The sequence below is a fragment of the Elizabethkingia occulta genome, assembly GCF_002023715.1.
GTDB lineage: Bacteria > Bacteroidota > Bacteroidia > Flavobacteriales > Weeksellaceae > Elizabethkingia > Elizabethkingia occulta.
The window spans coordinates 115,344-211,846 of sequence record NZ_MAHX01000020.1 but is presented as its reverse complement, the minus strand read 5'-3'; the positions used below and the strand labels follow the sequence as shown (position 1 = coordinate 211,846).

95 protein-coding genes and 2 pseudogenes (1 of these 97 only partly in view) are annotated in these 96,503 nt (G+C 34.5%); 38 read left to right on the top strand and 59 right to left on the bottom strand.

The window, feature by feature from the left end; all coding sequences use genetic code 11:
* Positions 1-595 precede the first annotated feature (595 nt).
* The 15 genes from BAZ10_RS17050 to BAZ10_RS16980 all read right to left on the bottom strand — a co-directional run bounded on the left by BAZ10_RS17050 (position 596) and on the right by BAZ10_RS16980 (position 20,780).
* Positions 596-2,107, bottom strand: coding sequence for a TSUP family transporter (locus tag BAZ10_RS17050; protein WP_078773047.1), 1,512 nt, complete (start codon positions 2,105-2,107; stop codon positions 596-598).
* A gap of 2 nt (positions 2,108-2,109) precedes the next feature.
* Entirely contained in the window at positions 2,110-4,998 is a 2,889-nt protein-coding gene (locus tag BAZ10_RS17045) for a TonB-dependent receptor (protein ID WP_078773046.1), read from the bottom strand.
* Positions 4,999-5,489: 491 nt separating this feature from the next.
* On the bottom strand, positions 5,490-7,181 hold the full coding sequence (cysI, locus tag BAZ10_RS17040) for an assimilatory sulfite reductase (NADPH) hemoprotein subunit (RefSeq protein WP_262488190.1): 1,692 nt from the start codon (positions 7,179-7,181) through the stop codon (positions 5,490-5,492).
* A gap of 149 nt (positions 7,182-7,330) precedes the next feature.
* On the bottom strand, positions 7,331-9,037 hold the full coding sequence (locus BAZ10_RS17035) for a diflavin oxidoreductase (protein WP_078773044.1): 1,707 nt from the start codon (positions 9,035-9,037) through the stop codon (positions 7,331-7,333).
* The gene (gene cobA / locus BAZ10_RS17030; protein ID WP_078773043.1) at positions 9,027-9,872 is read right to left on the bottom strand and encodes a uroporphyrinogen-III C-methyltransferase; all 846 of its coding nucleotides are present in this window, start codon (positions 9,870-9,872) and stop codon (positions 9,027-9,029) included. Before cobA ends, BAZ10_RS17035 begins: the two co-directional genes overlap by 11 nt.
* A 188-nt stretch (positions 9,873-10,060) precedes the next feature.
* Positions 10,061-10,972, bottom strand: a complete 912-nt coding sequence (cysK, locus tag BAZ10_RS17025; RefSeq protein WP_078722697.1) for a cysteine synthase A — start codon at positions 10,970-10,972, stop codon at positions 10,061-10,063.
* Positions 10,973-11,122: 150 nt separating this feature from the next.
* Positions 11,123-11,956 (bottom strand): serine O-acetyltransferase EpsC, encoded by an 834-nt coding sequence (epsC, locus tag BAZ10_RS17020; protein WP_078773042.1) that lies wholly within the window; start codon positions 11,954-11,956, stop codon positions 11,123-11,125.
* A 2-nt stretch (positions 11,957-11,958) separates the two neighbouring features.
* Positions 11,959-13,251 carry a sulfate adenylyltransferase subunit 1 gene (locus BAZ10_RS17015; RefSeq protein WP_078773041.1) on the bottom strand — a complete coding sequence of 431 codons (1,293 nt, stop codon included), beginning with the start codon at positions 13,249-13,251 and terminating at the stop codon, positions 11,959-11,961.
* A 75-nt stretch (positions 13,252-13,326) separates the two neighbouring features.
* Positions 13,327-14,238 carry a sulfate adenylyltransferase subunit CysD gene (cysD, locus tag BAZ10_RS17010; RefSeq protein WP_078773040.1) on the bottom strand — a complete coding sequence of 304 codons (912 nt, stop codon included), beginning with the start codon at positions 14,236-14,238 and terminating at the stop codon, positions 13,327-13,329.
* A 12-nt stretch (positions 14,239-14,250) separates the two neighbouring features.
* Positions 14,251-14,964: a phosphoadenylyl-sulfate reductase gene (locus BAZ10_RS17005; protein WP_078773039.1), complete on the bottom strand. Its 714-nt coding sequence runs from the start codon at positions 14,962-14,964 to the stop codon at positions 14,251-14,253.
* A gap of 81 nt (positions 14,965-15,045) precedes the next feature.
* The gene (locus tag BAZ10_RS17000; RefSeq protein WP_078773038.1) at positions 15,046-15,462 is read right to left on the bottom strand and encodes an RrF2 family transcriptional regulator; all 417 of its coding nucleotides are present in this window, start codon (positions 15,460-15,462) and stop codon (positions 15,046-15,048) included.
* Positions 15,463-15,474: 12 nt separating this feature from the next.
* The gene (locus tag BAZ10_RS16995) at positions 15,475-16,524 is read right to left on the bottom strand and encodes an NAD(P)/FAD-dependent oxidoreductase (protein ID WP_078773037.1); all 1,050 of its coding nucleotides are present in this window, start codon (positions 16,522-16,524) and stop codon (positions 15,475-15,477) included.
* Positions 16,525-16,578: 54 nt separating this feature from the next.
* The gene (gene glmS / locus BAZ10_RS16990) at positions 16,579-18,429 is read right to left on the bottom strand and encodes a glutamine--fructose-6-phosphate transaminase (isomerizing) (RefSeq protein WP_078773036.1); all 1,851 of its coding nucleotides are present in this window, start codon (positions 18,427-18,429) and stop codon (positions 16,579-16,581) included.
* Positions 18,430-18,448: 19 nt separating this feature from the next.
* Positions 18,449-19,981: a DUF4270 domain-containing protein gene (locus BAZ10_RS16985; protein WP_078773035.1), complete on the bottom strand. Its 1,533-nt coding sequence runs from the start codon at positions 19,979-19,981 to the stop codon at positions 18,449-18,451.
* Between the two features lie 28 nt (positions 19,982-20,009).
* Positions 20,010-20,780, bottom strand: coding sequence for a glycogen/starch synthase (locus BAZ10_RS16980; protein WP_045183705.1), 771 nt, complete (start codon positions 20,778-20,780; stop codon positions 20,010-20,012).
* Positions 20,781-20,891: 111 nt separating this feature from the next.
* On the opposite strand from BAZ10_RS16980, the gene panC reads away from it, so the two are divergent.
* Both panC and BAZ10_RS16970 read left to right on the top strand, forming a co-directional pair.
* On the top strand, positions 20,892-21,737 hold the full coding sequence (gene panC / locus BAZ10_RS16975) for a pantoate--beta-alanine ligase (protein ID WP_078773034.1): 846 nt from the start codon (positions 20,892-20,894) through the stop codon (positions 21,735-21,737).
* Positions 21,738-21,739: 2 nt separating this feature from the next.
* Complete coding sequence (locus BAZ10_RS16970; protein ID WP_078773033.1) at positions 21,740-22,180, top strand: GNAT family N-acetyltransferase; 441 nt, start codon at positions 21,740-21,742, stop codon at positions 22,178-22,180.
* 258 nt (positions 22,181-22,438) lie between these two features.
* Here the strand turns inward: BAZ10_RS16970 and BAZ10_RS16965 are convergent, their stop codons facing one another.
* The 4 genes from BAZ10_RS16965 to speB all read right to left on the bottom strand — a co-directional run bounded on the left by BAZ10_RS16965 (position 22,439) and on the right by speB (position 27,171).
* Positions 22,439-25,201: a TonB-dependent receptor gene (locus tag BAZ10_RS16965; protein WP_078773032.1), complete on the bottom strand. Its 2,763-nt coding sequence runs from the start codon at positions 25,199-25,201 to the stop codon at positions 22,439-22,441.
* Positions 25,202-25,304: 103 nt separating this feature from the next.
* A complete protein-coding gene (locus BAZ10_RS16960) occupies positions 25,305-25,724 on the bottom strand; it encodes an SH3 domain-containing protein (RefSeq protein WP_034868550.1) in 420 nt (139 codons plus the stop codon).
* 6 nt (positions 25,725-25,730) lie between these two features.
* Positions 25,731-26,213, bottom strand: a complete 483-nt coding sequence (locus BAZ10_RS16955; RefSeq protein WP_078773031.1) for a BON domain-containing protein — start codon at positions 26,211-26,213, stop codon at positions 25,731-25,733.
* A 103-nt stretch (positions 26,214-26,316) separates the two neighbouring features.
* Positions 26,317-27,171 carry an agmatinase gene (speB, locus tag BAZ10_RS16950; RefSeq protein ID WP_078773030.1) on the bottom strand — a complete coding sequence of 285 codons (855 nt, stop codon included), beginning with the start codon at positions 27,169-27,171 and terminating at the stop codon, positions 26,317-26,319.
* A gap of 148 nt (positions 27,172-27,319) precedes the next feature.
* Here speB and BAZ10_RS16945 point away from each other — a divergent pair, with 148 nt between their 5' ends.
* From BAZ10_RS16945 to BAZ10_RS16925, 5 genes are all read left to right on the top strand, one after another.
* Positions 27,320-27,595: a DUF2089 family protein gene (locus BAZ10_RS16945; protein ID WP_078773029.1), complete on the top strand. Its 276-nt coding sequence runs from the start codon at positions 27,320-27,322 to the stop codon at positions 27,593-27,595.
* 76 nt (positions 27,596-27,671) lie between these two features.
* On the top strand, positions 27,672-28,070 hold the full coding sequence (locus tag BAZ10_RS16940; protein WP_078773028.1) for a PH domain-containing protein: 399 nt from the start codon (positions 27,672-27,674) through the stop codon (positions 28,068-28,070).
* Between the two features lie 3 nt (positions 28,071-28,073).
* Positions 28,074-28,652 carry a YIP1 family protein gene (locus tag BAZ10_RS16935; RefSeq protein ID WP_221407379.1) on the top strand — a complete coding sequence of 193 codons (579 nt, stop codon included), beginning with the start codon at positions 28,074-28,076 and terminating at the stop codon, positions 28,650-28,652.
* Positions 28,653-28,658: 6 nt separating this feature from the next.
* On the top strand, positions 28,659-30,053 hold the full coding sequence (locus BAZ10_RS16930) for an alpha/beta hydrolase (RefSeq protein WP_078773026.1): 1,395 nt from the start codon (positions 28,659-28,661) through the stop codon (positions 30,051-30,053).
* Positions 30,054-30,148: 95 nt separating this feature from the next.
* Positions 30,149-30,811 carry an HAD family hydrolase gene (locus BAZ10_RS16925; RefSeq protein ID WP_078773025.1) on the top strand — a complete coding sequence of 221 codons (663 nt, stop codon included), beginning with the start codon at positions 30,149-30,151 and terminating at the stop codon, positions 30,809-30,811.
* A gap of 29 nt (positions 30,812-30,840) precedes the next feature.
* Here BAZ10_RS16925 and BAZ10_RS16920 read toward each other — a convergent pair whose 3' ends face one another.
* The 4 genes from BAZ10_RS16920 to BAZ10_RS16905 all read right to left on the bottom strand — a co-directional run bounded on the left by BAZ10_RS16920 (position 30,841) and on the right by BAZ10_RS16905 (position 34,937).
* Entirely contained in the window at positions 30,841-32,232 is a 1,392-nt protein-coding gene (locus tag BAZ10_RS16920; protein ID WP_059325298.1) for a type III PLP-dependent enzyme domain-containing protein, read from the bottom strand.
* A 184-nt stretch (positions 32,233-32,416) separates the two neighbouring features.
* Positions 32,417-33,028, bottom strand: a complete 612-nt coding sequence (locus tag BAZ10_RS16915) for a thiamine diphosphokinase (protein ID WP_078773024.1) — start codon at positions 33,026-33,028, stop codon at positions 32,417-32,419.
* A 58-nt stretch (positions 33,029-33,086) separates the two neighbouring features.
* Positions 33,087-33,662: a cob(I)yrinic acid a,c-diamide adenosyltransferase gene (locus BAZ10_RS16910; protein WP_059325296.1), complete on the bottom strand. Its 576-nt coding sequence runs from the start codon at positions 33,660-33,662 to the stop codon at positions 33,087-33,089.
* A 576-nt stretch (positions 33,663-34,238) separates the two neighbouring features.
* Complete coding sequence (locus tag BAZ10_RS16905) at positions 34,239-34,937, bottom strand: S24 family peptidase (RefSeq protein WP_078773023.1); 699 nt, start codon at positions 34,935-34,937, stop codon at positions 34,239-34,241.
* Positions 34,938-35,000: 63 nt separating this feature from the next.
* Between BAZ10_RS16905 and BAZ10_RS16900 the strand changes: the two genes are divergently transcribed.
* From BAZ10_RS16900 to BAZ10_RS16845, 13 genes are all read left to right on the top strand, one after another.
* Positions 35,001-35,210, top strand: coding sequence for a hypothetical protein (locus tag BAZ10_RS16900; protein ID WP_034866325.1), 210 nt, complete (start codon positions 35,001-35,003; stop codon positions 35,208-35,210).
* A complete protein-coding gene (locus tag BAZ10_RS19120; RefSeq protein WP_153246861.1) occupies positions 35,207-35,350 on the top strand; it encodes a hypothetical protein in 144 nt (47 codons plus the stop codon). Before BAZ10_RS16900 ends, BAZ10_RS19120 begins: the two co-directional genes overlap by 4 nt.
* Before the next feature lie 2 nt (positions 35,351-35,352).
* Positions 35,353-35,538, top strand: coding sequence for a hypothetical protein (locus tag BAZ10_RS16895; protein WP_078773022.1), 186 nt, complete (start codon positions 35,353-35,355; stop codon positions 35,536-35,538).
* A 278-nt stretch (positions 35,539-35,816) separates the two neighbouring features.
* Positions 35,817-37,862 carry a hypothetical protein gene (locus BAZ10_RS16890; RefSeq protein ID WP_131828797.1) on the top strand — a complete coding sequence of 682 codons (2,046 nt, stop codon included), beginning with the start codon at positions 35,817-35,819 and terminating at the stop codon, positions 37,860-37,862.
* On the top strand, positions 37,855-38,796 hold the full coding sequence (locus tag BAZ10_RS16885) for an ATP-binding protein (RefSeq protein ID WP_078773020.1): 942 nt from the start codon (positions 37,855-37,857) through the stop codon (positions 38,794-38,796). Before BAZ10_RS16890 ends, BAZ10_RS16885 begins: the two co-directional genes overlap by 8 nt.
* A gap of 2 nt (positions 38,797-38,798) precedes the next feature.
* Positions 38,799-39,425 (top strand): ATP-dependent serine protease, encoded by a 627-nt coding sequence (locus BAZ10_RS16880; protein WP_078773019.1) that lies wholly within the window; start codon positions 38,799-38,801, stop codon positions 39,423-39,425.
* A 289-nt stretch (positions 39,426-39,714) separates the two neighbouring features.
* Positions 39,715-39,891 (top strand): hypothetical protein, encoded by a 177-nt coding sequence (locus tag BAZ10_RS19115; protein ID WP_153246860.1) that lies wholly within the window; start codon positions 39,715-39,717, stop codon positions 39,889-39,891.
* A gap of 8 nt (positions 39,892-39,899) precedes the next feature.
* The gene (locus tag BAZ10_RS16870; RefSeq protein WP_069215761.1) at positions 39,900-40,532 is read left to right on the top strand and encodes a DUF3164 family protein; all 633 of its coding nucleotides are present in this window, start codon (positions 39,900-39,902) and stop codon (positions 40,530-40,532) included.
* 144 nt (positions 40,533-40,676) lie between these two features.
* The gene (locus tag BAZ10_RS16865) at positions 40,677-41,129 is read left to right on the top strand and encodes a hypothetical protein (protein ID WP_078773017.1); all 453 of its coding nucleotides are present in this window, start codon (positions 40,677-40,679) and stop codon (positions 41,127-41,129) included.
* A 13-nt stretch (positions 41,130-41,142) separates the two neighbouring features.
* Positions 41,143-41,607: a hypothetical protein gene (locus BAZ10_RS16860; protein WP_078773016.1), complete on the top strand. Its 465-nt coding sequence runs from the start codon at positions 41,143-41,145 to the stop codon at positions 41,605-41,607.
* Between the two features lie 211 nt (positions 41,608-41,818).
* Entirely contained in the window at positions 41,819-42,784 is a 966-nt protein-coding gene (locus BAZ10_RS16855) for an RNA-directed DNA polymerase (protein WP_078773059.1), read from the top strand.
* Positions 42,763-43,059: a hypothetical protein gene (locus tag BAZ10_RS16850; protein WP_034866705.1), complete on the top strand. Its 297-nt coding sequence runs from the start codon at positions 42,763-42,765 to the stop codon at positions 43,057-43,059. The genes BAZ10_RS16855 and BAZ10_RS16850 overlap by 22 nt, the downstream gene beginning before the upstream one ends.
* 12 nt (positions 43,060-43,071) lie before the next feature.
* Entirely contained in the window at positions 43,072-43,539 is a 468-nt protein-coding gene (locus BAZ10_RS16845) for a hypothetical protein (protein WP_131828796.1), read from the top strand.
* On the opposite strand, the gene BAZ10_RS16840 is transcribed toward BAZ10_RS16845, so the two are convergent.
* Entirely contained in the window at positions 43,536-43,925 is a 390-nt protein-coding gene (locus tag BAZ10_RS16840; RefSeq protein WP_078773014.1) for a hypothetical protein, read from the bottom strand. The two genes, BAZ10_RS16845 and BAZ10_RS16840, sit on opposite strands and share 4 nt — an antisense overlap.
* 31 nt (positions 43,926-43,956) lie before the next feature.
* On the opposite strand from BAZ10_RS16840, the gene BAZ10_RS16835 reads away from it, so the two are divergent.
* The 6 genes from BAZ10_RS16835 to BAZ10_RS16810 all read left to right on the top strand — a co-directional run bounded on the left by BAZ10_RS16835 (position 43,957) and on the right by BAZ10_RS16810 (position 46,577).
* Positions 43,957-44,337 carry a conserved phage C-terminal domain-containing protein gene (locus BAZ10_RS16835; protein ID WP_078773013.1) on the top strand — a complete coding sequence of 127 codons (381 nt, stop codon included), beginning with the start codon at positions 43,957-43,959 and terminating at the stop codon, positions 44,335-44,337.
* The gene (locus BAZ10_RS16830) at positions 44,255-45,010 is read left to right on the top strand and encodes a hypothetical protein (RefSeq protein WP_165690103.1); all 756 of its coding nucleotides are present in this window, start codon (positions 44,255-44,257) and stop codon (positions 45,008-45,010) included. The genes BAZ10_RS16835 and BAZ10_RS16830 overlap by 83 nt, the downstream gene beginning before the upstream one ends.
* Positions 44,982-45,374: a hypothetical protein gene (locus tag BAZ10_RS16825; RefSeq protein ID WP_078773011.1), complete on the top strand. Its 393-nt coding sequence runs from the start codon at positions 44,982-44,984 to the stop codon at positions 45,372-45,374. The genes BAZ10_RS16830 and BAZ10_RS16825 overlap by 29 nt, the downstream gene beginning before the upstream one ends.
* Entirely contained in the window at positions 45,371-45,649 is a 279-nt protein-coding gene (locus tag BAZ10_RS16820) for a hypothetical protein (RefSeq protein WP_078773010.1), read from the top strand. The genes BAZ10_RS16825 and BAZ10_RS16820 overlap by 4 nt, the downstream gene beginning before the upstream one ends.
* A gap of 161 nt (positions 45,650-45,810) precedes the next feature.
* A complete protein-coding gene (locus tag BAZ10_RS16815; protein ID WP_078773009.1) occupies positions 45,811-46,032 on the top strand; it encodes a hypothetical protein in 222 nt (73 codons plus the stop codon).
* Positions 46,033-46,055: 23 nt separating this feature from the next.
* The gene (locus BAZ10_RS16810) at positions 46,056-46,577 is read left to right on the top strand and encodes a DUF4468 domain-containing protein (RefSeq protein ID WP_078773008.1); all 522 of its coding nucleotides are present in this window, start codon (positions 46,056-46,058) and stop codon (positions 46,575-46,577) included.
* Between the two features lie 315 nt (positions 46,578-46,892).
* On the opposite strand, the gene BAZ10_RS16805 is transcribed toward BAZ10_RS16810, so the two are convergent.
* From BAZ10_RS16805 to BAZ10_RS16770, 8 genes are all read right to left on the bottom strand, one after another.
* Positions 46,893-47,327, bottom strand: coding sequence for a hypothetical protein (locus BAZ10_RS16805; RefSeq protein WP_078720126.1), 435 nt, complete (start codon positions 47,325-47,327; stop codon positions 46,893-46,895).
* Between the two features lie 21 nt (positions 47,328-47,348).
* Positions 47,349-47,882: a hypothetical protein gene (locus BAZ10_RS16800; RefSeq protein WP_078773058.1), complete on the bottom strand. Its 534-nt coding sequence runs from the start codon at positions 47,880-47,882 to the stop codon at positions 47,349-47,351.
* Positions 47,883-47,979: 97 nt separating this feature from the next.
* The gene (locus BAZ10_RS16795; RefSeq protein ID WP_078773007.1) at positions 47,980-49,155 is read right to left on the bottom strand and encodes a phage minor head protein; all 1,176 of its coding nucleotides are present in this window, start codon (positions 49,153-49,155) and stop codon (positions 47,980-47,982) included.
* A 113-nt stretch (positions 49,156-49,268) separates the two neighbouring features.
* Positions 49,269-50,549, bottom strand: coding sequence for a phage portal protein family protein (locus tag BAZ10_RS16790; protein ID WP_078773006.1), 1,281 nt, complete (start codon positions 50,547-50,549; stop codon positions 49,269-49,271).
* Positions 50,550-50,551: 2 nt separating this feature from the next.
* The gene (locus BAZ10_RS16785) at positions 50,552-50,962 is read right to left on the bottom strand and encodes a hypothetical protein (RefSeq protein WP_078773005.1); all 411 of its coding nucleotides are present in this window, start codon (positions 50,960-50,962) and stop codon (positions 50,552-50,554) included.
* 2 nt (positions 50,963-50,964) lie between these two features.
* Positions 50,965-51,159 carry a hypothetical protein gene (locus tag BAZ10_RS16780; protein ID WP_078773004.1) on the bottom strand — a complete coding sequence of 65 codons (195 nt, stop codon included), beginning with the start codon at positions 51,157-51,159 and terminating at the stop codon, positions 50,965-50,967.
* 1 nt (position 51,160) lies between these two features.
* Positions 51,161-52,678 (bottom strand): hypothetical protein, encoded by a 1,518-nt coding sequence (locus tag BAZ10_RS16775; RefSeq protein WP_078773003.1) that lies wholly within the window; start codon positions 52,676-52,678, stop codon positions 51,161-51,163.
* The gene (locus BAZ10_RS16770; RefSeq protein WP_078720121.1) at positions 52,678-53,145 is read right to left on the bottom strand and encodes a MerR family transcriptional regulator; all 468 of its coding nucleotides are present in this window, start codon (positions 53,143-53,145) and stop codon (positions 52,678-52,680) included. Before BAZ10_RS16770 ends, BAZ10_RS16775 begins: the two co-directional genes overlap by 1 nt.
* A gap of 187 nt (positions 53,146-53,332) precedes the next feature.
* Between BAZ10_RS16770 and BAZ10_RS16765 the strand changes: the two genes are divergently transcribed.
* The 12 genes from BAZ10_RS16765 to BAZ10_RS16710 all read left to right on the top strand — a co-directional run bounded on the left by BAZ10_RS16765 (position 53,333) and on the right by BAZ10_RS16710 (position 68,802).
* Entirely contained in the window at positions 53,333-54,298 is a 966-nt protein-coding gene (locus tag BAZ10_RS16765) for an HK97 family phage prohead protease (RefSeq protein WP_078720120.1), read from the top strand.
* A gap of 31 nt (positions 54,299-54,329) precedes the next feature.
* A complete protein-coding gene (locus BAZ10_RS16760; protein WP_078720119.1) occupies positions 54,330-55,274 on the top strand; it encodes a hypothetical protein in 945 nt (314 codons plus the stop codon).
* A gap of 74 nt (positions 55,275-55,348) precedes the next feature.
* Complete coding sequence (locus tag BAZ10_RS16755) at positions 55,349-55,807, top strand: N-acetylmuramoyl-L-alanine amidase (protein ID WP_078773002.1); 459 nt, start codon at positions 55,349-55,351, stop codon at positions 55,805-55,807.
* A 2-nt stretch (positions 55,808-55,809) separates the two neighbouring features.
* Entirely contained in the window at positions 55,810-56,133 is a 324-nt protein-coding gene (locus tag BAZ10_RS16750) for a hypothetical protein (protein WP_078773001.1), read from the top strand.
* Complete coding sequence (locus tag BAZ10_RS16745) at positions 56,130-56,834, top strand: DUF6808 domain-containing protein (RefSeq protein ID WP_078773000.1); 705 nt, start codon at positions 56,130-56,132, stop codon at positions 56,832-56,834. Before BAZ10_RS16750 ends, BAZ10_RS16745 begins: the two co-directional genes overlap by 4 nt.
* 10 nt (positions 56,835-56,844) lie before the next feature.
* On the top strand, positions 56,845-57,246 hold the full coding sequence (locus BAZ10_RS16740) for a hypothetical protein (RefSeq protein ID WP_078772999.1): 402 nt from the start codon (positions 56,845-56,847) through the stop codon (positions 57,244-57,246).
* Positions 57,247-57,283: 37 nt separating this feature from the next.
* Complete coding sequence (locus BAZ10_RS16735; protein WP_078720114.1) at positions 57,284-57,757, top strand: hypothetical protein; 474 nt, start codon at positions 57,284-57,286, stop codon at positions 57,755-57,757.
* On the top strand, positions 57,757-58,242 hold the full coding sequence (locus BAZ10_RS16730) for a hypothetical protein (RefSeq protein WP_052114728.1): 486 nt from the start codon (positions 57,757-57,759) through the stop codon (positions 58,240-58,242). The genes BAZ10_RS16735 and BAZ10_RS16730 overlap by 1 nt, the downstream gene beginning before the upstream one ends.
* Before the next feature lie 211 nt (positions 58,243-58,453).
* The gene (locus BAZ10_RS16725) at positions 58,454-62,839 is read left to right on the top strand and encodes a coiled-coil domain-containing protein (RefSeq protein WP_078772998.1); all 4,386 of its coding nucleotides are present in this window, start codon (positions 58,454-58,456) and stop codon (positions 62,837-62,839) included.
* A 5-nt stretch (positions 62,840-62,844) separates the two neighbouring features.
* Positions 62,845-63,273 carry a hypothetical protein gene (locus BAZ10_RS16720; RefSeq protein WP_078772997.1) on the top strand — a complete coding sequence of 143 codons (429 nt, stop codon included), beginning with the start codon at positions 62,845-62,847 and terminating at the stop codon, positions 63,271-63,273.
* Positions 63,270-68,444: a hypothetical protein gene (locus tag BAZ10_RS16715; RefSeq protein ID WP_078772996.1), complete on the top strand. Its 5,175-nt coding sequence runs from the start codon at positions 63,270-63,272 to the stop codon at positions 68,442-68,444. Before BAZ10_RS16720 ends, BAZ10_RS16715 begins: the two co-directional genes overlap by 4 nt.
* A 25-nt stretch (positions 68,445-68,469) precedes the next feature.
* Complete coding sequence (locus tag BAZ10_RS16710; RefSeq protein WP_078772995.1) at positions 68,470-68,802, top strand: hypothetical protein; 333 nt, start codon at positions 68,470-68,472, stop codon at positions 68,800-68,802.
* 101 nt (positions 68,803-68,903) lie between these two features.
* Here the strand turns inward: BAZ10_RS16710 and BAZ10_RS16705 are convergent, their stop codons facing one another.
* From BAZ10_RS16705 to BAZ10_RS16575, 27 genes and pseudogenes are all read right to left on the bottom strand, one after another.
* On the bottom strand, positions 68,904-69,287 hold the full coding sequence (locus tag BAZ10_RS16705; protein WP_078772994.1) for a DUF1493 family protein: 384 nt from the start codon (positions 69,285-69,287) through the stop codon (positions 68,904-68,906).
* A gap of 54 nt (positions 69,288-69,341) precedes the next feature.
* Complete coding sequence (locus BAZ10_RS16700) at positions 69,342-71,066, bottom strand: ABC transporter ATP-binding protein (RefSeq protein ID WP_078773057.1); 1,725 nt, start codon at positions 71,064-71,066, stop codon at positions 69,342-69,344.
* A gap of 111 nt (positions 71,067-71,177) precedes the next feature.
* Positions 71,178-71,906, bottom strand: coding sequence for an LPS export ABC transporter ATP-binding protein (gene lptB, locus BAZ10_RS16695; protein ID WP_009087046.1), 729 nt, complete (start codon positions 71,904-71,906; stop codon positions 71,178-71,180).
* A gap of 133 nt (positions 71,907-72,039) precedes the next feature.
* Complete coding sequence (gene rfbA / locus BAZ10_RS16690) at positions 72,040-72,906, bottom strand: glucose-1-phosphate thymidylyltransferase RfbA (RefSeq protein WP_078772993.1); 867 nt, start codon at positions 72,904-72,906, stop codon at positions 72,040-72,042.
* A gap of 39 nt (positions 72,907-72,945) precedes the next feature.
* The gene (gene rfbB, locus BAZ10_RS16685) at positions 72,946-74,025 is read right to left on the bottom strand and encodes a dTDP-glucose 4,6-dehydratase (RefSeq protein ID WP_078773056.1); all 1,080 of its coding nucleotides are present in this window, start codon (positions 74,023-74,025) and stop codon (positions 72,946-72,948) included.
* Positions 74,026-74,032: 7 nt separating this feature from the next.
* Positions 74,033-74,578 (bottom strand): dTDP-4-dehydrorhamnose 3,5-epimerase, encoded by a 546-nt coding sequence (rfbC, locus tag BAZ10_RS16680; protein ID WP_078772992.1) that lies wholly within the window; start codon positions 74,576-74,578, stop codon positions 74,033-74,035.
* Positions 74,579-74,581: 3 nt separating this feature from the next.
* Entirely contained in the window at positions 74,582-75,025 is a 444-nt protein-coding gene (locus tag BAZ10_RS16675; RefSeq protein WP_078772991.1) for an adenylyltransferase/cytidyltransferase family protein, read from the bottom strand.
* A gap of 249 nt (positions 75,026-75,274) precedes the next feature.
* The gene (locus tag BAZ10_RS16670; protein WP_078772990.1) at positions 75,275-75,745 is read right to left on the bottom strand and encodes a PglD-related sugar-binding protein; all 471 of its coding nucleotides are present in this window, start codon (positions 75,743-75,745) and stop codon (positions 75,275-75,277) included.
* A 3-nt stretch (positions 75,746-75,748) separates the two neighbouring features.
* Positions 75,749-76,705, bottom strand: a complete 957-nt coding sequence (locus tag BAZ10_RS16665) for an MraY family glycosyltransferase (RefSeq protein ID WP_078772989.1) — start codon at positions 76,703-76,705, stop codon at positions 75,749-75,751.
* Positions 76,706-76,707: 2 nt separating this feature from the next.
* Complete coding sequence (locus tag BAZ10_RS16660) at positions 76,708-77,733, bottom strand: lipopolysaccharide biosynthesis protein (protein ID WP_078772988.1); 1,026 nt, start codon at positions 77,731-77,733, stop codon at positions 76,708-76,710.
* 3 nt (positions 77,734-77,736) lie between these two features.
* The gene (locus tag BAZ10_RS16655; protein ID WP_078772987.1) at positions 77,737-78,870 is read right to left on the bottom strand and encodes an NAD-dependent epimerase/dehydratase family protein; all 1,134 of its coding nucleotides are present in this window, start codon (positions 78,868-78,870) and stop codon (positions 77,737-77,739) included.
* Positions 78,871-78,889: 19 nt separating this feature from the next.
* Positions 78,890-79,483, bottom strand: a complete 594-nt coding sequence (locus BAZ10_RS19455) for an LbetaH domain-containing protein (RefSeq protein ID WP_078772986.1) — start codon at positions 79,481-79,483, stop codon at positions 78,890-78,892.
* Positions 79,484-79,487: 4 nt separating this feature from the next.
* Complete coding sequence (locus BAZ10_RS16645; RefSeq protein ID WP_078772985.1) at positions 79,488-80,579, bottom strand: glycosyltransferase family 4 protein; 1,092 nt, start codon at positions 80,577-80,579, stop codon at positions 79,488-79,490.
* On the bottom strand, positions 80,560-81,732 hold the full coding sequence (locus tag BAZ10_RS16640) for a hypothetical protein (protein WP_078772984.1): 1,173 nt from the start codon (positions 81,730-81,732) through the stop codon (positions 80,560-80,562). Before BAZ10_RS16640 ends, BAZ10_RS16645 begins: the two co-directional genes overlap by 20 nt.
* Positions 81,719-82,594: a glycosyltransferase family 2 protein gene (locus tag BAZ10_RS16635; RefSeq protein ID WP_078772983.1), complete on the bottom strand. Its 876-nt coding sequence runs from the start codon at positions 82,592-82,594 to the stop codon at positions 81,719-81,721. The genes BAZ10_RS16640 and BAZ10_RS16635 overlap by 14 nt, the downstream gene beginning before the upstream one ends.
* Positions 82,573-83,628: a glycosyltransferase family 2 protein gene (locus BAZ10_RS16630; RefSeq protein ID WP_078772982.1), complete on the bottom strand. Its 1,056-nt coding sequence runs from the start codon at positions 83,626-83,628 to the stop codon at positions 82,573-82,575. The genes BAZ10_RS16635 and BAZ10_RS16630 overlap by 22 nt, the downstream gene beginning before the upstream one ends.
* A complete protein-coding gene (locus tag BAZ10_RS16625; RefSeq protein WP_078772981.1) occupies positions 83,621-85,072 on the bottom strand; it encodes a flippase in 1,452 nt (483 codons plus the stop codon). The genes BAZ10_RS16630 and BAZ10_RS16625 overlap by 8 nt, the downstream gene beginning before the upstream one ends.
* Positions 85,073-85,087: 15 nt before the next feature.
* The gene (locus BAZ10_RS16620; RefSeq protein WP_078772980.1) at positions 85,088-86,080 is read right to left on the bottom strand and encodes a mannose-1-phosphate guanylyltransferase; all 993 of its coding nucleotides are present in this window, start codon (positions 86,078-86,080) and stop codon (positions 85,088-85,090) included.
* 49 nt (positions 86,081-86,129) lie between these two features.
* Positions 86,130-86,596, bottom strand: a pseudogene (locus BAZ10_RS16615) (sugar nucleotidyltransferase); the annotation flags it as partial.
* A gap of 7 nt (positions 86,597-86,603) precedes the next feature.
* A pseudogene (locus BAZ10_RS16610) lies at positions 86,604-87,122 on the bottom strand (dTDP-glucose 4,6-dehydratase); the annotation flags it as partial.
* A gap of 23 nt (positions 87,123-87,145) precedes the next feature.
* Positions 87,146-89,530 (bottom strand): GumC family protein, encoded by a 2,385-nt coding sequence (locus tag BAZ10_RS16605; RefSeq protein ID WP_078772979.1) that lies wholly within the window; start codon positions 89,528-89,530, stop codon positions 87,146-87,148.
* 11 nt (positions 89,531-89,541) lie between these two features.
* A complete protein-coding gene (locus tag BAZ10_RS16600) occupies positions 89,542-90,339 on the bottom strand; it encodes a polysaccharide biosynthesis/export family protein (protein ID WP_078773055.1) in 798 nt (265 codons plus the stop codon).
* 43 nt (positions 90,340-90,382) lie between these two features.
* Positions 90,383-92,317 (bottom strand): polysaccharide biosynthesis protein, encoded by a 1,935-nt coding sequence (locus BAZ10_RS16595; protein ID WP_078772978.1) that lies wholly within the window; start codon positions 92,315-92,317, stop codon positions 90,383-90,385.
* Positions 92,318-92,507: 190 nt separating this feature from the next.
* A complete protein-coding gene (locus BAZ10_RS16590) occupies positions 92,508-92,975 on the bottom strand; it encodes a regulatory protein RecX (protein ID WP_078772977.1) in 468 nt (155 codons plus the stop codon).
* A gap of 85 nt (positions 92,976-93,060) precedes the next feature.
* Positions 93,061-94,329 carry a serine hydroxymethyltransferase gene (gene glyA / locus BAZ10_RS16585; protein WP_034845563.1) on the bottom strand — a complete coding sequence of 423 codons (1,269 nt, stop codon included), beginning with the start codon at positions 94,327-94,329 and terminating at the stop codon, positions 93,061-93,063.
* Between the two features lie 53 nt (positions 94,330-94,382).
* Entirely contained in the window at positions 94,383-95,270 is an 888-nt protein-coding gene (locus BAZ10_RS16580) for a DUF72 domain-containing protein (protein ID WP_078772976.1), read from the bottom strand.
* 138 nt (positions 95,271-95,408) lie between these two features.
* Positions 95,409-96,503 carry the 3' portion of a GumC family protein gene (locus BAZ10_RS16575; protein ID WP_078772975.1) on the bottom strand. It continues 1,281 nt past the right edge of the window, so the window shows 1,095 of its 2,376 coding nt (coding positions 1,282-2,376); its start codon lies beyond the right edge, outside the window; it ends in the stop codon at positions 95,409-95,411.

The following is a 96,503-nucleotide window of genomic DNA, read 5'->3' as shown; positions in this document are numbered from 1 at the left end:
GGTTTTTAGGGATACTTACACCGAGAAACCAAGGCTTGATCTTTTGTAACTTTTGGATCAAGCCAAAAGTTTAAGAATAAATTAGAAAAACTAAAATAATTCTACCATTTAGACATTTAGACATTTAGACATTTAGACATTTAGAAAATTAAGTTTTCAACAATCATTTCTAGGTATTAGTGGCTTCGCGACCTTAAAAGCAGTATAACGGGGAAAAAGTCTTTGCGATAAGCAATTTGTTCTTTTACCTCAATGCAATTAGAAAACTAAAAGTAATTCTATCATTTAGATATTAAGAAAATTAAGTTCTTAACAATCATTGCCAAGATTTAGAAACTCTCTGTATTCCTTTAAAGCAGGAAAGCGAAAGAAAGATTAATCACTAGGGCACAAGTTATTTGTATCAATAAACAGAATTTTAAGGCACGAGAAAATCAATGATTTTCATCAGCCTTGGCAAGATTTGAAACCTTGCCAAGGCTATATTGTGAAACAATTCATGACTTAAAGAATCATACGAAAATAAAAACTATTTGTGTCTTTGTTTTTTATATTTTTAGTGCAGTTCTTCATCATGGTAGTATAAATCCTGATATCAGAACAGAGATTTAACAATTGTTGTAAGGCTCATAATAATAACAACACTACCTACTACAATAAACATCTTTTTAGTAGGTAGTTTAGCAGTAAGCATTGCTGAGAATGGTGCTGTAAAAATACCGCCTAACAAAAGTCCTAGTACAATATTCCAATGGTGAATACCAATAGTAAAAATAAAAGTAATAGCACTGGTTATAGTAAGCAGGAACTTAGCAACTGTAGAACTCCCCACTACATAACGCGGTGTTCTTCCGTCTTTCATCAGCGTTCCGGTTACCAAAGGGCCCCAACCTCCACCGGCAAAGGAATCTATAAAACCTCCTACTAATCCCAATATTCTGAGATTCGTTTTTCTTTTGGTTTTGATTGCTGTCCTCTTTTTCTTAAAAGCATTTTTTAGAATATTTAGTCCCAGATATAAAGTATAACAGGCAATAATAGGTTTTACAATATGGGCATAGTGCTCTCCAAAATGCGATAAAGTGAAAGCACCAATAATAGCGCCTACAATGGCTACAGGAACCAGTACCCAAACCATTTTTTTGTTTACATTTCCCAGTTTATAATGGCTAAAGCTACCAGCCGCTGTCGTAAATGATTCAGCTGAATGAATACTGGCGCTCACCACGGGTGGTGGCACATTTAATAAGAGTAAAACTGTTGTACAAATTACTCCATAACCCATTCCCATGGATCCGGCTACAATTTCTGCGAGAAATCCGACAAATAACATCCAATAAAATATGTGTCCGTCCTGATTAAGAAATACCTGAATATCTTCCCACAGATTGAACTGATAAACAATAATTCCAAGTATACCAATAAGAAGCATTACTCCTATTATCCCTAAATAAATATTGGCTCTTCGCTGTACAATTTTTGTAATACGGGTCAGATTTTCTATTTCCGGACTCTGTTTATCTTTGCTGTCTTCCTGGGATAAATATTCTGTCGTCAGCCTGTTAAGTTCTTGTACTTTATATTCAAAATCGCCTTTCAGCTGCTGCCGTATACTCTGCATATTATCCAGAACCTCATCCACCTCATCCGGAATAGTCTCTGTAAGAATTTCACGAAGTCTTTTTGCAATAGTGGGCGATTTTCCGTTGGTAGAAATAGCGATTTTCAGCTCGCCTTTACGTACAATAGATCCCAGATAAAAGTCACATAGCTCGGGTTTATCTGCGATATTAACCAATACTCCTTTCACATGAGCATCATTACGAATTTGTTCCGCCACAACAAGATTATTAACCGCTGCAATAACAAGGTCTGCAGTATCAAAATCTGCATATGTATAAGCTCTCTGCTCCAAAATAAGATTTTTATATTCCTGTTGTAATGCTCTAACCTCCGGAATAATTTCTTTAGCTACTAATTTCACAGGTGTCTTAGGAGCGTTTACCAACACAGAATTCAGCTTTTCCAAGGCAATTTTTCCGCCACCAATAACAAGCAACGACAGACTTTCCAGCTTTACAAATATGGGATATAAAGAGTTACTCATTTTTATTTAAATTTTAAATCATAGGTATAAGCGATGTAATACAATCCACCAATTTCGGGACCCCCAGCATACTGAAAATAACGACGGTTCAACAGATTAGTTGCACCAATTTTCAGACTGGAACTAATCTCCGGCAATTTCCATGTTACCTGTGCGTCGATTGTATAGAATGCAGGAATTTCCCCTGATGCTAACGGACTTTCCCATAAAAATTTACTTTGCCATCTTGCCACCACTGTGAAACCTACATTTTTAATAATCTCACGATTACCAAAGCTTACGTTTGTGGACCATTTAGGTGTATTGAAAGCTGTAATGAACAGATCTGAGCTATTATTCGAAGAATCCAGATCATTATAGGAAACATTGGCATTTATATTATAGTTCTTCAGGAAATTATAGCGAATTCCTAATGATGTTCCATAACTTTTGTACGTTGTATTACTATTGGTATATACCCTGTATCTGTCCTGTTTACTACGATTAAGCATATCCAGAACAGCATTATTACTTCCTACATTTCCACTTTTAGGCACAGCAACTTCTACCTGCCCAAGGAAACCATCGTAAACGTTATAATAAAAGTCCCAGTCTATAGCCAGTCTGTTGTTAAACAATAATGATTTGTAACCAACCTCAAAAGAGTTAATTCTTTCTGGCTGCAATTTTTGCAGACTGGCCACAACAAGAAGGTTTTTATTATCCAATGCTGCCTGATTCTGATTTTTTCCGGCATCCGTATCAGCATTAACCGCTGATGTGAATCTGTCGATGGATGACAATGTATAGGAATTATCCAAATAACCAAGACCTTCATTAACCATTGGCAACCCGCCTACCCTTCTTACATTTCCGTTATTGACAAAAGACAGCGCTTCAAACAAAGACGGGAAACGGAATCCATTTTGAAAAGAAACTCTGAAGTTATGCTGATTTACAGGAGAGTAAACAACGCTAACTCTTGGATTGAACTTGGTTTTGAATTCAGGGTTTCGGTCAACACGCAAAGCTACATTTAGTTTTAGCTTCTCATCCCAGAAGAGTTTAGTAATTTGGGCAAACGCACCATATTTCTGGTATGTAACATCTTTACCAAATGCACCATCTGATAAAGGAATATTTCGTTGATCTACAGGTCTGCTAAAATCCACAAAATTATTACCATCCGGAGTTATACTGTATAAACGATAGTCTACTCCGACAAGAAGATTAAATATTTTCACAAAACGGCTAAAGTCATATGTAGCTTCACCCTGATAGAATCTGGATTTTTGTTCCAGTTTAGCTCCACCTGTCAATGGAGCACCAGCAACACCACCATTAGCAGAATCCCAATTATTGATTCCGATAATTGTATTTTTTAGTTGCTCAAAAGCACTGGTACCTGGCACAACTCTGTTTTTATCAGCTTCTCTACGGGCCAATACAAAAGCATCGTTCAGGTTCGCACCTGTATTCAGACTATTTTGTAAAGCCGACTGAAATGCATTTTTCCAGTTATTATTTGACAAATTGGTAAGGTCCAGGTTATCTGCAAGCGGTTTCAGGTTATAGGAATCTCCTGTATTCTCTATAGAAACATAGGCTCTTACCGTAAGCTCTTTTCCGGTAAGCTCTATCTTATGATTTTGTACAGTAGCATTCTGTAAGCGGATTTTATTTCCACGCTGAAAAGTACCGTCCAACAAACCATATCGGTAGACATAAGATGCTTTCCAACTGTCTCCGAAACGATAATATAATCCGGCATCAAATTTTATATTCTTTACTTCAGGGCTTACCAGATCTTTTTCATAGTAGCCGGTTCTGGATACATTAAAAGTCGTTGGTTTTCCATTGTAATCAACTTTTACAGCCACACGATTGTTTCTTTCATCTCCATATTTATTCCATAAATCTTCCGCAGGGTTATTGTTGTTCAGTTCCGAAAACTTTGGATTTGCGGTAATCAATGAGTTAGGATTCTGATCGGTACGGTTATCCGAAATCCAGTCGACACCGCTAAAGTATGAAGCATTAACCTTTACCGCGAGATTGTTAGTAATCGTTTTGGCAAATCTGATGGCGCTTTCACCTAATGCTGACATTTTATGATTCACATTATCCACATGATTCAGCCCGCCCCGAAAATAGAAGCTTAGTCCCTGAGATGTAAATGGGTCTTTGGTCTGAAGGCTGGCAAGGCCATTAATTGCATTCATTCCGTATAATGCCGATGCTGCTCCCGGCGTAACCTCCATAGACTGAATGTCCAATTCAGTAGGGCCAATTGCATTTCCTAAAGGAACACCTAAAGTTGCAGACTGAACGTCTACACCATCTACCAACTGCATAAACCGGAAGTTATTGGGCGAATTAAAACCTCTGGAGTTAGGAACTTTTAGGGTAAGGCTGGATGTTAGTAACTGCAGACCTTTCACGTTTTCTAAGGTTTCATAAAAAGAAGCTGCCGGGCTTTCTCTTATTGTCCGAATATCAATCTTTTCTATAGCAATAGGTGATTTCAGTACTTTTTCCGGAACACGGGAAGCTGAGATAACAACTTCATTTATAATAGTATTCTGTGGGTTTAGCTCTACAGTTATTTTGTTAGATAGTGAAATTATCTCAACAGTCTGGCTGGTAAATCCTTCTTTTTTAATAACAATTCTAAAAGGAATCTTTACGCGGGTACGAAGACTAAAATTTCCCGCCTGATCCGTTGATGCAATATCCTGGGTATTTTCTACCTGAATCTGTGCTCCTGATACTCCTTTATGATTGTCTGTATCTTTAATAATACCGCTCAGTTCTATTAATTGCTGCTGAGCCTGAAAAAGGTTAAAAAATAAAAATGTAAATAATATAAGATGTGTTCTTTGCAGAAAATATCTCTGTATAGGTGGTTTCATTATAATCGTTATTTGGTTTATAGTGTATGTTTATGATTTAGTGATGGATGTGAATAGTTCAACAGAGTCTATTTTTCAATAGGTGAATTATAGTGAATGAGTGAATTTTGGTGAATAGGTCGATTGACGTATTCGCTTATTGACATATTTACTATTCATCCATTCACTTATCCACATCCTTGTCTATTCATATTTTGCAGCATAAGGATAATGATACAGAGCTAAACTTTCTTATTTGGTTAACCACATAGAATAGTTTTTTATAACGTATATAAAGACTAACATTAGGATACATAGCTGATATGTGAAAATTTATTTTCTATCCGTCTATTGTAGAGTTTGCTTCTATGTATCTATGTGATTCAAAAATTATAGCTTATAATACTGTAACACTTAGCAGCTTTTAGCAACACATACACATTCGTATACCCAAAAGATGATGGTAATGTTTCTGAGATTTTTTCTGTCGGTAAAGAAGATCTATCATATATTTATTTTGTGATTTGTAAATAGCGGTATGAGAAATCTCCAAAAGTTTCTTCAGCTTCTCTTTTCTGTACATATATTCCGAAAAGTTCATCCAGTGTTTTCAGGATTTCATCTTCGCCGACATTATCTTTGTATTTAGTATTCAGACGGGTACCTAATCTGTCTCCGCCAATATGCAGATTGTATTTCCCATAGGCTGTTCCCACAAAGCCAATCTCTGCATTTGGAGATCTACCACATCCATTAGGACAGCCAGTCATTCTGATAGTGATGTCTTCTTCAAAAAGACCATACTTTTCCAGTAAAGGTTCTATTTTGGTCACCAATGTTGGTAAATAACGCTGGCCTTCTGCTAATGCCAAAGAGCATGTATTGAAAGCTACGCAGGCTACTGAATTTTTTCGCAATGCACTTGCTTGTTCTGTATAGTCCGAAATACCATATTCTTTAAGAATTTGATCTATCTCTGCTTTATCTTCCTCCAGAACGTCGGATACAATAAGATTCTGATTGCAGGTAAAACGGAAGTTGACTTTTCCGGTTTCAGCAATTTTTAGCAATCCCGATTTTAACGGATATTGTTCTCCCTGTTTATTAGGTTCATCCAGTATCCTTCCATGTTCTACAAATACAGTGTAGAACCATTTTCCTTCATGATTTTGTACCCATCCATAACGGTCTTTTCGCTGCTCAAACTTATATTCTCTCGCCGGCTCGAAGTTAAAACCACATCTTTTCTCCACCTCAGCCCGATATCCCTCTATTCCGAGTTTATCTATTGTATATTTCAGCCTTGATAGCTTACGATCGCTTCTGTTTCCAAAGTCACGCTGTACTGTAATAATTTCATATACAGCTTTCAGTACTTTTTCTTCCGTATCTACAAATCCAAGAACCGAAGCCAATCTTGCATAAGTAGCTTCATTCCCATGTGTAGCTCCTAGTCCACCACCGGCAGCAATATTGTAACCCACAATCTGATTATTCTCAATAATAGCAATCAGCGCAATATCATTGATAAATACATCTACATCATTATTAGGTGGAACAGCAATTCCAATTTTCAGTTTACGGGGTAAATATCTGTCCTGATATAACGGATCCTCTTCTGCTTTACGGTCTACCGCCAATTCATTGTCAATCCAAATATCATAATATGCCTTTGTTTTAGGCAAACACAATTCACTGATTTTACCAGCCAGTTCATAAGCCTCGTTATGCAATGGTGATTCTGAGGGATTCGAGGTACAGGTTACATTACGATTAACATCACCACAAGCTGCTATAGAATCCAGATGCTGCAAGTTAAATGCCTGGATAGTTGGTTTTATATTAGACTTCAGAATGCCGTGCAACTGAATCGTCTGTCTGGTTGTTATTTTAATTGTTCCGGTAGAGTGCTTACCAGCAATTTCATTTAATCCAATCCATTGCTCTGAAGTAAGAAATCCACCCGGAAGACGCAAACGGATCATAAAAGAATACAGCCATTCTAATTTTTTAGACACTCTCTCCTCCCGGCGATCGCGGTCGTCCTGCTGATACATTCCATGAAATTTTATCAGATTCTGGTCATCTTCCCGAATTGCACCAGTGAAATTATCCAGAAGACTTTCTTTCAAAGTCCCCCTAAGTCCGTTACTACTGGTTTTTATCTTTTCTACATGTGAAAGATTATCTTTAGCACTCATGATTGTTGTTTTATTTTTAGCTATAGGATTTCATCCTATTTTATATTAATATGTCTCTTCGGAACTAATTTTAAATTATATCTTAGACTTTATAGGTTTTTGAAACCTATAAGGTCTGGAGTACGGTTTAACAATTTTACAATCAAACTGTTTTAGTATACATCTTTAGCATATCTGCCACTAAGCTCCAGTTCTTCTAAATAGTTTTTGGCCTCATCTTCATTTCGTTTTCCTTCATGCTGAATAATATGAAGTAGTGTTTCTTCCACATCCTTACTCATAGGCTCTTTTGCCCCGCATACATATACTGATGCTCCTCCTTCCAGCCATTGAAATACTTCCGAAGATTTTTGCTGCAGTCTGTGCTGTACGTATACTTTTTCCGCAGTATCTCTGGAAAATGCCAGATCCAGATTGGTTAAAGCTCCTGTTTTCAGGAAATCCTGAAATTCTGACTGATAAAGGAAATCTGATACAAAACTCCGATCCCCGAAGAAAAGCCAGTTTCTTCCTTCTGCTCCTGTGGCATCACGTTCCCAAAGGAATGAGCGGAATGGTGCTATTCCTGTCCCGGGACCTATCATTATAACATCTTTTGCCGTTTCCGGAAGTTTAAAATGTTTAGCCTCCTGAATATAAAATTCTACAGTTCCGTCTTCTTCAAATTCACTGAGAAAACCACTGCACAAGCCATTTTGTTTTTTATCGTTGATTAAAAACTCTGATTTGGCTACCGTAATATGAATTTCAGAATCTCCATGTGCCTCCGGAGACGATGAAACAGAATATAAACGTGGAGCCTGGACAGTCAGTACTTTTATAACTTCTTCGAATTCTTCTGCGTTTTTCACCGGATAAATCCTAAGCAAATCCAGAAGACTTAAACGGGTTTCCGGAATATCCTGCCCGGTAATTTGCACATACTGTGCAACTGTAGTCTTTAGCAGATAGCTGATATTAAGATGCTGATGAAGAAGCTCTTTTGCACTTGCAGTAACTCTGGTTGTCTGAATTTGTTTTTCGGGATCTATACCCGTTAAACCGATAATCTCTTCTACTACAGATTTGGGGTTAAAAGGAATAACGCCTAACGCATCTCCCGGACGGTAAGCAATTGGTTCTTCTGTTTCAATCTCGATGTGATACGTCTCTTTATCAGAAGTAATATCATTCAGGTTAATAATAGCGGATACTTTTCCCTGGTATTTCTTTCTGCCAGAGGATGCCTTTGGTGCTGCTGTTCCCTGTGAAGGACTTGCTGCCTTATTTTGTACAACTTCAAAAATATGATCGAGCCATCTGTGAGCATCTTCCTCATAATCGATATCACATCTTTTCAGCGGAATAATACGCTCCGCTCCGAGAACTTCGAAACGGGTATCCACATCTTCACCTGTTTTACAGAATTGTGGATAAGTGCTGTCTCCTAATGCTAAAACTCCGAATTTAATATTGGAAAGGTTTAGTTCGTTCTCATGAATATAATCGTAAAATTTCTTCGCCAGGATTGGTGGTTCTCCTTCTCCCTGAGTACTTATTACAACAAATAAATATTCTTCCTTGGCCAGGTCTTTAGGCTTGTACTGGGACAAATCACCCAACTTTACCTGAATGCCTTTTTTCTTAGCAACTCCGGCAAGTTCTGTTGCAAGTTTCTTACTATTACCGGTTTCTGTACCGTATACCAGTGTTATTTTCTTTACAGCTGGTGTATATGTTGTTTGCTGTGGAGGTAGGTCAGCCACTGCTGCAGAAGTTCCTGCCAGACCTGCCAGGTAACCGCTTGCCCAAATGGCTTCATCTCTGGAAAAACCACTGGATATTTCTTTCAGTACTTGTAGTTTAGTTTCAGACAGCATATTCAAAAAAGTTTTGAGTTTTTGGAAGCAGACTTCCGTTGGTTATTGATTTGAAATACAATCCTTCTCTGTCTGCTTCTTGTAGCCAGGAGAATTCTTCATGCAGGTTTACTATTTTGCCGATAACCACCAGTGATGGTGATGCAAATAGTTTATGCCCCAACTTTTGGGCAAAATCTTCAAAAGAAGAAGTATATACTTTCTGAAAAGGTGTGGTTGCCTGTTCTATTACGGCAATTTTCTTTTCTGAAGAGACGCTATATTCCTTAAATTTATCTACCAGATTGTTAAGATTTCCTACAGACATATAAAACACCAGCGTATCATTGGTTTCTGCTATTTCTTTCCAGTATTCTTCGGTCAGTATTTCGGACTTATAATAAGTAAGAAATCTTACCGATGTAGCATACCCTCTTGCTGTTAAAGGCATTCCTGCATAAGCTGCTGCTCCAAGAGCGGCAGTTACTCCCGGAATAATTTCATATGCGATCTTATTCTCTTTCAGTACCTGTAATTCATCCAAAATATTAGAAAATATAGATACATCCCCGCCTTTTAGTCTTGCAACGGTTTTATTCTGAAGTGCATATTCTACCATTAGTTCATTAATAGAAGACTGTGGTGTGGATGCTTTTTTGCTGCATTCTTTACCTACATAAACTATCTCCGTTTCTTTGCTCACATAGTTATCCACAATCTCGGGACTAACAAGTCTGTCGCATAAGATTACATCTGCTTCTGTAATGGCGCGAATAGCTTTTACTGTAATCAGATCAGGATCGCCAGGCCCTGCACCGATAAGATATACCTTTGGTGTTTTATTAGTTGTTTTCATTTAAAGTCTGGTGTATGTTTCTTCTATTGCTGTATTCTCAATTTACTATAGAGTCTTCGACAGGCTCAGACTGACAACGCTACAACCTAAGATCGAATATTAGGACTGTCATGCTGAGCTGAGTTTATAGTGAGCCTGATGAACTATCGAAGCATTAGCAATATTTTTTTTCTTTTCAAATCAACATTTTAGAACAATCCTTCTATAGAAAGATATCTTTCTCCCGTGTCGTAGTTAATCGTTAATATTTTAGAACCTGCCGGTACTTCGGAAAGTTTTTTTGCAACAGCAGCTAATGCTGCTCCGGTGGAAATTCCTACAAAAAGACCTTCTTTTTTTGCGGCTTCGATAGCAAAAGCAAAAGCTTCATCTTTACCAATCTGAGTAACGCCATCCAAAACAGAGGTATCCAGAATAGACGGAACAAAACCTGCCCCCAAGCCCTGTAGCGGATGTGGCCCCGGTGCACCACCGCTTAGTACTGGTGATAATTCCGGTTCTACAGCGATTACTTTTACATTAGGATATTTTTGTTTTACTACTTGTGCAATTCCTGTGATATGCCCACCAGTTCCTACTCCAGTAATAATATAATCTAGTCCGTCCGGAAAATCCTGCAGGATTTCCTGTGCTGTTGTTTCTGTATGAACTTTCACATTTGCAGGATTATCAAACTGTCTTGGAATCCATGAATTTGGCGTTACCTCTGCCAACTCATTAGCTTTTTCTATGGCTCCCTTCATTCCCTTTTCTCTTGGGGTCAAGACGAATTCTGCTCCATAAGCCTCCATAATCTTTCTCCTTTCCACACTCATACTCTCGGGCATGACCAGAATAAGCTTATATCCTTTCACAGCTGCTACCAGAGAAAGTCCGATTCCGGTATTACCACTTGTAGGTTCTATAATTACACTATCTTTATTCAACAGACCTTTGGCCTCTGCGTCTTCAATCATTGAAAGAGCAATTCTGTCTTTAATGCTTCCGCCCGGATTACTCTTCTCTAGTTTTATCCAAACTTCACTATCTGAATTAAAAAGTTTATTAATTTTTACGACTGGTGTATTTCCTATAGTTTCTAATATATTCTGAAATTTCATAATGTTTTTCTTTAGTTGTTGGTTTGCAGTTTATGGTTTGTTAGTTTTTTTATAATTTTTGCTCTTCGACAAGCTCAGAGTGACAAGTCCTAATGTTGTCAGGCTGAGCCTGTCGAAGCCTTATCTGTTAAAATATTCCGTAATTCTACTTTATATAACAAAGGTTAATGACTCCGGAAGCGGATTATTGTCTTTTATCCTGATTTCGCTTTTGTTATAGACCAGAGAATTTGAAGGAACATTTTGGGTAATCCATACATTACCTCCTATAATGCTGTCCCGGCCAATGGTTGTTTCTCCCCCTAGAATAGTAGCACCAGAATAAATAATAACATTGTCCTCGATATTAGGATGTCTTTTCTGATTGGCTTTATCTTTGGAAACGTTTAATGCACCTAATGTTACTCCTTGGTAGATCTTCACATTATTCCCGATCACCGACGTTTCTCCAATTACAATACCTGTTCCGTGATCTATAAAAAAGTGCTCTCCTATAACCGCTCCGGGATGAATATCGATTCCGGTTTTGCTATGCCCATATTCCGAAAGGATGCGGGGAAGAGTTCTTATTTTCTGTTTCCACAACTGGTGGGAAATCCTATAAACATAAGTGGCAAAAAATCCGGGATATGCCAGCAGAATTTCTTCCAGTGATTCTGTTGCAGGATCGAATTCTAAAATAGATTCGGCATCCAGTATCAGGCGGTCATATATTTCCGGTAATACATCGAACAGCACTTCCACTTGTCGTTCTGCAAAAAGTTTGTCATCTGTCGTATTTTTAATTAATTCAAAAAGTTTGTTCTGTAATTCGTCAAAATTATTTCTCAGTGTCTCCTCCATATTGATATGCTGAGGAAGAAAAAGCAGCTGGTATAATTCCTCCACAAAAGCTTCCGCTTTATTCTTGTCGAAGAAGCCATATACTGCATTTTTTTTTCTCTGAAAAATCTGCTCAATAAAAGCATCGGACACTTTGCTCATATTTACTGAATTATACAGGCTGCAACTGTTGAGTTAGAGGTTTCGTCTACCAGAATTGCAGAGCCTGTTGCTTTATTTTTTCTAAAACTATCGAAAACCAGAGGCTGTGCTGTTTTTAGTGTTACTTTCACAATTTCATTCAGCTTTATATCACCATCTGCTTTTTCGTGTTCCAGTGTATTTACATTCACTTTATATTCCACATCTTTCACCAATGCTTTTATCTGTCTGCTGTGATGCTGCAATATGTATTTATTACCAGGCTGTAATGCTTTTTGATCCAACCAGCACAGCAATACCTCTACTTCTTTTTCCACTTGTGGTAATTGCTCTGATGCTACAAAAAAGTCTCCTCTGCTTACATCTATATCATCTTCAATATGCAATACTACCGACTGCCCTTCGAGGGCTTCTTCAACTTCATATCCGTTAATTTCAATTCTGTCTATTTTTGTAGATATCTCTGCAGGCAAAATATAAATGCGATCTCCCTTGCGGAAATCTCCACTTAGGATTTTCCCGGCATAACCACGATAGTCATGTAACTCATCAAACTGCCTCTCTTCTTGTTCATTATTTTCATAGGAATCGGCGAAATATTTCATATTTTGAGGCCGGATTACATACTGCACCTGGAAGCGACTGTTGGTATCTGTATCAGTATTTACTTGTACTTCTTCCAAATATTCTAAAAGAGAAACACCATTATACCAATCTGTATCAGCAGATCTGGTTACAATATTATCTCCTCTTAGTGCTGATATTGGAAAATAGGTAACTTGGGTAAGTCCGAGATTTTCTGCAATTTTTGCATAATCAGCTTTTATATTTTCATAGACTTCCTGTGAATAATCTACCAGATCCATTTTATTGATGGCTACAGCAACCTTTTTCAGGTTAAGTAATGATGCTATAATGGAATGCCTTCTGGTTTGTTCTATAACTCCTTGGCGGGCGTCGATAAGGATAACCATCAGATCCGAGTTGGATGCACCGGTGATCATGTTTCGGGTATACTGTACATGTCCGGGAGCATCGGCTATAATAAATTTTCTCCTGGCTGTTGAAAAATATCTGTAGGCTACATCTATTGTAATTCCCTGCTCTCTTTCTGCGCGCAGTCCGTCAGTAAGAAGTGCAAGATCTACTCCTTCATCATTTTTGTTTTTAGAATGCTTTTCCAGAACCTCCAACTGATCCTGTAAAATGCTTTTGCTATCGTAAAGCAGTCTGCCGATAAGGGTACTTTTACCATCATCTACACTTCCTGCTGTTATAAATCTTAATATGTCCATGTCTTCTCAGTTGTAATTGATAAATGATTGTCGATGATAGATAAATCAATTATTACGTATCGATCATCAATTATATTAAAAGTATCCTCCTTTTTTACGGTCTTCCATTGCGGCCTCTGTTACCCGATCATCGATTCGTGTTTCTCCTCTTTCCGAAATCCTGGTAGCTATAATTTCCTCTATCACTTCATCTATTGTTTCTGCATTAGATTCTACAGCAGCTGTACAGGTCATATCTCCCACAGTACGATAACGCACTCTTTTTGTAGTGATCAGATCATCGGCATCCAGAGATGCATGTTCGGAATTGGCAATCCATTGTCCATTCAGGTCCACGACTTCTCTGTCATGAGAAAAATAAATAGATGGTAATCCAATCTTCTCTTTTCGGATATAGCTCCATACATCCAGCTCAGTCCAGTTACTAATCGGGAAAACCCTTACATTTTCTCCTTTATGAATCTTGCCATTGAAAATATTCCACAATTCCGGACGCTGAAGTTTTGGATCCCATTGGCCAAACTCATCGCGTACAGAAAAGATTCTCTCTTTTGCACGTGCTTTTTCTTCATCTCTTCTTGCACCACCAATACAGGCATCGAATTCAAATTCTTCAATTGTATCCAGCAGCGTAAAAGTCTGCAGCCAGTTTCTGCTCGGGAATTTACCTTTTGGTTCTGTAAGATTTTTTTTCTTTATTGTATCTTCCACTTTACGCACCACAAGATCTACTCTCAACTCTTTTACCAGAGCATCTCTGAAGTCTAAGGCTTCCGGGAAATTGTGCCCTGTATCTACATGAACAAAGGTGAATGGAATTTTTCCAGGTCTGAAAGCTTTAAAAGCCAGATGCGCCAGTGTAATACTATCTTTCCCTCCGCTAAAAAGCAACGCAGGACGTTCAAACTGTCCGGCTACTTCACGCAGAATATAAATAGATTCGGATTCTAACTGTTCTAAATAATTGGCTTGTTCTATTGTTGACATTTGTTTTCTTTTTTATTGGTGAATATGCAGACCACACTCTTTTTTATTAGCATCTTCCCACCACCAGCGGCCGGCTCTGAAATCTTCTCCTTCCTGAATAGCTCTGGTACATGGTGCACATCCGATGCTTACAAAACCTTTTTCATGAAGATAATTATATGGTAGTCTGTTTCCTTTTACATAGTCCTTTACTTCCTGAGTTGTCCAGTCTAGCAATGGATGATATTTTATAATCTGATTTTCTGCGTCCCACTCCAATGGGGACATACTATGTCTGTTGGCAGAATGTTCCGCTCTTAATCCGGTAATCCAAACTTTATACCCCTGCAATGCCTTTTTCAAAGGCTGTACTTTGCGAATATTACAACAGGTCTTTCTGTTTTCAACGGAACGATAAAATGAATCGGGTCCATTTTCAGTTACAAATTTGCCTAATACTTCTGCCTCCGGATAAAAAGCTTTGATATCTTTTTTGAAAAAAGCTTTTGTTGCTGACCATGTTTCGTAAGTCTGCTCAAAAAGTCTTCCTGTATCCAGTGTAAAAATATCCACATCAAGATCTTTTACCAGATGTGTTACAACCTGATCCTCGTAACTAAAACTGGTAGAAAAGATTACCTCTTTCGGAAATCTGTCTACCAGTAACTGTAAAACCTCTGTATTGGAAAGGGTTTCCGATATCCCTTCCAGCAATTCATTCAGTTGTATTTTCAGACTATTTTCCATTTCAGATTCAAAATTGATTTTGCAAATATATATTAATTCTATTAAATCTACCAAAATAGTAGTATTTAGATTTAAAAAAAATTACTTCTTATTCATAAAGGCTGTTAGTGTAGCCTCCATCATACTTTTACGGGTCTTCTCACGAACATTGATTAACTCATGTCTTAGATAACATGCTTCCTCGTCAACACAATCGTCGCAAGCTTCATAATAATTAAGAGAAATACAAGGCGTCAAAGAAATTGGGCCTTCGAAAATACGATATAGATCTGCTAAAGAAACTTCATCAGGAGATTTAAGCAGATAATAACCTCCACCTATTCCTTGTTTGCTATTTACAAGCTTGGCTCTTTTTAATTCTAGAAGAATCTGTTCCAGAAATTTTTTGGGAATGTTCTCCTCTTGTGCAATAATAGCAGTGGACAAGAATCCATTTTTATAGTTTCTCGCCAACCTCACCATCGCTTTCAAAGCGTATTTACACCGTTTGGACATCATAATCTGTGCAATTTAAGATAATTTCCCGATTTGAGAAAATCTTTTTACATTTACCTCTTCATGAAATTCAATTCCATATTCTATAGATTCGAATAATTGCTTAGAAAAATAGCTGCCATTAAGTACACCTCTTGCGCCTAATCCATTAAAAATATAAAGATTATCATAGATTTCGTGGCGCCCAATTATAGGTCTTCTGTCTGCAACGGTGGCTCTGAAAGCTGTTGAAACTTCATCTATTTTATAACCATATTTATATACTTCTTCAAGTCCCTTTTGTAGTTCTTCAACAGCTTTATCTTCGATTTCATGGGTATTAGAATCTCTGTCATATGTTCCGCCATAGTAATATTCATCTCCGGAAAATCTGAACAGAAAATGTTTCTTCTTAATCACAAAAGCTTCTGTATCTTTTTCCAGTCGGAGACTAAAACGATGTCCTTTGTTGGGTTTCACAGGTATTTCGCAGAAATAAGGATTTTCTTTTATCCCAGTCCCTTCGGCAAAAATAATTTTATCGAAAGTATAGTCATTGTAAGAATTCTGATCAGTACTTAATTTATCATAATTAAACCTTTCTTTTATTAACGCGTTTTTCCCCTCTAAAAAATTAAAAAAATCTGTGAAAAAATTACGGACATCCAGACGACAGGAATTTTTTACTCTTCCAACACCAAAAGGATTCTCAACACTGGACAATTTCTGTATATCTGAATCCAGATAGTCTTCAAACTTTTCCTGTGAAGCTTTTTTAAGCCATAGTTTATGCTCACTCTCATTGTGGAATACACGAACTACATTTTCCTGAATTAAATAGTTTTTATGCAGGTATTCTTCAATCTCATCAAAGATAACCGGTAAATAGTCCATTTGTGCCTCATCATTCCATATTTTGTTATACCTCTTCAATACAACAGGATTGCATACTCCAGCCGAAATATGTGATGCGGCACGATTTCCCTCGGAAAATAATTTAAAAGTCTTTCCGTTTTTCAACAGCTGATGTGCAAAAAACATGGCGGCATATCCGTCCCCTACAATGATGTAATCTAACTTTTCCATACAAAAAAACCTGAGCAAAGATACTCAGGTTTTCGATTATACTCAATATGATATTTATTCTACTGTAACAGATTTTGCCAGGTTTCTTGGCTGATCCACATTTGCACCTCTGTAAACTGCAATGTAGTAAGATAATAACTGCAATGGAATAGCGGACACTATCGGAGAGAAACACTCGGAAGTTTCAGGGAATTCAATTACATAATCTGCCATGTTAGCAACCTGAGTATCGCCTTTGTTTACAATAGCGATAACTTTTCCTTTTCTTGCTTTAATCTCCTGAACATTACTTACAATTTTATCGTAATGTCCTTGCTTAGGAGCAATAATAGCTACCGGCATATTTTCGTCGATAAGCGCAATCGGACCGTGCTTCATTTCAGCTGCAGGATAACCTTCAGCATGGATATAAGAAATTTCTTTCAGTTTCAAAGCACCTTCAAGAGCACCTGGGAAGTTATAACCTCTACCTAAATACAAGAAGTTAGTAGATTCAACAAAGTCTTTTGCCATTTTTTTCACAGTATCGTGTGAAGATTCCAATACTTCTTCTACTTTCTTAGGAAGCGCATCTAACTCATACAGATATTTCATAAATTCTGTATTATTAAGATTACCGTTGTGCTTACCTAATTTCAATGCAATAAGAGAAAGAATTGTTAACTGTGCTGTAAATGCTTTTGTAGAAGCTACTCCAATTTCCGGACCTGCGTGTGTATAAGAACCTGCGTCTGTAATACGAGCAATTGAAGAGTCGATTACATTACAAATACCATATACAAATGCTCCTTTTTCTTTTGCCAGTTTAATAGCTGCCATTGTATCTGCAGTTTCTCCTGACTGAGAAATTGCAATAACAACATCTTTAGGTCCTATGATTGGATTTCTGTAACGGAACTCGGAAGCATATTCTACTTCAACAGGTATTCTTGCAAACTCTTCGATAAGATATTCACCAATAAGACCTGCATGCCATGAAGTACCACAAGCAATGATGATAATTCTTTTTGCTTTTCTAATTCTGTCCAGATTATCCCAGATACCTGCCATTTTAATAATTCCTTCATCTAAAAGAATTCTTCCACGCATAGTATCATGAATTGATTTAGGCTGTTCGAAGATTTCTTTTAACATGAAATGGTCGTACCCACTTTTCTCAATCTGCTCAAGGCTCAATTTCAGTTCCTGAATCTGAGCATCTACTTTTGTATTATCATTGATTACACGTATATCTACTCCTCCTTCTAAAGAGATAAGAGCCATGTGTCCGTCTTCAAGATAAATCGCTTCTTTTGTAAACTCAACAAATGGAGATGCATCAGAAGCAATGAAATATTCATTATCTCCCAAACCAATTGCTAAAGGAGAACTTAATCTTCCTACAACAAATTGTCCCGGGTGATCTTCATGTAAAACAGCTACCGCATAAGCTCCATAAACTTCACTTAGTGCAGTTCTTACTGCTTCAGGAAAGTCTTTACCGGATTCATCCATAAAATACTGAATGAAATTAGCCAGTACTTCTGTATCGGTTTCAGAATGAAATACGAATCCTTTCTGAGTAAGCATTGTTTTAATAGTATCATAGTTTTCAATAATACCATTGTGGATTAATGCAATTTTACCGTTATTGGAAAGATGCGGGTGCGAATTTCTGTCACTAGGTACACCGTGAGTTGCCCAACGGGTGTGTCCCATTCCGATATGTGCAGTGTTTTTTAATCCTTCTGCAATTTCTTCAAGATCAGAAACCTTACCTTTTGTTTTCTTTAATTCAAGTTTATTTTGTGGACTTTCTAAAACGATCCCTGCACTATCATAGCCACGGTACTCTAATCTCTTAAGACCGTTAACTACAATATCATAGGCATCTCTAAAGCCTGTATATCCTACTATTCCGCACATTTGTTTGTGTTTTTATATTTTATTTTTTAGTGTAAATGACTTGCAGCTGAGCCTTATTAACATTTAACGCATCGGTACCAACTAATACTACTCTGTTTGGTGTATAAGCTCTTGAAGTGTAGTTCCAGCCTAAAAGTGCTCCTGTTTGTGAATTTGCTGTAAAGTCACCAACATTAATCACAATAGGTTTATTTTCAGCATCTTTTTCTACGATATTTTTTACCGTCTGGGTAATCGTAATATCATAGTAAGCAGGGTTCTTGTCCAGATTAGTTGCTTTTACTCGGATATATCCAGCTCCAGCCAAAGCAGTTTGGTCATCCATAAATTGCTTCATATCCTTCTGAAGTACTGTAAAAGTGGAAGGTTTTGCAAATGCACTTTTCCATGTATTCTCATCGGAGTACAATCTTATTTTCGCGGTCAAAATTCCAGCTTTTTCTTGTGTATATTTATTTCTTAACCCCTCAATAATCGATGTCGGAATTACAAACTCAGCACCATTACCTCCGGCACCCTGAAGGTACAATTTGGCATCACCAGTTGTCTTGTTAATATTCCCCATTGCTGTTGTATAAGCTGATGATGCTGATGGTCTATTAAACGTAAACTGACTGAAGTGAACATTGGATGCTCCTAAATCGAATGTATAAGTATTCTGTTGTCTTGTCGTTGTATTATCCTTTGTAACATCATTGGAATAATACATTGTAACCGACATTGTATTAGGGTTAAGGTTGAATAAGAATCCGTCATTCTCATCAACAGAAAGTCTTAATCCACGGAAATGTCTTATGAAAGAAGCAGCATCACTCAATTCATTTTTTCCTTGGTAAGCAATAATTTTATTCTGGAAGAAAGTTTTATCCAAAGAAACTCTGATTCCCGGATCTCTACTTAATAGTTCTGAGTTGTCTCCTACTTTCGTAATTTTCACACCTCTTACATTACCATCTATTTGCTTAGTACCTAAAGGATTTGCTCCTGTAGCAACTACCTGATTAGAAAAATATGTTTTGGTATTATCATAAAGAAAGTCAGTAACCTCATGTACATTTAGCTTAAATTTCACAGGATTTCCTCCTATTTTAGCTCTTCCATATTTTACTAACGGGTAAGTATTAACTGTTTTTGTAGAATCCTGATCTGTTGAAACTTTGTTAATTGTAGTAGTTGTTGTTGTAACAGAATCCGTCACATAGCTTGGAAGGATTTGTAATACTACAGAGTCAACTTTTGGATTAGTTCCGAAGTCCGTTCCATAAGCAGAAGGACGTAATTGTGTAACATAAGCAGCCTTGTGCATCCCGAATACAGGTTCATCAAATGCTCCTAAAATAGCATTAGTCAGATTTTTGGCATCACTACGTATAGAATCTTTATTATCTATATTATATGCAATAACAGGATAACTGAATTCCAGTCCGTTTGCGGCATTACCATCTAAGAACTGGCTTCCCAGATTATCAGCATCAGCTTCACAAGAAGTCAGCGTAAACAGACCTATAGTCGCAACAAAACAAACGTTAGCGATTATCTTTATTTTCTTCATTATTTATATCAAAAATTGGCTACTTGGTTTAGTACACTTGGTTAATAGCGTCGGCACTTACAAAATCCTTTTTGTCGGATGTAGCACCAGTATACATAGATTCCAGATCATCTTCCAAAGATTCATCTCCTTTCAGTACGATATCTACTAACTGAAGACTCTCTCCAACAAATTTTCTGAAGCTTGGTTTATCTAACGCAGTAAGTCCTTCGATATTGTCGAATTTTAATTTTTCTTCAATATTATTTTCAAAGGCAGCATCTTTCTCATTGTAAATAGAAACAACAAGCTTAGTATCTTTAAAATAGTCATCGTTCTTATAGAACGTTTTAAGGTATAACGGAATGAATGAAGCCATCCAGCCATTCAGGTGGATAACATCCGGTACCCAGTTTAGTTTTTTAATTGTTTCGATAACTCCTCTTGCGAAGAAAATTGCGCGCTCGTCATTATCTGAAAAAGCGACTCCCTCATCATCGAAATACAGTTGTTTTCTCTTGAAATATTCCTCATTATCGATAAAGTATACCTGCATTCTTTCATTTGGTAAAGAAGCAACTTTAATTAATAAAGGCTGGTCAAGGTCGTTGATGATGATGTTCATCCCTGATAGACGAATCACTTCGTGAAGCTGAAATTTACGCTCGCTGATCATTCCAAATCTTGGCATGAAAACACGAACATCGTTTCCGTCATTATACATTCTCAAGGCCATCTTATTCACCATCGTAGCCATGTTACTGTCTTCTTGGTACGGAAATAGCTCGGAAGTGACGTATAGAATTTTCTGGTTCGGCATAATAATCTTTCTCTAGTAGTAATTAAGATGGTTAATTTTACAAAAATACAACTTTTTCCAGTAATACATTTTAATTAACATTTTTTAATAATTTTGCTCAAATTTCAGAATATGGAAATTCTCCGCAATCGCCAGAGTCTCAGCGATTATATTGCAGCAGTAAAAAAAGAAGGCAAAAAGATTGGTTTTGCCCCAACAATGGGAGCTTTACACGATGGACACATGTCCTTATACAAAGAAGCACGAAAGGATAATGACATCGTAATCTCGTCTGTGTTTGTAAATCCAACACAGTTTAATAATCCTGATGATCTGAAAAAATATCCCCGTACTGAAGAAAATGACATTGCAATGCTCGAAAAAGCAGGTGTAGATGCTGTTTATATTCCAGGTACTGAAGATATATATCCAGAAAAAGCAGAAAGCAAACATTATGATTTTGGTGGTATTGAAAATGAAATGGAAGGAAAATTCCGTCCGGGACATTTTGATGGTGTAGGAACTGTAGTTTCGGAATTATTCCGTCAGGTACAACCTGACAATGCTTATTTTGGGGAGAAAGATTATCAGCAGCTGGCTATTATTAAAAAGCTTGTTGAGATAGAGAAATTCCCTATCAATATTCACGGTATTCCTATTTACAGGGCAGAAAATGGTTTGGCTTTAAGCTCCAGAAATGCTCGTTTATCTGAAGATGAAAGAAACGAAGGAGCTACTCTCATTTACAAAACTTTAGTAAAGGTTAATGAATGGTTCCGGGTGATAAGTATTCTGGAAATAAAAAAACGGGTTGAAGAAATTTTTGAACAATCGGACTACGAATTAGAATATTTTCTAATCGCAGATGAAGAAACACTCAAGGAAACTGACTTTTTCTATAAGGATAAGAGCTACAGAGCATTTATTGTTGTATTTGTAGGTGAGGTTAGATTAATTGATAATATGCATCTGGATTAACCATGGAAATAAGACTTGCAACACTTCATGATTTGGAATCTCTAACGCTTATTTTTGAAAAATACAGAGATTTTTATAAAAAAACAGCAGATTATGAAACAGCGAAATCTTTTCTTGAAGAAAGAATTTCCCGAAATGAATCGGTGATTTACATTGCTGAAGCCGATCAAAAGGTTGTAGGTTTCACCCAATTGTACCCGTTATTTTCTTCCACAAGAATGAAAAAATTATGGTTGCTGAATGATCTTTATGTAGAAGAGGAATATAGACAAAAAGGTATATCTGTGGCTCTTATTGACAGGGCAAAAAAGTTATGCAGAGAAACCGGAGCTTGTCAGCTCTCTCTGGAAACTTCTAAAACAAATATGGTTGGAAACAATTTATACCCTAAAACAGATTTTCAATTAGATACAGAAAGCAATTTTTATTATTGGGTGCCCTAAATCTTACTATAGATTTCTTGTCTCTTTCAAGACTTAGAGCCTGTTTAAATTTTGATTCAAAAAATATTAGACTTCGATAGTTCATCAGGCTCACTATAAACTCAGCTCAGTCTGACACTCCTAAAAGAAAGGTATTTTGAACAAGCAATGTCACTCTGAGCCTGTCGAAGAGTATTAGTAATAATATTTAAACAAGCGCTTATAAAATAAGAAATGGTCAGAAAAAATCTGACCATTTCTTATTTTATAGCTTTAGTTCTAACCTTTCTTGCTACCAAATTTGTTAAACTTATAACTAAGTGTAAACATTACATATCTTTTCAGAATAAGGTCTTCACGATCCTCAATATAAGTATCTGTAATTACTCTTTTCACACTCTGGTTCTGATTCAGTACATCATAAACCATTACCTTGGCAGTCATTTGCTTTTTAAGGAAAGTATAACCCAAACTGGCATTCCAGAAATAGAAATCTTTTTTGAAGCCCGGAGCAATATTAGTATTGGTTGTATAAGTAAAATTATTCTCTATTGTAAAATCCTGATTTTTCCCGAAATAATTGATAGACTGTAGGCTGAAAACATTACTTGTGGTATGCGATTGATCTAACACATAGTTTTTGTAATCTGTCTGGTTATAACTTAGGGAATAAGATGGTTTTATCGTCATCTTGTCCTTAATTTCATATGTCAGATTAATTCCCGGAGTTACGGAATAAGCTGCACTTGTATATCTGTCTCCGTCAACAAAACCATTAGTAAATCGATGATTAAAAGTTACTCTTGGGCCAATTGTTAATTTATTATCTTTCCATTTAAAGGTCTTGGTATATCCCGATCCCAAATAAATGCTTTTATTACCACTTACATTAATATAAGTAATCTCCTGCCCCCCTGTTTCTTTATTAAAATGACGGTTATTGGTAACGTCATTGTCCTGATAATTGAAACTAAAGTTGAAATATAGATTCGTATTTTTTAGTTGATTGTATTTGCTATAATACATATTTCCATAAAACCTCCATGTGTTTTTCAGATCCGGATTTCCTTTATAGGAAATCAATGGGTTAGACCTGTCTTCATAAGGTGTTAACTGCATTGCTGAAGGAATATCATAGTTACTTCCTACATATGCCGATATATTTTTCCCATCCTTGCTGCTCCATACATTAAGGTTGAATTCCGGAAGGGCAAAATTTTTATTCAGCTTATAATCCTGTCCGTTATAGCGGGCATTAACATCCATTTGCGTTACATTAAGATTAGCAGATGCCCATAGATTAATGTTCTTCTTATTCAGCTCATAGCCAACTCTAGGTACAAATACATTATTCTGTTGGCGCATCATATTAGATAAATCAACATTAAATTTAGAATAATCTCCTGTTGCAGAATTAAAGTCGTTGACATCCCTGCTATTTCGGTTGTAAAGGGTATTATAGCCCATACCTACCGACACCTTTGCAGAATCAGAAATTGGTTCTGCATAATCAGCATTAATATTATACCGATTATTAAGTGCTTTACTATATGATCTCTGGTTTCTGATATCATTTTTACCAGGCTCCTGATCGAAAAGTGTTTCAGATTTAATCAGATTATCATTCACTGATTCTCCGACATTACCTGACATACTAAAACTAATACGTCTGCCCTTTTCACTTAATTTTCTGGAAAAATACATCCGGGATTGTCCGGAATTATTTCTTGAGTCGTTTTTATTATAAGAATTATTCTCATTTAACAACGTACCGTCCCTAAAGGTAGAAGATGCACCTGTACTAATATTTGTTCCGTTATTCGTAAGGAATGAATTGGATAAATAGAAATTTGTATTTTTATCCAGTTTTACTCTGAAACTATTTTCCAGACTATATTGGCTACTATCATTTTCACCGGAATTCTGAGATTTAGTTCTTAGTGCATAATCCGATAATAAGGTTGTTCTATCCGATACTGAACGGGTTTCACGGTCGCTTTTAGAGTACAACATACTTAATCCGTCAAGACTTATATCTTTGGCTAATTCATCAGAATAATTAACTCCAACCATTGTGGAGCGTAGAATACCGCCACCATTGTCCCCTGCAGAAACCATAATTCTGTTACCTTCCTGAACATAGGAATTTCCTTGAATCAAATTAGCATTTCTTCCATACCCCATACTTTCGTAGACCTCATCACTTTTAAAACCGGAAACATTAATATTATTGGAGGATGCTAAAAGGCTGATTTTTGTATTTTTCTTAAAATAGCTGAGTATAGCACTTCCCTCATATCGTTTGTCTGATCCATAACCTGCATAAGCTCTTGCCATAAAACCTTTATTTTTCTTCTCATCTATCGTAAGGTTTACGCTCATATTATTAGACTTCCCTTTCTCTCCTTTTACTCTTTCTTCTTCAGTCTTACTAGTTGTTACCTGAATTTTCTTGATTAAATCTGCAGGCAAATTCTTAAGCGCAATTTTACCATCTTTATCAAAGAAAGGCTTTCCGTTTACCAATATCTGATCTACTTCTTTACCATTAGCTGTAATTTTACCATCGTTGCTAATTTCGAATCCAGGTAAAGATTTAATCAGCTCCTCAACCTTTCCGTCTGGTTTTACTTTGAAGGAGGCTGCATTAAATTCCAGTGTATCTTTTTTTACTTTTACCGGCGGAGCACCTTTAATTTCTACTCCAGCAATATTTTTGGAAACCTCTGTAATTAATTTTATTACATCGAGTTTTTGTGAGCTTTCAAGTTTATCGTAGATTTTGCTATACTCTTTCTGTTGTTCGGCATTTATCTTAAACACTACTGGTTCCTGTATTTTATCAAACTTCAGACTGAAGTTCCCTTCTTTCCCGGAATTGGTATAGTTAATAATTGATGAATCTTTCTGTTTTAGTAAATAGACGGTAGCATCTTCGATTGGCTTGCCGCCTTGGTCTACTATTTTACCTGTAAGATTTAGTGATTGTCCGTAGTGTGAAATCCCTATAAGCAGGATAAAAAGTAGAAATAATTTTCTCATATTCAGGTGTTAATTAGTTTGCGAGGCGAAAATAGAATAAAAAAAAACTAACTCCCAAGCACGGGAGTTAGTTTTAATACTTTTTAACTATTTTTATAGTGATTTACGCTTGTAAATATCTTGAATAAGCATAACCTTGTTCACCATCCTTAGTTCTTACCAACCACCATTCTCCGTTAGTTTGCTCTACCAAAGTTACCAATTCTCCTTTAGCTGCCTTACCAACGATATTACCTTCAGTACTTGGAGTCTCACGGATATTAAGGTTAGTAGACTCAGTATTTACCGTAAGGTTTGTACCTGCAGGAAGTCCTGAAACCTGTACATCTACATTAATATCTGAAGCTGTAAAGTTAGGATCTATTACACCCAGAGCATTCCATACTGCATCTTTAGCTGCAGAATTGGAAGCGCTACCGGATACGTAAAGAATCCCGTCCTGCTCTTGTACCTGTAAATTGCCGATACCTGCACCTTGTGCAGCTGTAATTACACTTGCGTATTTATCTTGTAGTTCACTCATCTTTTGTTATTTTACGATATAGTTATAGTTTACTTTACCCACTTTCAATGCATCGATAGACTGCTTGATTTTCCTAGCATCTTCTTTGGTTACATCACCACTAACGGTAAGTTCACCATTTACAACTTCAGCTTTTACTTTTGGGAAATCTTTCAAAGCATCTTTTACTTTCTGAAGATTTTCAGGAGCAGAAGCTACTTTTGTTTCTACAACAGGTGCAGAAGCTTCTACTGTAGACATATCCATTACATCTTTTATACCTTCGATAGCTTTAAGAGATGCAATCATCTGATCTTTAGCTGCAGCATCTTTAAAAGTTCCGGATAAGTGAGCTACACCGTCTTTTACTTCTACTTTAGCCTGAGGATCTGCTGCAACTACAGCTGTAGCCTTAGTCTGCAAATCAGCATCATTATTTTTCTTTTTACAAGATACTGCTACAGTAGACACTAAAATAGCCAATGCAGCGGTGGTGAAAATTTTTTTCATGTGTTGGATTAATTTAATAGTTTATAATAAAAAACCTTGTGAACGTAAATTTATTAAATAAAATTATGCTCACAAGATTTTATTCTGTTAAAAAAAATTAAAATTACTTTTTAGCTGTAAAGTAATAGGCTAACATTTTGTAATATAATTTTGCAGATAAGAAAGCTGTTGGTTTTGCCATTGGGCTATCCATAAGCTCTACAATATCGAAAGCAACAACATTGCACTTCTCGAAAACTTTTTTCAATAGTTCTAATGTAGGATACCATGCCAAGCCCCCTGGCTCTGGTGTTCCGGTAGAAGGTGCAATAGACGGATCAAAAGCATCCAGATCTATTGTGATATATACATTACCCGATATTTTTGCCAAAACATCATCTATCCAGTTTGGGTTTGTTGCAATTTCATGAGCCCAGAAACATTGGCCTTTTGGTACATACTCCATTTCCTCAACATCCATAGAACGAATACCTACCTGTACCAGATTGTGTTTTTGACTCGCTTCGAAAACTGCACAAGCGTGATTCGAAGTGGATCCATGAAAATCAGGTCTTAAATCTGTGTGAGCATCCAATTGAAGAACCGTAAGGTTATCATACTTCTCTCCTACTGCACGGATAGAACCTATAGATACAGAATGTTCGCCTCCGAAAAGCGTAAACAATTTATCTTCGTTACCCAACAATTCTTTGGTTTTCTGATAAACAGCCTCTGTCATTGCCTCTGGTGTCGAATTTTCAGAAACTTCTCCTGCCATGTAAACACCATTCAGGTAAGGCTCAGTCCCTGTTTCAATATCATAAAGCTCCATATTTTCCGAAGCATCAAGAAAAAGTGCAGGACCTTTATCAGCTCCTTTCCCCCATGTTGAAGTTCCATCGTAAGGAACAGTTACCAACATTACTTTTGAATTTTCCAGTGTTGCATTCTCTTCAGGAATTCCTGCGTATGTTCTCATATTTTTATTAAAAATTGAAATATTATTCCGCAAAGATAATTAGAAATAGAGCCGGAAAAAAAAATTGATAATTACATTTTGATAATTTAAAATAATATTTAATTTTGTTAAAAATATTTTTAATTTTATTAAAATAAAAAGAGACAAAATGAAACTCCCAGTTGTATGCCCTAGTTGTGAATCGACTCTGATTGTAAGTCAAATGAAGTGTACAAATTGTGACACTACTGTAAATGGCAATTACGAGCTTCCTCTGTATCTTCAGCTTGGTCGTGAGGAACAACAGTTTATTCTGGATTTCTTTCTATCCAGTGGAAGCATAAAAGAGATGAGCAAGCAGGCTAATCTTTCTTATCCAACAATGCGAAATAAAATGGATGATCTTATTGAGAAGATCAGCAAGCTAAAGAAAGCACTACCCTAAGTTTGTAATAACCTGTAAATCAAAAACACCAACGACTCGACAGATCTAACAGTCTCAGCAAACAAAATATTAAATTATGAAAAATATCCCTGTAAAAATTGGTTGGGAAACTATTATACTTATAGCTGTACCCTTACTTTTTCCACTTTATTTCGTTTTTACAGATAAAGATTATATCCCGCTTACAATTCTCATCCCTGCAATAATATTCGTATCCATCCTGATTATGGGAATCAGCTACCGGATTATTGGAAACGAACTTATCATCCGAAATAGCATTTTGGGAAGTACACGAATACCAATTTCAGATATTAAAAGTATTAAAAAGACTAAAAATCCTATTTCTTCTCCTGCGCCTTCAATATTCGGAAGAATCGAAATTATTTATAAAAATGGCAGCATCATTATTTCACCAAAGGATTTCGATCTGTTCAAAAATGAATTACTAAAAATAAACCCCAATATCACTTTTTAAACTATGAACTGGAAAACGTTATTTAATCCATTTGAGAAGTATTCTGAATATAAACTTTTACTATTTGGGATTCTTTCTTTCATTCTAACACCATTTGTTTCTTACTATACTCAAAATAGAATGACGAGTTTCATGCGTTTCGACAGCCCCGAAGAAGTCCTGACACTGAAAAGCTCATTCTTATATTGTTCAGTAAGTATTGGAAGCATTATTTTAATACTTTATTTGATTGCAATAGTATTCAACAGAAGATCTCGTTTTTTAGATATTACCAATACGATTTTGGTTTCTAATGCCATAAATATTCCTGTTCTTCTGCTAACCCATCTTATCGATGTGAATAAAGCTTTTTCTTCTGATGGCATAAATGAGAATTTCTATCAATACATCATAAATTTATTATTTATAATTCTAATTACAGCTTTTGTTATTTCTCTGGTAATTTATTCTATTGTCTTATTTTTCAATGGCTTCAAAACAGCAACCAATATAAAAAAGTTGCCGCAGATTGTACTTTTTGTCTTTATTTTCTTTGTTTCCTTAATGATCTGCCAAATACTTATACCAAAACTCAAATTTTAAAATAATATGAAAACCAAATTATCTATTATGTTACTATTGCTTTGCCAAATAGTCTTTTCCCAAGATTTAGAAAAAACGGCAAGCGACTTTGTTAATAACCTTTTTACTAAAAAATATACTGAAAGCATAAAACTTGAAGATGATGAAGTAAAAGACAAAATGACGGAAGCTGTTCTTGAAATGGTAAATGGACAACTAAGTGGTATGTTCGGAGATTACAAAAAAGTAATTTCTACAGAAAAAGCCGTAGAAGATGGTATTCCAATGATATTAGTATATACCGAATTTTCTAAACAGAATGTGAATTTCAAAGTTCCTTTTTCAAAGAATAATAAAGTTCTGGGGATATTTAAAGGGCCAGATAAAGAAGAACCATCAAAAATTGAACGTCCACAAACACCAAAACCTCCGTATAGTTACAATACAGAAGAAGTAACAATTACAAATCCAATAGATAAGAATCTTTTAACGGGAACTCTTACTACGCCTCAAAACTATAACAAAAATATTCCGGTATATGTACTTATAACCGGATCTGGACAACAGGACAGGGATAGTGAATTTTACGATCATAAACCTTTTGCTGTCATTGCCAATTATTTAGGAAATAACAATATTGCAACTTTAAGAATGGATGATCGGGGAATAGGAAAATCAAGCTCTGGGAAAAATACTGATACAACAGAAAATTATGCCACAGATATTATGGCAGCTGTTAATTTTCTTGTGCAAAAAGGATTTTCTAACATTGGTTTAATAGGTCATAGCGAAGGCGGAGCAATTGCTCCAATGGTTGCAGCCAAAAGTAAAAGCATTAAAAACATTATACTTCTTGCGGGTCCCGGTCTACCAGGAAATGAATTATTAACATTACAAAATAAGCGTATCGATGAAGTATATGGAGCTACTCCCGAGCAAATAGAAGATGATATTAAGGTGAAAAGTTTTTTCTTCAAATTTGTAAGGGAATATAAAGGCCATAATTTTTCCAAAGATGCACATGAAGAATTAGAAAAGTTTTTTGCTCAAAATACAACTAAAATCCCGGCGAAAGCTCAAGTACAATTATCTGAAATTCTAATTAATTCTATGGTTCCATGGATGATTTCATTTCTGAAATCAACTCCCGAGCAATACCTTATACAAGTAAAAATTCCTGTACTTGCTCTAAATGGAAGTCTGGATCTTCAGATAACCCCAGAAGAGAATTTAAAAGCTATAAAAAATGCGTTGACAAAAGCTGGAAATAAAGATTTTGAGGTTTTAGAAATCCCCGGACTCAATCATCTTTTTCAGACCGCTAAAACCGGAAGCCCTAAAGAATATGAAGAAATAGAAGAAACCTTCTCTCCAAAAGCTTTGGAGATTATGAAAAACTGGATACAGAAACATCAAAAATAAACTTATAATTTAGGTTGCTTCATTACTTTAATAATCTCTTAAATAATATATAGAACCTCATTTACAGAAAGTCTTAACTTTGCAAAAAAACTTTTATGCCTTTAAAAGCAGTACTTTTTGATATGGATGGTGTTATTGTAGATACTGAACCATTACATAGAAAATCTTATTTCAAAATGTTTGATGAATTCGGAATTAATGTAAGTGAGGAACTTTTCACTTCCTTTACCGGAAAAGCAACGCTAAGCGTTTGTCAGGAACTTATAACTCTTTTCAATCTAAATTACACGCCACAAGAGCTCGCTGATAAAAAGAGAATAAACTTTAAATATCTTTTTGATAATGATTCTGATTTTGACCTTATTCCCGGAGTCAGAAATCTTATTGAAAATTATCATCACAATGGTATAAAAATGATATTGGCCTCTTCAGCCAGTATGAATACCATTAACTGGGTATTTGAAAGATTTGATTTGGAGAAATATTTTGCAGGAAAAATTAGTGGTGCCGATCTGAAACAATCTAAACCTCATCCGGAAATCTTTGAACTGGCAGCCGGAATGTCGGGTGAAGACAAAAACAGCTGTATTGTTATAGAAGATTCCACTAACGGAATACAAGCCGCCTATTCTGCTGATATTTTCTGTGTAGCTTATAAGAGTATACATTCGGAAAATCAAAAGTATGACAAAGCCCAAAAGATTATTTCGGACTACAACGAAATAATCTATGAAACATCTACAGAATGGTTTAAATAAAAAAAGCTGCCAATGGGCAGCTTTCTTATTTAGTATCCTAATAGTCGTAAAACATCATCAGGTGTTTGTTCTTCACGGAAAACTGAATATGTATAATTTCCGTTCTCGTCTTTATCAATAAGCACATGTTTAGGCTGCGGCATCAGACAGTGGTGAACTCCACCGTACCCACTAATCGTTTCCTGATATGCTCCTGTATTAAAGAAACCAATATATAGAGGTTTCGTATCTGTAAATACAGGCAGGTAAATAGCATTGGTGTGTTGTTCTGAATTATAATAATCATCGGAATCACAAGTAAGTCCTCCCAGGAAAACCCTCTCATAAGTATCGTCCCAACGGTTAAGTGGTAACATAATAAAGTGTCTGGAGATCGCCCATGTATCTGGCAGTGTAGTCATAAATGAACTATCGATCATATTCCATTTCTCTCTGTCGTTCTGACGTTTCTGGCTAATGATCTGGTAAAGATTACCTCCACTTTCGCCAACCGTAAATGACCCGAACTCTGTATAGATATTTGGTTCTTCTACTCCTTCTTCTTCACAGAATTTTTTAATCTGCGATACAATTTCGTTTACCATGTATTCGTAATCGTAATCGAAATTTAAAGAGGTTTTAATTGGGAACCCCCCTCCAATATTCAGAGAATCTACTTCAGGAGCAATTTTTTTCAGACGAGCATACACACGAAGACACTTAAACAATTCATTCCAATAGTATGCAGTATCCTTCATTCCTGTGTTAATGAAGAAATGTAACATCTTCAATCTTGCATTCGGGTGTTCAGCAATTTTCTGGCTGTAATATGGGATAATATCCTTATATCCAATACCCAGACGGGATGTATAAAATTCAAATTTTGGCTCTTCTTCAGAAGCTATACGAATTCCGATATTGAAAGTAGTATCTATGCTTTCTGTTAGCTTATCCAATTCACGGTAGTTATCCAGAATCGGAGTAATATTTTCAAATCCTGAGTTAATCAGATCTGCGATTTTCACCAGATAATCATCTGTCTTAAATCCGTTACAGATTACTTCTACATTTTCCTTTACTTTTCCTTTTTCATAAAGTCTTTTAACGATGTCTATATCGTAAGCTGAAGAGGTTTCAATGCTGATATCATTCTTTAGCGCTTCTTCTAATACGAAGGCAAAATGACTAGATTTCGTACAATAACAGTAACGGTACTTGTTTTTATATTCGTGGGTTTCTATGGCTTCTTCAAACCATTTTTTTGCCCGCTGAATATTTTCAGAGATTTTAGGAAGATAATTAAACTTCAAAGGTGTCCCGAATTTTTCCACCAATTCCATTAAAGGAATTCCGTGAAATTTAAGTTGGTGATTGTCCACCTGAAACTCTTCTTGCGGGAAATACAAGGTCTGATCTATAAGTTCAGAATACTTTATTTTCATTCTTTACAATGGGGGTTTAAATAACATAAAATAAAATCGATTTTTCGAGCGACAAAATTGCTAAAAATTAATGGATTTTGAAAGCAGTTTTTTTAAATAGAATGCAGTAGTTAGAAAGCGAGAAAAAATAAAAAAGAGAAAATCAAAATTCTTCTCTTTTAATAAAAATTTATTCTGTAACGTATTATTTACCAATAAATAGCAATATTGCACCATCACTATAAGAACAGGTAAAAATATCTTCCACAGCAAAGTTACGTGTTCCTATTCTTCCTGTCATACTTAGTTCTTCTCCAAACAGAGGCCAGTTAAGCCCTCTTGTTACTACATTTTCTGCAACAGGATATGGCACTAAAGAAATGATTTTCCCTAATACATTCTGAGCTTCGAATTCATTCGGAATAAAGAAATATTTTGAATATTCGTCGTAAAAAGTAATCTCCAATTTATTTCTGAACAGGTATGCTACTGTAAGATTTCCCAAATAATGATCCTGCTCGCCACCACTCCCTCCATAAACATCTACCTCATAAAAACCTTTTTCTATGATTATTTCTAAAGCTTTGTGAAAATCCGTTTTATTCTGATCCGGTGTATGGATTAGTTTTTCAGAAACGATTTTTTCGCTCTCTTCATATGAATCAAAATCACCTGAAATAAAATCTAAAAGATCTAAAGGGAAATTCTTTTCTCTTAAATAATGAAATGCACCATCTGTACATGCAATAAGATCATAATCTTTGATTTCAGGAATATTTTTAGGAGGTTCTCCATTTATGAAGAGTAATGCTTTCATTTACAAATAAAAAATTAGCTTAGCTTTAATTATACTTTTATATGGATATCAAAATTTGCTATCTCGCGTTAGGATTCCAGTATTCTTCCTGCTCATTATCCAACATGGAGGCATAGCGCGCCATGACAAATAAATAATCGGATAATCGGTTAAGATATTTAATAAGTTCTGGACGCACTTCTTCAGTTTCATTCAGAAATACCATTCCGCGTTCTGCCCGTCTGCAAATTGTTCTGGCAGCATGAAGAAATGTAGCAGCTTTTCCACCACCTGGCAAAATAAAAAACTGTAATGGCTCCAAACTTTCATCCATCTTATCCATCCATACTTCAAGCTTGCTGATATCTTCCTCTTTTATTGTTACTGGTAAACGGGACTTTCCGTTTGCCAGATATACTTTATCTATTGGTGTTGCAGCCTCAGAACCTAATGTAAAAAGATCATATTGTATTTCTGCAAGTTGCTTCAGGCAGTCACTATCATCAATATGACTTTTGGCTATTCCGATAAAGGCATTCAATTCGTCAATGGTACCATAAGCGTCTACCCTTGCGCTAGCCTTAGAAACACGAGTTCCACCATATAAAGCAGTTTCTCCTTTATCTCCTGTTTTGGTATATATTTTAAAAGTCATATTGGTGTTTATTTTTAGCTGGTTAAAATTAATTTATAATCCACTCTACTTGCAAATCTTTTATTCAATACTATACCCCCTAAAATAAAATGTCAAAAATAAAAATCAAAAAAATAGGGCGCAAACGCCGATAAATAAAAGAAAAACGGTGCAAGTAGGCATTCTTATAAAATCAAAATTAAATGTCAAAAAATACCATTTAAATACCGTTTCAACCAAAATTAAATACAAATTAAATGTCCCTATTGGGGCATTTATTGTTTATATATACAAATATGTACTGAATGCCCTATTTATAAAGATTTGTTAATTCTGGAACCATCATGAATATTAGTTTTTTGCATATATGCTAGAATGCTAAAATTTTAAAAACAAAATATTAAAACATACCTTTAGGCATACTTTTAGGCATACCTTAAATATGAAAAATAATAGTCTTAAAATAGTGCATTATTACTTAAAAGCATTAAAAAAAGCATTAAAAACACATTTTAACACCCCTATTTTTTAATAATAAAAATATCAAAACCCTTTACCTGCAACGAATTACAAAGGTAACCTGATTAAAAAGGGAGGTTATTCTAATCTTATGACACCTAAGACGCAAGCAATTGAGTAAATATTGTCAAGGTGTATATCGAATGGATCATAATTAGAATTATCACTAACTAGTAAAATATGATTTTCTTTTTGAGATTTCTTTACACGTTTTATTAAAGCTCCTTGTTCTGTATCTAACACATATACCTTATTCCATTGAAAAAAGGTATTTGAAGATATCTTTTTACAAGCTATTAAATCTCCCGAACTATATTTAGGATACATTGAAGAACCTTTTACCCTAATCATAAATTCTGCTTTTAGTTCTGTAAATTCAGGAACCTCATAATAGCTTGTTTCATAATCCATAATTTGCATTGATCCGGTACCATAACCTGCCATGGCATCAATTGGAATTAATGGAATTCCTAAATTTATAGTTTTATCATTCTTGTATACCGTCTCTTCTTCTTTTAAGTCAGGTAAATTTTCAACTTGCTTTTCATATAGATACAATTCTTTTTTTAACATATTTCCACTACCTGTTAAAAGCCAAGTAGGGTTAACTTCTGTATAAAAATTGAGAAATCTCATTAAATTATCTTCTGATAATCCATTGTTTTGTGATAAAACACCGTTAGACACACCTGTGTCTTCATAAAACTTACGTCTTTTAATACCTTTATAATCAAGGTATTGCATAATTCTTTCTTTTAAAATTGAATTTTCTCTCATTTTTATTTGTAGTTAATTGAGAAATCTCTATATATTTGTTCCATAATCGGAATAAATAAAGCAATGAACAAAGAAACAAAAAAAAGAGAAAGTTACAATACGGAAATCATCAATGCTCTTTCTCAAGAATTCTTGGTGTCAACACGATTTGTAAGAATGTGTGTCCGTAAAGAGAAACATAGTTTAACAGCAGAAACCATTCGTAAAAAATATTATGAATTGGCTAATCCTTCAATAAAAGCACTTGAAAACTTCAAAAAACAACCATTATGAAATTATTGCAAAAATTATTGCAGAACATATTCTGTATTTCAACTTATGAAGTAGAAAATGTTGATAGCCATATAAAAGAGTTGGCAACTTCATACCAACTCTTAGGATTCACTTATAAAACAACCTATAAAGCCCTTTAGAAATGGAAATTCTATTAATTATCTCAAATACAGCATCCAGTCTTTCTCAAGCATCTGTTGAATCTCAAAAAAAAGAACTAGCTATTTCTATAGAGCAAAAAGGAATATTGCTTCCACCAGAACAGTATGAGGAAGTATGGAAAAAGATTAAAGAAATTGAAAAAACTATTAGTCTAAACGAACATTAAGCTTTTTAGCAAGTTTATGGATTAAGGTGCCAATATTATAGTAATCACCTACTCCAATAACCGTTTTACAAGAGGTACATCGGATAAACATCATCTTATAATTAGAATCTTCCGGGACATCTTCAACCATTTCAAAACGTGAGTTTTCACATTTAGGACATTTTGATCTTGAATAATTAGTCATAACTATATTTTTTAGTGGAATAACAAATATAGTAAATCTCCCGCCACGGCATAGCGTGGATTCGACACCACGGCGGGAACAATTTTTTTAAACTATGTACGATTTTTATCATAACACTTTAACGATTCCCGGACGAGCCTTGTATGAGGATTTGGGCGTTATGTCTAAATCTAATTATGATAAACAATGTAGACAAGGTAAATTAAATCGAGTTAGACAGGGTAAAGGCTTAGATAACTGTGCTCTTGTAGAGTTTGATAGCATACCTGAACGATTCAGAGTTGAAATAGTAAAAAAACTTGGTATTCCTCCTAAAAAAGAGGCTCAACATCTGATTTTAAAGTATTACAAGACAGATTATGAAGCGATTGACTTCTATGCAACTCATTTGCTAGAGGATTACAGAAGGCTTTCTCCGGAAAAACAGGATGAATATGTCAGAAATGCTCAGATGATACAAGCTGTTGACGCTTATATGAAGGATATGAAAGCTTTCAGAAAGTCAAGAGGCGGATCGATCACTAAAATTTGGCAAGAAGCTGCAATTGCGGTAAAAGAAGTAAAAGGTCAAATCGGACATACTTTGCCGGGAACTGACCGCCGTTTACGAGATAAATTGGCTGAATTTGCAAAAGATGGTTATAAATCATTGGTTTCTGAGAATTTCGGAAAGAAAAAAGCGATAAAAGTAAAAGATGCTACACAAGAAGCTTTACTGCGCCAATTACTAAGAGATCACCGTAATCTGGATAATGAGCAAATAGCAATGATTTACAACTCAGTTGCTAAAATACAGGGCTTTCCAGAACTATCTGCCGGAACAATTGGCAATTATCGCAAAAAGTGGAATCTGTTAGTATATGCAGGAACCAATGGAGAAAAGGCATTTAATGATAACATAGGTATGCAGGTGAAAAGAAAAGCACCTTCTGCTCCATTATTGTTCTGGACTGTTGATGGATGGGATATCGAATTACTATATCAGAGACAAAGCAAGAACTTAAAAGGTGATAAGATCACAACTTATCATAATCGCCTTACAATGGTGGTTGTTTTAGACCCAGTAATAAAATATCCTATCGGTTATGCAATTGGAAGAGAGGAAAGTTCAGGTCTTATACAGCAGGCTCTCAGAAATGCAGTTCTTCATACTGAAGAATTATTTGGACAAAAGCATAAAGTATTACAGATACAGTCTGATAACTATTCTAAGAAGAAAATGACGCCTATTTACGAAATGATGTCTAAAAGCTTTACTCCTGCAAAGGTTGGTAATGCAAAATCTAAAGTAATTGAGCCGTGGTTTAAATTTTTTAATAAAAAGTATTGCCAGTTAGCACCGAATTGGAGCGGACACGGAGTGAAAGCTGAAAAGCAACCAAATGAAGAATATTTAAATAAAATTCGACACTCATTCCCAGATGAAAACGGTTGTATTACCCAAATCATTACGATGATTGAAATAGAAAGGGAAAGGCTGAAAGAACAGTATATCGAAGCTTATAATAATATGCCTGAGGATGCGAAAAAAGAGATCAGTAATCAGGATTTCCTTTTACACTTTGGAGAAACAACAGGTTACACAAACAAAGTCAATCACAACGGTCTTCACATCGCTATTAATGGCAAAAAGCATGAGTACGACAGCTTTGATATTAATTTCAGAATGTATGCACACCTTGATTGGACAATAAAATACGATAGCAATGATCTTAATCAGGTTCTTGCCTACAATGAAGAACATAATATCAGTTTCATGCTTCAGGAAAAATATGTGCAGCCAATGGCTTTATATGACCGCAAAGAAGGTGATGCCGAAGAATTAGCAAAAATAGGTCGATTTAATAAGGAAATGAAGCAGGTGATTCTTGATACTCAGGCAGAAGATTACAAAGAAGTTAACCAAATGTTTATCCGAAACCCTGAATTAGACGGAACCCTTGCGAAAATGGTGATAGTAGATAGCAGAGGACAGCATAAAGACCAACGGAACGCAAAACGTTTAGATCGCTCTAAAAACCTACTCAATAAGCAGGAAAAGCAAATACAACAAGGAACCGATTTCGATTGGGAAAAAGAACAAAATGACTATTACGCAAATAAAGTAAACCTAAATAAATACCTAGATAACGATGAATAAAACTACCAAAGACCAAATAATGGCAGCCGCTGAGTTATGGATGGATGAACATAATTTTTCTGCCAATGAGTTTTCAACAGAAACGGCAGTACCAGCCAATTATCTGTCATACATGAGAAAAAGCCAGTATTTTATTACTGTAAGCGGAAAGGAAGTAGATATTGACGATAAATATTTTCGTATGGTTGCCGATGTAATCGGTTATAACTACGGAAATAAAAGTCACTGGACATTAAAACAAACCCCGCAGCTTAATCAGATGATTTCTGTTTTAGAAGATGCTGAAAAGTTTGGATATACAAATATTATAATCGGTTCCACTGGGTGTGGTAAAACTTATATAACAGATTTATTTGTAAAGCAAAATCCCAAAAACAGATTTAAAATAACTGTCGGTTCAATGGACACTATCGGAGACCTGTTAGATAAATTAGGATTAGCTATGCGATTACCTATTGCTGGTTCAAAATCCCGAAAAATCCACACTATTACCAAAGAATTAAACAGATTACGACTAAACGGCAGAAATCCATCTGTTATTTGGGATGAATCGGAATATATGAAACAGGCAACATTATGCAATATAAAAGAGTTTCACGACCACCTAAACGGAAAATGCGCACTCATTCTTATTGGTACCGATCAGCTAAGAACAAAGATTGAAAAGCTGAAAAATAAAAATGCAGCAGGTATGCCACAGTTTTACCGCCGTGTAAAGTACGGAATCAGAGAATTAAAGCCAATTGATACCAGATATAAAGAATTTTTGGAGGGTATTGAGGATAAAAATTTGGTTAAGTTCCTTCAAAGAGAGTGTGAGAACTATGGAGAATTACATGATGTATTAGTTCCTGCACTTCGAGAAGCAGAAAGACTTGGTGAACCAGTTACCGAAAATCTAGTAAGAAAAATACTCAATATGCCAAAACAGTAACCATGAACAAAGCCCTATCCTCAACGGATATTCTCAGTAAAAAATATAAGCTCTTTGACTTCGACGGAAAATGGTATGATGCCTTTGACACACCTGAGACTAGTGGCGTTTGGTTCATTTGGGGAAACTCTGGAAACGGAAAAACAAGCTTCATTTTGGAGTTGGTAAAGGAGTTAAGCAAGTTTGGACGGGTTCTTTACAACTCTTTAGAAGAAGGAACCAGTCACACCATGCAAAATGCATGGAAACGACACAGGGTTCATGAATGCGGGCGAAAAGTACAGCTAATATGTGAAGATATGAAGGCTTTAGACGAACGCCTTTCCAGACGTAAAAGCCCTGATATAATAGTAAATGATAGCTGGCAATATACAAATCAAACCTTTCAGCAGTATTTAGCCATGAAACGGAAATATCCAAACAAGCTTTTCATTTTCACCAGTCAGGCAGACGGAAAGAACCCGTCCGGAAAATCAGCAGTAAAAGTAATGTATGATGCAAGTTTAAAAATCTGGATTGAAGGTTTCCGTGCATTTTCCAAAGGTCGATATATCGGACACAACGGAGGCATTTACACCATTTGGGACGAAGGCGCACAAAAATATTGGGGAACAACCGAAACAAAATAAAACCTATGAAACATCAATATTTAACATTATTACAACTCGACAGCATATACAGGTTGCTTACGTGGGACGATAGAATACAAGTTCATTTATTAATGCAAAATAAAACTAAAGATTCTAATGAATCAATACATGTTTTACTTGCGCTAATTGAAGAATTCAGCTGGTATGCTCCCAATATGAGATATGATCAAGATAGATTACTGTACTACTTCGAAGAAGAACAGGAACGCTGGCTTCCAATTGAACAATACAAGAATAACAACCCAGAATTAACCAAAGAACTATTAATATGACGACAGGAGACACCGGAGCGCACATTGTTGCAAAAGCAAATGCCAAAGAACAGGAACGCATAAAAGCATTCGCAGCCCTTGCAAAAGCAAAAGAAATTCAGGCAAAGCGAAAAGGACACTGGGACTATGATCCCAAAATGAAAATCAGAAAATTTATCGTAGATAAAAATTAACAATAAATATGAAAACAATCGACCTTACAACAGTTTCCGCAGAAGCATTAGAGGCGGCACTGGCAGAAAAGAAAGAAGCTGAAAGGTTGGCACGTGAAAAACAGCGTACTGACTATGAAGCCTTAAAAAAAGAAACCATTGAAGAGCTGGCACCAATTGCTGAAGATATTCATTTGCAATTGATGCGATACAAGAGTAAAGCATTTTCCCAGCTTGGCGCATTGTATAACCTTCTACAAGAATATAGCAAACGCCATCAGGACGGAAAAGGAAATTTTGAAATCCAGAATGGAGATTACAAGATTCAGTTTAAACGTCAAGGAAAAGGAACTTTTGACGAAAGATCACATCAAGCAGAGCAGCACATCATTGACTTTATTAACAATCGCTTTGGTGGTGATAAAGACACACGAGACTTTATAATGCTGTGTTTGGAAAGAAAAAAGGGTGCTTTGGATGTAGATCAGGTACAGAAGCTTTATTCCATGGAAGACCGTTTCAATGATGAAAACTGGAAAGAAGGAATTAAGCTTTTAAAAGAGAGTTACAGCTTTATTCATAGTAAAGATTATGTGACTGTCTCCAAAAAAGAGCGAAACGGAGCATGGAAGCCTTTAGTATTAAACTTTTCTTCATTGTAATGTTTTACATAGGAGTAGCAGCTGGAGCAGCAGCAATTATAGCCTTTGTATGCTGCCTAACAACTCTCACATTGATGGGGGTAGAGTTCTGGAAAAAACGTAAAGGCTTTTAAACAATATTTCAAAACAATTTAAATAATCATTATGAACGAGTTAAAAATTCAAATTCCTGAAGGCTTCCAGATTGGAGCTTTCGACAAAGTTACAGGTGTAGTAAAATTCGAAGCTAAACCAAAAGACATTAAAGAACGCATTAAAACTTTTAATGATGTATTGCAGTATCACGGGATAAAATCTGAAACATTTTCAATGGAATGTGTTAGCCTAACAGATGATGAAATTGCATACAAACAGATAAAACTGATTGCATCGGCATTAAATGAAGGCTGGGTACCAGACTGGAACGATCGTAACCAGACCAAATATTATCCATGGTTTAGAATGGGTTCTTCGTCTGGCGGGTTCTCGTACGGCGACTACGATTGCGTTCGCTCGCTTTCGCTTGTCGGCTCTCGCCTTTGCTACAAGAGCAGTGAGCTTGCAAAATATGCCGGAACTCAGTTTATAAGTATCTATAAAAAATTCACAACCCTTTAAAAAAACATTTATTATGAACGAATTAAAAATTGAAATCCCGGAAGGGTACAAAATTGACACTTTTGATAAAGCGACAGGTGTTGTAAAGTTTGCTGAAAAGCCTAAGGATATCAAAGACAGAGTAAAAAGTTTCGAAGAGGCTTGCGATGTTCTGGGAATCACCCCACAAACCCCAGATTTGGAAACTATTCCTACTAAATTACAAAAACCCTTATTCGCACATTACAAGCTATGTATTATTGCACTGGCGTTAAATGAAGGATGGGAACCTGACTGGGATAATGACGACGAGTATAAGTATTACCCTTGGTTTGATATGGAAGGTTCTTCGTCTGGCGGGTTCTCGTGCGGCGGCTACGGTTACGGTGGCTCGCTTTCGGTTGTCGGCTCTCGCCTTTGCTTTAAAAGCAGGGATTTAGCAGAATATGCAGGAAAACAGTTTGAAACCATTTACAGAGAATATTTTGTAATTGAATAATTGATAATAAAGGTTGTGCAGTGTGTTGCTGTAGTTCTTCGTCTGGCAGGTTCTCGTACAACGACTACGATTACGATAACTCGAATTCGAATGTCAGCTCTCACCTATGTTATTTAACACTGCAAACCATGCCTCTTGGCAAAAAACAACTCACTTTCCAAAAGGCGTTGGTAGGATTTCCGAAAACGACTTTTTTAAAAGCAAAGGCAAAATGAAAAGATTAAACAATCTATACGAGAAAATTATCAGCATCGAAAATTTGATGCTTGCTGATGAAAAAGCCCAGAAAGGAAAGGCTAACAGATACGGCATTATGCTGCATAATAAGAATAAAGAAAACAATATTATGAAGCTTAACACCCAGTTACGTATGAAAAGCTATAAAACATCTGAATACTCAGTGTTTAAAGTGTATGAACCAAAAGAGCGTGAAGTATACCGTCTGCCGTTCTTCCCTGATAGAATTACACATCATGCAGTAATGAACATCTTAGAGCCGATATTCGTTTCAACTTTTACTACTGACTCTTATAGCTGTATAAAAGGAAAAGGTATTCATGCAGCTTCTTTTGCAGTACGCAAAGCTTTAAAAAATGTCGAAAAAACCACCTACTGTCTAAAATTGGATGTTGAAAAATTTTACCCAAACATCGACCACGAAATACTAAAAACATTACTACGAAGAAAATTTAAAGATACTGATCTGCTTTGGTTGCTGGATGAAATTATAGATAGTGCGCCGGGGCTTCCTATTGGTAACTATTTAAGTCAGTTTTTAGCAAACTTTTACTTAACCTATTTCGATCACTGGATCAAAGAACAAAAATCAGTAAAGTATTATTTCAGGTATGCAGATGATCTGGTTATTTTATCTGATAGTAAAGAATATCTGCATCAGCTTTTAAAAGAAATTGAAACCTACTTTAAAGAGCGTTTAAAATTAACAGTAAAAAATAACTGGCAGGTATTTCCAGTATCAAAACGAGGAATTGACTTTGTAGGCTACAAACATTATCACTCGCACGTTTTACTACGTAAATCAATCAAAAAACGTTTTGCCCGAATGCTCAAAAAAAGACCAAACAAAGCTTCAATTGCATCTTATAAAGGTTGGACAAAGCATTGTGATTCAAAAAACTTACTTAAAAAACTGGGATGTTCAACTTTAGCGAATTAGGAATAAAACCAAAAGAAAGCACCTTCATAGGTGATAAAATAAGCATAGATAAAATTATAAACACTGAAATACTGATACTTGATTACAAAGTGGAGCCGTCGAAGGTAAAGCCCGGAACAGAGCTTCTCACTTTGCAAATAGAAAGAAAAGGCGATAAAAATATACTCTTTTGTGGATCAGCAAATTTAATATTTATGATTAGGCAGGTTCCTAAAGACAAATTTCCTTTTAAAACAACCATAGTTAAACAAGATAGAAGACTCGAATTCACCTAAAACTCTACTAATATGATGACAACCCCACACGAACAACTCAAAGAACTATTTGCAGACAGAAAACCAATGGATGTTGCAATAGAGATTAGCGGATTTACCGGGTTTAGAACTTCAAAAATAGATGATCTTTCAACAGAAGAAGCTATAAACCTTTTGGCTATTCATAAGCCTTTACCAAAGGATGTCGAAGCGAGAAATAATGCTTTATTGGAAGAAATACTATGTAAAGAATGGAGAAGCAAAATTTTAGCAGTTGCAGAACAGGAAGGAATAAAAGAATCCGGAGACTTTCAAAAATTCAATAACTGGATGTTACAGTACTCAGTTTGTAAAAAGCATCTGAACGCTTATAATCTGGAAGAATTAAAGGCATTGTTAATACAGATGCAAGCATTAAAGTTTAACAATGCCAGAAGTTCAGGAAAACCTATGAATGAGGCATGGTGGAGAAAAGGACAAAAACTTAAAAATTTGAATTAAGCTTTGTTCATGTAGGTTAGGTAAGTGAAAACTAGAATAACAATAGCATTAATTAATACGGCACATATTTTTACAATGCTCCATATAGTATTGAGGTCATTTTTAACCTTTCTCCACTTATAAGGTTTTCTTTTATAAAGTTTAGGAGCAGTTTCTAAAGCCAATAAACCTTCAAATGATATATAGAAAGTTTCTGTTTCAAAACCTGATTTACTAGTCTTTTTTCTTGAATATGCATACCCGTCTTTAACTAAGTGATCATAAGCTTTAGGCAAAACTTCATTTTCCTGTTCAGTAAATTCTTCAATATCATCTTTTGATTCAAAGTAAGAATTACAATCAGAAAGATAATTTAAAGCTCTATCTAAAAAATCAATATTAATCATAAAATAATGTTTATATATCAAAAATAATGAAATGGAAACAGAAACCATCACCTCCGAAATTGAAATTCTAAATTATTTCAATGAGATTACAGGAAAGCGATTTAAGGCTATAAAAAGCAATATAAGCCCGATATCGGCAAGATTTAAGGCAGGATATACAAAAGAGCAAATGCAGGAAGTTATTCAGCTTAAGACCATAGAATGGAAGAATAATGAAGTAATGGCACAACATCTTTGCCCAACGACAATATTTCGCCCGTCCAACTTCGATAAGTACGTAAACCAAGTGGAAACAGTAAAAGCCAACCCACAACAATACAAAAAGTATTATGAAGAACTCAACAAGCCAAAACACAACGATCCAGCATCTGCCTTCAGCAAAATTGATGCAATGTTTGGTGGAAAACAATAGTATTGAGTTAGCAAGTATTGAAAGGAAATTAACTATTAAAGAAGTTTTCCAAACAGGTTCCAGTATCGCACAACTGATAAAAACTGATGAAAATACCTTAATTAAAACAGTTTATGCAATACTATACAGATTTAATAATCTTATAAATGTAAATAAAAAGCTTAATGATGATCAAATGATTGCATTATCTGCCGATCTGATAGAGGCTTTTAAGTATGGTGACACTTTAGAGGATATCGTTTTATTGTTTAAGATGGCACGAAATGGAAGCTTTGGAGATTTTTACCGTCTGGATCATGTTGTAATTATGGGTTGGATTCCAAAGTATATGGATGAAAAAGCAGAAATCCGTGAGAAGATAATAGTTTCACAGCAAAAGTTAATCAATAGACAAATTGAGGAAACTCCAATAAGCGATAAAACAGCCAAAATGTTTGAAAAGCTATCTAAAAAGATAAAAGTACCGTCTAAGGCAAAAGCAGACCGGAATGACCCTTTATTTAGCTTGGAAGCTTATATTTCAAGTTTGCCTAATACTGCAAAGCAGATGACAGACAAAGAACTGGAAACAATGATTTCCAATACTTCACAAAGAACTCACCCAGAGGTATACAATATTTTAATAACAGAAAAACAATCAAGAAATGAGAAATCTAAAAACAGTAGCAAATAATTTTATTCCTAAACATGAAAAAGAATGGGATGCAAGGCTATTTGTTGATGAAGCTATAAAAAGTCAATCAGAAGATTGGTTAGAAATTATATGCAGGGCTTTATCTGGTAGTAATGAAATTAAAATTTCAAAAAGTACCGATAGAAGATTTGAAAAGACAAGATGGATAAAAGCTGATGATGGAAATTATTTTAATGTTACAGAGACTTTTCAGTATAGATGCACAATGGATAGATTTGTTTTCCATGGAAACAGTCATTCAGAAATATATTTGGAAATTATAAAATTTTGGATTTCAGACAGTATATTTCCTTGTGCTGGGGCTTTTAAATCAAATAAAAGTAAAGATGAAAATTCAATATGATACAGCTAACACCAATAAATGACGTTATCAGAATGGAAATAAAAATGCATATTCCGCAAAGCGATATTGTCAGCTTTCTACAGATGGAAGGCTACGAGATCAAAGCTTTTATTCAAAAATTACCCGCTACCGAAGAAATGTTGGTAAATGAACCAAAAACAGAAGTTTACACCTTTACAGCAACAAAGCAGGATGAAAAACAAAGCGAAAACACATTGTATTTAAAGGTGTTTGAAACAGAAGTTAAAAAGCTTTTAAAAACACTTAATAAATAATTTTAAAATTCCTTACGGATTGCCGTAATAGATAAAAATAATCTGGAATTATCTTTGGTTATAAAAACAATGAAGGAGGCTAAGAAGTAGATTAATATGAATGTATCATTGGTTAGCCTCGGGAAACCGGGGCTTTTTTGATAATTTTTAATAATACTAAAATGGAAGAAATTAAAATAAACGCACAACCGGAAATTATAAAAAATATACAGACAGCATTGAAAGACTGTTCTATTGGTATAGGTATTGCAACTAAAACTAATATTACGGTTAAAACTATTACAACAGATAGCCGAACAATTATATTTTCACCTAAAAAAGGAAAAGAGATATCAGCAAAAGATTTATTTTGGCTTGGTTACTTTGTTGGAAGAGATTATTAATTAAATTTGAAAAATTTTAAACTATGAAAAAACTGTTATTATTTCTTACTCTATCAACAATATTTGTTAATGCGCAAAGTTTTAAATTATCCCCTGATGGAATTATAAATGAAAAAGATACAGCTAAAAATTATATAGTTCTTGATTTTGCAGACAAATCACAAGCAGAATTATTTAAGGCTACTAGAATGTATTTACAAAAGCAGTTTAACTCACCTGACAACGTTATATCTATAGTTGACAATGATCAGATTGTTGTTAATGCAGTTGCTAAATATGCAGTAAGTAATTTAGATTATACCTATCAAGACATTTATACTTTCAAAGATGGTAAAATTAAGTATCAACCAACTATAAAGTACTTGCAAACTAATAGCAACTATAGCTCTTCAAAGTTGCCTTATCGTGGTTTTGATGGTATTTATAATGATAATGGACAGCTGAATAGAGAAAATCTAAAAGAACCACTAGAAAAATATTTAAACTCTAAGTTAACCCAGATAAAAACTGGTATACAAAAAGAATTAACAGATAATAATTTTTAGTTTCCATACAAAACGCCAACTTGCACAAGTTCAGGCGTTTTTTTATTTTTGTAGTAATGTCAAGTGTTACTAACATATCAAAGGGTCGCAGCCCGTTCTTAATCCAAAATCGCAACAACAAATTAGCGGCTCGTTTTTATTGGTACAGCTGTCTTTTAGGACTTAACTTCTCTCGTTGTCTTAGCGAATTAGAACAGGAATTCGACATATCAGAAAGCCGCATCTGTGATTTGATCTCAGAATGCGGCGACATTATTTCAGAACTTGAAAGGAATCAGGTATCTGTACAACAGTTAAAATCCAGATTCCCGTTTTTTAGTTGGAATTATACATACTCTCCCGCCAAGACGTTGTCCATTGCTGTGCAATCGTCTTTAAACCTTTTCTAAGTTGCTGATCCGTTTTAGCGGTATTGGTAAAGCTTCTAAACTCCGAATCCTCATAACCTTGTAAAATATTATAGATTTTAGTGTTAAGTGTCATATACCCAAGTCCTTTTTTTCGGACTGCTTCAGGTGTAATGCTATTTGTTTCGGAAAATGTTTTGTCAATTACTAATAGCTGAATATTTCCTGTTACAATTTGAAATACATTGTCTACATCTTCTCTGTTCTCATTAATACGTACTAAAACCGCGGGATAAGCCAATGGTGGTTTTTCTTCCTGAAGTTGTCCGGAATCCAGATCGATATACTTTATCTCTGGAATCGCTCCCAATAATTCTACGATTTTTAAATACAGTTTTTCCATTGTTTAAATAGTTTTTAAAGGTTATTTCATGGCATTTTTAATTTCATCGATACAGACTTTTTTTATCCGATCATTTAGTACTGAAGATTCTTCAGCTGATCCTATAAACTTCCGTTTCGGTATATTTTGTTTAATAGTTCTTTTAAAGGCAGAAACCTTAATATTTTTGAGGTTCTTGTCTCTTCTGGTGTGTTCGCTTACGTTCTGGGTTACTGTTCCTTTGAATCCTTCATTATGAGCTTTAGCATAGGGAACATCTGCGCCACCTACTCCAATAGAAACTTTATCCTGATGAATGGCTAAAATTCTAATACTTCGTTTCAGTTTACCTGTTTTTACTAATAAAGCTCGTCCTGTATCATCCTCTTTGCCCCATGATGTAGGATTCTTTCTTTTCTCCCATGGTTCAAAAGAATTACCCTGCCAACCTTGTTTTTCAAAGTTTTCCAATGTAAAGTTTATAACTTCATTACCCACTATTGCGGGGAGGTCACGAAATGTCTGTGCTAGTGCATCTCTTTTCTTTAATAATAATTCACCTAAATTCTTTGCCATTTGCTTGATATTCAAAAAGTTTTGTATATTTGTGAAACAAAGAGACCAGTTCGGCTGCTCATTGTGCTTAAAACCACTCTGTAAAAGGGTGGTTTTTTTATTGTATGTATACAATCTGCCCGTTTACGACATAAATAATCTGCTCAAACCTATATGATGTCTGACCATTATACATTTTAATAGAGTTTTGTAACCATGCCAGATTAAACATTTCTTTGTTAGGGAAATAAAGGATAGCTATCTGCGCATTTTTATCTTTACTATGATTCAAAGCCCTTTTTATAGTATTCTTTCCTGTTCCTATAATTGTACTGATGTCAAATGTTTTCCCATTTAACAAGCCATCTACTTTTTTACCCGGGATATCAGACCTTTCATTGGTTAGTATTATTTCATCACCTTTTTCATAAAAAAGATCCTGAACCTCTTTTTCGTATTTTCCGGTATTCTTATTGAAGTTATGCCCTATGTGAGTAGCTTTCATTCCTCCGGATTTTCCAAAGTGTACTTCCTGATAGTTTTTATCCTTTAGCAGCTTTTCATAGTTCTGCCAACGCTTTGCAAATTCTTCGGATATTGACAGTACCTTTTTAGGGGTATTTTCGATATAAGCATTCTTATCTGTGAATATTTCACCGCTCACGGCTACGTTATTTTGAAAAGCTTCCGGTATTTCTGGTAATTCTACATCTTCGGTGGGTATTCCCGTTCTTAATTTTCTGATAGTTGTCCGGCAGTTAAAGTGATTCGGCGGGAAAAAGTATATTAACCTTTTATCATCAACAGACATTATGACATTATGGAGCGGACTGCATATTTCGCTTGTGTGATCGTCCATTACGACATCAAATTGCACAAATGGGAATATATGTTTATCTCTTTGTATTTCTTGCCATAAACGGCTCATTTGTGCTGATGCTACAATAGTATCATATTCTGTTCTTAAATAACGGTTTGAGGTTCCTACGATTAACTGAGCTTCTCTTTTAAATTCGTTCCATGGGCGAAGGCTTCCATCAGGGCGCAAAATCAGATTTGAAAGTCTGACACAATCATTGTAATTTTTTGCTACAGCAAATTTCCAGACGTTTTTTTTCAGCATTTCCCGCATAACATAATCGGGAGTATCATAATCAATCTTTTGCCCGAATACGTTATCTATTGGTTTTACCAGTTCCTGAGTAGTTTTAGTAACAATAGGCTTATTGATACTTCCGTCATTGCCTTTATTGCGATATATGTCCTCTAAAGCCTTTATCCATTCATCTGCCAATAAATCCGCCCAATCTGGCTGTGGTTTATGTGAAAGCTGGTGTCCATGGCTACAAATATGCTTGTACTCATTTTCAAGACGCTGCCAGTCCAGCTCCTCGTATAGATAGTAATCTACCGAGGAGCGTCCCCGAAAAAATTTAATACCTTGTCATATAGGGATAAGCCTTTGGCATCAACTTTTTTAGGCTTCTTTTCACCCTTTGGAGGCTGATCCGTAGGTACTTCTTCCTTACTTGGATTCGATTCTTTTGTATTGGTTTTATTGCCTTTTGGTAGACCGAATGTGGTATAGAAGTATTCATCGTCAACACCTTCTGCGGTTTTTTCATCTACCTTCAAAGCGATATCTAGTTTGTCTTTCAGCGGTGTATCGTCTTTATCCAAGAATTTGAAAAACCCTGCTTTTACCGGATAGCCTCTTTTTTCAAGTATTGGCACAAAATAAGTATTCAAATATCGCTGTACAAAACGGCGGTCACTTTCTGCAATTTCTTCTTCTGTTTTCTGGTGTACCTGTGATTGTGATAGACTGGAACCATTTTTTGTGGTCATTGTCTGCCCGATAATACCAATCAATATTTGTTCATCAAGCCAAGAAAGAAAAGTATCATGTACTGCGGATTTTCCTTCTCCGCTGCTTATAGGTTTGATATCGCTATTTTTACTCATAACAATGGAACCTCCTGCACCTCGTTTTGTCATTGAATCCTCCATTTCTGTGCGGGCGTTTTCATCCTCCGGATCATAAAGCCCCGCAAGAATTGGAATGCCAAACAGCTCACAGAATTGTGCATAATCAGCGCCCCCATTTCTTTTGAATATAACATACGGTGCAACTCTGGTTAAAAAACCTAAATCATCATCCTTTCCGATGTTTAAAATAAAATCATCGTTTTCATAAGAAATACCATCATCTTGGGAAACGTCCTTTAATATTACTTTTCTTTTGGTATCTAAATTTTGTCTAGGTACCGAATAGATATCAAAAGCAGGATTGAAAGCAAGTTCTACAACAGATTTCCCATAAGCTTTGGATAAAATCAATTCCTGCAATAGTTCTTCAAATTTCAAACTGTCTATTAAGTCGAACATTTCATCTATCTCATCACCATCACTCAGAAAAACAATATCATGGTTTGTTATTTTTCTAATTCTACGGTCTAGTGCATCAGCCATAACCGGATCTAGCAATAAATCATTAATGAGTAATGTTAGCGGGCTTCGTTTTCCTTTATCTGCCGATTTTATTGCACTTCGCCATTTTACCACATCTGTTGAATCCCGTTTTGGAGGTTGTACGACGAGAACCTGACTGATTTTTATATTCTTTCCGGCATTACTGTCTTTGGCTTTAGCTGCTAATGTTTCAAAGCCGATTTTTGTTTCTTCCATGACTAGTAGTAATTTTCACGTTTAGGGTTAGAAGTATATTTAAATGAGGAAGCTTCTTTGGTTTCCTTCCGGGGTAAGCTGGTAGGCATTCCTTTGTAAACAGCTGTTAACCATCCTTTGGCATCCTCATACCGCAATTTCTTATCATCATAATCAATACTCGGGTTTGCTAAGCCTATTAGTTCCCATATTGCAATGTCTTTAATGATTTTAACCAGTAAAGTGCTTCGGTCATCACCTCTTTTGGCAAAAATTTCGGCAGTATCATAGTCTTTCATTAGCTTGCTTTCTGCAAACTCTATCGCCATATCAATACTGGCAAGTGCAATAGTTTCATCTTCCCGGATAATGGCTTTTATTTCTTCATCGTATGCGTGTGTCCGGAGTTCATCCGGTGTAATAAACTGGTTCATAATTAACTTTTGTTTTTTATGGTTATAAAGTCTTTAGGGTAATCTCTTCTTAAAATCCTTCTTGTTAAAATATCCTGAAGTATATGTAAGGCATTCGTCCAGTCTTTGATGTCACTTGGATGTGTTGAAGAGAGTTTTACATAATCATTATGGGCTTTAACAAGAGATTCCATAATTTTTTTTTCAGTCTCATCCATTTTAGTATCGTTTTTTATTTATTGGTGGTCTGTAATGTGAAGGCGGGGCTGTTTGTATAAGGTTTTTATGATTGATGATCCATACACCGCCCTCACAAGCGTCTGGTGCATCGTCATTTGCACGGCTTTTAGGTGATAGTGCCAAAAATTGGAATTCCACGGTTTTCATATCTGGTGTACCTTCCAGATAATCTGCGAAAATCAGCTTCACACTACTGTTTAAAGGTTCCAGATTCGATTCTATACGGTAGAATTTATCAGGCTTTGATCTTTCGTCTGCTTTTAGATTTAGTACACGATTGTGGCGTTTATTGGCTTTCTTAATCTCCCTTTTTAAAGTGTCATCAATCCATGGGTATTCTATGTATAGGAATAATGCGCTTTTATCATTCACGAACTTTAAAGCTTCAAACTGCCATTCAATCATATTGGATACTGATGTTTGCTGGCATCTGACCCAAAGCACATGATATTCATCTTTATATTTTCCGATAATAAAGGTTGCTTTGTAGTCTCCGTTTTTCTTGTAGGAAGGGTCGGTGTATGCTACCAAATACTTGTACTTGTGCAATGGCTGTACTTTCCCGTAGTGCAATTTTTTGAAGACTTTACCCAGAACAATAGGATTGTTGAAGTATTCTTTTTGTGCAGATGCTGCTGAAATTTTAGACAGTACCCTGTCAATCATTGCTTCAGTGTTCTTCGTTGGCCATGTAGATTTCCCGTTTTTATCCCGAATGTTTATAATCTCGTAGAAATCGGCAATTTCCATCGCCTTTTTAATGCAGCAATAATCTGCAATGATATTTCCATTGAATATGACAAGCAAAGGATTGGAAATTGAACGTGTACCATATACTGCCTGTTCGAACCATTCCCATTTCTTATCTATGATATCAGGGTTTCTGCAATCCTCATCTGTATCGAAGTCATCCATTACAACACTATCGGGACGGAATTCTTCATTTCTTGCACCTCTGGGAGCTTGTCCGGCACCTACAGCAATAAACATCGATCCTGAACGGGTTACAAATTCGTCTTCTGCCCAGTTACCATAATTGACCTGATCCCCATAATCGTTTCTTAAACGTGGGTTTTTCTCAAATGCCAGTTTATAAGGTTTTAGAAGTCGTACGGCTGCATCCTTATTGGCAGAAATCATTAATGTAAATTTCTTTTTGCCTGTACAGTGTAGGAACAATAGTTCCATCATAGTACGCCCGGATTTTGAAAGCTCCCGAGACCATGGTCGAACCTCATACCACTCTGGATTTTCTAATACCCTGCGAGTAGATCGCTTATGAAAAGGCATAGGTTCAGCAGTACAATATTTTTCAAAATAGTACTTGAACCATTTTTCAGGATCAGCTTCTAATTTTTTGATACGATCCTCCTTTTCTTCCGGAGTTTCTGTAGTATCTACAACTTCAGTATTTTGAAGTGATTTATAGTACTCATCCCAAAAGCTTAGAGCCTCCCTTTCTTCACGGGTAGTAATAAGTTTCTTTTTAATGACCATTACCCCCGGATTTTGTATTTAATAAAAGCATCTGCCAGATGCGAAATTTCCTTTGCGTTTTGCAAATTACTTCTACGTAAAAACTGGCAAAAAGCTGTCATTACGTCAACGGTGCCGTGAATTCCTGAATCCTGTTCCAGCACCGCAATATCTTTTAATAAAGACCTTCTCAATTGTGCCTCTTTAAAGTCTGCGAAACGTTGTCCTACAGGCTTTTTCTTAATAAATTCCTTTAGTTCGGCTAATTCATCATACCATGAAGACAAAAGTTCATCCCGGGTTAATGGAATATTCCTTTTAAGTTTTGCCCAGCCTTCCTCTTCAATCCATTTGGATATCGTTTTTTCGGTTACTCCGGTTCTTTCGGAAAGTTCTTTCTGGGTAATGTCTTCAGTAAGGTAAATCAGCTTTGCCAGTTCCTGCTTTTCAAGCAGTTCATCTTTGCTTAATCGTCCTTTCTTTGCCATTGTTTTGGTTATTAGTTGTAGCAAAGTTCCCTTTATAGAAGGGCTTAGAGAAGCTGACGATCTATCATACCCTTTAATCGGGGGTATGATACCCGAGATATTGGGGTATCATACGGAGCCAGCTTTTTATCGGTGATTTTTCAGGCAAAATTTGCATCAACAAAAGCAAATAAAAAAGCTAATAACCATGAATAAAGCTCCGCTATTTATAACCAACGATCAACAAGTCCGCAACTCGTACGGATTCTATGTTGATACCGCAGGAATCGATTTAAAAAGCCGATTCGATACAAATCCGGTTTGTCTCAATAATCATTCTAATGATACAAAGGATGTATTGGGTAAATGGATTGATATCGAAGTTAAGGACGGCAAACTTTTAATGCGTCCTGCATTTGATACAAAAGACCCGGCTGGTGAAGAAGTTGTCAGAAAAGTATTATCAGGAACTCTTAAAGGTTGTTCACTGGGAATTATGTTCGATCCTGCTGATCTGGTCAATGAAGGCGGAAAGCTTATTCTTAAAAAGTGTGTACTGTTTGAAGTCTCAATTGTAGCAGTACCATCCAACGGTAATGCAATCGCATTATTTAATATGAACGAAGAAAGGCTTTCTGAGGCTGATATCAAATCCCTTTGCCTTTCATTACAAACCGTTAATCCATTTGAAAACAATAAAACAATGAAAATCTTACTTGCGCATTTGCAACTCCCTGAAGGATCAACGGAGGAAGCAATCTTAACTGCTATTAAAGCGACAGAATCACAATTAACAGCGTCAAAAACTCAGTTTACAGAGTTAAAAACAAAATATGATGCACTGGAAGCAAAACAGAATGCCAAGCTTCAGGCTGATTACGAAGGTTTAAAGACTGCGGCATTAAAAGATGGTAGAATCGATGCTGCTGCTGTTCCTACTATTGAAGAATTGCCACTGGAAAAACGTATAGACTTACTAAACACCCTACCAAAGAGAGGTACTGTAAAAGAAGCTATCGAAAGCACCGATGGAAAATCTACGACAGAGAAGTACGAAAAATTAAGCTGGGAACAGCTTGATAAAGGAAATCACCTTACAACATTGAAAGCAAATCATCCTGAGTACTACGAGCAGAGATTTGAAGAAAAGTACGGTAGAAAGCCAAAAAACTAACAAAAATTAATAACCATAAAAACTCATAACAATGCCATTAGAAATCGAAGTTTGGGATGATACAATCCAAGAAAAACTAACGCAAGATAACAGCTTTCTAACACAGGTAGCAGATGTTTCTTCTGATAATATTATCAACGGAACAATTGTTCACCTTCCACAAGCTGGTGATCCTTCAGCTGTAGTAAAAAATAGAACTCAGGTTCCTGCTACTCCTAAAAGAAGGACGGACGGACAAGTTCTTTATTTAATTGATGAGTATACAACTGATCCTGTATACATACCAAATGCTGAAACAGTGGAATTATCCTATGATAAGCGTAGAAGTGTATTAGATCAGGATGTACAAAACTTATCTGAAGAAGTTGCCGAAGGTATGTTAACAAACTTTATCGTATCACCGACCGGTGATAATGCAACACTGCCAACAGCCAGTATTCTGGAAACTGCCGGAGCACCTGTTGATTCAGGATTAGCAGGGTCTACAGGAAAAAGAAAAGCTTATGCAATAGGAGACCTTCAGAAACTTAGAAACTTCCTTATCAAGCAAAAAGCTTGGAATGAAGGAATGATGAATGTTCTTCTTACTCCTGATGCTGCGACACAAATGTTTCCTGCTGAATCTGCAATTACAGCAACTTATATGGCTGCCGTTACTGAAGCAGAAAGACGTTCAGGAATTATGTATAAGTGCCAAGGCTTTAACATTTTCGTAAGATCAAGTGTTTATAATCTCGCTGAGGATAAATCATTTAAAGCTTACGGTTCCGTTGTGGCTCCTACAGATTGCGAGGGAATCTTTGCATGGAATAAAAATATGCTTGAAAAAGCTATTGGTCAAACCAAAGCATTTGAGGATATCGGTTCACCAACTATGTATGGTGATGTTTATTCATTCCTTGTAAGAGTTGGAGGACGTGCAAGACGCAAAAACTTTGAAGGTCTTGTAGTCTTAAAACAAGCTGCATCTGCATAACTCTTCTTCATATCTATTATACCCAACTCCCGGAAGGGTCAAAGCTTCCGGGTGTTTATTAAAAACTAAGAACCGTGAGAACCATTAAATACATAGTGCTGCATTGCACAGCAAGCCCACAGACGCAAACGGTTGAACAAATCTTATCATTCTTCAAGAATGTAAAGAAATGGCGCAATCCGGGATATCATTATATAATTCGCCCGGATGGCTCTTATGTGAATACCTGTCCTATTGAAAACATTGCAAACGGTGTTGCGGGACATAACGCAAATAGTATTCATATTTCGTACATCGGTGGGATTGATGCTAAAGGAAAAGGTATCGATAACAGAACCACAGCACAGAAAGCTACACAAGTAAAACTATTAACTGAACTTAAAAAGAAGTTTCCTAATGCTGAAATTTTAGGTCATAGGGATTTAAGCCCAGATTTAAACCATGATGGTATTATTCAGCCATGGGAATGGGTAAAAGAATGCCCTTCCTTCGATGTTAGAAGCTGGCTTAAATCAATAAACTTTAAAGTATAACTATGAACCCAGAACTACCGCAGCCCTATTCTCAAGAAGATATCAGGAAAGACCCTAAGGCGGTGGTTATTGGGCTACTCATAGGACTTCTATTAATATTTGGAGGTGTTATTGGAGTTCTTTACAACCGCAAAGAGCAGCAAACAGAGGACTGCTCAGAGAAAACAGACAGTCTTTATTTTACAATCATAAAAGAGCGTAATGAAAGGATTGACAACTATGAAGCTATGATTTTCTACAAAAAGAAATCTGATTCATTTGAAGAAAAAGAGAAAAAAACAAAAGAATTAACCCAACCATTAGTTACAAAAGCATTACGACAATGAAATCACTAACAGCCAATATTTTTGCTTTTATTCTTGTTGTTATTCTGTTGCTCGCAAGCATTGGATTAAATATCAAACAGGAATTAAAACGAGCCGAAAAGGAAAAAGAAACAACAGCCCTGTTAACTCAGGGAGGAAATAATAAAATTGTTGAAAAATACACTAGAGACAGCGTTACACATACTGTCTTTAATGAAAAGATCATCAACAATACTAAATCTGAAAAAATAGCTGCATTAGATAAAACCTATGCAGATAGTATTCAGAAAGCTTTAAAAATAAGCTTGGATAAAATAGATCAGGTCACTAAAATAAACGGAAGACTTGAAGCGCAATTGGCTTTATTAACCAAACAAAGCCCCTCAGGGCAAACCATTAAAACACATAAAGACCAATATCTTGATTTAGCCTATTATCCGGACACAGATTCTGTAAAGATGTCATACAATATAATGATGAATGATGTCCGGTATAAAAAGAAAAACTGGATTCTGGGAGCAGAACATAATTACATTGATATGTATTCCGATGATCCCAGAGTAACTATAAATGGTGTAAAATCTTTTAGGATCAAAGAAAAGCCCCAAAAGCGGTTCGGCTTCGGATTAAATGCCGGGTATGGTATCGCAAAAGACGGTAATACCATGAAACTACTGCCATACTTCGGCATAGGTGCCAATTACAACTTAGTAGAATTTTAAAAACTATATCATGTCAAAAACATTAAAAAACGTATTCGCCGCTGCGGCAGTTGCAATTTTTGCAGCACATAAAGACTTAGATGAAATCTTTGTTACCTCTGATGGTCAAGGTTTCACAGACGAAGAGAAAGCAAAGGATCAAGCGAGATATCTAAAAAACAAAGATGTGAAAAAATTCACCAGAGGTTTTGAAGATAGCTTTATTGATGATGAGCCAGATTCTGAGGGTGAAAAAACAAAAAAGGATGCTGATCTAAAAAAAGACGATGCAGAACGCCCGGCTTTAGTTGAAAAATATACAGCATTATTTGGTAAGCCCCCACATCACATGATTGGAGTTGATAAACTGAAAGCTGCAATAACTGAGAAGGAAGCTGAACAGACTAAAGGAAGCAACCCTCCTCAGGAGTAATTAAAACTATTTAATAACCATTTAAACTTAAATTAAAATGTCAACATTATTTGGAACTAAAGCATTGGAGAGCGCACCTGTAGAAGTTGACGGCTCTATTCCGGCGGATGCAAAGTTTACAGAACTTTGTAAAACTTATCGAAACTCTGTTGAGTTTGTCGATGATGATCCAAACGTTCAGGATGAATTCAGCGATCAAGATGATGATCCAATTGAATCTTTGGTAGAACCCGGAGCAACAAACGGGAAATTTTCAACTTTCCAATTCGATACTGCAACCTTACAAAAGCTTTTCCCTACCGGAACTGTAGTAGATTCAGCATTTACATTTGGTAAAAACTTAGGTTTTGTAACAGCATTACGCTTCAAAACAGACAGTGGTCACCAGATCACATACCCAAAGGTAAAGGTCATCGCAAAGAAAAACTTAAAACTGGTGAGAAACGGTATTGCGTTAATTGATTGTACAGTTAAAGTTTTATCACAGCCTCAGCTTAAAAAATTACCATAATGGACGAGAAAGCAATCGATATTGAAAAGCTTGCTCCCGATTTACTTTTAAAAAGAGGTGTTCCAGTGCCAGTCACGGCACCTCTTTTTCTTAGGGTATTTAAGAAGAAAACAATAAAACTGGTACTATTTCACCCTACAGGGCGAACGCTATTAAAAATCGCATCAAAGTACCTTTCAATGGGAGTAATCAATGATGAAGATTTGAGCCTTCCGGATGCTATCAAAGCTTATGCAGATCACGGAAAAAAGGTTCATGAAATTGTTGCTTTAGGTTTTTTGAATTCTCCATACTTAAACTGGTTTCACAAACCATTAGCGTGGTGGTTACGCAGAAAGCTTACCGAACAACATTTTTTATTTCTGTTCAATTTATTAATGACTCATGGTGGCGTTGAGGATTTTATAGCCACTATCAGATTGATCAAGACGATGAGGATAACCAAACCGATGACAAATCTGAGTCCGACGGAAAAGGCGAGTTAAAAAGCGAAAGCTTTCATAGCGTCTTAGGGTTCATTTATACAATTGCAGAAAAGACAGGTTGGAGCCAAAACAAAATACTGGACACTCCATTTACACAATTACTATTAATGCTTGCTGATGCTCCAAAACTGAAAAAGAATAAAGAAGCACCAAAAACAATATCAACCGATGAAGAACTCGAAAACTTCTTCGGTGCAGAAATTCAATAATCATGGCAGACGAATCAATTAATATAGAATTTATTCTCAATACTCCGGCATTACTGGAAGAGTATAATAAAATGATTGCCTCCGGAAAGAATGTTGATGATTCCGTTGATGCAATAAAAAAACGTTATCAGGAACTGGCAGCTGCTCAGGTTCTGGGTGTTGAAGGTGCCAGAGATTTAGCAGATGCAGTGAAAAATATTAATACAACTGTAAAAGATACCAATTTCGATCATTTCGGACTTACAAAAGAAAATATTGCTGTACAAAAACAAGTGATTAAAGACATCGAATCTGAAATTAAAAAGCTGGATAAGCAAATTAGCAATACTGCTCCTGGTGTTGCTCAGGCATCTTTAATGTCGGAAAGGAATAAAATTGTTGCAGAACTAGAAGCTGAAAAACAAGCTTTGTCAGCGTTGGAAGCCAGTATAAAAGCTGCCGAATCTGAGTATGAAAGCTTTGCAAAAAACCAGCGTGATGTTAATAATGAATTAAAGCAATTAGCTGTAAATGGTCAGGAAGCTACTAATAGATATAAAGAATTAAAAGAAAAAGCTCAGGAATTTAAAGATGCATCAGAAAAAGTAAATAATGACATTAAAGACGGCAATACACTATTGCAGGGACAGGTTGAAGGTCTCAATATGCTTATTAGTACAATAAGCGTAGCTCAGGGCGTAATGGCGTTATTGGGAGTAGAAGAAGAAAACCTCCAAAAAATAATGCTGAAAGTACAATCATTACTGGCAATTACTATCGGGTTACAACAAATCAGTGATGCACTAAATAAAAAATCTGCATTCAGCACACTAGTGCTAGCAAAAGCAAAGGAAATTTGGGCTGCTGCCAATTTAAAGGTTGCAACATCCTTAGGTATTTCCACAACTGCTGCACAGGTATTTACCGCAACTATAACAATGGGGCTTTCCGTTGCTATTGTTGCTTTGATAGCTGTTTTGCAATCATGGCAGGCTGCACAAGCCCAAACGGCAGCAGATCACAAAAAAATGACCGAAACAATTGCGAATACCCTTGCAGACCCTATCATTCAGTATCAGAAAATGAAAACTGAATGGAACGCTTTAGCAGACGATATCAAAGCCAAAGAACAGTATATACATGATAATGCGGCAGCCTTTGAAAAGTTGGGTGTAAAAGTTTATTCTGTTTCCGATGCTGAAAATTTATTTGTGAAAAATACCTCTGCATTTATTGAAGCAATGCAATTACGTGCAAGGGCTGCTGCTGAATTGGAAATTGCTCAGGATAAATGGAAAGAATATTTGACCAATTACGATAAAGTAATGGCTAACAATAAACGCTACAATGAAGCTACTTTTGGAGGCGTTGGCAGATGGGCTGAAAAAAATATCCTTTCTCCCATGGGCTTAGGTGATAAAACGGTTGACGACATGAATAAAATTTTCCAAGATCAGTGGAAAATGATTAATGCCAATATTCAACATACTAATGAGGCTGCTAAAAAATTATCAGATGCCGGAATTAAAATGACAACTGATCCTGCAAAACGTGGTACTGTTCAATGGTTAAGAGATCAAATATCGTCACTAGATAAACAAATTAATGATGGTTCAGTTGGTACCCGTGCTTTAGCGGAATTGGTAGCCAAAAGAGAAAAATTACAAAAACAGTTAGATGCTGCTCTTGGTAAAAAGACAAGAACCAAAAAAGAGCGTGAACGTCAGGTGGCTGAAATTTATCCAGATGGCTCTATAAAGGATTTAGAGCGCAGAATAAGCCTGTACAATGAAGCTTTGGATAAAATAAAAGACGGACAGGTTAGGCTTCAAAAAATAGATCAATTCGGAAAAACTAAGGATAAAAAAGGAAATCCATATTTCACCGGAGAAGTTGTTTCAGAAGCAGAAGCAAAAAAACGCCGTGATGCGTTGGAAGTTGAACTGGAAGAAAAGAAAAATGCTGTTAAGTATAAAAGCTTTGAAGAAATGGTTTCCGCTATGGAATCCAGATGGCAAAAATATTATGCGTATGAAAAAGAATATGGTTCAGAAGCTGCAAATAAACAGTTTCCTGAACTCAAAAAGCTTGCAGCATCATACTTCGATTACTTAGAAAACCAAAAATCAGTATTTGACAATCTTGTTTCCTCTGGTAGTGTACTTTCTGAGGGGCAACAGAAAAACCTTGATCTGCTTAACCAAAAAATAAAAGAGCTTAGAGGAGATAAACCAATATTGGAAAATACAACTCGCTCCGTGGAAGTAGCTTTGGCAAAGCTTCCAATACTTGCAGATCAGATTTCATATCTGGAAAAAGAAATTACTAAATCTGAAAACGACGGGCAAAGCAAAAGTAATGGTGTGTACGCAATGCTTACGGGAAAATGGGTTGAGAAAAAGCAGGAATTGACCAATATGGTAACTGAAGTAATTAACACTCATCAATCCTTACAAGTAAAGATAACTGAGATTACTTCCAGATATGCTACTCTTCGTCAAGAAATTGAGAAAAGAAAATTATCTACACAAGATGCTGCTAAACTTTTAGCTGAATTAGAGAGGGAAAAACAACAAGAAATTGATTCCGTTCAATCTGCGGAGTATGCTAAAACCACTATTTATGAACGATATTCTCAGAATCTAATGGGAATAACAAAGCGTGAATTAGCAATACGTATTGCATCATTAGAAGAATATCTGAGGGTTGCTAAGGATAGCCTAAGCACAGAACAACAGAAATTCATTGATGCTGAAATTAGAAAAGCAAAAGCATTAAAATCAACTTTCAATGTTGGTGTAGAAGAAAAAAGCCTTCTTCAAGAAAAAGAAAGGTTAATTAAATCTATTAGGGACAAACAGGCTAAAGGTATTTCAGACGTAAAAGCAGAAAGTGAAGCTTTAGAAGTTGTAAACAGCAAATTAAAAGATATTCTTGCTAAAAAAGCTCAGATGGCTTCAAATATTGCGGGAGCAATGGCATCAGGTTTTAAAGCTATAGCAAGTTCTGTTGATGATACTAATGAGGGGCTGGCAGATACTTTAAATACTCTAGGAGATATAATGAACATCGCACAAAATGCAGCAGGAGCCTTTGCTTCGTTTGCATCTGGGGACATTATCGGAGGGATAAGTCAAACATTTAATGCGATTGCTGGAATATTCTCATTAGGCAAAGCAGCTCGTGAATCAGAACGTAAAGCACGGGAGGAAATCAAAAAATATAATGATTCTATTTTTCAGTCCGGTCTGGATTATAACGAAATGCTCCGTAAGCGTATACTGGACGAATTAAAACTGAATGATGTATATAAAGCCCGCATCCAGAATATCAAGGATGAAATGGCAGCCAATACGAAGAATAAAGAATCTATAATCCGTGATCAGGAAGCCGTTTTAAAACGCCTTTTAAATGCCGACACTGTTGTGGGTATGCACACGGAAAAATACGGTGGTTTCTTAGGAATAGGAAGAAAGACAAGAGCCGTAGAAGATATGGCAAAGGTTGGTGATCTGTTAGGCTTGAAAGGCTATAAGATTGACCCATTCAAAGGGATGTCCGAGTTTATGAAAAAGTTCTTTGGCATTAAGTCACCAGTAAACAACGACCTAACCGAAACCATAGGTTTAACAGATGAACTTTTCGATCGTCTTGCAAAGCTTAACGCTGAAAAGCCACTAACCGGAGACGCTAAAGCAGCGTATGACCAATTACTAAAGCTTCGTGAAGAATACGGTTCTATCGAACAAATGAACCGGGAACTTGAAAAGCAGTATAAAGATACTATTACCGGAGTAACCGCCCAGAATATCGGGGATTCTATACGTGAGGGTATTTTGTCCGGAAAGAAATCCTTTGCAGATTTTGCCGATGATATTGAAGATATTTTGCGGAAAGGGATTATTGCCGGAATGGAGGCAAAAGTGATCGAGCCACAAATGCAGAAGCTTCAGGATGCTTTGGCAGAATATCTGGGTGACGGTGTGCTTACGGATGATGAAAGGAAGCAGTTCCAAGAAATGTATATGAAAGTTGCCAAAGAGGCAAAGGATTACATGGACTTAATCAACCAATCCGGAATAAATATCGGTAACGAAATTGGCGGTGCTAATTCCTTACAGGGAGCATATAAAGCAGCATCACAGGAAAGCATTGATTTATTATCAGGTAATACCGCAGGAATGCGTCTGGCTATATTGGAAGGTAACGGAATAATGAAAAATGGCTTTGCAGCAATGATGGAAGTAGCCAGTCGTCAATTAGCCGTACAAATGGATATTGAAAAGAATACCCGTAGAACGGCAGACAATACCGAAAAACTACACGATATCGATGAAGGTATTGATAGTTTGGGAGAATCATTAACTAAAGAATATAAAGCCCTGCAAGCTGCGGGAATAATAAAGTAATAACCATGAATGCAAATAAATTTAAAGATACCCTAAACGGTAAAAATCTGTTATCAGATTTTAATTTAGTTATTCAGACAGGAACTGCCGGGCTTTTAGATTATCCAGAAAGAAAGGAAAGCCTTTCCAATGATTGGGCGGAGGAAAACGGGCAGGAATATGATTTGTCTTCACCAAAATTTAAAGATAAGGAAGTAACACTCAGTTGCGCTATGATGGCTCCGGATGATGGTGATTTCTGGTTTTATTATCAGGCGTTCTTTTCAGAGATCGCAAAGCCCGGATGGCAAGACCTTTACATATATGACCATTCCCAAACGTACAAGGTATTCTATAAAAAAACCAGTGGCTTTGTAAAGTCACTAAAAAGGCTCAAAGATGTGCCAACAGTGTTTGTAAAATTTCAATTAACAATACAAGTTAAATTCGCATGAGATACGATATAAAAAGAGGAAATACAGTTATTGCCAATATTCGTCCAACCGGAAAAATAACTTCCCGGATCATGGGTGAGGAATTGGTTAATATGTCCTTTGCATTAGTGCGAAAGATTGAATTTGCTATGGGTGATTATGTAGATGTAAAAGGACGCAGGTATTATCTTTTAGATTCTCCGACTATTGTTCAGAAATCGACAAAAGAATGGCAATACACTCTAAATTTTAAATCAGTTAAATATCGTTTAACTGATGTTTCAATGCTATTTTATGATGAATTAAATAATCTTACTGTTCCCACATTTGATATTATGGGAACGGCTGAAAAAATGATTGATCTGGTAATTACAAATGCAAACAGAGATCAGTCAGGATGGACAAAAGGCATCATTGATAATACCGAAACAAAGCTTGTTAGCTTTGACGATATAAATTGTCTCTCTGCACTTGCAAAAATTGCCGATGAATTTAAATTGGAATACTGGATTGATGCAGACCAAAGCATACATTTTACCGAAAGAAAACCACAGGCAAATATTACACTTGAATACGGGCGTAATAAAGGATTAAAAACACTTACACAAGCACCTTTGGCGGATGCTTCCATTGTAACCCGGTTACGTGTGAAAGGATCAGATAAAAACTTACCGATAAAATATCGTAACGGTCAAAAGAGCCTTAGAATTGATGTTCCATATTTAGAAAAGAATATTGATAAATATGGAGTGATTGAACATACCGAAACTTTTGACGATATCTACCCGCATAGAATCGGAACGGTGACCTCTGTGGATGCAAATAATCCTTATGTATTTACGGATAACACTATTGATTTTGATTTAAACGCAACCGATGGACATGGTAATACAACGGTACTTATCAAAGGGCTTTCTGCTAAGGTAACTTTCCAAACCGGGCAATTAGCGGGGTATGTTCTTGAAATTAAAGAGTACGGTTATAATAGCCAGACTAAAACATTTACGCTATTACCAAATAAAGAGGAAAAAGCGTGGAATATTCCGTCTGATATTATCCGTCCGGCTGTTGGTGATACTTATATTTTGTCGGATATCCAAATGCCGGCTCAATATGTAACCAATGCAGAAGCCTTGCTAAAAGCCAAAGGACAGGATTATCTTAATTTAAATAGTACTCAACGTTTTACCTATACGGGTGAAAGCGATCCGTTATTATTTAAAGCTTTGAATTATCAGCTTTCTTTGGGTTCCATGATCCGTTTAAAGTCTGTTGAATTTAGCCTTGATTCTGATGTCCGTATAACCGGATTAACAGAAGACCTACAAAACCCGTATGATATACAGCCGGACTTTTCAGATGTTACCTATACTTCGTCTATTGTTCGTCAATTTTATAAGCAGGAAAAGCAACAACAAACAATAATTAAAGAGCAACGATACAATGCTGCTGCTGCTCGTGCAGCTTATTATTTCGGATTGGAGCTTTCAGAAAAAACCTTTGATTCCGAGGGTTATTTTGATGTAAACAATATAAAGCCTGCATCCATCAATACAAAGCTTATTTCGTTAGGAGGACGTATGCAGCAGTTCGCTCTGCCTGATGTTAATTTCTACTTAGAAAATAACTATACCTCACTACGATATACTTCCGGGAGAATTGTTCATGCAACAATAGCAGATACGCCCCGCACATGGTACATTCCTGCAACTACAATTTTAAATCTTAGTGCAGTATACCAGTATGTTTATATTAAATGCCAACGTAATGGTACCAATGCAAACATACTTGTAACACCTAATCAAATAACAGTAGAGCAAGACCCGGATTTCTTCCATTTTGAATCTGGCTATATTTCATCTATTCAAAACGGATTCCGTGTGTGTAAAATGACTTATGGCTTTGCTCAGATCAACCCGCAGGAAATAAGTATCGGTCGATGGACTTCACCCGTAGGTGGTGATTACATTGCTTTTAATGAATCAGGTATTGAAATAAAGGGAAAAGTAACCTTTGCATCCGATAGCCCGGCTCTTAATCAGGTGCAGGAAAAAATTGATGCTGTAAACTTTGGTTCTGTCAATTTGTTGGATAATACGGCATATTTGAGATTGAATCCTAATTCAGTGGGATATGGTACTTCTATATTAATTGAAAATGAAGGTGAAAAATTTTATCGTGCAACTCCAGATTTAGGAAAAAATGTTTCTTTATTTGGAGCGTGGTTTACACTAGAAGATAATCAGGAATATGTAAGAGGTATATATGTCCGTCATTCAGCGCCAACAGTTCAAAAAATTGTAATTTATAGTAATGATACAAAGGAATCTGGAAGCAGTGAAAATATTGTAGAGCCTAATGTATGGAAATTCATTAAGACCAATACAATTAAAGGTAGTGGAAATTTTTCAGCATTGATAATGGTTTCATCATTACCAAGTTATAGTCTTGATTATAAAAAAACAATACTGGTTAAAGGTAATAGACTTGGTGATGACTGGATGCCTTCAGCAAATGATGTACAAAATGAAATAACAGTTGCAAAGCAGAATGCTACCAATGCACAGAACACAGCGAATACAGCTGCGCAAAATGCTATTGATGCAAATAAGAAATTAGCAGACATTGCCAATGATAACATTGTTACTCCACAAGAAAAGCCTGATACATTAAAGGAATGGAAGCAGATAGAAGCTGAACGTCCTAAGCTTATTGCTCAGGCAGGTACATACAGTATCAATACTGATAATTACAATAATTATTATGTTGCTTTAGCTAACTATTTGACTAATTCTGGTGTTTTCTTAGATATGGACGTTAGTACAAATGTAGATGGCCGAGAATTCAAAAACAATTTTCAAAATTACTATGATGTACGTCAGGACTTGTTAAAAGCCGTATCTGATGCTGCAAAAGCTTATGCAACAGGTCTTGTTGATAATATAAAAATTGGTGGGCGAAATACCTACAAAAAAAGCACTCCTATTGATACCCTGAATGTAGATTTTCAACGAGAGCACATTGATGCACCAAATGGATTCTACGCTGTTGGCAGGAATAACCCAGATGGAAACAATATAAGATTATGGGGCGTTATTGATGGAAATGGTGATTGGACTGTTTCATGGGAGATGAGAGGTACTCAATCGGTTGTCGTGGGTCTAGCGGTTGATATATGTGACAACGGTATACAATATTTTAGCTCAACACCGGATAACTCGTGGAAGAAATACTCTTTAACTGTTAATGTGAATAATCATAGTGCTGATGTTTACAACTTTGTGGATTTCTCTCAGCTTCAGTGGGCTTATTATTTGGTTAGAAACATTAAGATTGAAAAAGGAAATAAAGCAACTGACTGGACACCTGCGCCGGAAGATGTACAGGAACAACTTACCAATGCACAGAACTCTGCTAATGTTGCAAATCAAAAACTTGCGGATATAGCTAATGATAATGTATTGACAGCATCTGAAAAGCCCGATGTTATGAAAGAATGGCAGGTTATAGATGCAGAGTTCCCACATATACGCTCACAGGCAATAACCTTCGGTGTTAATTATGATAATTTTTCTTATTTCTATCAGCAGTTGTCTAACTATTTGATAAGCATTGAATATGCTAATCTCACCAAAGATAACCCAATTAACGGGGCTGAGTTTAGACAGAAATTTGTTTCCTACTATACAGAGCGTACAGACCTTTTAAAGAGAATCTCTGATGCTTCAAAAAATTATACAAACTCTACAACGGAAGCTGCCAAAACAGAAATGGCTAAAGATGCATTAAACAAAGCATTATCTGCTTCTTATGCATCAGGCAATTGCTTATATAGAGATGTTGACTTTAGAAATGGAATGAATGGTACAATGTTGTATAATAATGCCGGAAACAATACCAATGCATATTTATTAACATATACTAATATCTACAATGCACCTACGAGATCACCTCAGTGCCTTGTTTTTGGATTCGCAGCCAATAGTCAGCCTACAGAGCCGGGATATGGAGGCTTTACCTTTGCCACACCTACCAGAGCAAATGCGGTGTTTATTACACGTATGATAGCTAGGTTTCCAGCAGGAATTAAAATTGAGTTTGCTGCCAATCCATATGGAAATGATGGCTCATATGTATGGACAACATCACAATATGGAACAGGAAGATTTGAAGAGTATATCTGTATTGTAAGGTGTGGAGGAGATGGAAGTTTTTCAAGCATTAATTATTTTTGGTTTAATGACATGGGATATGGAAATAGAGCATTTGAAACGATTGTTGCATACGCTTCTGTTTTTGACATGACCGATGTTGATAAGTACTTGGAAGATAAAATCAAGCAAAACGAGCAGCAGACAGCACTTGCAATGGCACAGGCAAACAATGCGCAGAATACAGCAAACAGAGTTTCTCAAATTACATCTTTCTTAAATACTACCGTGGACGGTAACGTGGTTGCATCCGGGACAATGCTCGTAGGTGACGTAAATGGAGGTAATGCAGGCTTAACTGGTGTTACAGATCGTGGGGCTGATTCAGTTCGATTATTCTTAGGATCAAATTACGCTAACAAAAATAAAGCCCCGTTAGTAATGCTTGATAAAGGCTTAATTCAGATGCATCATCCGAATGGGGTACTAGGTTTTGAAATGGGCATCGTTAATGGAAAGCTTGTTTTCAATGTCTATGACAATTCTGGCAACAAAACTATGGAAATGGGTTCACAGGGGATTATTTTCTCAAATTATATTCCTGATAGTTGGGACAATTATCTGCTACTAAACATTCCATCAGGGAGTACCAATTCCGATGCCGATTTTGAAAACTTTTTACGTGGTCAATTAATGATAAATACGTATCAAAATGACACTTATGGATGGTGTAATGTTGATCTTAATACAAACAATAATTATTGGAGATATTCAGCCGGAGTGTCGTATGATTCTGCTAACTATAAGCAGTATGAGAAGTTTTACTACGACACAGACAATAGCAAACAAAAGCCGGGGCCTTCTACTCCTAAAAAATGGGATGGCTGGTATGCAATGCCTGCTCATGCGCAAGGTTCTGATGCACCTGTTGGTGGAATGTCAAATTGGAGCATTACAATACTATGTATACGGTTAGCAGGAGGCGAACAAGTACAGACAAAAAATATATCCATGTCAGGATCAGAATTTATACACCCTTAATTAATAACAAACAAATCTAAATACAATGGGAACACAAGCAACAACAGTTAGAACAATTATTTCAGACAATCGCCAAATTATGGCTCAAACTATTATTTCAGGGAATACCGTAACATTTAACTATAATTATGTAGTAAACCCGCAAAAACCACCATTTGTAATCACATTTAGTGTACAAAGAGGAAAAACCGGGGATCAGGATTTTACCGGAAATTTTGCAATGACTGGGTCATATTTTCCAGAGAATGATAAATTCCAATTTGAAGCTACTGGTTCAAAGCCCGGAGATGAAACATTAAGAGAAGGTGTTCTGAATGAATGCAAAGCAATTATTGCAGAATTAACAGTAATAAATTAACTACTGTTTAAACACTATTTAAAAAGCCTTTCAATATTCTTGAAAGGCTTTATTTTTTTTGGACATTCAATTTTATTTTTTGTGAAATTCAATTTTGCCGATTATAATACAGAAAGTACTAAATCTCCAACCTCAAGGCGCTTACATTTAATGCTGAAAATATTTCTATACATTCTCTTTATACTCACAGAGAACAAAGAAAATATTTTCATAATGATCCGTAATGGTAATTTTAATACTTCATGTAATGGATTAAGCTCTGGAAAGTAATCTTCATAAGTAAGCCCTTCTAATGTTAAATTGAATCTTTTCTCATATTCTTCCAGAAAAAAATCCCAATCCAATTCATAGATACCATAATCCAGATAATATGCATCCGAAAGTTTTGTTTTACCTTTTCTTCTATACCCTAAGTCTTCACTCAATTGTTTTACAGCAAGAATAGCACTTTTAACATCCGAATATTTTGCACAAATAGTTTCCATTCCCTTTACCTTAAGATAACAATAATAACAAATTTACAAATTCACTTTAATAATTTACTCTTTATAAGTCTTTACTAATCGGTCTAGATTAAGGCTTCTTGCAGAAGCATCAAAAATTTCTTTGTAAACACCTTCTTGTTCATAGAGTTGCTCATGAGTTCCACTTTCAACAACGTGGCCTTTTTTCATTACATAAATTTTATCTGAATCCAGAATTTGTGATAAGGAATGAGAAATAATAACCACTGTTCTGTTTTCTTTAATAGCATCCAAGCTATTCTTAATCTGCTCTGTTGCAATTGCATCTAAACTTGCAGTTGGTTCATCAAGAAAAATAATGGGTGGATCTTTCAAGAATAATCTTGCTATCGCAATTCTTTGTTGCTGTCCTCCACTTAGCTGTGTAGCATCATGTTGATATCCTTCCGGTAGATCCAGAATCTGATTATGGAGATAGGCTTTCTTTGCAGCCTCCTCTATCTGATCAAAAGAAGCATTCATATCTCCATATCGGATATTGTCTTCTATTGTACCTTTAAAAATATGATTCTTCTGTAAAACCAATCCGATATGACTTCTTAGAAATTCATTTTCATAGTCATTTAGATTCTTCCCGTCTAAAAGTATTTCGCCTTTGTTAGGTAAATAAAATTTGCACAGAAGATTGATTACAGTACTCTTCCCGGCTCCGCTTAGTCCAACTAAAGCAGTTGTTTTTCCGGCTTCAATCCGCATGTTAATGTCATATAAAGCATGTGTCCCATTTGGATAAGCAAAGTCAACATTCTGCAAATCAAATGTACCTTTTATCTTTACACCTTCTATACTACCATTAGGTTCAGTTTCATCATCAGCATTTAATATTTCAAAGTAACCTTCAGCATAAATAAGAGCATCATTCATTTCATCATAAATACGATGAAGCTGGCGAATAGGTGCTGATACATTATTAAAAAGCATAATATGCAGCATAATGGCTCCTATTGTCATTTTCTGATCCAGAACAAGGTAAACCGTCAAAAGAATAATAAGCACAACTCCTATTTGCTCTAAAAAGGTTTTGAGTCCATCATAAAAGAAATTGGTACGGCGTGTGTACATCTGGCTGTCCATAAGTTGCATCTGAAGATCGAATTGTTTTTTGCCTTCGAATTTCTCCCGAACGAAGCTTTTAATAACCATAATGGAATTAATCAGGTTGAGCAGTCCATTAGTTTTTTGTTCGCGCTGAGTACGTAGTTGCCTCCGAACACCCTGTAATTTTTTAGCTTGCAAAACACTTACATAAAAGTAAATGGGTATAATAACAGTCGATACTAAACCTACATACACATTTTGCATGTACATGATGATTAATGCTATAATAGCATTGGAAAATAGAGGTAGAATATCGATAAAGAAATTCTGAACTAAACGCGTTAAACTTTCAATTCCTCGATCAATGCGAATTTGCAGTTTTCCGCTTTCGTGATTTTCGTCGTTATAGTAAGCTATTCTATAGGTTAAAATCTTATCAATAGCTGCCTGGGCCAGATCACTGCTAACATTTATTCGGATCTTCTCTCCATAAAACTTTTGCCCAAACTGAATAAAGATATTGGCAAGTTCCTTCCCTAAAAGGATCACACTAATAACAACCAAAACATGAATTCCTTCCTGCATTGGATGTGCAAGGTGTGTTAATTTGGAAACCTCATCTACAGTATACTTAAGTACAACAGGATTTACCTGAGCCGCAAGAGCGCCCAGAAAGGTAAGAATTAACGTCCCATAGATCATCAGCCTATATGGTTTGATAAAAGGTCGTAATTGTTGATAAATATGGATAAGATTGAGTGTCCTTCTGAATTTTTTTGCCATAAAATCTTCTAAGCCACTCGAAGATACGGATTAAAATTTTTCGAATCTAAAGTTTTCTCCAAGATATGCCTGACGTACTTCGGGGTCATTAGCAAGATCTTCCGGAATACCTTCTTTCAGAATTTTTCCCTCAAACATAATATAAGTTTTATGGGTAATGGCAAGAGTTTGCTGTACATTATGGTCAGTAATCAAAATACCAATATTTTTGTCCACTAAAGAGCGTACAATTTTCTGGATATCTTCTACCGCAATGGGGTCTACCCCTGCAAAAGGTTCATCTAGTAATATGAAGCTTGGATTCGTTGCTAAACATCGTGCAATTTCAGTTCTACGTCTTTCTCCACCGGACAATAGGTCACCTCGGTTTTTACGAACATGCTCAAGAGAAAACTCTTCAATTAATTCGTTACATTTCTTTTTCTGCTCCTGCTTGGAAAGTTTCGTAAGTTGCAGCACTCCCATAATATTATCTTCAACAGATAACTTCCTGAAGATTGAAGCTTCCTGAGCCAAATAACCAATTCCTTTTTGAGCTCTACGGTACATTGCATCCGAAGTAATTTCATGGTCGTCCAGCCATATTTTCCCGGAGGTTGGTTTTACCAAACCTACGATCATGTAGAAAGATGTTGTTTTACCTGCACCATTTGGCCCTAACAATCCGACAATCTCTCCTTGTCGAACTTCCACAGACACACCCTTTACTACTTTTTTAGGACCATATTCTTTAATCAGATTTTCTCCGCGTAGAATCATTTGCAATAATTAATTGGACAAAGATAGAGAAAATTGTGATGTTGTCTGTTTGTGAATTTCAGTAATCCTGATTTTGTCTCCACTTCGGATAATCTTTTATAAAAAAAGCAGACTCTTTGTCTGCTTTATTTTTCTATCTATCTTTTATCAAATTCTTCAGATAAGCTCCGTAGCCACTCTTTCCGTACTTTTGTGCTGTTTCCAGAAGTTTCTCTTCGTTAATAAATCCGTTAAGGAATGCTATTTCTTCTATACATCCTATTTTGAAACCCTGACGCTTCTCAATAACGCTAACAAATTCAGAAGCTTCTCGTAAAGAGTCAAAAGTCCCAGTATCCAGCCAAGCTGTTCCTCTGTCCAGTACACCTACTTCTAGTTTGCCTTGCTCTAAGTAAACGTTATTAACATCCGTGATTTCTAATTCTCCACGTGGAGAAGGTTTTATATTCTTAGCTATTTCTACAACATTATTATCGTAAAAATATAAGCCTGGTACTGCATAATTAGATTTAGGCTTCGAGGGCTTTTCTTCTATTGATAAGGCTTTAAAATTATCATCAAATTCAACAACACCATAACGTTCCGGGTCGGCTACATGGTACGCAAATACAACACCTCCATTTGGATTAGTTTTATGTTTTAGCATTCTCCCCATACCATTTCCATAGAAAATGTTGTCTCCCAAAACTAAAGCTGCAGCATCATTTCCAATAAATTGCTCTCCTAAAATAAAAGCCTGGGCTAAACCGTCGGGACTGGGTTGTACCACATATTCGATATTACATCCTATTTGTGATCCATCTCCTAAGAGCTTTACAAATCCTGCCTGATCATGTGGTGTGGTGATGATTAGTATATCTTTAATCCCTGCTAAAAGCAAAGTAGATAAAGGATAATAAATCATCGGCTTATCATAAACAGGCATTAGTTGCTTACTTACAGCTATCGTTAATGGATATAATCTTGTTCCGGATCCTCCGGCGAGAATAATTCCTTTCATTTAATCTCAGATTTATGAATTTATTTGCCTTTTCTAAAATTATGAATATTGATTTTCATAATATTTTTGATAATCTCCAGAAGTTACATTTTCTAACCATTCTTTATTATCCAAATACCAATCAATTGTCTTAGATAGTCCCTCTTCAAAAGTAACTGAAGGTTTCCAACCTAGATCTTTATTTAATTTCGTCGCATCAATTGCATAACGCTTGTCATGCCCGGGACGGTCTTTAACAAATGTAATAAGTTTTTCAGAATGACCTTCTGGCTTGCCTAATTTAGCATCTAATTGCTTGATTAATTCTTTTACCAGATCAATATTCTGCCACTCGTTAAAACCTCCAATATTATAAGTTTCTCCAGTTTTAGCTTCATTAAATATTTGATGAATTGCTCTGGCATGGTCAATTACATACAACCAATCTCTTGTATATTTTCCATCTCCATATATTGGCAATGGCTTTTCATTTAAGATATTAGAAATACACAGTGGAATCAACTTCTCGGGGAAGTGGTTTGGTCCATAATTATTGGAACAATTAGAAACTATGAATGGCATTCCATAAGTATTACCATAAGCTCTTACCAAATGATCGGACGCTGCTTTGGAAGCGGAATAAGGAGATTGAGGATCATAGGCTGTTGTTTCTAAAAAGAAACCTGTTTCGCCTAAACTTCCATACACTTCGTCTGTAGAAACATGATAAAAAAGATTTATTCGTGGTTCATCCGGAAACCTGCCATGTGTGTGTTCAGGATTTAATGTCCAGAATTCACGACACAAATTCAGTAAGTTTGCTGTTCCTATAACATTTGTATTAATAAATGCATTTGGATCTGTAATGCTTCTGTCTACATGACTTTCTGCTGCCAAATGTACTACAGCATCCGGGCTATATTTTTCAAAAACCCTTCTTAATTCTTCAGGCTTTGTAATATCCGCTTTTTCGAAAACATAATTAGGAGAGTTTTCAATATCTTTCAGATTTTCAAGATTTCCTGCATATGTTAATGCATCCAAATTGATAATTGTAATCTCAGGATTTTTTTTTACAAATTCTCTTACAACATGAGAACCTATAAAACCCGCTCCTCCGGTGATAATAATATGCTTCATGGTATATTTAGTAATTTTTGTCTTTGAAAGTTGGAGCATTCTGATCTTTTTCTGACAATATCATGTCTGCCTCTGCAATTTTCCAGTCAATATCAAGATCAGAATCATTGAATTTAACACTTCCTTCAGATTCTTTGTTATAAAGATTATCACATTTATAGGAAAAAACAGCAGTTTCACTTAGTACCACAAAACCATGAGCAAAACCTCTGGGCACATAAAACTGTATTTTATTCTCCGCAGTAAGCTCTACTCCATACCATTTTCCAAATGTGGGAGAATCTCTTCTCAAATCTACTGCAATATCCCAAACCTTTCCTTCTAGACAAGACACTAATTTAGCCTGTGCATAATCTCCTTTTTGCAAATGCAAACCACGCAAAACTCCATAAGATGATTTAGATATATTATCCTGAACAAAATGTCCATTTAAGCTTGTTAATTCTTCAAATTTTTTTTCATTGTATTTTTCATAAAAATATCCTCTTTCATCCTCAAAAACGGTAGGTTCAATAATATAACAATCTTTAAGTGGTGTTTCTATTAATTTCATAGATTATTTGTTTGCTTCTTGTTTTTTAAGCTCTTGCTCATAAACGGCTCTTTTTAAAGCTGTACTTGAAAAACGATGATCCCTCTTATTATAATATATTTCAATCCCTTTTTGCTCACAATATTCTTTTCCCGTAAAGTTAGTATCCCTATAATCATCCCCAATAATACGTATATCTATCACAAATGATTTTAGAATATCTAATAAGTCTTCCTCTGTATTATATGGGATAATTTCATCTACAGAACGACATGCCTTTAGCTGAATATAACGCTCCACAATACTTTGTGTAGGCTTATTTTTATTTGGTCTATCAAGAGTAGGATCTAGTTGCAATCCAACTATAAGATAGTCACATACGGTTTTAGCTTCTTCCAACATTTTTATATGACCAGCATGTAATAAATCAAAGGCTGAAAAAGTAATTCCTATTTTTTGTGTTTTCATTTTTATCTATTATTTTGTAAAATGTAATGAGCAAAAGTACATATTAAATTATGAAAAGGCAATTCGATTTTATTCGATATTATTTCTAAATCTTTTTCTTAATATTTTCAATAATTACGGTTTCCCGTAATTGTAATTAAAAAAAATGATATACTTTTGGAGTAACATCAAATCACAATTTATCAAAGCTTCTCATAGTGTATTATACTAAAGAGAAGCTTTTTTTATTATAGACGTCTTTGTTTAGTATTAAAAAAATGTATTTCTCGCAATTACTTGATTAGGCTCAATAATTTTATTTTTAGTAATATTAGCCCCTCCTCCTATATATGTATTAGGATATACTGAAACAAAATCTTCAATCACAACATCATGATCTATTGTAGTATTTGCATTGATTATAACATGCTTTCCAACTTTTGTTCCAGCCTGCAAAACAGCATTAGCCAGAACAACTGTACCTTTTCCAATTTCAATACCATTAGCTAATACAGCACTAGGGTGAATTAATGTAGCAAACCTATGTTCAATTTTTTTTGAAATTTCCTCTCTAACTTTATTATCTCCTATACATATTATTATTTCTGCATTTGGAAATGCATTCGGATCATATATATTTTCTTGATCAAATATTGCCTGTATTGTTCCTCCTAATTTATAAATAAGATCTTGCACGACTTTTGAATGGCCTCCATTACCATATAAAACAAATTTCTTCATCACCTAAAGATTATGTTTTTTTATTAATTTTTGTTTTATTCCAAAATATACAATACTACCGAAACCTATAATACTTCCTGACAATATTAGCTGAGCACTTACGGACAGCGATGTTCCCCATATTACAATCCCTCCAATAAATAGTTGTATCAATCCATAGATTCCGGAAACAATCAGTTTATTAGTCTTATTTTCATTTGCTAAATATTGGTATAAATGGCTGCGATGAGCTTTAAAAATATTTTCACGTTTGTTTAACCTTCTAATAATAGTCCATATTGCATCTAATCCATATACTGTTAAAAACAACAAGTATATAATATTTCCAGTTTTCCTTATTAACTGACCTAAAAGGAATACAATAATAAATGCAATACTTACACTCCCTACATCTCCGGCAAAGCATTTTGCTTTTTGTCTGAAATTAAAAAAACCAAAAACTAGTGTTGCAATAATACTATAGTATATTAAATTTCCATCTATAAAATCTATTCTTTGATTGACTATAGCTAATAAAATTAGAACAACCAAGCTATAACACGCTGTAATCCCATTAATCCCATCCATAAAGTTATAAGCATTAATAATTCCGATAGTTAATACCAATGCTATTAAAGGAATAAACCATGCATAAGAAAAAAGTCCTATCTGCATGAACATCAGTATTACACTTACTAAGTGTATTAGTAACCGAATCTTATTAGACAATGTAAATATATCATCCAAAAAACTTATTAAGGCCATTAGAGTAAGTCCAAGTATAAAATATGGATATTGAAAATCTGAAATTATAAAGAATAATAATGCTCCAAAATAAAAAATAATTCCACCTCCCCTCAATGTAATCTGAGTATGTGAACTTCTTTCATTAGGTTTATCTATAATATTAAACCTATCTGCAATTTTGAAGTAAATAAGTTCTAAGATGAAAAGAGATATGATAATTAGTAGGTATTGCATACTTATAGTGATTTATTCCAATAATCCTGTTCAGGATTTATAAAAATATTATATAAAAAACCTTCTAAAGAAAATTTTTTGTAAGTTTCTTTGTCTACTTTTTGATAAGGAGTTTCAAAAAAAGATTTATTCAGCCTAATATTTGTTCTATCAATTACAAAGACATTATTTTCATTATAAAAAGGAAATTTTTTAATTTCCTGATTTGTTGTAATTATTTTTTTTTTCGCTCCTAATGCTTCAAAAGTACGGAGTGTTAAACCTCTTTGATAAGGATGATTGATATCTAAAATCACTTTAGATTTTTGATAATAGTCCAAAATTTGCACTTTGCTAAGAGATTTGAAACTTAACTTTTTATAATCGAATTGTTTAAATGTTTTATCAAAAAAGCGTTTATAGAAATATACAAATTTACCTTGCATATAATAGAAACAAAATGCCTTCAGTTTATTTTGCTGACACCAGTTCTTTATTTTGGAACTAATAATATAGCGGTCTGAGTGAGCAGTACCTATAAATAATAAATCTAAAACTTCTTTTCCCATTTCCAAATTTTCATATTCATCCAAGAAAAAAAGAGGTCTAAAATAGATATTATACTTTTTTGCATCTAATGGATCAAAAGAAGATTTTCTATCAAAATAAACCAAATTTTTTAAAGCATGAGGATTATTATCAAAGGAATCCCAACAATAGAATAGTTTTGTACAAGCGGGATTTTGCTTATTAAATTCCTGCAAAAAAAACTCAGGGACAACCTCTCCTTTATTTACAAAAAGGAAATCATAGTTTTCGTTCTCAATTGTTTTCAGAATATTCTGATAATATGAATTAATTCTAACTTGATATAAGGACTTTTTAACCCTAATAATTGCTTTTGTGAAATTATTATTATTAGGTCTTTCATCAAAATAGGTAACATAGGCTCCAAAAGATTCTAGTTTACGAATAATCTCATTTTCTAAATTAAAAGTCCGAACGCTTAAGAATAGGACTTTTTTTCCACGTAATTGATTGGTAATCATAAACTATCTGTATAAACCTTTCGCTTTCATTTCATCAATCGATTTTTGATACTGATCTTCTTGAACTTCTTGCATATTTACCCATTCTGTGAATTGTTGAAGACCTTGTTCAAATGTTACTTTTGGTTTGAAACCCAAAACTGAATTAATTTTGGTTAAATCCGCATAGTTATGACGAATATCTCCCAACCTGTAGTTTCCGGAAATTGTTATCGGAACTTCTACTCCATAATTTCTTATTAATCCCTCGGCTACGGTCAATACATCTGTTGCCACTCCCGTGCCGACATTAAATACCTGATTATTTGCTTCTTCCTTTTCAATACCTAAAATCGTAGCATCCACTACATCATCAATGAAAACAAAATCTCTGGTTTCTTTTCCATCTTCGAAAATATTAATACCATTTCCGTTTTTAATTTGCGTAGAAAAAATAGATAAAATTCCGGTATAAGGATTTTTAAGAGACTGACCAGGACCATATACATTTTGATAACGAAATGCCACCCCTGCAATACCAATTGTAGGACAAACCGTTAATACCATTTGTTCTTGATTTTGCTTTGTAATTCCATAAACAGAAGATGGATGAATTTTTGAAGCTTCATCAGTACCAACCAAGGTCAAAGTAGATGAACCTGGATATTTCACTTCGAAATCACCTTGATTCATATAGTCTGCTGTACGTTGTTTTGGATAAACAGCACCTAACTCTTGACTAATGTATTTTCCTTCCCCATAAATAGAACGAGAAGACGCGACAACCACTTTTTTAATCGTATGCTTAGTATTTACTAATAAATCTAATAATAGCGCAGTTCCATTAATATTTACGTCAATATATTTTTTCACTTCATACATGGATTGCCCTGTTCCTGTTTCTGCCGCATAATGTACAATAGCATCTTGTCCTTCAATAGCTTTCCTCCAATCTTCTTCACTGGTTACTGTTCCTAAAATAAATTTAACTTTGTCCTTAACACTTAAATATAATGGAGAGGTTTCCGTTGGATTTTCACCATGAATTTGTGGTGACAGATTATCTAAAACTGTTATATTATAACCTTTTGAAATTAATTTTAAAGCTAGATTAGATCCAATAAATCCTGCACCTCCAGTAATTAGTATATTTTTCATATTCAACTAGATTTATATTTTAATATTTTTCCCAATTTTGGGTTTCGAAATTGTATATTTTAATTGGTTTTGCGGGTATCCCTACTGCAATAACGTTTGGCGGAAGGCTTTTTGAAACTACTGAATTGGCACCAACAATTGTGCCTTTACCAATAGTAACACCTGGCAAAACGGAAACAAATTCTCCTAACCAAACATTATCCTCAATAACTACAGGCTTAGAATATAATTTTCTGTAATGTGGAATTGAATCTGGCGTAGAATCATTTTTATCCCCCGAATAACTTCCATGTGAACAATCCGAAACATAAATTTTACTTGCAAAAAGGACATTATTTCCTATCTCTACCTTTTCCCTAGCTGTAATATGTACATAATCATTCATTTGGAAATTCTCGCCAAAAAACAATGTCGTTTGATTATTTTCGGGATAAGCCTCAATTCTACAATTCACTCCTGTTGTAAAACCTTTGGAAACTTTAATAAATTCCCTTCCTCTAATATCAATCGGGAAACGGATAATTCGAGCATTTTTAAAAATAAATATTGTTCTTATTTTACAGTAAACAAGAGATAATAATTGTAGAAACGAATATCTTTTTAAAAGCTCCATTTATTTATATTTTGTTATAAAGTTCTTCATAAAAGTCTAAATAATCTTGACAAGTTTTATCCCAATTAAATTTTTCAGATTGTTCAATTCCTTTTTCAATCAAGTTATCTCGAAAATTCTTGTTTTCCAAACTTTTCATAGACTTCGTAAACTCTTCTACACTTGTATTCTTACACAAAATTGCAGCATCTCCTGCTACTTCAGGAATTGAAGAGTTATATGTTGCAATTACAGGACAATGCGTCTTCATTGCTTCTACAATTGGAATTCCAAAGCCTTCATAAGAGGATGGATACAAAAGAGCAAATGCCTTATTGTAAAGAAAGTTCAATTCTTTGTTTCTTAATTTTGAAAGAATAAGATAATTATCATCTAGTTTGCTTTCTACAAAAACTTTTTCTTCCTCAGTAAATGGCTCCCCTACAATCACCAACTTATATTTATCTTTAAATTTTACAGCAACTTCAACTGCTATCGGAAAATTTTTATAATTCGTCCGATGCCCTATATATAATACATATTGAAAATTTTCTAAAACGGAAAATCTTCCTTCTTTCTCTGATATATCAAAATCATTATCAATAAAAAAGAAATCATCACTTACTCCATTATAAATAACGCGAACCTTTGTTGGATTTAGATCGGGTATAAAATGTAGCAAATCTTTTTTTGTATTTTCTGAAATACAAACTACGCCCGCAGAATTGCGGACGGCATGTTTTTTTTGTTGCAAGTTGATCCATTTCGCGAGCCCAGTTCTAAATCTTTCGGTAGTAAAATCATGGATAGAAGTAACATTTATTGCTTTTGGAGAACTGGAAATACGAAAATAACTGGAATGAAAAATACTTTTTTCTTTAATAGGAACAGTAAAATTCAAATATCTACGAATCTTAAGCCAAAGAAAATTCTCATTCTGAATATTTTTTAATGATATACCTTTTCTGAAAATATTTTCATTAGGTTCTTTCTGATCATAAAATACTGATTCTATTTTTCCATTATCATTAAATCGTTTAATTAGTTCTGTCCAATAAACAGAGCCTCCACCTGATTTTTGCAATGAATAAATGATATTATCGAAGATTATTCTCATGTTTAAAATAATTTTTAAGAATAAAAATAGCTGTAAAAAATAATAAAAATGGAGTATTAAAATAACCTATACCTCTAATAAAAATATCTAATGAAAAAGCAAAATAAATTGAACAAGCAAAAAGTATATTTTTATTTTTTATTGTAGAAATTTTAATATAAATTTTATAAAAATACTTTAGATATATAATTATTAAAAAGACTCCTAATAAACCAAATTCACTTACAATCTTTCCAAATGTAAGTCCAGCATCAGTATCATTAACGTTTCTTCCTAATAACCTTATAATCGTATCACCTGCTTCAGTTTCAACTTTCACAAATCCTAACTGCTGGATTCCAATACCTAAACCATATGTTTCCTTTAGACTATTATATGCCAATTGCCATCCTTGTACAAAAACTAAAACAGATAAATTATCTGAATCTGTTGTTAATTTAAGCCTATCACTAAAATAGGTTAGATCCAAATAAAAAAACATTAATAACCCTGTAACAACTAAAATAATAATACTTTTTTTTCTGAAATTTAAAATAATACACAATGCAACCCCCACTAAAAGTGTAAAATTCTTTAAGAATAACGCTATAAATCCACCTATTATTATATATATAATTTTTTTTTGCGTATTTGCAGTAAACGTTTTATAGTAAAGAAAAGGCATAAAAAAAAGAGCATAATGGGAAGGCTCATTATATGGAATTATAGGCTTAGTATTATTTATGTTTTGAATTGATGGAAAAAAGCTACCAACAAATGAAAGCATAAATATTACAAAGCAAATATTTAGTATATTATTTAAAAGTTTCGCATTTAAACTTATGATTTTTTTTGATAAAAAATAAGAAGTAAAAATAAAAAGATGGAACATTAATATAGATAAGAAGCCTCTTAAAAAATCCACATTTTTAAAGAAAAAACTACATAATAACAAATGAATTATTATTATTATTTCAAAAAAAATAATTTGATTAAACACTTTCTTTTCAAAAAGAAAATTTCCAAAAAAAGAAAATGTTCCTAGAAATAGTATACAAAAAAAAAGCGTCCCTGTCATTAATGAACTTGCTATCAAGTAATACTGAGGCAAAGGAATTACAAACAATAGCAATATGAAAAAGAATAATAAGTATATATATTTATTTTTGGACATGGTTTAACTTTTTAGCAAAAATCTTTCCTATTTGTAGGGCCATTGCTTCTACTCTGTAATACTCAGCAACATTTTTATTTTTCAATAGAAATAAAAATGTTGCTATTTTAGTCAGGATTAACCTTTTATAGTAAGTAAAATTAAACCCATGTTTTACACAAAGATAAGCTGTACCACATCTGTATTTAAAAACACGATTTAATGATGTTAAATCACCCTTATCTAATATAACCTGAGGATGATAAAACTTAATTTTAGGAGTATAATAAATTTTATGTTTAGAAGTAGTTAAAAGCCTGTAAACCCAATCAAAGCCTTCTTCAGCTCCAAAAAAAGTACCTGCTCCCATGTTTTCATCAAATTGAAAATCATCAAATACTTCTTTTTTGCAAACAACAGTAGCTTCTACAAAACCTCCAATCATATTATTCTTATTTAAAAAATAGGCTTCATTGTTAAAATTAAGAACACTATCTTTTCCTTCTTTGTCAATACATTTTCCAAAAACTAAATCTAGATTGTGAGTATTAATCTCCTCAAATGCTTTTGAATATGTATCTTTAAAAATAAGACAGTCATCATCTGGAAAACTAATAAAAGCTCCTGAGGCTATTTTAGCTCCATAATTTTTAGCTTTCGATAATCCTCTAAACTCTACTTTATGATGGTTTATTGGTAACTGATGCTGAAATACAGAAATAATTTCATCTAAAAGATTTGAACCATTTTGATCGATAATAATAATCTCATAACTAAAATCAAAAAAGCAGTCTACAATAGATTGTAAAAGTTCCCCAACCTCCTTTTTTCGCCCAATAGTTGGGACGAGTATTGATAATTTTAAAGGCTCTTTAGTATCCATTTTAAGTTTTTAGTTTTAAATGCACCAACTATAATTTTAGGAGAATGTTTCAACAACATTTTTATTTTATTTCCTATGCTTACTTCCGACGATTTAAAAATACTAAAAAGTAAGTAAATAAAATACTGGTAAGAATATTGATCTATTTCTTTTTTTTCATTAATAGATACACAATTCATCTGTAAAAATCGATCTTTCATTTGAAAAAAATCTTTAAAAACAAGGCTAATATCCTTACCTGTCATCAATTTTAAATCAACCAACTTCAGGGCTATTTTCAAATAACTTAAAGTTTTATTTTCAATTTCTAAAATATTTTGTGTATATTCTTTAGCAATTTGATAATGGTTTTCGGACATTAATTTCTGGTTATTACTTGTAAGCCCATTAGGATTAATTCTGTATCTATAAAGTTTTTCATCTATATTAAACACCGACTTATTACTATTATTCATTAGAACTTTAGTAAAAAAGTAATAATCTTCCGCAACAGAAAAACGATTATCAAATTGAAAATCTGCAAATACATCTCTATGGAACAAAGCCTGGGAAGGCATTGGCGAATTCAACATCGCCATAAATCTAATTGATTGATTTAATGTACATATATCTAAACCATCTTTTTTATACAGAGGACCGCTATCTTGATCTATATAACTAAATGCTGTAGATGCCATAATCATTTGTGAGTTCGATGTAAGCTTCATTAATTCTTCAACTCTTGTTGATTCAAAAATATCATCAGAATCCATTCTTAAAATCCAAGTAGTAGACGTCATCTCAACAAGTTTATTAAGAGTCTTTATCACGCCTAAATTAGTTTCGTTTCTATATGAACGTATCCTTTTATTTGACAGGCTATATTGGGAAAGAATCTCAAATGTATTATCTTTTGACGCATCATCTAAACAGATGACACTAAACTCATTAAAACTTTGATTTAGCAAAGAGTCTAATGTTGAAGCAATATATTTCCCAACATTATAGCATGGTATAATTACTGTAACTGAATTTGAATGTTGCAAATTATTCAATTTTAATAATTTTAGACTTTGTTAATAACATATTTACAACATCTACAATAATTTTGTTTCTTACAATAAAATATTGCAAAAGCAAGTAAATAAGTCCTGATAAGGATAAACCTACAGCACCCGATACAGCATCATTTGGAATCCAAAAATTTACTAAATAAAAAACAGGTATAAAAAAAACACAAACTAGGAGTGTTTTTATTACAAATCCATATTCAATATCAAATTGTTGATGTTTTATAGCAAAATAAAATAATATAACAGCAACCGTAATTTCCGTACATAAAAAAGAAATTGTTGCCCCTTTATATCCCCATGAAGGCATTAACAAAAAATTTAAAACCAAGCTAATTACTGTTCCAAAAATCGTTGCTATTAAAAAATCTTTTTCCCGTTTTAATGGGGTAAGAATATTTAAAGCAAATAAATTACTAAAAGGAAGTACAAAAATAAGAATAGAAAAAACTTTCAAAGAAAAAATAGCTGGTTTAAATAATTTCCCTCCTAAAACATAAATGAATTCACTAGCATATAAATTAACCAAAATTGCAGCAGGTAAACCTGCAAAAACATTAAAAACAACTATTTTATTCAATAATTCTTTATAAACGCTCTTATCCTGAGTCGCTATCAGAGCTGTTTTAGATAAGACGACTGTCGTTAGGGAAGAAACTATTATTACTACAATATTAAAAATTCTAAATGCAATGGAAAAATACCCAACATCTAGATCTGAACTTAAAAAACCAAGCAAAATTGTAGTCATAGTAACGTATATACTAATCATAAATTTCGTTGTAAAGAAAGTAAGAAGAGGTGCTATATGTTTTTTTAAATTCAAAAATGAAGGAAACTGATACTTTATATTTTTTGTTATAAATAAAATATTAAGAACTGAGGTTAAAACAAAAGTAAGAACTGTAATAAAATAGTAAAGTAAGCCATCATTTACATCTGTAACAAAAATAAATATTGCAACTATACTTAATGCTTTTACAATAAAAGTACGAATTGCAATAAACTTAAAATTTTCTAAACCTTGAAAAAACCACTCCAATGAAAATAATCCCATCAAAACTTGAATACTCCCAAGTAAATAATAGTTTTCATTCTGTTTCACTGTTGGATTAAAAAAAACAAAACTAAAATAAACAATTAGAACCAAGATCGTTAAAATAGAATTAATGCTTATAAGTTCTGAAAAAGTTTTATTAATTTTCTCTTTGGATTCATTTCGAGACTTAGATATCTCACGAACACCATACACCGAAATCCCTAATGCGGCAATAGTAATAAAATATTGTGCAAAATTATCAACTAAATTAAAAATACCTATTGTTCTGGGGCCAAGAACTCTATTAGTATATGGCATTACAGTAATAGGGAATAACAACTGGCTTATTAATAGTAAAAAATTGAATATAAAATTTTTTAAAACGGTCATCCTATTCTCAATATTTTATAATAAATTATCATTATGAAATCTTAAACTATCATATATATCCTTTACTTTCTGAGCTTTATCTCTTCTCAAAACCAAAATAGCATCATTTGTAACTACCAAAATACTTTTTTTAATTCCTAAAAATTCAGTATAGACATTTGTTCCTATCACCATATTTCCATTTTTATCAACAGGATGTCCTTTAGATTTTAAATATTCATATACTGACTCGAAAGACCCCATATCCGACCATTTGAAGTGAGCTTTTACAGCTTTTATTTTTTTAGTTTTTTCCATTACTGCATAATCAACAGAAATAGATGGAATTAGCATACTTTCTTCTAATGGAATTTTCTTATTATTTTTCTCAAGTGCTTTCTTTGATCCCTCAAAAACATCTGGTTGAAATTTCTTTAATTCTTCTAAAAAAACACCTGCTTTAAAACAAAACATTCCTGAATTCCAATAAAAATTCCCTGCCTCTAAAAACTCCTGTGCAGTTTCTAAATTAGGTTTCTCCCTAAAACTAATTACTTCATTTCCTTTAATTTGAACATAGCCAAAGCCTGTTTCAGGTTTAGTTGGTTTCAAACCAAAAGCAACTATAAAGCCGCTTTTTGCAAGAAAAATAGCTTCTTCTATTGATTTTTTATACTCAATTGCATTTTCTATCAAATGATCTGAAGGTGTCACTACTAAAATATCATTCTCATCAACAGAAAAAGCAGCAAATGCTATTGCTGCCGCTGTATTTCTTGGGATTGCTTCTGTAATTTCTGTAAATGAATTTACATTCAAATCCTTAAGTGCTTGAACTGATAAATGCGAATTATCAATATTCCCAACAACTAAAACATCATCACAAAGTTCTTTATTTCTCAAAACTGTTTGCTGAAACAGAGACTTTCCTTCAAACAAATCAATATATTGTTTAGGCATTTCTTTTCTGGAAAGTGGCCAAAGACGACTTCCTACACCACCTGTTAAAACTACATTTATTACTTTCATTAAAACTTTATATTGAATCTTTACTTCATTTATTGAAATACACCAATTTTTATTTACAAACTCTAATTAAATAATCCCCGTATCCACTTTTCACTAATGGTTCTGCTATTTTTTTAATTTTTCTTTATTGATAAAACCCATTTTATATGCCATTTCTTCAATTGCTGCAATTTTTAATCCTTGTCGTTCTTCAATTACTTGGACAAATTGCCCAGCTTGCATCAAAGAATTTGTAGTTCCTGTATCAAACCAAGCTGTTCCTCTGTTAAAAATCCCAACTTTTAGTTTACCTCTTCTAAGATATTCTGCATTAATATAGGTAATTTCCAATTCACATCGTGGAGAAGGTTTGATATTTTTTGCAATTTCTACGACATCATTATCATAAAAATACAATCATGGAACTGCATAATTTGATTTTGGTTCTGTGGGTTTTTCCTCAATAGAAACCACTTCATTTTTATCATTTAATTCAACAACACCATAACGTTCTGGATCGCTTACTTGATATGCAAAAAACTACTGTATCGTGATACGCTCTCACGAAATGATCCGAAGAGGCCTTAGATGCAGAATACGGAGAATGCAGATCGTAAGACGTTTCTTCTGTAAAGAATCCATCATCTCCCAAAGCACCGAAAACTTCATCAGTAGAGACATGGTGGAAACGTTTTTTTTCGAAATTATCTTTCCAAATGTGTTTTGCTGCATTTAATAGATTAACCGTTCCTATTACATTCGTCATCACAAACTCTAATGGATTCGTAATAGATCGATCCACATGAGATTCTGCAGCCAAATGAATTACTCCATCCGGTTGATACTTTTCAAATACATCCAAAATGGTTCTCACATCAACGATGTCAGCTTTTACAAAAGTATAATTTGTTTGCCCTTGAATATCTTCCAAGTTTTCTAAATTTCCTGCGTAAGTTAATGTATCAAGATTAACAATCTTTTTATCTGGATACTTTAATACAAACTCCCGTACCACGTGCGAGCCAATAAAACCTGCTCCACCAGTAATTAGGATTGTTTTCATATTTGTCTTTATTTTAATGAAAATTAAAATTTATCTTTTAACTTCTCTAACCAATTTTTTTCTTTCGCACTATAGCCATAGCCATATTTATTTCCATAGCCAAAATAATTTTTGCTAACATCGTTTAATACAAAACCAACATTTTTAATTTTCTTCTGATCAATATTATTATTAGCAAACTCAATAAGTGTTTTTTCAGTATACTTAGAACGAGTAACATAAATCGTTGCATCTGCCAAATCAGCAATAAGGAATGTATCGGTCACTAACATCAAAGGGGCAGTATCTACAATAATATAATCATACTCTAGTCTTAATTCTTCTAACAATATCTCATAACGCCCATTAGCCAAAAGTTCTGTCGGATTTGGAGGAATCATCCCAGAATATATTACATCTAGATATGGATTAAATGTAGATACATGGATAATATCTTGCAATTTTGTTTGATCTGTGTACAAATACTCTGTTAACCCCTTTAATCCCTTTCGAGCAGTATTATAACGTTGTAATTGTGGGTTCCGGATATCAGACCCTATAATAATAACTTTCTTATTCGGTGTTGCCAAAGTTAATGATAAATTAACTGACGTGAATGTCTTCCCTTCTCCTTTTACTGTTGAAGTCACATATACAACTTTTCCTTTATCTTTTTTTGGCAACATAAAATTCATATTAGTAATCAATATTCTAAATGCTTCAGCCATTGGAGATAAGTCATTCATTTGAACAATATCAGAATCACCTTTCTCTATGCTTGGTAACTCCCCCAACACAGGTGCATGGGATAACTTTTCAAGATCATGCTTAGATTTAACTTTATTATTTAATAACTCTGATAAATATATTACTCCAAATGGCAATATAAGACCAATTATTAAACCTCCTAATAAAACAATTATTCTTTTAGGGGACACCGGATCTTCGGAAGCGTATGCCTTATCAATAATTCTAGCTTTATCTGCATTTATAGATTGTGAAATTGCAGTTTCCTCACGTTTTTGTAGTAATAACAAATATAAATTTTCTTTAATTTGTTGCTGGCGTTCTATTCCTCGGAACATTTTCTCAATGGATGGAAGTCTAGAAATCTTACCAGATACTTTATTTTGTTCTACAACATATTCATTCTTTGCAAGCTCTAAACCATTTTTGTTACGTTGTAAACTTTGCATTACTGAAGAACGCATACTATTAATCTGTTTTGTTATATCAATTACTGCGGGGTTTTCGTTAGTAGCTGATTCTAATAAACGATTTCTTTGTAATACAAGCTGGTTATAAGCAGAAATTCCAGCTATAGCCTCTGGATTAGCCAATCCAACATTGGATGGTAAAACCTGATATTGCCCTTGACGAGCAACATAACTAATTAAAGCATTCGTCAATTCTAATTGTCCATCAAGTTCCAATTGTTTAGCTCGGGCAGCAGCAGAGCTTTCTAAACTAATTTTAGCCTCTGTTTCAATATCTGTTAATTGGTTTTTCGATTTAAAATTCTCTTTTTCATTCTCAACTTGACCTAGTTCTCCAGATATTTTTTTAATTCTTTCTTCTATGAAACTCAAAGTCTTACCAGACTCTGAATTTTTATCTTGTATAGCATCATTATTATAAGCTACGACTAAGGCATTTAATATATCTTTTGCTTTTTGTATTTGTGCATAATCAATAGACAATCTAATTACAGTAGTTTCCTTACTTGTAAGGTCGGCTTGAACTATCTTTTGTAAACCGCTAACTCTAGCTTCTAATGAAGTTATTGACAATTCTAAATTATTAACATCATCAATCTTTGGTATACTATTTGAATTATAGTTAATATTTTTAGTAATAATAATATTTGCGTATGGTAAGCCAATAGTTTTACCAAAAGAACTTATTATATCTTTTTTAAATTCAGAAGAAGATATAACGAGCTGATTTCCTTTAATACTAACTTTCAATGGTTTTACAGGAAAGGCCGCATTTATTTTTTCGTTAATAACTCTTATTTCAATTGGAGAAGTTTCTTTATATAATTCAATTTTCTTAAATCCTGATTTAGTATAGATATTGCTTTGTAAATTTAAACGATCAACAACATCTTGCATTAATTTTTTAGACTTAAATATTTCTATTTCATTATCAACGCTATTTGTTTTCATTCCGCCAAATCCAGATAAATCTTGAAGGATGCTCATCTCTGCCCCACCTCCTGATGAAGAACTACTCTTTGTATCCTTTATTAATACTGTAGATTGAATTTGATATATAGGAGGAATAAATTTTAACCCTATAAAAGCAATTATTATTGCAAAAATTGCACATATTACAAACCAAGGCCATTTAAGTAAATATGGCTTTATGATTTCATTAATATTAATTTCTTCGTTTGTATATTGATTATCTTGTGACTGGGCACTCATTATAATACAGATTATTTTTTAAATACTAAGGCTAAAATAGTTACAACAATACTGGCAACGGATATATATATAGGCATATTTGGATCTAAGCGAGAAGTTTTCTCTTTAGTCCTATTAGCCGAAACATAAATTACATCACCTTGCTTTAAATTATAATATGGAGAATCCATAAAATCTGAACGTGTTAAGTCTATACGCACTTTTTCTATTTTACCATCTATCGTTCTAACCAATAAGACATTATCCCTTGTACCATACATTGTTAAGTCTCCGGCCAAAGCCAATGCTTTCATCAAATTTGTTTGTCCATCAGCAACTATATATTCTCCAGGACGAGTAACTTCACCCATCACAGAAACTCTGAAATTATTAAGCTTAACACTAACTGTTGGTTCTTTAATATAACGTACTATTTTAGTATGTAAAGATTGCTTGAATTGATCAATAGTCATTCCTTTCGTTGTCAATTTTCCAATTACTGGAAAATCAATTTCTCCATTCTGATCAATAATATAAGTAGGCCCTGAAGTCGTAGGTATAGTAGGGCTTACATTCCCAGTTAATTGCGGATTTTGCAATATTTGACCTGATGAATAATTTTGATTAAATGGCTTTACAACATCCAAATCTTTTGCCATAATATTTATCACTAATTGATCCCCAGGCTGTAAAGTATTATTTTCCATACGGAGAGCTGTCTCTGTTGCAGCTTTGTCTACATCCTGCAAATAATTAATATCATTACGTGTACGACATGAAACTATTGCTAAAGTTGCTAACAACAGCATTAAAATGCTTCTAATCTTCATATTTTCTTTAAAATCGAATATTTGCAAATATACAATTTCTGGCTTATTGTTTATCCAGAACTTCAAATATCGAATTATTACTTTTAAATTCTGGCACTATTACTTTCAACTGTCTAACTACCTCTAATTTATCTCTTCTCACTGCAGCTTTAGTCACTTGATTTGCTAATAGTTCTATATCATTATATTCCATATTGGGGTCTTTGGAAATCATAATTTTATCATTATGCGTAGGAAGATTTTTAGTATTATCACTCAATAGTTCTTCATATAATTTCTCTCCAGGTCTTAATCCTGTAAATACAATTTTGATATCTGTACCTGGTTCAAAACCAGAAAGCTTAATCATACGTTTTGCAAGATCTAAAATTTTAACAGGTTCTCCCATATCAAAAACAAAAATCTCACCCCCTTGCCCCATTGTACCAGCTTGTAATACGAGTTCACATGCTTCGGGAATAGTCATAAAGTAACGTACAATTTCCGGATGCGTAATAGTTATAGGGCCTCCTTTTTCAATTTGCTTTTTAAAATGAGGAATTACCGAACCATTAGATCCTAATACATTTCCAAAACGGGTTGTGATAAACTTTGTTGTATTTCCTTCTGTATGTTGTAATGCCTGTACAAAAAGCTCAGCAGTTCTCTTAGAAGCTCCCATTACATTTGTGGGATTTACTGCCTTATCAGTAGAAACCATTACAAAGCGATTCACTTTATACTTACTTGATAAACATGCCAAATTCTTAGAACCTAAAACATTCACCAATATAGCTTCATGTGGATTTTCTTCAATAAGAGGTACATGCTTATATGCTGCAGCATGATATACCATAGAAAACTCATACTTCTGAAATAATCTTTCTAATCTGTGTCTGTTCGAAATATCTGCTAAAACAAATCTAAATTGTACATGAGGGAATTTCTCCTTCATTTCCAACTCAATTTCATATAATGGCGTTTCTGCCTGATCCAATACCACAATTAATGAAGGGTTGAATTGTGCAACCTGACGTACAATTTCACTTCCTATAGAACCAGCACCTCCTGTAACCAATACACTTTTATTAAAATGTCTTTTCTTCACCTCTTCATTATCTAATTTTATAGGCTTTCTATTCAGGAGATCTTCAATTTGCAGACTTTTTATGTTTGTCCCCAAGTCATTCTCTCTCATTTTTTGGACAGAAGGCGCCTTAAGGATCAACAATCCTTTTTCTAAAAACAAATTAACCCACATGTTCATTTCATCTCGGGTAAGGTTTTCTTTAATGATAAGAACCCCTTCAACATCCAGCTCTTCTATAGATAATGATTCTAATTTATCTTTAGTATATATTGGTTTCCCCAATATTTTAGCATTCGTAGTATCATAACGTTGTGTTAAAAAACCTTCTACATAATAAGGCAGACTAGGATTATCCAAAATAGCACCAGCCATTGCAATAGATTCTTCCCCAATACCTAACACTAATATTCTTTTTTTAAGAGAACTCCTTTTATACTCTCTCAACATATGAAAAGACTCTTTAACTACAAGTCTAAATAAAAACAGAAAAGCAAAAGATGTTGCAAAATAAAATCCCAAAAGAGGAATGAGAATTAAATGCTTACCAGTAATCGTAAAATAACTATAGTTAATAATAATTACAACTATTGTTGTACAAACACTTGCTGTAAACAACTTAAAAAGGTCCATGAAAGTAGAATGCCTTATAATTCCTGAATATGTTTTAAACATATACATGAACAGAACATTTACTGAAATAACCATCAAAAATTTCTGAAAAACACTTATTGATGAATATGGTTTAACATTTAGAGCTTCAACAATAACAAAGGATAGTGCAAGTGAGAAAATAAGGATGAGGACATCAATAAAGAGAACGATCCATCTTGGCAGATATCGTATATCCGTAAGATTTACCAGATTATTCCCTGAATAAATCCTACGTTGCACATTTTTTATTTTATTCATTAATTTGGTTAGTGTTTGTGTCTGTGTGTTAACGTTAAATTATCAAATATATTTTCTGATATTAAAAATTTTATTTAACAATTTTTACGCCAAAAAAATATTATTCTCAATATAATTTACGTTCTTTTTATAAGTATCTAATACTTTGGTTTATTAGCGTGTAAAGATACATATAATTTGGTGTTTTTGTTTATCCAGTAATATTTTCTATAATTAACTCATACTCATAACCTTTTGTCACCAAAAAGCGAATTAATTTATTTTTTCTCTGAAAATCATTGAGGCCTTTATAAGTAGGTAAGAGTTTTTCGGCAAAGATTTTTATCTGTTTTATATAGTCATCCTCATAAATTTCATCCATACAATTCTGAATTAATTTTTCAGAAATACCTTTCATTTTAAGCTGTAATTTAATTTTTTGTTTTCCCCAATGTTTTACATAGAATTTTCCTCTTATATAACTTCGGGTAAACCGTTCTTCATTAAGATAGTTTTCCTTTATCAGGTATAATAATATTTCATCTTTAGCTTCTGGAATTAATAGAAAATTTCTCATTTTTTCTTCCACTTCTTTATGACACCTATCCTGATAAACACAGTAATTAATCAGTTTTTGTTTAATTTCCTGAAAAGTAAAACTTTTGTGTTCGTTTTGCATTTTTTAAATCTTAATCTCAGTCAAGAAAAATAAAAGAACAGCCGCAAAGCTATTCTTTTATTTTCAGATCATATATTAAGCTTTATTAATAATTAAATAAAGCCTTTCCTTCCATTAATTTATTTACTTTTCCCTTTACAGCATCTAACACTGCATCATTTTTTATGTTATCAACTACTTCTGAAATCAATCCAGCAATAGTTTCCATATCATTTTCTTTTAATCCTCTTGTTGTAATTGCAGCAGTACCTAGACGGATTCCTGAAGTAGTAAATGGTGATTTATCATCAAAAGGAACCATATTTTTGTTACAGGTAATATCAGCTTTTACTAAAGCTTTTTCAGTTTCTTTACCATTCACATTTTTATTACGAAGATCAATTAGCATTAAATGATTATCCGTTCCTCCACTTACAATATCAAAGCCATTATCTATCATAGCTTTTGCAAGAGCCTGCGCATTTGCTTTTACCTGCTTTGCATACACTTCAAATTTATGATCAAGAGCTTCTCCAAAGGCAACTGCTTTACCTGCAATCACATGCTCCAATGGTCCTCCCTGAATTCCTGGAAATACTGCTCCGTCCAGAACCTGACTCATCATTTTGATTTCTCCTTTTGGTGTTTTATGTCCATATGTATTTTCAAAGTCTTTCCCCATCATAATCATACCACCTCTTGGACCTCTTAATGTTTTATGGGTAGTCGTAGTTACCACATGGCAATGCTCAAATGGATTATTCAGTAAACCTTTTGCAACTAAACCTGCGGGGTGAGCAATATCTGCCCAGAGTGTAGCTCCGATTTCATCTGCAATTTCTCTGAATTTCACATAATCTAAATCTCTTGAGTAGGCCGAGAAACCAGCAATCATCATTTTTGGTCTTTCTCTAAGGGCAACATCCCTCATCTGGTTATAGTCTATAAGCCCTGTTTCTTTTTCTACTCCGTAAGAAACAACTTCGTATTGTATCCCAGAAAAATTCACAGAAGAACCATGAGTTAGGTGCCCTCCCATAGATAAATCCATTCCCATTATTTTATCTCCTGGTTTCAGAACTGCTAAATAAATTGCTGCATTAGCCTGAGAACCTGAATGAGGCTGAACATTCACATATTCTACACCAAAAAGTTCTTTTGCTCTGTCAATTGCTAAAGTTTCGACCTCATCTACAACTTCACAACCACCATAATATCTTTTACCAGGATAGCCTTCAGCGTATTTATTAGTCAACACACTTCCCATCGCTTTCATAACATTTTCTGAAACAAAATTTTCAGAAGCAATAAGTTCTAATCCATGGCTTTGTCTCTCTCTTTCTTTTTCTATCAGGTCGAAAATGATATCACTCATAATTTAATTTAGGTATTTCAAGTTTTAATATTTCAAAATTACTGATTATTTTTTTAAAATAAAGTCGGTTGTGAATCTGCCATTTTTGGAATTGCCAACTCTGATCCAATTGCCTTATTCAAGTTTTCAATAAAATGCGCAGACAAAAGTGGTGAAGCCTTTTCTATATTCTGATGAACAAAGAAATACAAATTTCGTAGTCCCTCCTCTTTCCATTTAATTATCCGTTGTATCCATTCATCCAGACGGGTGTAGTCACTATCTGCATTAGCGCCAACATAGCGAACAAAAGCAGTCGGAGTTGTTAACCTCATATGCATCATATCTCTACGTCCTGCCGTGTCAACAATAATATTTGTGATATTATGCTGTTTAAATAACTCGCAGGTTTCATTGAAAACATTTTCGTCTGTGAACCATTCTGTATTTCGTAACTCTATTGCCAAAGGAACCTCAACAGGCCAATCCTTTATAAATTTCTTTAGACGATCAAAATCTTTGGGTTTAAAATTGTCATGTAACTGCAGAAATACCATCCCCAATTTTTCTTCAAAATTCATGATGGCTGAAGCAAACTGCGTAACAACTTCTGTTACATCCTTTAAGCGTCTGAAATGAGATACGGTATTAGTTATTTTTGGAAAAAACTTAAAGGATTCCGGAGTTTTATTTTTCCAAACCGTGACCTGATCCGGAATAGGCATACCATAAAAAGTAGCATTCATTTCTATAGAATTAAACTGAGTAGCATAATAAGTCAGTTCATCTTTTGTCCCTTTAGGATAGAATCCTTTAAGATCTGTTTTATTCCATTTTGCACATCCCACAAAAATATCTTTAAGACCTTCTTTGTTTCTCTCTAATACCAAGGAAGTATTAATATGATCTTGTGGAATTGTAAAATCTATTAAAGAAGGATCCTCTACTTGCCCGAATTTCATTTTTTCAATCTTAAAAATTAAAGTTTAAAGATAAGAATTTATGAGATTCTATTGTTAATAATAAGTTATTATAAAATAAATAAGGAGCAATCTTGTATGATTACTCCTTATTTATACTATTTATAATTAGTTTATTTTCTAAGATCTTTTAAACCAGCTGAAAACAGATTTCCTTTTTTCTTCATCATAACCATAGCCATAACTTCCATAACCATAGCCACCATAACCATAGCCATTTAACTTAATTCCATTTAATACTATTGCCAGATTCGAAAGTTTTTTCTCTTGGTAAATTTTTTCAATTTCCGGAAGTTGTCTACGATCCATCTTTCCTATTCTGATTATGAATAATGTTAAATCAGCAACTCTGTCTATTATACTTGCATCGGCGACAACTCCAGTTGGTACACCATCAATAATAATATAATCATAGCGATTTTTCAATTCATTAATTAGTTCATCCAAACGTTTACTTAATAACAATTCTACCGGATTTGGTGCTATTGCTCCAATAGGTATAACATCAACATTTTCTAAAAATTCACTTTTTTGTAAAATTTCATCAACAGAAATGGACGAGTTCGAAAGATAATGACTAGTTCCTTTCTCGTGTAAAAGACCCACTCGTGAACTTAGTGTTCCCTTTCTTAAATCTAAATCTATAGCAACTACTTTTTTATCAAGGTAAGACAATGTTGCTGCAAGATTCAGTGCACTAAACGTTTTACCAACACCAGCACTAAATGACGTAAATGTTATTACTTTCGGTGGATGTTCGTCTTTTGTCATAAAATTTATATTAGTCCTCAAAATCCTGAACGCTTCAGTCAATGGATCACGTCCCGCTTTGCTTACCAATATATCACCTTTTTCTTGTCTTCGACTTCTGGCTAATGGTATTTCCCCCAGGAACGGAACACTTAATACATTCTCTAAGTCCTGACGACCTCTAACTCCTGTATTTAATAAAAGCATTGAAAGTAAAATAACTGTAGGTATAGCCGCTCCTATTATTACACCTGTAAATACCTTTTTCATTCGACTAGGGTATATTGGAGCATCAGATCCGACAGGAGGATCTATTATACGCACGTTGGCTTCTGTCACAGCTTCATTTAATGCATTCTCTTCTCTTTTATTTAATAAGAACATGTACAAATCCTCTTTTACTCTGCGTTGTCTTTCAATAGAAAGCATAGTTCTTTCTTTTCTTGGCATTTGTAACATTTTACC

What these genes read in the sequence shown, in the direction of transcription:
- panC (WP_078773034.1), top strand. Translation starts at nt 20,892, where the DNA reads ATGGAAATTCTCCGCAATCGCCAGAGTCTCAGCGATTATATTGCAGCA.
- BAZ10_RS16930 (WP_078773026.1), top strand. Translation starts at nt 28,659, where the DNA reads ATGAAAACCAAATTATCTATTATGTTACTATTGCTTTGCCAAATAGTC.
- BAZ10_RS16705 (WP_078772994.1), bottom strand. Translation starts at nt 69,287, where the DNA reads ATGGAAACTATTTGTGCAAAATATTCGGATGTTAAAAGTGCTATTCTT.
- BAZ10_RS16645 (WP_078772985.1), bottom strand. Translation starts at nt 80,579, where the DNA reads ATGAGAATAATCTTCGATAATATCATTTATTCATTGCAAAAATCAGGT.
- cysK (WP_078722697.1), bottom strand. Translation starts at nt 10,972, where the DNA reads ATGAAATTTCAGAATATATTAGAAACTATAGGAAATACACCAGTCGTA.
- BAZ10_RS16925 (WP_078773025.1), top strand. Translation starts at nt 30,149, where the DNA reads ATGCCTTTAAAAGCAGTACTTTTTGATATGGATGGTGTTATTGTAGAT.
- BAZ10_RS16765 (WP_078720120.1), top strand. Translation starts at nt 53,333, where the DNA reads ATGAATAAAGCTCCGCTATTTATAACCAACGATCAACAAGTCCGCAAC.
- BAZ10_RS16995 (WP_078773037.1), bottom strand. Translation starts at nt 16,524, where the DNA reads ATGGAAAAGTTAGATTACATCATTGTAGGGGACGGATATGCCGCCATG.
- BAZ10_RS17050 (WP_078773047.1), bottom strand. Translation starts at nt 2,107, where the DNA reads ATGAGTAACTCTTTATATCCCATATTTGTAAAGCTGGAAAGTCTGTCG.
- lptB (WP_009087046.1), bottom strand. Translation starts at nt 71,906, where the DNA reads ATGATTCTACGCGGAGAAAATCTGATTAAAGAATATGGTCCTAAAAAA.
- BAZ10_RS16730 (WP_052114728.1), top strand. Translation starts at nt 57,757, where the DNA reads ATGGACGAGAAAGCAATCGATATTGAAAAGCTTGCTCCCGATTTACTT.
- BAZ10_RS16740 (WP_078772999.1), top strand. Translation starts at nt 56,845, where the DNA reads ATGTCAAAAACATTAAAAAACGTATTCGCCGCTGCGGCAGTTGCAATT.
- BAZ10_RS16635 (WP_078772983.1), bottom strand. Translation starts at nt 82,594, where the DNA reads ATGGATACTAAAGAGCCTTTAAAATTATCAATACTCGTCCCAACTATT.
- BAZ10_RS16605 (WP_078772979.1), bottom strand. Translation starts at nt 89,530, where the DNA reads ATGAGTGCCCAGTCACAAGATAATCAATATACAAACGAAGAAATTAAT.
- BAZ10_RS16970 (WP_078773033.1), top strand. Translation starts at nt 21,740, where the DNA reads ATGGAAATAAGACTTGCAACACTTCATGATTTGGAATCTCTAACGCTT.
- BAZ10_RS17005 (WP_078773039.1), bottom strand. Translation starts at nt 14,964, where the DNA reads ATGGAAAATAGTCTGAAAATACAACTGAATGAATTGCTGGAAGGGATA.
- BAZ10_RS16980 (WP_045183705.1), bottom strand. Translation starts at nt 20,780, where the DNA reads ATGCCGAACCAGAAAATTCTATACGTCACTTCCGAGCTATTTCCGTAC.
- BAZ10_RS16675 (WP_078772991.1), bottom strand. Translation starts at nt 75,025, where the DNA reads ATGAAAACACAAAAAATAGGAATTACTTTTTCAGCCTTTGATTTATTA.
- BAZ10_RS16900 (WP_034866325.1), top strand. Translation starts at nt 35,001, where the DNA reads ATGAACAAAGAAACAAAAAAAAGAGAAAGTTACAATACGGAAATCATC.
- BAZ10_RS16890 (WP_131828797.1), top strand. Translation starts at nt 35,817, where the DNA reads ATGTACGATTTTTATCATAACACTTTAACGATTCCCGGACGAGCCTTG.
- BAZ10_RS16945 (WP_078773029.1), top strand. Translation starts at nt 27,320, where the DNA reads ATGAAACTCCCAGTTGTATGCCCTAGTTGTGAATCGACTCTGATTGTA.
- glmS (WP_078773036.1), bottom strand. Translation starts at nt 18,429, where the DNA reads ATGTGCGGAATAGTAGGATATACAGGCTTTAGAGATGCCTATGATATT.
- BAZ10_RS16595 (WP_078772978.1), bottom strand. Translation starts at nt 92,317, where the DNA reads ATGAATAAAATAAAAAATGTGCAACGTAGGATTTATTCAGGGAATAAT.
- BAZ10_RS16590 (WP_078772977.1), bottom strand. Translation starts at nt 92,975, where the DNA reads ATGCAAAACGAACACAAAAGTTTTACTTTTCAGGAAATTAAACAAAAA.
- BAZ10_RS16940 (WP_078773028.1), top strand. Translation starts at nt 27,672, where the DNA reads ATGAAAAATATCCCTGTAAAAATTGGTTGGGAAACTATTATACTTATA.
- BAZ10_RS16660 (WP_078772988.1), bottom strand. Translation starts at nt 77,733, where the DNA reads ATGATTACCAATCAATTACGTGGAAAAAAAGTCCTATTCTTAAGCGTT.
- BAZ10_RS16885 (WP_078773020.1), top strand. Translation starts at nt 37,855, where the DNA reads ATGAATAAAACTACCAAAGACCAAATAATGGCAGCCGCTGAGTTATGG.
- BAZ10_RS16845 (WP_131828796.1), top strand. Translation starts at nt 43,072, where the DNA reads ATGATGACAACCCCACACGAACAACTCAAAGAACTATTTGCAGACAGA.
- BAZ10_RS16760 (WP_078720119.1), top strand. Translation starts at nt 54,330, where the DNA reads ATGCCATTAGAAATCGAAGTTTGGGATGATACAATCCAAGAAAAACTA.
- BAZ10_RS17000 (WP_078773038.1), bottom strand. Translation starts at nt 15,462, where the DNA reads ATGATGTCCAAACGGTGTAAATACGCTTTGAAAGCGATGGTGAGGTTG.
- BAZ10_RS16710 (WP_078772995.1), top strand. Translation starts at nt 68,470, where the DNA reads ATGGGAACACAAGCAACAACAGTTAGAACAATTATTTCAGACAATCGC.
- BAZ10_RS16905 (WP_078773023.1), bottom strand. Translation starts at nt 34,937, where the DNA reads ATGAGAGAAAATTCAATTTTAAAAGAAAGAATTATGCAATACCTTGAT.
- BAZ10_RS16960 (WP_034868550.1), bottom strand. Translation starts at nt 25,724, where the DNA reads ATGAGTGAACTACAAGATAAATACGCAAGTGTAATTACAGCTGCACAA.
- BAZ10_RS16625 (WP_078772981.1), bottom strand. Translation starts at nt 85,072, where the DNA reads ATGACCGTTTTAAAAAATTTTATATTCAATTTTTTACTATTAATAAGC.
- BAZ10_RS16620 (WP_078772980.1), bottom strand. Translation starts at nt 86,080, where the DNA reads ATGAAAGTAATAAATGTAGTTTTAACAGGTGGTGTAGGAAGTCGTCTT.
- BAZ10_RS16655 (WP_078772987.1), bottom strand. Translation starts at nt 78,870, where the DNA reads ATGAAAAATATACTAATTACTGGAGGTGCAGGATTTATTGGATCTAAT.
- BAZ10_RS16700 (WP_078773057.1), bottom strand. Translation starts at nt 71,066, where the DNA reads ATGATCTATGGGACGTTAATTCTTACCTTTCTGGGCGCTCTTGCGGCT.
- BAZ10_RS16880 (WP_078773019.1), top strand. Translation starts at nt 38,799, where the DNA reads ATGAACAAAGCCCTATCCTCAACGGATATTCTCAGTAAAAAATATAAG.
- BAZ10_RS16840 (WP_078773014.1), bottom strand. Translation starts at nt 43,925, where the DNA reads ATGATTAATATTGATTTTTTAGATAGAGCTTTAAATTATCTTTCTGAT.
- BAZ10_RS16835 (WP_078773013.1), top strand. Translation starts at nt 43,957, where the DNA reads ATGGAAACAGAAACCATCACCTCCGAAATTGAAATTCTAAATTATTTC.
- BAZ10_RS16775 (WP_078773003.1), bottom strand. Translation starts at nt 52,678, where the DNA reads ATGGTCATTAAAAAGAAACTTATTACTACCCGTGAAGAAAGGGAGGCT.
- BAZ10_RS16790 (WP_078773006.1), bottom strand. Translation starts at nt 50,549, where the DNA reads ATGGAAGAAACAAAAATCGGCTTTGAAACATTAGCAGCTAAAGCCAAA.
- BAZ10_RS16955 (WP_078773031.1), bottom strand. Translation starts at nt 26,213, where the DNA reads ATGAAAAAAATTTTCACCACCGCTGCATTGGCTATTTTAGTGTCTACT.
- BAZ10_RS17045 (WP_078773046.1), bottom strand. Translation starts at nt 4,998, where the DNA reads ATGAAACCACCTATACAGAGATATTTTCTGCAAAGAACACATCTTATA.
- BAZ10_RS16580 (WP_078772976.1), bottom strand. Translation starts at nt 95,270, where the DNA reads ATGAAATTCGGGCAAGTAGAGGATCCTTCTTTAATAGATTTTACAATT.
- glyA (WP_034845563.1), bottom strand. Translation starts at nt 94,329, where the DNA reads ATGAGTGATATCATTTTCGACCTGATAGAAAAAGAAAGAGAGAGACAA.
- BAZ10_RS17035 (WP_078773044.1), bottom strand. Translation starts at nt 9,037, where the DNA reads ATGCTGTCTGAAACTAAACTACAAGTACTGAAAGAAATATCCAGTGGT.
- BAZ10_RS16870 (WP_069215761.1), top strand. Translation starts at nt 39,900, where the DNA reads ATGAAAACAATCGACCTTACAACAGTTTCCGCAGAAGCATTAGAGGCG.
- BAZ10_RS16915 (WP_078773024.1), bottom strand. Translation starts at nt 33,028, where the DNA reads ATGAAAGCATTACTCTTCATAAATGGAGAACCTCCTAAAAATATTCCT.
- BAZ10_RS16600 (WP_078773055.1), bottom strand. Translation starts at nt 90,339, where the DNA reads ATGAAGATTAGAAGCATTTTAATGCTGTTGTTAGCAACTTTAGCAATA.
- speB (WP_078773030.1), bottom strand. Translation starts at nt 27,171, where the DNA reads ATGAGAACATACGCAGGAATTCCTGAAGAGAATGCAACACTGGAAAAT.
- BAZ10_RS19455 (WP_078772986.1), bottom strand. Translation starts at nt 79,483, where the DNA reads ATGGAGCTTTTAAAAAGATATTCGTTTCTACAATTATTATCTCTTGTT.
- BAZ10_RS16935 (WP_221407379.1), top strand. Translation starts at nt 28,074, where the DNA reads ATGAACTGGAAAACGTTATTTAATCCATTTGAGAAGTATTCTGAATAT.
- BAZ10_RS16855 (WP_078773059.1), top strand. Translation starts at nt 41,819, where the DNA reads ATGAAAAGATTAAACAATCTATACGAGAAAATTATCAGCATCGAAAAT.
- BAZ10_RS16720 (WP_078772997.1), top strand. Translation starts at nt 62,845, where the DNA reads ATGAATGCAAATAAATTTAAAGATACCCTAAACGGTAAAAATCTGTTA.
- BAZ10_RS16785 (WP_078773005.1), bottom strand. Translation starts at nt 50,962, where the DNA reads ATGAACCAGTTTATTACACCGGATGAACTCCGGACACACGCATACGAT.
- BAZ10_RS16895 (WP_078773022.1), top strand. Translation starts at nt 35,353, where the DNA reads ATGGAAATTCTATTAATTATCTCAAATACAGCATCCAGTCTTTCTCAA.
- BAZ10_RS16745 (WP_078773000.1), top strand. Translation starts at nt 56,130, where the DNA reads ATGAAATCACTAACAGCCAATATTTTTGCTTTTATTCTTGTTGTTATT.
- BAZ10_RS16715 (WP_078772996.1), top strand. Translation starts at nt 63,270, where the DNA reads ATGAGATACGATATAAAAAGAGGAAATACAGTTATTGCCAATATTCGT.
- BAZ10_RS16830 (WP_165690103.1), top strand. Translation starts at nt 44,255, where the DNA reads ATGAAGAACTCAACAAGCCAAAACACAACGATCCAGCATCTGCCTTCA.
- BAZ10_RS16920 (WP_059325298.1), bottom strand. Translation starts at nt 32,232, where the DNA reads ATGAAAATAAAGTATTCTGAACTTATAGATCAGACCTTGTATTTCCCG.
- BAZ10_RS16750 (WP_078773001.1), top strand. Translation starts at nt 55,810, where the DNA reads ATGAACCCAGAACTACCGCAGCCCTATTCTCAAGAAGATATCAGGAAA.
- BAZ10_RS19120 (WP_153246861.1), top strand. Translation starts at nt 35,207, where the DNA reads ATGAAATTATTGCAAAAATTATTGCAGAACATATTCTGTATTTCAACT.
- BAZ10_RS16780 (WP_078773004.1), bottom strand. Translation starts at nt 51,159, where the DNA reads ATGGATGAGACTGAAAAAAAAATTATGGAATCTCTTGTTAAAGCCCAT.
- BAZ10_RS16800 (WP_078773058.1), bottom strand. Translation starts at nt 47,882, where the DNA reads ATGGCAAAGAATTTAGGTGAATTATTATTAAAGAAAAGAGATGCACTA.
- BAZ10_RS16725 (WP_078772998.1), top strand. Translation starts at nt 58,454, where the DNA reads ATGGCAGACGAATCAATTAATATAGAATTTATTCTCAATACTCCGGCA.
- cysD (WP_078773040.1), bottom strand. Translation starts at nt 14,238, where the DNA reads ATGTCAACAATAGAACAAGCCAATTATTTAGAACAGTTAGAATCCGAA.
- BAZ10_RS16815 (WP_078773009.1), top strand. Translation starts at nt 45,811, where the DNA reads ATGGAAGAAATTAAAATAAACGCACAACCGGAAATTATAAAAAATATA.
- BAZ10_RS16985 (WP_078773035.1), bottom strand. Translation starts at nt 19,981, where the DNA reads ATGAAGAAAATAAAGATAATCGCTAACGTTTGTTTTGTTGCGACTATA.
- BAZ10_RS16860 (WP_078773016.1), top strand. Translation starts at nt 41,143, where the DNA reads ATGAACGAATTAAAAATTGAAATCCCGGAAGGGTACAAAATTGACACT.
- BAZ10_RS16820 (WP_078773010.1), top strand. Translation starts at nt 45,371, where the DNA reads ATGATACAGCTAACACCAATAAATGACGTTATCAGAATGGAAATAAAA.
- BAZ10_RS19115 (WP_153246860.1), top strand. Translation starts at nt 39,715, where the DNA reads ATGACGACAGGAGACACCGGAGCGCACATTGTTGCAAAAGCAAATGCC.
- BAZ10_RS16640 (WP_078772984.1), bottom strand. Translation starts at nt 81,732, where the DNA reads ATGTCCAAAAATAAATATATATACTTATTATTCTTTTTCATATTGCTA.
- BAZ10_RS16965 (WP_078773032.1), bottom strand. Translation starts at nt 25,201, where the DNA reads ATGAGAAAATTATTTCTACTTTTTATCCTGCTTATAGGGATTTCACAC.
- BAZ10_RS17015 (WP_078773041.1), bottom strand. Translation starts at nt 13,251, where the DNA reads ATGGACATATTAAGATTTATAACAGCAGGAAGTGTAGATGATGGTAAA.
- BAZ10_RS16825 (WP_078773011.1), top strand. Translation starts at nt 44,982, where the DNA reads ATGAGAAATCTAAAAACAGTAGCAAATAATTTTATTCCTAAACATGAA.
- BAZ10_RS16670 (WP_078772990.1), bottom strand. Translation starts at nt 75,745, where the DNA reads ATGAAGAAATTTGTTTTATATGGTAATGGAGGCCATTCAAAAGTCGTG.
- BAZ10_RS16850 (WP_034866705.1), top strand. Translation starts at nt 42,763, where the DNA reads ATGTTCAACTTTAGCGAATTAGGAATAAAACCAAAAGAAAGCACCTTC.
- BAZ10_RS16865 (WP_078773017.1), top strand. Translation starts at nt 40,677, where the DNA reads ATGAACGAGTTAAAAATTCAAATTCCTGAAGGCTTCCAGATTGGAGCT.
- cobA (WP_078773043.1), bottom strand. Translation starts at nt 9,872, where the DNA reads ATGAAAACAACTAATAAAACACCAAAGGTATATCTTATCGGTGCAGGG.
- BAZ10_RS16910 (WP_059325296.1), bottom strand. Translation starts at nt 33,662, where the DNA reads ATGACTTTTAAAATATATACCAAAACAGGAGATAAAGGAGAAACTGCT.
- BAZ10_RS16810 (WP_078773008.1), top strand. Translation starts at nt 46,056, where the DNA reads ATGAAAAAACTGTTATTATTTCTTACTCTATCAACAATATTTGTTAAT.
- epsC (WP_078773042.1), bottom strand. Translation starts at nt 11,956, where the DNA reads ATGAGCAAAGTGTCCGATGCTTTTATTGAGCAGATTTTTCAGAGAAAA.
- BAZ10_RS16770 (WP_078720121.1), bottom strand. Translation starts at nt 53,145, where the DNA reads ATGGCAAAGAAAGGACGATTAAGCAAAGATGAACTGCTTGAAAAGCAG.
- BAZ10_RS16665 (WP_078772989.1), bottom strand. Translation starts at nt 76,705, where the DNA reads ATGCAATACCTACTAATTATCATATCTCTTTTCATCTTAGAACTTATT.
- rfbB (WP_078773056.1), bottom strand. Translation starts at nt 74,025, where the DNA reads ATGAAGCATATTATTATCACCGGAGGAGCGGGTTTTATAGGTTCTCAT.
- BAZ10_RS16805 (WP_078720126.1), bottom strand. Translation starts at nt 47,327, where the DNA reads ATGGAAAAACTGTATTTAAAAATCGTAGAATTATTGGGAGCGATTCCA.
- rfbA (WP_078772993.1), bottom strand. Translation starts at nt 72,906, where the DNA reads ATGAAAGGAATTATTCTCGCCGGAGGATCCGGAACAAGATTATATCCA.
- BAZ10_RS16735 (WP_078720114.1), top strand. Translation starts at nt 57,284, where the DNA reads ATGTCAACATTATTTGGAACTAAAGCATTGGAGAGCGCACCTGTAGAA.
- rfbC (WP_078772992.1), bottom strand. Translation starts at nt 74,578, where the DNA reads ATGAAATTAATAGAAACACCACTTAAAGATTGTTATATTATTGAACCT.